We start from the raw sequence: 115,343 nt of genomic DNA, 5'->3' as shown, positions 1-115,343 counted from the left end.
TCATTATGCTTTCCAGCTCTTTCGAACATCCATACTAACCACTCCTTTCGACTTTCTATCGTTGATGCATTTTGCAATAGTTCTTTTATCTGCCTTGAAGTGAAACTTTTAAAATCTCTAATGACATCTGATAATTCTCCCTCTGATACACTAAGCATCAAATGTATGTGACTTGTCATGATGCAATAGGCATGTACTTGCAAATGCTTATTGGCTTGGCAATATTTCAAACTTGAAATAATTACCTCTTTATATATGTCTCTTATGAATATATCTTTCCAGTTAACAACAGTGAAGGTGACACTATGAATTGCTAGTTGATCTCTAATTGCATACTTTCTGGCCATGCATCAATTTACAATCTTTATTTCATATAGTTTAATCGGGCGGACGCCCTAGATGATGTAGGGTCTTAGCGGATGCTAAGACCAGTGGAGGTAATTGTAGGTGAGGTATTTATTGAGCTTTATATGTTTTAGTAGTATCTGGACCTAAAACCTCCCAATCGACATTCAGGTCTTTTTCTATGATAAAGCTATAATGATGACCATGCCAGTCGTTGGTCTTGAATTGGTGGAATGTAGTCAGGAGTGAGTCTAGATAAAAAACCTCAAATCGGTTTTTGCCATAGGTTTTGAAGTACACTTTCAGATCACGGCCTTTAGCGTAGACAGGGATTTGCTGATTTTCATAACCAGAGGACCAGAGAATCTTAAAATCATCTTTGGGATAAGTGCTATGATTGATTAGCTCGATGCTATTGGGGTTGGCTAGTTCCCTTTGATAGTGCCTGTAGCTGTAGTAACTAATCAAAGAAGCGATACCAGTTGCAATAATGACAAGCGAAATGATGATGAGTTTTTTCATGGCTAAACTTCAAGGAAATTTTATCCATCAATTTAATCTTAACGGATACTAGCACTAGTTAGTCTTTTTTACAACAAACCTAAATTGCGTGCTATGTTTTCGGTTAAGGGACGAATATCTTCAACAGCCAAGTCACATAGGTGAATCAGATCTCTCAGTTCCCAAACTTTTATTTCTTTGCGATTGCTATGATGGTTGAATGCAGTTAGAGGTTCGATGACCCAATAATTCTGACCGTTCTTTCTCAAGATCCATTCCAAATTTCCTTTAAATTTTCTCACTGCTGCCTGAAGCAAGTCATAGTCTTCATCATTTCCATCGACAAAATAAAACTTAAGCCGGGGAGGTCGAGTGTAAATATTAATGCTTTGAAACAAACATAACTCTGGGCAATGCATTTCTTTATACTTACTTAAGGTCCCACCAAGTAAAGAATTAAGATTGTGGGTTATGGTTTTGAGGTGAGGAGTGTTTTCCATCTATCTTCGGCTTACTTTATTTCAATCTGGTCTTAGCATCCGCTAAGACCAGTGGAGGAATCCCTTTTAGAATTCGATGAGGAATGGGACATCATTTTTATCACTTCCTAATAACCTTCCTTTGATAATTGGGATGTCTGCTTGAGTTTTTTGTCCAGTTGATTCATTGATGAATTCTACATGAATTGTAAGGTCATTGATCTCAGAAATAGACTGGGCAAAGTTGTTGCCCCATAGGTCAATTTTGTTGTTTGATGGGTTGATTTTATTTTGAGGATTAGAACTGCTAATGGTAATTTGAGGTGTAAAATACCAAATGATACCTTCCTTATCTTTTTCATTATTAACTCGAAAACTGACGGAATTAACATTACCATCTAATGTAGCTAGATGCAACTTTCCAATATCCTGTCCTTCAGCTTCGGTATCTGCATAACTATAGCCTATGAATAATTTAATTTTGCTATTGGGAATTTCTACATGAAAGCACTTTTCGTTGTAGGTCAAAAAGGGTGTTTTTGAATCATAGCTGTATAGCTGATTGAAGTTTTCAGCACCGCAGCAGCCAAAAGTGGTGGCCTGGTAGTAGTTGCATTGAAACTGCAGGTTGTTGACGTAGTTAGTAGTTTCCCAATATGGCTTGTTAAGTTCTGAAGTTTCAGCATAGACCACAGTAGGGACCTTTTCTCCACCAACAATAGTTCTTTCTACAGTTTTCTTAATTGTACCCAGCTTGCAATGAGAATGAAAGGTCACCTCTTTGATTTTTTCTAAACGATCTCCTGTTTCGGGATCACTAGTAATTCTATGATAAACCGTTGATTTATTCTCATAAAGTGCAGGTTGGGATTGTTGCTGGGCTAGCTTTTCGAACTTCAGTATACGTTGAATATTAATTTTATCTACTTCAGTGAGTTTACTTTCAACATTTGAATTTTTAGGAGAATACCAGGGTTTAGTACTGAAATATTCTGTTAGTTTCTCTGATTTGAATATGTAACCATAACGCGCAAAAATTTCATTTCTCATTAATCTAAGTTCTTCCTCAGCTTTTCCCTTTAATACAAATTCTGGTATTAGTTGCTGGTCAGGTGTGGATTGAGCCCATAGAACAGCTGGGGCAAGTAGAACAAAAAGCAGGATATAATGTTTCATTGATTGGTAAGTTGAATTCTAAATTTATTTAGTCTTATCTGAAGACCAAAATTCTAAGTTGGTCTTAGCATACGCTATGCCCCATTAACTTGATCTATCTCTGATGCACTGACATTCGACTTGCCCCAAAGTATTTCTTTGCCATAGGGGAAATTGTCATATAGTTCAATTTTAAGAAATTTAGCAATCGCTACTCCAGCTTGGATCTGACTTTTCTTGGAGCCAGAATCAGAAATTCTGATTTTTCCATTTTTTGATGTTTTAAGTTCAAGAAATCCATCGTCCGAGTCTGTATTGATTTTATAATTGATTTCTACAGCTTCAATATCATCCAAGTGTGCCATGCGTGTTTCATTCAACCATAATTCGTTTAATGATCGGTCGAAATGAAAATATTCTCTCATAAGAAGGTTCTTCATTTCCTTTATTAATTTGGGAATCATGAGTAGAGGTAGAAGATAAATCAGTACCAGGTATTGATTGAATGCTATGACTTTTTCATAAGTGAAGTTGAAAATCACAAAAACGACAAAAAGAACCGAGAGTAGTAATAACAGTAGGTTCTTAGTTGCTCCAATATTTGAAATAGATACTGTTAATTTATTATCTCTTTGCTCGATTTTAAAGTGGTTAGTCATGGTGCTTTTTTGATGTCTCAAGATATAAAAGCAATATAACAAGGAAAATGAAGCAATCAGTTTCAACCTGGTCTTGGCGCCCGCTAAGACCTACATTGATGAGAGCTTCCGCTCGATGGTAAAAATATTAATTCTAAGTCACCTATTATCATTACTTACCCACCTCAGAAGTGAGCCTTCCGAGCAAATAGCTCGGAGTTTGCTCCTCTGAACAAGGAAGCCCGGCCTTTTTACTCGACGTTTGGTGACCTGATGTACCCACCCCCACTGCGAAGGTGCAATGCTCGAGTGTTTTGCTCGGGATTTGGAGATCAGAACTCCAAATTCCGAGTTCTGAAGTACCCCTCCCCACTTCAAAGGCTCAAGTTCCGATCTTTTTACTCCAAATTTGGACCTTTTTGCTCGGCATGCCGAGCATTTAGCTCGGAGTTTCGAGTTCGGAGGCCGGATTGATCGGGACTGAGGTGGGGAATCGAGATTTTGCGTAGAATTGATTTTTTCAGAATGTTGAATCGCTGTATTCCTGATTATTCATTGGCGACTTAACCCGACCTTGATTAACTTGAATCAAAATCAAGCACATGAAAGACGCTAAATATACTGCCACTCGATCCAGACGTCAGTTTCTGAAGAATGGGGCTACTCTGGCTGCCTCTAGTTTTTTGATCCCAGGTTTTACCTCAGCCTTAGCATTTGATACCACGGCTGCCATACCATCCGTCACGCTCAACAATGGCACGAAGATGCCCATCCTTGGTTTTGGGACGAACACTCTGAAAGGAGAAATCGGAATCAACTCGGTCGCTCATGCGATTCGATCTGGCTACCGACTGATCGATACGGCCACCATCTATGGCAATGAGCAGTTCGTAGGTGAGGGGATCAAACAGTCAGGAATAGACAGAAAGGAACTTTTCGTCACTACCAAAATGTGGGTGGACGACTACCCAGACCCCAAGGCGGCTTTCGAGACTTCCCTGAAAAAACTACAGACCGACTATGTCGACCTCTATCTGCTGCACAGACCCCGTGGTGCTGTGAAGAAGGCCTGGCTGGCCATGGAGAAACTCTACAAAGAAGGTAAGATCAAAGCCATCGGGATCAGCAACTTCGAACCGAAACAAATCGAAGAACTCCTGAGCTATGCTACAGTGAAGCCGGCAGTCAACCAGATCGAAACCCATGCTTTTTATCATCAGTATGAGGCGATACCAGCGCTCAAATCTCTAGGTATTCAGCATGAAGCCTGGTCGCCATTGGCCGAGGGTAGAAACCAGATTTTCAGCAACGAGGTACTAGCCAGGATCGGCAAGCAATACAACAAAAGCAATGCTCAGGTGAGCCTTCGCTGGCATTATCAGCGCGGCATAGTGGCCATCCCCCGGTCTTCTAATCAGGCACACATCAAGGAAAATCTGGAGATCTTTGATTTTGAATTGAGCGAAAAGGATTTGAAAATGATGGAAGGCCTGGATCTTAATAAGACGCAGTTCCCTGAGTGGGGGTGATTATGTGCTAAGGACTTAAAGCACATGTTAGGCTCTGTTAATTTTTATGTAGTTTCTCAATGATTTGGTCAATGTCATAGCCTTCATAAACCAAGTTATGCAGTTCTTCCAAATAGGCCAGAAGGTTCAGTTTTTGTTGGATTATTAGTCCCTTTGTTCTACTGAAAATGTGAAAAAATTCATCTGGTGTTATAGGCATTCCCTTGCTAACAATTATATCTAGAAAGTTAGTTACGTTAACCTCAAAGTTGCTTCTTTCTTTGATATAATATAGAGAACGAAAGAAATCCAGTGACATATTCAAATTAGTTTGATAGATAATTTTAATGTATTCGATATTCTTGATTGCTTCAGGCATTTTATCAATCGGGACTTTCATAAAAGCTAGAAATTTGACAGCCTCAGCTCTTCCGAGTCCGCCGAGCACATTGTGCTTAGTATTAATCTTTGTTACTTTTTGAAGAGCCTTGTAAATCGCATTATGATTTTTGAGATCAAAAAAATTTGCAGCCATTTTTAATTCAGATTCAACTTTAGCAGCTAACGAAATTGAAGAGATTATGAAAATAATTGCGTGAAACCCAAGATAAAAAGAAAAGAACAATATGGATTTGTAAGAATCCCATGTTGCTGAAAAAACGGTTAGTAAGCCGAGCATAAATGTTAATAATGTTTCTCCATATTTCTTTGTGTTAGCATATATGATAATCGAAACGAAGGTCACTAAAAATGACAATGCAAATGTCATTTTTGTTGGGGAAGAACTAAAGTAGTAGAATACTGTCCACAAAAGACCTATTACTATGAATACTAGCAAAGGAAATTGTCGCACCAGTCTGCCTAAAACATTGTTGAATGCAAGTATTACATGTTTAAGGTTGTTTCCTTTTTCTTCAGCCATATACAATTGAGTGTAATAAAATAATAAATTGAACTATGCACTTTATTCGTAAGATAATAAGTGAAAGGTGAATCTGCTTAGTTGACATCTTTCTCATAATGGACTTAGATCACTTTTGATTTCACTTTCTCCAATATATCGTCACACTTGCTTATGTATTTTTCTACTTGGTCATAAGCCATTTTATAGTATTCATTTGACTTGGTTGCCAACATCCTAAAACTTTTCATGGCCACTTGTTGCGTTGAAAACTGAATCAAATCTTCGAAGACAATGACCTCTCCTTTTAAAGCAGTGATTTCAGTGGATAAGTCTGAAATGATCTTTTGAAACCCTAAAGTTTCATTTTTGAACTCGTCGAGTTTTGATTTAGCGTCAGGATGGTTCACTAGCTTTTCCCAACTCAAAAACATCAAAGCATCTTTTATTCCTTGCTCGGCTTTAAGAACCAGGTTCTTATAAGATTTACTCTTGCGTTCCAGCTTCAACCAACGCTCTTTTTCTGTGAGGAGGGAATTTAAGTTGGGGTTAAGCGGAGATGCTACGCTTATTAATTCCTTCTCAACAGTCTTCTCCAACTTTTTCAGTTGAGGTTTAAGGTCTCTGGCTCTCTTTTCGAGGGCATCTAATTCATCGCACATCTTATTTACAGATATGACAAGAGCTCTATTACCTCCTAGATATCCGCTGAAAAAAGAGTCTTTCCAGCTGTACTTTGATTCCCCTTCGTCAATTGCCTCGTTTAATCTGGGGATTTGTGATTCAATTCTTTCTAACTCTTCCTTGAGTGCCCTCTCTTGAAGGATGGATTCTTTTAGTTTGGTTGATATGTTCATTTTGTTAGTCTGATTTTCTTCCCTTCCAGGTTTTAGGATCGCGCCGCGTATGTAGTACAGCATGTACGGTGACGATTTTGTTGGACTTATCAACGGTGAAGTGTATCATGTAGGGATATTTTTTGACTGGTAGGCAATGCACGTTATCATATCTGATTTGAAAGGATGGTTGGGTTTTTAATACGTTGAAGGAATTTTTTACTTGTGCATGAAACTTCCTCCCCAATCCAGATTTTTGCTCATTGTACCATTCGATACTTTCTTGAATGTCTTCATAAGCTTCCGGTTCAAGGCGAATTTTAAACGTCATCAGTCTAGTTTGAACTTGTCCTCAACCTCTTCCCAGTCTAATAGTCTGTCAGGGTTTGATTTTGATAATTCGATTCGCTCTCGGACGATGGCCTTGTGTTCTTCAGGTATGTCCATTTCAGCATCAGGCTCCAGATCGAACCCCAGATTATGGACAAGCTCCATGAAGAATTGGTATTTATTGTCTGGAATATTTAGAATGACCTTTTTCATAATACAATTTATCAAAATTGTCTCAAATGATAGTTTTCTATGTTCAGCGTCTTGAAACGATCAGCTGACAAAAATAGTCTTGGTGATTGAATAAGGTGGACAACTATCGAGAATTAAGGTGCCTGGTGTTGTATCTAAGCACAAAACCTCTCCAATCCATCCAGCGTCAGCGGTCCGGCATGGCGCTTTACTTCCTGGCCTTTTTCGATCAGGACAAATTGGGGGAGGCCTTTGATCTTGTATTCTTTCATTACTTTGGGGTGGAGATCTCCGTTGATCTTGATGACGGTGATATCCTCGCTGCTGGCGGCAAACTCTTCGATCATCGAGCCCATCATCACGCAGGGACCACACCAGCTGGCCCAGTAATCCAGCAGCACTTTGTCATGGCTCTGAAGCAGGGTGTCCAGAGATTCCTTTTTCAGTTCGATCAGTCCTCCCGTTTCTTTCTTAGATCGAAACAGGCTGGCTATGCCCCTTAGTGGCATAGTGAATGCAGCATACATCGTCGAACTCATGAATAGCACGAAGGCCAGAAAATAATGAATTCCATTGATCAGGCTTTTGTCTTGCTGAAAATTGGCTTCAGATTGATTTTGATAATCGATGAGACGAGTTCTGATCTTCATGCCCCGAAAATAAGGACTCCCGCAGAAAGTGCCAAGTGAGAGGTCTTTTACCCTGGCAGGTGTGGATTAACCTATACAACCTGTGGCATTACCACACGCTTTTGCCCCGGTCCAACCCGTCTGATTGCATAGAAAGGGGCTGGCACAGTCTTTTCTACTATATAAGTGAAATTAGATAATCACCTAAAACAACAAACAATATGGAATTACAATTAGAAGCAACTAAGAATATAATTAAAGGTAAGTTGAAAGAGAAGTTCGGAGAGTTGACAAACGACGATCTGAAAATGCTCGAAGGTACGAATGAGCAAATCATTGGTAAGCTAGAAAAGAAGTTGGGTAAAGAAGGGGATGATTTGCTGAACGAAATTAATGACTGGCTTCAAAGTAAAACCCTATAATAATTTGCCCAATAGTTAGCCTAAAGGACGGATCCCCTCCGTCCTTTTTTTATGTCTTATTTTTGGCGGTTTGAGGGATCAGGATTTCAAAAGCGGTTCCTGAACCTAATTTACTTTTAACAATGATGCGACCTCCGAGCTGTTCGGTTAGGCTCTTGATGATGGATAGCCCCAGACCATTGGAGTGTTCGCCGGCAGTAGGTCGGGCAGACAAACGGGTAAAGGGCTTGAACATCTTTTTCTGATCGGCCGAGCTGATCCCGGGCCCTTCGTCGCGCAGGGTGATTCTTACCTTTTCTTCTACGGGAGTGATGTCCAAATAGACATTCTTGCCTGCATCCGAAAACTTCATGGCATTGGACATCAGGTTGTCCATGATACGCGATAGCAGACCCTGATCGGTTTTCATATTTAGCTCCTTGTATTTGCCAGAGATTTTGAGGCTCTGATTTTTAGCCGCCAGTGGTTTGGTAAAGTTACTCTTCCAGTTGGTGATGAAATCCACCATCGTAAAGCTCTGAATTTTCAGCTGAGGATCCATCGATTTGGCCTTGTTGATGTCCAGAAGGTCACGGATCATTTCATTGCCTCGTCCTACTACAGTTCTGATTTTGGCGATGTATTCTTTCTGTTCCTCGTTCAGGTTGTCGTCCATAGAGACCAACTGTATCAGGCCTTCGATGTTGTTGAGTGGAGTGCGGAGGTCATGGGCTACCACACTCATCATACCGTCCTTTTCACGGTTGAGGTCGGCCATCTTTTCGTATGAGGTACTCAGGTGAGCAAAGGCTTCCTCGATGGCCATGTTCTTGATTTTGATCTCTTCGTAGGCCTTTTGTAGTTCTTCGGATTTGGTCTGCAGTTCTTCCTTTTGCCTGATGATTTCCTGGGTACGCTGATCCACCTTGCGTTGTAGGACCTTGCGCTGGATGTTGATCCGACGAAAAAACTGCTTGACAATTAGATACAGCCCTGCCAGACAAAAGATGGCCAGGAGGGTAAACAGTAAATCAAAATTTTCGTCCGTGGTACGCGCATATTCATCCAGACTCGGAGGCTCGGGTCTCTGTGCGAGATCATCCAGGTCAGAACATAGCGCGACATACCCTCTGGTGATCCAGAGCAGTAGGGTGTCTAATGCTATATGCCAAAGAGTATAAATGGTGCTAACGAACATAACTTTCTGCGAATACTAAGGTACGGGGTAATACAGATGTTATGTGAATTCAAGCTTCCAAATTAATAGAAAAAACTGGCAAGCAAAGATTTTGCAGGTTAAGAATTAGAAAAATTTGGGACTAGTAAACGACCGCCGAGTGACACACATAATCTGGCAATATCCCCATGGCCTTGATACGGTCCATGTATTGTTCTTTTAGGGTATTACCTGTCAGTACCAGCGCCGTATCGATTCCAAACTTGTTGCCCCCAATGATGTCCGTGTAGAGCGTGTCGCCTACCATTAGAATTTTTTCTTTTCCTACCTCAGCACCCCCTCTGGTATGCTCATAGGCGAAAATGAACATACTGGAATCTGGCTTTCCGAACTTGATAAATTTTCTGCCGGTGATTTTTTGAACCATATCAGCGATACTACCCACAGCTATAGCTACCATGCGTTCGGACACTGGATAGGATTTGTCTGTATTGGCAACCATCACAGGGATGTTTCGGATGCGTAGCAGGTTGATCACCTTATTTAGATCCTCTCTCCAGTCGAAACCTTCGTCATCCAGAAACACTAGCGCGTTCACATCATCGATATGATTGAGGTCCAGGTCTGCGATGGATAGTGCTTTGAGTCCGGTTTCTTCCAGGTAGTGGGCAGATTGTTTGGTGCCCAGATAGGCGACCTTCCCGTCCTTTACTTTGGTGCGGAGATACTCTCTGGCGAGCATGCCAGAGGAGATGATTTTTTCTTCGTTGATCATCGAGAATCCCGCGTCCTGATAGCTCTTGGCCAGCAACTTAGGGCCTCTTGAGGCATCATTGGTCAGGATATAAAAGTCAATATCATGTTTGATGAGATACTCAAATGTTTTTTCGATATGTGGGATCATCCCACTGCTGTTTTTCAACACTCCGAAAGCATCAAAAAACACGATATCGTAGTTCTTTACTACATTTTTAAATTCCTGAATCTCCATGTTTTTATAAGTCTAGCGCATTTAAAAGTTTGTCCGCATCAAAGTTGTCGATCTGCGGAAGATAGATTTCGTAAGCTTCCCGCTGAAGCTTGGTGGCGTAGACTTCATGGAAGAAGTAGCGCCCGTCTTTGATGACATAATTGAGTATAAAGAAACGGTATGCTTCTTTGATAAACAAAATTTCGTTTCGGGTAAGTGGATAAATCTTGTGGTATTCTTTGAGGAAAAGTACAAAGCGGTCTTCATTGACCGGATCGATCAGGTAGCTAAACTCCTCCCTGTCACCGATGGTGGAGCATACCCGGCTAAAGAAGTAGAAGTCCATGATTCGGGAACTCATCCGGAACCAGTCATAGTCCCATCGAGAAAAGAATTTTCCATTTCGATCCAGAGAAAAATTGCCAATGTTCCAATCGACAAAAACCGGAATGGCTGGCCAGCTATCGGCATCCAGTTCGTCCATGTTTTTGTGAAACAAGTCAATTTGGTATTGGATGGTCTCGATGTTGCCACGGTGTTCGTACTGACCGTCCTCCGTTTCCAAAATCTGTAGCAGGTGATCCAGGTCGCTCCTCAGGGTTTTGGACCAGGAAGGCAGGATATTGCGAATCGAAAAGCAGGCCTTGTGGAATTTGGCCAATTGTTTACCCAGATTCTTGATTTGATCTTCTTCTAGAATCTTAGGAAGCAATTTTTTGATTTTGATCGGGTTGTAAAAAACCACCCAGGCGTCTATTATAGGATCTTTGTGCCTATGGGTGAACAAGGTGTTGCCCTTGGTCAGGGACCGAGAGATGAACTTGTCGTAGGGATCAGGCAGGTTGATCGACATGGAGTTGACCAGCGAGTGATCTTCCAAAAAATTGTCGAATGTGCCAAAGTAGGAAAGTTTGGCAATGATGATCGCACCGGTTTCCAGCTTCAGTTTGAAGACATGGTTGGTGGATACGCGTGCACTGATATCGTTGATAGATACAACTTCTCGTGAGTTGTCGTATTTCGCCCAGGCTTCCAGGACGATTTCGTTAAAATTGAGCTGTCGGTTCATTTATATGATTTCGAAATATCTTTTGAGTTCCCAGTCCGAAACAGAGGAAACATATTCATTCCATTCGTGATCTCTCGTTACAGCAAAGTGGGAGATGAAATCTTCTCCTAATATCTCCTTGGCCAGTTTCGATCTTTTCATGGCGATGTTGGCGTCATGGAGATTGTCAGGTAGGCTTTTCAAGCGCCCATTGCTATAGGCATCCCCTTCGAATGCAGGGGTGTCTAGTCGTAGGTTGTTTTCTATTCCGTAAAGTCCAGAAGCCAATCCTGCAGCCATAGCCAGATAAGGATTGACATCTGCTCCTGCTACCCGATGCTCGATGCGAGTCGTTTCTGGTCGGTCGTTGAGGATACGAAGGGCCGTCGTACGGTTGTCAAATCCCCAGGTCAGGGTAGTGGGAGCCCAGGCACCTTCAACCAATCGCTTGTAGCTGTTGACCGTAGGAGCAAAGAACGGCATCAGGTATGGAAGCGCCTCCATTTGTCCAGCCAGAAAACTTTCCATAAGCGGACTCATATGGGGTTTGGCTTTCTGATCGTAAAAAACATTTTTGCCATTCTCATCTAGCAAGCTCTGGTGCATGTGACCTGAGCAGCCTGGTAGGTTTTGATTCCATTTAGCCATGAAACTTGGCGTGATGTCATATGGGTGGGCGATTTCCTTGATGGCCGTTTTGAATAGAGCTGCCTTGTCGGCGGCTTTCAGTATCGCGTCTTTTTGAATGGCCGCTTCGAATACTCCAGGACCTGTCTCGGTATGCAGTCCCTCCAGTTTGATATCAAAGGCCTCACAGAGATCGAAAATATCATTGAAATAGTTGCTGCCCTGTGCAATCCGAACCAGAGAGTAGCCAAACATCCCATCAAAAATAGGTTGAGGTTGTGGCTTCAGGGCACTTTGGTTATTGGCCTCTGACTTGTGAAAGTTGAACCACTCGAACTCCAGAGCATATTGTGGGAAGTAACCCATTCCTTCTGCTTTGGTTACTATTTTTTTAAGGAGAGAGCGAGGACAAACGGCTTCCATTTTGTCGCCGGCAGAATAATCTGCCAAAAAGAAAGGTACATCATTGTCCCATGGGATAGGACGAAAACTCTCCAGGTCAATTTTTGCTATGCCATCCGGAAAACCTCTTTCCCAGCCTGTGATGCTGGATTTGTTGTAGAGTTTGTCGGCACTGTCCCAGCCATAAACCACGTCGCAAAAGCCGTATCCGTGATCTAGATTATCAAAAAACTTGTCTTTATGTATGTACTTGCCTCGCAAAACACCGTCTATATCTATGATGGCAAATTTTACCTTGTTGCCCGGGTGTTCTTTGACTGCTTCTATGATTTCCTTATTTGTCATGGGTATTGGATTTGACTTATGGTCGAAGTTAGGCAAAATTGAGACGTCTGACCTAGCGTAGAAATGGAAATTGATAAGCAGAAAAATGTTTAAAATATCAAACCAAAAGATAAACAAATAACGTATACCATAACTAAAAGCCTAGAAATATGACAACTGCCACAAAATCAAAGAAGAAAAAAGCAGGAAGATCAGAGATGATTTCGCACTATATGAACAGTGTCCTGGAGCACGAAAGAGCCCCGGTTTCTGTCTTCAAATTTTGCAAGGAGCTTAAAATTTCAGAACAAGATTTTTATCAGGAATTCGGAAGCTTGGAGTCTTTGAAGAAAAGTATCTGGACGGCCTTTTTTGAGCAGACCCTGGAGGTCATGCAAAAGTCTGAGGAATATGCCGGCTATGGCAGCAAAGAGAAGTTGCTAGCGCTCTATTTCACGCTATTCGAAATTTTAACGCTGAACAGAAGTTATATTCTGCAGACCACCGAGCAGCCCAATATGATTGGAAATAACCTGCCTGATCTGCAAGATTTTAGAGTTCATTTCAAGAAGTACCTGTCCTCACTAGAAATTCCTAAACAAGTAGAGCAGGAAAAAATCAACAAAGTATCTGGTAAAGCAATCGAAGAATTGGGCTGGGGACAGTTTCTGCTCGTGCTGAAATTTTGGATGACGGATGATTCTCCGGGATTCGAAAAGACAGATATATTGATAGAGAAGACCATTAATTCTGCTTTTGAATTGGTGGATATTCGACCTGTCAAAGGCGTGATTGATCTGGCCAAGTTTCTGATCAAAGAACGTTGGAAAAACTAGTATACCGTAAATATTTTTTTCAATCAAATTAGGCGCAAAGTCTACACATCTAAAAAGGATATATGAAATCAATTGATAAGATCCCAGTGGGGAAAGTGAGTCGTGCGAGCAAACTTATCTCCACGGGTTTGAAGGTAGGAACCAACCAGCTGAAGTATTATGGAGATCGATTGATCAATCCTGAGGATGCCAGAGAGCGATTGAATGAAAAAAATGCGGAGGACATTTACAATAGCCTGTCCCAGCTGAAAGGTAGTTCACTTAAGGTGGCTCAGATGCTCAGTATGGACAAGAATGTCTTGCCAGAAGCCTATGTGGAGAAATTTAGTCTGGCTCAATTTTCTGTACCCGCGCTTTCTGCGCCTTTGGTCAATAAGACTTTTCTAAAGTACTTCGGTCAGCGGCCTCAGGAGCTTTTCGATGAGTTTGTGTCGGAGGCATCTCATGCAGCGAGTATTGGTCAGGTGCACAAGGCTGTGAAGGACGGCAAGGAGCTAGCGGTGAAAATTCAATATCCCGGTGTGGCGGAGAGCATCTCTTCGGATTTGGCTATCGTAAAGCCCATCGCCAAACAAATGTTTAATCTGAAGGGTGGGGATACGGAGCGATATTTTCGTGAGGTAGAGTCCAAGTTGCTAGAAGAAACTGATTATGTGTTGGAGCTCAATCGGAGTTTGGAAATCACCCAGGCTTGTTCGGTGATCCCTCATTTGCGCTTTCCTAATTACTACAAGGATTGGTCTAATGAGCGAATCATTACTATGGACTGGATGCATGGTACGCATCTTTCGGCATTCGAAAAGTCCAATCAGGCCCAAGCTCTGGCAGATCAATTGGGGCAGACGCTTTGGGATTTTTATATGTACCAGATCCATGTACTGAGAAAAGTGCATGCAGATCCGCATCCGGGTAATTTTCTCGTAAATGATCAAGGGGAATTGGTTGCCATTGATTTTGGTTGCATTAAGGAGATTCCGGAGAGTTTTTATACGCCTTATTTCGAACTCGCTGATTATGAAAACATTCACAACGATGAATTGTTTGAAGCGAAATTGTTCGAACTAGAAATATTGAAAAAGGAGGACAGTGCCGAGGAGCATGCTTTCTTTAAATCTTTCTTTCAGGAGTTGTTGGCCTTGTTTACTACACCACTTCAGTCAGACTCGTTTGATTTCAATAATGCGGATTTCTTTAACAAAATAGCTGAAAAGGGTCAACAAATCTCGAAAGACAAGGCTTTCAGAAAATTCAATCAAAACAGAGGGTCTGAGCATTTCATTTATATGAACAGAACCTTCTTTGGGCTTTACAATTTGCTCTTTGCATTGAAGTCTAATGTGAGAGTGAAGGACTTTGTGAAATACAGTCCAGATCCCAATCTGCCCATCATTAAAAAAGCATCGTAATCATGGTAAGTATCAAAAGGCATTCTGGAATCTACACGCTTGAGGTCAAGCAGTTGGTAAACACAAGCATGCAAGAGGCTTGGGAGTTTTTTTCTACTCCTCGGAATCTGGCCAAAATAACCCCGGCACATATGGGTTTTCAGATAACGTCGGATAATGTAGACGAAATGCATGTAGGGCAAATTATTACTTATCAGGTTGGGATTTTGCCAGGAATCAAAAGCTCATGGGTTACGGAAATCACTCATGTAGCGCCCGGAAAATTCTTTGTAGACGAGCAGCGATTTGGGCCCTATGCGATGTGGCACCACGAACATATTTTTGAAGAGAAGGAGGGACAGGTTTGGATGACAGATAGGGTTTCGTACAAGCTACCCTTTGGGTTTTTGGGTCATTTGATGCACGGTTTATTCATCAAAAAACAGCTTTTAGGTATCTTCAATCATCGGTTTCAGACTTTGGAATCTTATTTTGGAGAGAACGCAAAGGACTCACTTTCTCAGAGCGCCTAGAGCAAAACCTATATTCTATAGCAAAGCAAGGATTGTATTCGCGTTTTTTTGATTAATTTGTGTTACTAATAATTATTCAATCAACAGGAAATGACGCAGAAATACATCAAGGAGCTAATAGACAGCATAGCAACAGCCAAGAAGAAAAGAAAGGCGGATGCATTGTCTGCTTATGAGACAGGAATGGAATTGATCTTTCAATCCAAACCAAAGTATGATGCGCTCAAAGAAACTTTTGGTGAAACTGAGCCTGAATTTCGCGTATTGGCCAACGAATTGGCTACTGAGGTGCTTCAGTGTGGTATTGATTATTTCAAGGCCGTTCAGAATAACAGCAATTTCAGTGGGGAAAATGCGCTTGAGATATTGCGCAGCGCCAATGAGTTTGCGCTAGAGATGCAGATCAAGTCCCGAATAGAAGATAATATTCAGGGAGTGAAAGACTGGGTTTCTAATCAGGCGATGCAGGAGAGCCAAAGCAGGATTTACAATTTCCCTTCCATTGCATTCAAGACGGCATTTTCCTTCATGACTTGTGATGGTCATATCGATAAAAATGAAATAGCCCTGATCCGAAAGCTAGCTGCAGAAAGTGAGCTTTTCGGTAACATCAATGTTGATGAAGAATTAGAATTTTTAATTGAAGTGATCAACCGATTAGGGATGGGCTTCCTTAAGGATTATTTCAAAGTTTTGAAGAATGCTCATTTGACTCAGGATCAGGAATTGACATTGGTGCAGGTTGCTATGGATACTCTGAATGCTGATGCGAGAGTAGACTACAACGAAATCAAATTTTTCAGAATCTTCAGGACTCTGCTTACCATCAGCGACGATCAAATCAGAGAAAGAATCCCTTCTATCAGTGAGGATTTTCTCGAAACAGATATTTTCTCAAAAGCTTATTTGGATCAATTGTTTGACGACTATTTCGAGCATGCCAGTATTCCAGTCTTTTCTAAAATTTTGCTGGAGTCTAAGGCCAAATACGTCGAACCGGACCTGTAGTATACGATTTCCTTTCGCTTTACTTATCTGATTGGTATTAGATAATTTTCCTTCGTTATATATTTGCGTTTTTAATCAAAAGACTAAAAATGGGAAGAGCATTTGAATTTAGAAAAGCCAGAAAGCTCAAGAGATGGGGCCAGATGGCAAAGACCTTTACTCGCATAGGCAAGGACATCGTAATCGCGGTAAAAGAAGGTGGACCTGATCCCGATACGAATGCTCGTTTGAGAGCGGTCATGCAAAATGCCAAGGCCGCCAATATGCCCAAGGAGAATGTGGAGCGTGCCATCAAGCGTGCCACAGACAAAGAGCAGGGTGACTATAAAGAGACTTTATTCGAGGGCTATGCTCCTCATGGTATAGCAGTGCTGGTAGAAACCGCCACCGACAACAACAATCGTACTGTAGCCAATATCCGCAGCTATTTCAATAAATGTAATGGCAACCTGGGTACCTCAGGTTCAGTAGAGTTTATGTTTGATCATACTTGCAACTTTAGACTAAAGAGCGAGGGTCTGGATGCTGAAGAGCTGGAGCTAGAGTTGATCGACTATGGTGCAGAAGAGGTGTTCGAAGATGAAGACGGAATGATGGTCTATGGTGGTTTTGCTGACTTTGGTTCGTTGCAGAAGTACTTCGAAGAAAACAACATTGAGATTCTTTCTTCAGGTTTCGATCGTATCCCACAGACGACAAAAGAATTGACCGAAGAGCAGCAGGAAGATGTGAATAAGCTGCTTGAAAAAATCGAAGAAGATGATGACGTGCAAAACGTCTATCATACTATGGCTTAAATAGTAAGTCTCTTAGAAAAGAGAAAAGGGAGGGCTCATTTGAACCCTCCCTTTTTTTGTTATTTGGCATTGGTAGGAACCAGAAATAGTCCGGCTACCTTGTCCGCATCATCAAATACGACCTTGAGTTTGAAGGGTGATTGTTCGAATTTCAAAATGGTATAAACTACTCGGTAGCCTTGTATGGTATCGGTAGTCACATCGCCCTTGGACTGATAGCTCCCTAGTTGGGTGCTAAGGCCATTCCAGACTTCCTTAAGTTGCTGGGCTTGAAGTGCGGCTGTCATTTGATCATTGAAATCTGATCTGGCCGCTTCGAAATCGTTTTTGATCAAATTGTCCAGAATCTTATCTGAAACTTCAATTAATTCATCTTCTCCCTCAATAGTGGCATTGGCACATTGGAAGAACAAAAGTGAGGCAAATAAAAATAGGCTTGTGGTTTTCATAACAGTTGAATTAAAGAATGATTAAATAAATTTTCTTCATGAATAGGAGCATCAGTAGCTCCGTACTGATTGTAGTGACAGCAAAAGTGATCCATAGATGCTTTCCCTTCAAATTGGCACTGATCCGTATCGCATGATACAGCAGTATCATCGACCAGGCAAGGCAAATAATAATAAGCGGAAGCACGATGGCTTGCCATAATTCGTATGGCATGCCGGTTGCACCCAGATATCCACCTAATGCCAGCAGAACATATGGAGCCCTTGATAAACTAACAGTGCCTAGTAGATCTATGATTCTAAAGTTGGCTTTGAAAATGAATGCCATTACACTGCTCAGTAAAAACAGGGCTATGGCAGCTGCTCCTATTTCCGCCACTGGAACAAATGGCCCATTCGATACGGTGTACAGCGTCTTGATCAGATCAGGAAAGTGCGCGCCATTGTGACCTGCGAGGGTTCCTGCCAATCCTATGGAAACAAATCCAATAACAAGCGCCTGAACGCCCGCTATTCGTTCGAAAGGATTGATTAAAAGTTTAGGATTCATCATCGGAATTCATGGCTTTTTCTAAGGCTTTCACCTTGTTGATTAGATCATCCAATTTGTTTCTCAGTGTCGGATAACTCACCTTGTGCTGTTTGGCCATTGTATTGAGTTTTCCGCTTTCTTTAAAGAAGTCCAAAATGAAAGCTTGCTCATCAGGCAGTAGATAATTAAACAATGGCATACTGTACTTTCCATTGACTCTGGTGTCGCATGCTGAACACTCCAACTCAGTAACAAGTAGGGTGTTTTCACAGCTCGGACATTTACCTGGTATTTTGGCTTTCATTGAATAAATATCTCATTTGTTTTAATAAAGTTAAAGTAAAGTTTAATAAAATTAAAATATAAGAGTGGATTATTAATAAATGAGGGGTAGGAATTGAGATGGCCCAGCAGAGCCATCTCAGTTGATATCAAGCATATTGTCCTACTTCGTATTTACCCGCTGGTATACCAAAGGTTTTCATCAGACGATTCCAGCTATTGATTTGCACAACAGCCAATGTCAATATTGATATCTCTTCTTTATCAAAATGATGTTCGAGTTGGGAATAGATGTCCTCCCTCAATGCTCCTTGGTGTGTGAGAGTGAGATTTTCTGCAAATCGAAGTACAGCCATCTCTTCAGCGTTAAAAGCAGCTGATTCCTCCCATGCGGCCAGCATACTCAATCGGGTAGCTGATTCGCCTGCCGCTATGGCCTCCTTGTAATGCATATCCAAACAATAAGCACATTGGTTGATCTGTGAGACTCTAAGGTTGATGAGCTTGAATAGTCCATGATCGAGTTTTGATTCATGTAGCAAGTTTTGATTGGTAAACATGCCTTTGAACAAATCCTGGTGTGCTTCTTGAAAACTAATTCTTTGCATAATTGTAATGGTTTTGAATGAAAAATATGTTTTGATTCAAAACTGCATCACATGAGTCAGGCATTTCTTAATCTAAATTAAGAACCTTCTTCCATCAATTTTTTTCTGATTTTGCTCAGAGACTCTGGAGTCATCCCCAGATAGGAGGCCAGCATGTACTGAGGGACCCGTTGTAGAAAGGGCGTGTTTTTAGTAGCAAAGTGCTTGTAGATTTCTTCAGCCGTCAGCGTAAACATATACTGCATGCGCCGCTGGTCTGCGGTGTGCCGCTTTTCTAGTATGACTCGAAAATAGTGGTTGATTTCTGGATGTTGTTCTATTAGCTGATCGAAATTCGATCTGCTGAGGCAAAGCAGCTCAGAGTCTTCCAGAGCTTGAATATTGAGTTGGCTTATCTGCTGATTGCTGAAGTTATCGTAATCTGTCATCCACCAGTTCTCTATCCCAAAATTGAGGATTTGCTCCGTACCCTTGGGGTTGATGAAATAGGATCGCATGCATCCTTTGGAGATGAAATAGAGATAATGACACGGATGTCCTGCAGTCAGTAGATGTTGTTTTCTTGTTAGCTTCTTTGAGCTAAAGAATTTTTCAAGTTGATGGGTAGAGAGTTTGAATCCCTTGGGAGAGAATTGAGCGATGTGATCTGACAGTTGCTCAAGGGCGTTCATACAAACAGTACCTGATTGATGACTTTTCTGCCAAAGTCCTCGTTGATTCTGTCTACAATTTTTTGCTTGGCACTGTTAAGTTCGTGCTTCAAGGGGGCAGAGGAAAGTGTTACGATCAACACATCTTTTCTCATTTCTATATTAGAGGTACGATTGGCGATTGGGGCACCCATGATCCTTTCCCATCGGGTGATGAGACTGGCCTGGTCAAACTTGTCTTCAATGTTGTATGATTTCAGCATGGCCTCCATCAAGTCCTTCATGGTGACTGTCTTTCTTTTGCGTTCTGCTGCTGGATGGACTCTTTTTTTCATGGACGTAATGGATCTTGGTGCAAAAGTAACGCTAACAAGGTGTACAGTTGTGGTAATTCTTGCTGAAAGGCTTCGGGACGTTCAAAAAAGTTTTCCACAGCCACAGCAAAGAACTCCTCAAAGTCTGTAGCAGCATAGGCACGAAAAAAAGTACTCACTCCACTTTTAATCTTTTCTATTTCTTCACCGGCATGGATTCGCCATTGCTGCTGGATATTGTCATCCAAAAAACCGAACTCATTGTTTCTGATCAGATTTTCAATTCGCAATGCGTGGGCCATTTCATGTAGTCCGAGATTTCTTCCATCTTTTTCATCCAGGTATCCATCTACAAAATGCCGCCATGATAGCACGATGGCCTTTAGACGAGGGTTGACTTCACCTCTGTGGTATTTTTTGCTGATGGTAGAGTAGTAGTCGTTTGGGTAAACCAGGATTCTGGTAAAGTAGGAGAGAGCGACATTGGGAAAACCAAAAGTTAACTGAACTGCGCATGCAGCAATCAGTACTTTCATGTCTTCTCTTACTTCTTTCATTTGTCTGGGGATGAATTCTTTTTGATGAAGGAAGCGTTGCACTCTGTATTCAAATATTTTCTGCTTTTCGGGAGGCAGCTTTACATAATAAGAAAAGTATTTTTTCAGGATCGCTTTTCTCTCTCGACGTAGTGGGACGGGTACGCCGGGTAAGTAGATGCCTAAATTGAATTTTCTTGTAAGAACCAATGACAATAGAAAAACCATTGTAACGGCGAACATTAAAAGAGCGCCCATTCCACTGCCTTCCTGGCTGGCTTGAAGTAAAATCATAGTTTTAAATATAAGTCAAGAGACATTGATTCAAGAAATCGAAAGTGTTAAAAGGTTTGATGCCTATCAATTAAGCTGTCAGGATCTTGGCGTGTATCAAAAAAATCAGTTATGATAATTCTGGATTCCTCAATTAGATATATTATTTTAAAATGTTTGATCAATATAATATACCTATGGCCTTGATTTAGGGAGGAAAGCAAATTTTCGACCTGTCCTCTTTGATAATTTTTACTTAAGCTGTGAGCTTTTTGGATGAATTCTGTTCTTAAATTTTCTACATAGGAGTGGGCACCTACAGAACTATAATATTCACAAATGTTTTTTAATGCTTTTTTAGCCGGGTCGGTTATAAATACTTTCACAGAAGCCAGTCTTTTGTTTCCTTTTCCAGGTCATCTATGCTAGTGATTTTGCCTGCTTCTATGGCCTTATTAGATGCTTTGGCTCTTTGTATAAGGTCTGATTGATTGATTGATTTTCCTTCAGAGGTAGTGCCCACGATGTTTTTAGTCTCATTCAATAGAACCTTAATTTGTTTAATCAAGTTTTCGTCTTGCAATTGGGTCAATTGCTCTATTAAGCGAAGTTTTTCTGATTGTATGTCCATCTGTAATAATTAACGTTAGTTAAAGTTAACGATTTCTGATATCATAATAGGGAGCCTTGCTTTAGTTACCATATATAAAAAAAGCGCCTGCTTTATTCAAACAGACGCTTTGATGTTTTTTTGTTAGCCTCTCTTAGAGAGATTTCAAAAGTGGTTTCAAGTCCACTGCATTTTCGATTTCAGAAACTACCTCCTGGATAGAAACTCGTTTTTGTTCCATCGAATCACGCTCTCTGATGGTTACTGTTCCATCTTCCAGTGTCTGGTGATCGACAGTGATACAGTATGGGGTGCCGATAGCATCCTGTCTTCTGTATCTACGTCCAATGGCGTCTTTGCCGTCGTACTGCACATTGACAGAGAACTTAAGCTCATTCAAAATCTCACGGGCTTTTTCTGGCAATCCGTCTTTGTTTAGCAATGGCAAAACAGCAGCTTTTACTGGAGCTAATACTTTTGGTATTTTCAAAACAGTACGCGTGCTGCCATCTTCTAGTGTTTCCTCTTCGTACGAATTGGAAAGAATAGCAAGGAACATCCTGTCTAATCCGATGGAAGTTTCTACCACGTAAGGAACGTATGATTTTTCTTCTTCAGAATCAAAGAACTGTAGTTTTTTGCCACTGTACTCTTCATGTGCTTTCAGATCAAAATCTGTACGAGAGTGAATACCCTCAAGCTCTTTGAATCCCATTGGGAAATTGAATTCAATATCACATGCTGCATTGGCATAGTGAGCCAAATTCAAGTGGTCATGGAACCTGTAGTTCTCTTCTCCCAGTCCCAATGACCTGTGCCAGTTCATTCGTTTTTCTTTCCAGTTTTCATACCATTCCATTTCGGTACCTGGCTTTACGAAAAATTGCATTTCCATCTGCTCGAATTCACGCATTCTGAAGATGAACTGTCTGGCAATGATTTCATTTCTGAAGGCCTTTCCAGTCTGAGCGATACCGAATGGCAGCTTCATACGTCCTGTTTTTTGGACGTTTAGGTAGTTGACAAAGATCCCTTGAGCGGTTTCTGGTCTCAAGTAAATTTTGCTGGCACCATCGGCTACAGACCCTAGTTCTGTAGAGAACATCAGGTTGAACTGACGAACCTCTGTCCAGTTTTTAGAACCGCTTACAGGGTCAGCTATGCCTAATTCTTCGATCAGAAGCTTTAGATCCTCAAAGTTTTCTTCTTCAATATCTTTTTTGAATCGCTCATTGATGGCATCTATCTTTTCCTGGTTCTGCAGAACTCTGGGATTGGTTTCTTTGAATTGAGCTTCATCAAAATCATCACCGAAGCGTTTGGCCGCTTTGGCAACTTCTTTATCGATTTTAGCTTCGATTTTAGCCACATGCTCCTCGATCAAAACATCGGCACGGTAGCGTTTCTTAGAATCCTTGTTGTCGATCATAGGATCGTTAAAGGCATCTACGTGACCAGAAGCTTTCCAGGTAGTAGGGTGCATGAAGATAGATGCATCGATACCTACGATGTTTTCATGCATCTGCACCATGGCTTTCCACCAGTATTCTCTGATATTTTTCTTCAGCTCGGCACCATACTGTCCATAGTCGTAGGTAGCACTTAGGCCATCATATATTTCACTCGATGGGAATACATATCCATACTCTTTGGCATGGGATATTATTTTCTTTAGCTCGTTTTGATCTTCATTCTTTGCCATAGCCGCAAAGATATATGAATCGACAAATGCGTGCTGTTTTTTGTCTGTTTTTTGGGAGGGAGAAAATGCCCCTGCCGGTCCTAAAAGACCGACAAGGCTAATAATGAAAAGAGTCTGTGGCTTTCGCCGTTATCATTTTGGGTCAGAGTGTTGCTTATTATCCCCTGGGCATTTATCTCGAATGAGTACTTTCAAATATTTTGTCGGCCGATTTGGCTATGAATCCAGTAAATAGTTCACCATCCTTAGAAGGATACCTTCTGGCAAATTCATAGTAACAAGACGGGATTTCATATGTCCCTTCCTGGAAACGAACCGCCTGTTTGTCCGCTAATATGCTGGATTGTTCTAATAACTGATCTGGGCTTCCTTTGATCATACCGCCAGATACATTCATAGGAAATCCTTCTTTGATCAACAGTTCATTCATTTCTTCCAGTGAATGAATGTTTTTTAGATGATTGATAAAAATCGTGAAGTGATTGGCACAAAAACCGAATACATAGGTCCATGCGGCGTACTCAGATTCTTCCAATAGCTTTTGATAAGTTTTATAGGAAGGAAATCCCCATGGTCTGGATGGAAAGTTGATTTTTCCTTTCTCTACGCTCATACACAGCCCATCTATTGTCTTTTGAAGACCCTCCGAAAACTCTTCCAAAATCAATTCACTGATAAAGATTCTAGGTGCATCGGTATCTGGGTGCTCGTAGTGCTTGGCTCTTAGTTTCTTGGCCTCAAAGTAGTATTCTCCTGACTCCTTGTATCCTAAATCTACAAAAACAGCAGCTAGCTTGTCTGTGTTGACTTTTGGGTGACCAAATGTTCGAAACGCGATGTGATCATTGACTATGTGCTCTCCACGGCCTTCTAAGATTTCGTGAATCTTTGCAGCAGACGGCGTTTTATCCACATAGTCCGACCAGCATTTTGCTATAACTTCTTTGTAACTCATATCGATAACAAAAAGAATCAAAGTCACTCATTATTTATAATATTAAGAAGTTAATGGTTTGAAATGTTGATATATGAAGTCATATTTGACATTGATATATATGATTTAAGTTAAAAGTAAAATTATTTAAATGCATGGCTGTAGATAAGAGTCAAATTAACGAAGTGGATTGGGCGATCATGAGGCGTTTGGGTGAAAATGCCCGAGTACCCTTCTCGACAGTAGCCAAGGAGCTGGGTATATCCAATACGATGGTCCATCAGCGCGTGAATAAGTTGAGGCAGTTAGGCATATTAGAGAATGCCACCTATAGGTTTAATGCTTCGGTGCTTGGTTATTCTACAGAGGCTTTTACTCGGATCGATATCGCAAATGCTAAGTATATACCTAAAATCGTGAAGGAATTGGAGAGGATACCTGAGATCATCGAATGCTGTAATATCTCGGGTAAGTATGCCTTGTTGATCAAAGTGATGGCCAGGGATAACAACCATCTGAGGGATGTGCTATATGGTAAAATCCACGATTTGGAGGGGGTAGTGGGTACTGATACCAACATTTCCTTTGAGACGGTATTTCAAAAGAACGTCCCTTTGAAATAAAAAAGGCCCTGCATATCTGCAGCGCCTCATACCACCTTAATTAAATTACTTTTGCTCTTTGCTTTCAATATCTCTTTCTCATAGCGCCTCTGCCGACGGTGATTGTATCACCTCCCACAATCTCTCTCACTACAAAGAAGCAAAGTAATCGCTATATCATTACGCTCAACATGGCGCAGGCAAATACGAATCCGTAGGTTACCAATGTGCCAATACATACTTGAGCTATTGTTCTTACTGCTGATTTGAATTTAGGCTTCATAACTTTTCTTTTTTAATGCTGAATGAATGCTTAAGCTGCTTTTCCGTCTTTACCGCCATCTTTGTCGGTAATTCCGCCAAGCGTATTGATCACCGGTACTTCTTTGAAATTGAATTCGTACTCGAAGAAAGAGCTGAAATCCTCTCCTGCTTCTTTCATGTCTTCGTCTTCACTTTCGTAGTACCAATTCACGACTACTTTTTTGCCAAGTTGCTCAATGCTTTCTAATTTTCTTAATATCATAAATAGGCATTTGCTTGAACTTGTATTGAAGTATTCAAATGCCATGTTCACCGTAAGCTTGCTTACGTCCAGTTGCACATAGCTATCTATGTTTTGTAAGAGCACATTGTAGAATGCCAACGCATTTTCTGGGCTGGATTTACCCCTTACATCCAACAACTGATTCTTTGGATTGAAGTATACTGATGGAGTAATTCTAGACGGTCTTATAAAATATCCTTTCATAGCTTAGTGGTTATTAATGTTATGCTATAGTTTATCAAAAATGGTTCTTCAAAATTGCCGCAATTGGCTGGCTAATAAAATACAGGATTTTCGTAATTAATTTATTAGGGGTTTTGTTGACACCTGTTCGTAATTAACTAATAAAAATTCGCTAACTGCCTTTTTTATCCAAAAAAGAGCCTTTCGGTCATAGGAAAATCAAGGTGCGAGTAGGGGATTTTCTTATTTTTACTTTTAGGGAGTGAAAAAAAGCAATTCTTTTATACTCAACTGAGTTCTGCTATTTTGCAGTTTTTGAGCTCAAGATGTACTTTGTTAGGGTTTGGTAGAGTTCTTGAAGCTCAGGACTTTGCTCTAATAAATGCTTCTGTTTTTCTATCGTAACCTGATCTTCTCGCTGTGCCGGACCGGTCAGTGATTCATTGGCTCCTTTTCGAAATACATTTTGAATTGACTGTAGGACCAGTGGTTCGATTAGATTTAGCTCTTGCCCCATTTCACTGAGTATTTGTTCAGCAGCATATAGCATCCGATTACTAAAGTTGCTGGCGAAGACTGCCGCCAAATGAATTTGTGCCCTGAAGGCTGAATCTGCAGCTATTACATTATTACTCAATCTTCTGGCCAGTGCTTCTGTTGCCTTAAAAGTATCCGGGTCAGTTGCTTCTATTAGGAGAGGCACATTTTGGAGCTGGGTGAGCTGTCCCTCGGCAAAGGTTTGGAGGGGATAGAATACTGCAGATCTCTTTTTATTTAATGAATCCAATGGAATGGTGCCTGAAGTGTGAGCCAGAATTGCATCGATTGGTAGATCAATCTGCTCAGCTATTTCTTCTATTGCTGAGTCGCTTACTGCCAGAATGAAAAAGTTGGATTCGCTATCTGTAAAGTCTAGTTGATGTGGGAACCGGACATGAGGGTGATTAAGAGCAAGCAACTTTCTATCCTTTTCGTTTCTAACATATACTTCATGCAATACTTCAATAGCGAGCATTTCTGCCATTAAGCTTTTCGCTACTTTGCCACCACCGATGAGCGTTACTTTCATGTGATAAAAGTAAAAAGCCCCGACCAATGGACGGGGCTCTTGTTTCAAATTATTTCAATTTTCGAATTAGCTCTTTTTCTCTTTATTGAAATCGATTACTACTGGAGTAGCAATGAAGATAGAAGAATAAGTACCAATCAAAATACCAATGATCAGTGCAAATGAGAACCCTTTCAGTACAGCTCCACCGAACAAGAACAAGATCACTACTACAATCAAAGTAGTAAGAGAGGTGATCATCGTACGGCTAATCGTGCTGTTGAGTGCTTCATTGAAAACTGGTTTCATTTCAGAACCTTGTCTTAGCCCAAGGTTTTCTCTCACACGGTCAAATACTACCACCGTATCGTTGATAGAGTAACCAATGATCGTCAACATCGCCGCGATGAATACCTGATCCACTTCGAAAGAGATTCCTGCTAAGTTGGCGATTGCAAATGCAGACAATACAAATAATGTATCGTGGAACAATGCAATGATCGCACCCAGACCGAATTGCCATTTTCTAAATCTGATCAAGATGTATAAGAAGATCATGATCAAGGCGAAGGCTACAGATTCGAAAGAAGCATTTTTGATGTCATCCGCAATTGTCGCACCTACTTTAGATGAACTAGCGATGGTGAAGTCTCCTTCTCCTGCCTTAGTGTCGTCTACTACATAGCTCAATCCAGTAAAGTCTGAAATTCCAGCTACCAATGCTGATTTTACAGTTGCATCAGCTTCATCAGACTCATCGTTGATCATGTAACTGGTCGTTACTTTCAAGATGTTGTTGGCGCCATAAGTTTTTACCTCTACACCAGACTTTTCAAAATCATCTGCCAAAGCAGTTTTCAATTCTGAAGGAACTACCGGGTTTTCGAATGAAACCACATAAGATCTACCACCAGTGAAATCCACACCATAAGTCAATCCTTTGGCTAACATCGCAACGATACCAATGGTGATGAAAATCCCTGAAAAGATGTAAGCTATTTTTCTCTTAGAGATGAAATCAGCATTGATATTCGTAAGGAAGTTCTTAGCGAATGGAGTAGAGAAAGAAATTTTGCTCTGGTCTCCCTTTTTAGTCATCCACTCGACAATCACTCTAGTAATGAATACAGCAGAGAAGAATGAACAGATAATACCAATGATCAATGTGATCGCGAAACCTTTAACTGGTCCTTGTCCCAGGAAGTAAAGGATAAATCCTACTAATAAGGTAGTAACGTTCGCATCTACAATAGAAGAGTAAGCCTTGCTATAACCAGCAGAAATCGCCTGCTTAACTCCTGATCCGTTGCGTAGCTCTTCTTTGATTCTCTCAAAGATCAGTACGTTCGCATCGATAGACATACCGATGGTCAATACGATACCCGCGATACCTGGCAATGTCAAAGCAGCACTTAGCTGAGCCAAAATTCCGAGGATGAAGAATACGTTGAAGAAAAGTGCCAGGTTAGCTACCAATCCACCTTTAGAGTAGTAGGCGATCATGAAAATAATCACGATACCCAGACCGGCCAGGATAGAGATGATTCCTTGCTCTTGAGCAACTTTACCCAGTGTAGGTCCGATCACTACGTCTTCTACGATAGTTGTAGGTGCTGGAAGGCTACCTGCTTTCAAGATGTTTGCTAAATCTTTTGCCTCTTCCAGAGTGAAGTTACCAGTGATCTGTGAACTACCACCTGGGATTTCACCTTGTACGTTAGGGGCAGAATAGACATAGTTGTCTAGCACGATGGCGATTCTTCTGTTGATGTTTTCACCAGTCAATTTTTTCCACTTCTTCGCACCTTCTGCATTCATGTTCATGCCGATAGATGGAGCAGAACGCTGATCCAATTCCTGTCTTGCATCTACAATTACTTCACCTGTCAATGGCGCTTTGCCACCTCTTGCAGTTTTGATTGCATATAGCTCGATGAATTCGTTTTGATCTACAGTTACCTCCTGTGGTCTGATAGGCTTCACTGCCCACAAGAACTTCATGTTAGAAGGAATCGTCTTCTTAACATCTGGGTTGTCCAATACACGATTGATTCTAGCGGTATCTTTTAGATTGTAGATCAAGCCGTATTGTGCTTGCAATAAGCTGAACAATGGAGACACATTAGCTGCCATAGCTGCAGAATCCAATGCAGTACTGTCGCTTTCTAGCTGAGCCGCTAGATCTTCTGCAGAATCCAATTCTGCCTCTGCGGTATCATCGCTTAATAAATCATCGATGTTTTCTGTTTGTGCTGGTGCAGCTTCTTCGCTATCATCGGACAACAAGTTAGAAAGCTCCTCTTTCTTCTGATCCTTAACAGCAGCGTCATTCATGGCTTGTAGGGTAGGGAAGATCTCATTGATCTCATATACTTCCCAGAACTCTAGCTTTGCCACGCCTTGCAATAGTTTTCTTACCCTGTTTGGGTTGTCCACACCAGGTAGCTCGATTTGGATACGGCCAGTTCCCTGTAGTCTCTGGATGTTTGGCTGTGATGTACCGAATCTGTCAATTCTAGTTCTAAGGATGTTGAAAGAACGATCGATTGCTCCATCTACCTCTTCGTTGATCAATGCCAATACTTCCTCGTCAGAAGTGCTTAGGCTGATACGACCTCTGTTGGCAGCAGTAGCGAATACGCTTGCCAAAGATTTGCTTGGAGCAATTTCTTTGAAAGAGCTCGCAAACTCAGTAACGAAATCCAGCTGCGTTCCTTTGATTCTAGTTTTGGCCATATCCAGAGCCTTGAGGAAGTCAGGGTCTTTACTATCACCGCTGATACCTTTTACGATTTCAACAGGTGAAACTTCCAAAGTCACGTGCATACCCCCTCTAAGGTCAAGACCTAAGTTGAGTTCAGTTTCTTTGATTTCCTGATAGGTAAATTCAACTCCGAAAAGGTTGTAAACGGGCTCCTTCCAAATAGAATCCAGATACTGTTGCTTTTTAGCATAGTCTGTTGTGTTGTCAACAGTAGCTGCTGCTGTAGCCTCTTCGTTGATTCGCTGTGCTACGAATGTAAACGAGAGATAATAGATACAAAGTAGCGAAACCACTATCGTGAGCAGTACTACTCCTCCTTTATTTTTCATCGGTATATAATGTTAAATATGTAATTATTGTTTGATTAAAAATCTTCAATGAGTGTGAGTGCCTTTTGAGAGAAAGGCGATCGATAAGTAAGGGCGAACTTAGGGCGCGTTCGGACTAATAATGAAATTGAAAAGCACTCTCAGTAGTTTCTGAGGCAACTTCTCAACAAAGTCGTGATTAAAGTTCGAGACGAAATCTCTGAATATGATTTCGGTATCCAGCAAATCATAATCGATGCTGGTCACCTGAATCTGAGCGGCGGGAGCCACTGCCTCCAGTGCAGAAATTTCTTCCTGCTCGTTTGATCTGTCCTCTTGCTTTTCGTCGCTGCTCTCCTTTTTCAGTTCGCAGCATTGGTGATGCTTGATATATTCCTTGGCGATCGGTTGCCCGATCACAGCAATACCCACTAGCATCCCTAGTATCAGGATCAGTGCATTGCGTTTCGATATATCATGCAGTATTTTCATATTGGGACACGAAAGTAGATAAATCTATAAAAGATTGAAAGGAATGTAGGATAAAAACAAGGCTAAGAGTGGATTAACTTTATTTTTGAGTCATGGATCAACCCCTGGTATCGGTCATCTGTCTTTGTTATAATCATGTGCGATTTGTTCTCGAATCGTTAGAGTCTGTGCTTAACCAAAGCTATCGTCATATTGAGATGATCATAGTGGATGATGCCAGTTCGGATGGAAGCAAAGAGATAATCCAGAACTTTTTAGAAGAATATCCTGATGTGCCTTTTATCAATCTGCCGAACAATGTGGGTAACACCACTGCATTCAATCAGGGATTGAAAATGGCAAAAGGCAAATATGTCATTGATTTGGCATGTGATGATGTGATGCTGCCAGATCGAATCGAAAAGCAGGTAGCTTTTTTCGAAACTCAGCACGAAAGGGTAGGAGTGATATACTCTGATGCGGAATATATAGATGAAGAAGGGAAGCACATCAAATTTCATTTTAAGAAAAAAAGGTATGAAGCTAAAGAAGGGGATATATATAAGGACTTGATCGGTGATTATTTTATTCCTCCTCCCACGATGATGATGAGAAAGAAGGTTCTGGATGAATTAGATGGCTATGACGAGGACTTGGCTTATGAAGATTTCGACTTTTGGATTCGTTCTTCTAAGATGTGGCATTATGCTTTTCAGCCCGAATTACTTACTAAAATCAGAAAGGTGACGAATTCTTTATCCACTCAGTTGTACACTAAAACCGATTTGCAATTGAATTCAACGATTATGGTTTGTGAAAAAATCATGGAGCTGAATCAAGAGCCAGAGGAGGACCGTGCACTTGTCAAACGATTGAAGTATGAAGTGAGACATGCCTTCCTGACTGGGCATCGAGATCAAGTTATGAGAATGATGGAGATGCTAAGAGAGCTGAAGGGGATGACCTTTCTGTATTATGTGCTAAGCGCTGTAAATCTGGGATGGAATTTGACCTGGTTAAGAAGGTTGATACACCTAATAAAATACGGCTGATTATCTTCGGTTGTCATCACCGATGAGCATGCTGAGGTAGCTGTCATACCTGCTCTGTGATATTTTTCCTTCCTGATAGGCTTCTTCAATGGCACAGCCAGGTTCATGGGTGTGGGTGCAGTTACTAAACTTGCACTGACCTAGCAATTCTCTCAACTCAGGGAAATAGTGACTGAGCTCGTCTTTTTCTATCTCTGCCAATCCCAGCTCCTTGATGCCCGGAGTATCTATTATATAGGAGTCGGTATTTAACTTGAATCTTTCTGCAAAAGTAGTGGTGTGGACCCCTTTGTTGGCAAAGTCAGAAATCTCAGAGGTCTTCTGTTCTGCATCAGGAATCAACTGGTTGATGATTGTGGATTTACCTACACCCGAATGCCCAGTGAGAAGAGAAGTTTTATTGGCTAATTCTGATTTTAAACTGAGCACATCTTTTTCTTCCAATGCTGATATATAAAGCACACGGTAACCGAGTGCTTCGTATTCTGTCATTTTGGCTTTCAAGCTCTCTAATTCGTCTGCAGAGAGTAAATCAATCTTGTTGCAAAGAATGACTGCAGGAATACGGAAAGCCTCTGCTGTGACTAAAAACCTGTCGATGAATCCAAGCGAGGTTCGAGGTGTGCCTACCGTGGCAACTACGATCGCTTGATCGAGATTGGAGGCGATGATGTGACTATGACCTTTTTTCTTGGGAGAGACTCGAATGATGTAATTGTCACGTGGGAGGATGTCAGCAATGATCATGGCGCTACTGTCACCTTTGTCTTCGATGAGTTCGACTCGATCACCTACCGCTACTGGATTCGATATTTTTTTATCCTGTAGTTTGAATTTGCCTTTGAGTCGGCAGTTATGCATTTGGCCATCTGCGGTTTCCACCTGATACCAAAGCCCCATCGATTTACTTACTATTCCTTGCACGGCCCAAAAATAAAGAAACCGCCCCAATGCTGAAGCGGTTTCATTGCTTATCTCTTGAGAGAATCTTAGTGCTTAGATAGGTAATCAGCTACACCATCTTTAGTGGCTTGCATAGCATCTTTACCTTCTTCCCAGTTTGCTGGACATACTTCACCGTGCTTTTCTACGTGGTGTAGCGCGTCAACCAAACGGATCATTTCATCGATGTTTCTTCCTAATGGAAGGTCATTGATCGTTTCGTGTCTTACAGTTCCTTCTTTGTCGATCAAGAAAGTACCTCTGTAAGCGATTGGTAGACCGTTGAAAGAAAGGTTTCCTTCTTCATCGTAATCCCAATCTCCAGCCAATACACCAAAGTTGCTAGCGATAGTTTTAGCTGTGTCAGCTACCAATGGGTAAGTTACACCTTCGATTCCACCTTTGTCTTTGGCAGTCATCAACCATGCAAGGTGAGTTTCTTCTGTATCAGTAGAAGCTCCCACTACAGCGACTCCTCTTTTTTCGAATTCCGCCAATTTCTCTTGGAAAGCCAAGATTTCAGTTGGGCATACGAAAGTAAAATCCTTTGGGTAAAAGAAGAAAATCACTTCCTTTTTACCAATGTATTGATTCAATGAAAATGACTCAACTATTTCTTCTCCATCAATTACCGCTGGGGCATTAAACAGAGGTGCTTTTTTTCCTACTAATGACATAATTTTTTCCTGTTTATTATTATGAATAATTACTTGGCTGCAAATTTATGATTTGACCATTCTATAAGACAGGTCAGCGAATAAATTTTCTTTATGACCCTATAGATTTTTTATTAGACTAAAATATATGTCTTGCTTTAGAGTTAATTCATAGAGAATATGGAGATTTATACAATTACCTCTATTTTTAGGTCGCAAAACCAAATACGGATACTATGAAATTGAATTTAATTAAGCGCGGAAGTCTATTAATGGTAGGCTGTATGCTTGGAACTACATTATCAAATGCACAGGACTTGGGAGATATGACTGCTTTCTTGCAGGCTGGATCCGAAGACGCAAGTACTTATATGGGGAACTATCTAAGTCCAGTATTCAAAGGCTTTGGATATGGAACTGCCAATGGTTGGTATAACACAGCTAAAGCTCACAAACCACTGGGTTTTGATTTAACATTTACACTTAACACATCATTTGTTCCAGATAAGGATCTCTTTTTTGATATTGTTGAAACTGACTATAATAACGTAACATTAGTTGATCCAAATAACCCAACTACATCCACTTTATTCGGAGATGAGACTACAACTACTATTTCTTCATCCTATGATCACCCTGATGGGACTGTTTCTGCAGAGTTCCAAACTGCAGCAGGTTTAGGCTTGAATGATTCTTATAACGGAATGGTTCCTGCGCCAATGATTCAATTAGGGATTGGACTCATCAAAAACACAGATCTCAAGGTTAGATGGATGCCTACTCTGAAGGGACAGGATGACTATGGTAATGAGTCTAGAGTAAGCATGTTTGGATTTGGTTTGATGCATGATTTTAAGCAGTGGATACCAGCTATCAAGCATATACCTGTTGATATGGCTGTTATGGTTGGGTATAACCGTATCAATTCTAGTGCAGGACTTTGGACGAATGGAGATGTGATGACTGTAAGTGAAGATGCGGAAGGCTCATTTGCAATTAATTCTTGGACTTATCAATTGTTAGTTTCTAAAAAACTTTCTGTATTGACAGTTTATGGCGGTTTAGGATATAATGATGTGCGTACCAACTTGAACCTAACAGGTGATTATACAATTGACGAAGGACAGGGGATCGTATTGACTGACCCAATAGATGAAAAATTTGATAGTAAAGGAATGAGAGGGACTTTAGGTCTTCGCCTTAAGTTGGCAGTAATAACCATTCATACTGATTATACTTTCCAAGAGTATAATACCCTTACTGCAGGGATTGGTGTTTCAATTAGATAAAATATTAAGGTTACACGTACACATACTTAAAAGCATCTCCGATCGGGGATGCTTTTTTTTGTGCTTAATTTTCTGATAGGTACAAAAACAAAAAGCTCCGAAGTGACTCGGAGCTTTTTCATTTTTGATAAAAATGTTAAACAGGTGTATGAATAAAATTTGTGTTATGTACTGTTATATACGCCGAGCAAAAAGAAAGTAACCCCTAAGAGTAAAAAAAGATGAAAAAAAAGAAAGGTTTTTTTAAAATGATCGATTGGAGCCTTTGAGGCTATTTTTTGTAGTGGGAATTAATGACAAAAACAGAATCTTTTGTTTGGGACTTTAATACTTTTTCGGCCAATACCCGATCTGATTTGCTGATTTTACTAGCAAATAGAATAATGAATAACAGGAAGATTTTGAGAATGAACGATAGTTCAGATTTCGCTTTCCTAGACATGGGTTGTGCATTAACTTTCCAAATATAAATGTAGAAATTAATAATGCTCTATCTTTTTTGAATTCGATGAATGCCATGAATAACTGGATCAATGAATTTGAAAACGGGCATATGTTAGACCAAAGAACAAAGAATGGATGAAAAAGGTATTGTTTGTATGCTTAGGGAATATATGTAGGTCTCCATTGGCAGAGGCGGTGTTTAATCAAAGTGCTAAAAAACATGGGTATGAAGCAGATTCTGCTGGTACAGCAGCCTATCATATTGGCGAAAGTCCAGATCATCGATCTATTCAAGTGGCCAAAGATCATAACGTACCGATCGCTCATAAAGCCCGCCAGTTTGTAGCAGAGGATTTTGAACGTTTCGATTATGTGATCGCCATGGATAAGAATAATTACCGAAACATGAAGTCGCTGGCGAAAAACGATCCTGCGAACCTTTACATGCTTAGGGACTTTGATCCAGAGGCTGATGGAGATTTGGATGTGCCAGATCCATATTACGGAGGATATGATGGGTTTGAGCATATTTATCAAATTATTTCCAGGTCCGTGGATCGACTCATAGCGCATATAGAAAAGGAAAGCTAGAAGTGCAATCATTTTTTCAGTCTGTAATTGGGGAAGTTTTTGGTGTTGAGCCAAATGAATCAATACCTGTACACCATGTCGGTGGAGGCTGTATCAATCAAACAGGTTATTTCGAATTTGAATCTCAACGCTACTTTCTAAAATGGAATGAGGGAGTAGGTGACTTGTTCGAAAAGGAGTCCAGAGGCTTACAGTTATTGGGCGATGCAGGTGTCATCAAAGTCCCAAGGGTAATTGGATTAGGTGAGGTTGAGGGAATAAATTATCTCTGTCTGGAGTATTTAGAACCCGGCAGATCGAGCCTTCGGTTTTGGGAGCGGTTTGGTGAGCAGCTCGCTGGCTTGCATAGAAACTCCTCAGATCAGTTCGGTCTAGATCATGATAATCACATCGGACGTTTGCCTCAGTCGAATCAATGGCATTCAAGCTGGGTGGATTTCTTTATCAAAGAAAGACTGGAACCACAGTTGGATATGGCTTCTGGTAGTGGGCTGGTAAGCGCCAGAATTAGGAGTCAGTTTGATAAATTGTATAATATACTCCCAGATTTGGTGCCCGAAGAAGCACCCGCTTTACTACATGGAGATTTGTGGTCAGGCAATATGATGGCTGCTAAGGGGGAAGTGCCAGCCATCTTTGACCCGGCAGTATACTATGGTCATAGAGAAGCAGAAATGGCGTTTACCAAAATGTTTGGAGGATTTGATCAACAGTTTTATCAATCCTACCATTCCAGTTTTCCTCTGCAGCCTGGATATGAAAAAAGGGTACAGATTTTTAATCTATACCCTTTGTTAGTTCATGTCAATTTGTTTGGGTCTTCCTACCTTTCAGGTATCCAACAAACCTTGAATTACTTTACTTCTGATTAGCCTTTTGAGCCGTCAGCTCTATATGCTTCTTCTCTGGAACATAAAGTAAATGGAATACTTTTTTCGTTTTCTGCTTCAAGATCACCTCGTTTCTGTGGTAGATAGATCCAAGCGCAGCATCATCATATCCTATGATGGTAAGTAGTTCCAATCCTTCTCTTACTTCGATATCAAATTCATCTTTCAAGCTTTCTGTTAATCTTTCTACTTTGTCGAATTTCTTATCGATACAGATAGCAAAACTAACCGCAGAGTTCTGCATCAAATTGACTTTGATGTTGTGCTGATCCAAAGCATTAAAAATGATGCTCAATTTCTTTTCGTTGATGAACGTAAAGTCAGTCACGCCAAATTCTATAAATACCTGCTTGGTTTTTACAATAAATGAGGCAGGGTGCTTCGCAGCGTGACCTTTTCCGATTACTGTTCCTATATTTTCTGGTTCAGTAAATGGTCTTACATATAGCTTAATCTTAGCTTGTGCCAATGGTTTAATTGTACGTGGGTGGATGATGGATGCACCGTAGTAGGTCATTTCAGCCGCATCATTGTACCTCAATTCAGGAATTACAATCGCCTCTGGCATTTTTCTAGGATCGGCAGTCATTACCCCAGGTACGTCTTTCCAAACGGTCACTGATTCCGCATCTAGACAAGTGGCGAAGATGGCCGCACTAAAGTCAGAACCTTCTCTTCCTAAAGTGGTGGTTTTACCAACACTATTGGAACCTATGAATCCTTGTGAAATCACCATTCCGTCTTTGGTATAGCTAGGGATCTTTTTAGAGAGGTTCTTTTTGGTCATATCCCAATCGACACGTGAGTCTGTGAAGTTCAGGTCTGTTTTGATGTACTTTCTAGCATCGATCCAGGTGGTCTTTCTTACATTTTCGTTTAGGTACTCTCTGATGATTCTGGTTGAGAGTAACTCTCCCTGGCTTACGATCTCACTATACACTTCTGCATAGCGCTTTCCTTCAGCTTTTTGTAGGTAGTTTTCTATACTATCGAATATTGATTCGATTCGATCGTATAGCTCGTGCTCATCCTCTTCCATCAGATCTTTAGAAATTTCCAGATGGAAATTTTTGATCCACTCTAGTTTGGCTTTCCAATCTCCTTTATCAAAAAACAGTTGCAACAATTCTTCGAGGTGATTGGTTGTCTTGCCCATGGCCGAAACCACGATAACTAGCTCTTCCTCGCAAAATCGCTTGATTACATCTGCTACATTTCTTACTGCTTGTGCATCTTTTACCGATGCGCCTCCAAATTTGAATACTTTCATCTGTATTTGATTTTAAAGTATCACTGCTTTTCTTTTTGACTATCAATCAAAATTACTTGTAGTGATCATATAGTTAAATCCTTGATCTATCGATCTGGGAATATTGTGTTTAATGGTTCGGGAGACTTTAGCACAAATGTTATTTCGTGTAGGTGTCGGAAACCCGAACTGGGGCGCAAAGTTAGAGGGCAGCAGTGAATATAGAAAGTTTTTGCGCTTTATTTGGTGGATAATGCACGGTCCTTGACCGATAATAAAGACTTGAAACCCATATATTTGCTTAACCCAAAACTAATTTCAAATGAATAATAAAACCCTCGTCGGATCTACCATAGGTACCACTCTGGATAGATTCATTAACAAAAAACAGTCAGAGTTTCCTTTTGCAACAGGAGAGCTCAGCCAATTGCTGCGTGATATAGCATTGGCAGGAAAAATCATCAATGTCGAAATCAATAAATCAGGCCTTTTAGATATTGCGGGTGCATATGGTACCACCAATGTGCAAGGAGAGGAGCAGCAAAAACTTGACGTAATTGCCAATATCCGTTTCATCCGTGCCCTTAAGAATGGTGGGCAAGTTTGTGCCATCGTTTCGGAGGAGGATGATGAAATCGTGGAGATCAACCAAGATAGCAATTATGTAGTGGCAATGGATCCCCTCGACGGTTCGTCCAATATTGATGTGAATGTGTCTATAGGAACGATTTTTTCCATTTATAGGAGAGTTTCTCCTAATGGAAGCCCCGTGTCAAGGGAAGATGTGCTTCAGAAAGGCCAAAAGCAGGTGGCGGCTGGATATATTTTATATGGTTCTTCGACCATGATGGTATACACTACCGGTCACGGAGTGAATGGATTTACTTATGAGCAATCTCTGGGTGAATTTGTACTTTCTCATCCAGATATAACATGCCCTAATGATGGTAGCATCTACTCGGTCAACGAAGGCTCCTATTTTAGTTTTGAAAAAGGTGTGCAGCAATACATCGAGTACTGTAAAGAACAGCGCTATTCGGCCCGATACATTGGGTCACTGGTTTCGGATTTTCATCGCAATATGTTCAAAGGAGGAATTTACATTTATCCTAGAACTGACAAAGCACTGAATGGAAAGCTAAGACTGGTGTATGAATGCAATGCTCTGGCATTTATCGCAGAGCAAGCAGGCGGTGTGGCTACAGATGGTGAGCAGCGTATTATGGATTTGGACCCATTGGAACTGCACCAGCGTACGCAGCTTTTTATTGGTTCAAAAAAAATGGTGGAGAAGGCAGAAAGCTTTTTGTAATCCTTCCCTATAACCTTAACAAAAAAGAGACCAGTTACATCTGGTCTCTTTTTTGTTAAAAGTCTTTGTACTTTTCTCTTGTTTCTACCTTGAGAAGCTCTCTCTTGATGACCTCTTTGGCCAGGAGAATACTAATATCTGCTGGAGGAGCAGTAGAGATGATCTGTTTGAATTTTCCTTCATCCAAATCGATTTTGTAAAAGGCAGCCATCAGACGATCCATGTCACTATTGAGTAAGCGGCCAATAATGATGGCTAATTTGTGCTCCAGCTCGGAAAAGTCGGAGGTTTCAAGTGCAAGCTCGTTTTCTGGCAGCTGAAAATGCTGACAAATAAGAGGGACACACTTTCCGACTTCCTGATTCAATTAATTTTCTTTAGATTTTTCTTCCTCCTTTTTTTCTTCAAAAAGTTCAGGATGCGAGGCACTCAAGAGGTTGTACCAGGTGACTAGTTTTTTGATGTCAGAAACGTAAACGCGCTCTTCATCATATTCTGGAAGAATATGGCGTAAAAATGATTTCAATTCTTCTGGGTCAGAGTTGCTAGTCAACCCTGTATCTCCATCGAATTCTGAATGAATTTTCTTCATTACATCTTCTAATGGGCTTGAGCCTTCTGCATCAGTGGTGTAAATAGAAATTTCTCCAAGGATGGATACTTTTGAATTCATATTTACTACCAATTTTTTCTTTTGGTCGTCCATTGTTTCTAGGATCACTCCACCTCTCGTAGGTGCAACCACTGTGAATAACCCTCCCTTGCCTGATACTGTCGCTATTTCGTTGAAATCCATTTGCTAATCGTTTATTGGCCGCAAATCTAATACATAGTTTAGAGACTCTGATTGATTTGATCGATGTAATCAAGTATTTCCTTTTGCCCCACTTTTTGAGCCGAAGAACTCACAAAGTTGGGAGGAAGTTCGTCCCAGTTTTTCTTTAGTTCGTTTTTGAATGTAGAGATATTCGATAATATTTTCTTGCTTCCAGGCTTGTCAGCTTTTGTGAAAATAATACTGAATGGAATGCCATTTTCTCCCATCCAATGGATGAATTCCAGATCGATGGCTTGTGGTGGAATACGTGAATCAATGAGAACAAAAACATTGACCAGATTCTCCCTTTTTGTCAGGTATTGCTGTGTCATTTTTTGCCAGTCCTCCTTTAGTTTTTTACTGACCTGAGCCCAGCCATATCCAGGTAGATCCACCAAATACCAATGGTCATTGATGAGAAAATGGTTGATCAACTGTGTTTTACCTGGCTTACCAGAAGTTTTGGCCAAACTGGTTTTATTGGTAAGCATGTTGATCAAAGAGGACTTACCTACATTTGATCTGCCTATAAAGGCATATTCAGGACTGTCGGTTTTTGGGCACTTGAGATAGTCTGTGTTACTAATAACAAAAGTTGCTGACTTAATTTTCATAAGTGCAAAGCTAGAGTAAAGCAATGAATATTTCCGGGGTTCTATTTTTTAGCCTTCTGATCAGATTTGGATGGGAAGATTAAAACTAAAAAAACACTGTAGAATGGCATAACTGGTATTTTGTATCTCATCAGAGTGCCAAAGTTATAAGTGCTGACACCTACCGCAAATGCAAACATTAAGGCAAAGCTTAGGCAAAATAGGATAACGGGGGAATTGAGTTTTTTGATTAGGGTTTTGAGAGGAGTTTTGTATAATACCCAAATGGTCAAAAGAAGAAATGCTAAGCTCTCCATGGCGGCAAGTAGCATTAAAGGATTTTTTACCTCCCAAACCCAGGGCCGAAATAAGGTGACAATTATACCTGAGGGAGCCAATCGTATCAAGCTGCCTAAACTACCATCTAACTCTCCTAGTGTGTATCCTGAGTTGTCTCCGTGCCTGGCACCCCAACCATAGCGTATGTCGTATGCTGTGATCATAGCAGTCTCTCCAATTTTGTCTAGCGCATACCTGGAGTCATCTTCAGCCACCTCCTCTAATGCCAAATATCCTCCTCCTAAAAAGAGGCTAATGAGAATTGGGGCTATCATTAATTTGACCAAAGTGTTTTTAACAGTGGAGATATATCTGATGTATAGATAAAAACAAGCTGCCACTATGAAGCACAACAAGATGTAAATCTTAATGGCATAGATAACCCAGGCCATAAATACTAGAATGAGGATGTTTGCTAAGGAATAATTGTTGGTCTGGAATATTCTGAAAAGTGCAAATGTCATCCAGCACAAGGCAGCCAGCGTGATACTGTCTTTGAGTATCCCAGATCCCCAAAAAACGACTGAAGGAACAAATAATATTGAAAAAGCCAACCAGCGAGTCTTGTCGGGGTATATTTTTTGGAATATGCTGAAAACTGCCCATTGCCCGCTGAAAGCAAAGGCTGCAAAAAATAAGGCAGTAGAGGAATATGTGCCAAAGGTCAGTAAATCAAAAGCAGCAGCAAGTTTGATAATAGCCATGGATGCCCTATCCTTAAACATCCAAATTTTCGATGTGTAGGCATAAGTTTCTCCATTGTAGTTGCCGGGTTCTTGTGTGAATAGTTTGAACCCCACGATGGGATCATCCATAAAAGCCTCCCAAATCCAATGGCTCCCATGGGTGTGAAAAGTAAAAGTGTCTCCACCCCCATAATAAAACTGATAAATCAATCCGAGAGCAATGGCGCCAATGAATTTGAATAATAATGCCGGGATAAAGTAATTGCTGGTCTGACTGTTGCTAAAGTTGGATCTTAGGAGATACGCCGCAATAAGGAAGAGTAATAAATAAATGGGCGTTATGATTAAGTCCTGTTGAGTCACTTAGATTATTTGATCAATTAATCATCAAATCTAAGCATTTAATCCTCTAGTTAGTAGTTGAGATTTCACCTGTAGAGCCAATTTTTTGATTCAAAATTTAAGTGAATGAGTAAATTGCATCTCTAATGGAGGTTCCCTTTTTTGATCTAACTAGGCAGCATGCTGCAATTGAGAATGAATTGTTTTCCGTGATGGAGGCAGTGATGAATTCTGGTCAATTTTTGAATGGGACATACTTGTCTCAATTTGAAGATAGTTGGTCTCAGTACCTAGGAGTGGAACATACAGTAGGAGTGGCGAATGGCACGGATGCAATTTATTTGACACTAAAGGCACTTGGTATTGGTTCTGGAGATGAAGTGATTACTACGGCCGTGTCCTGGGTTTCTACAGCATCAGCCATTGTAAATGCTGGAGCCAAACCAGTATTTGTTGATGTGGACGAATCAGGATTGATGAATCTTGACTTGATAGAACACATGGTTAGTTCGAAAACCAAAGCGCTATTGGTAGTTCATTTGTATGGTCAGATGGTGAATGTTGTCAAGGCAAAGGCCATTTGCGACCGACTGGGCATCATGTTGATCGAAGATGCGGCACAGGCTCATGGGGCGAGTTTTGATGGGGTCAGTCCTGGTCAATTATCGTCAGCTGCTACATATAGCTTTTATCCAACCAAGAATCTTGGGGCCATAGGTGATGCTGGAGCAGTAGTTAGTCGAGATAGAGAACTTGCTACAGAGATTCGGAAATTGGCCAATCAGGGTGGCGTTTCAAAAAAAAATATCGAGAGGATAGGTATTACGAGTCGATTGGATGAATTACAGGCGGCAATTCTCTGTGCGAAACTTAAATACTTGTTTAGATGGAATGAAAGAAGAGTTGAAATAGCAAGAAGTTATAATGACATACTGAAACAGTGTGCGGGAATCAGTTTTCTCAAAAATTATTCAGCGTCTCATCATGTCTATCATCAGTATGTGATTCTCAGTTCTAATCGAGATGAATTTATCTCCTATTTATCTGAAAATGGAGTGGGGGTTGATGTTCACTATTCGCAACCACTGCCAGAGTTGCCTATGTTTCATGTTGAAGGCAACTCCTTCCCGGTTGCGAAAAAAATAACACAAGAGGTCGTTTCTTTGCCCATTTTTCCTGAATTAAGGAAAGTTGAAATAGAACACATCTGTAGAGTCATTGGCCATTTTCTCGACAAAACGCGGTCCCCGACAGTTGATTGAAAAGGTTGTAGGTTGAAACATAGTCAAACGAATCAATATATAAATTGATGAATCATATATCTTTGCGGAATGTTTAATTTCTCCTGTACCTGCAATAACTTCTAGAATGCTTACGATCAAGAAAGTTTCCAATAAGAGTGATTTAAAGCGATTTATTGATTTTCCTCATGATTTGTATGCAAATGATGACAATTATGTGCCAGAGTTGTTTTTAGCTCAAAAGGACATGATGGACAAAAAGAAATACCCTTTCTTTAATCATTCTGAAGCAGATTTTTTTATAGCACTAAAAGGAGAAGAAGTAGTAGGACGAATTGCTGCAATCAAAAACAACAATTACATCGAGTACACAGGAGAAAACTCTGGGAGTTTTGGTTTTTTTGATGTTATTGAGGATTATGAGGTTGCCAAAGCTTTGCTGGACAAAGCAGCTGAATGGGTGGCTTCCAAAGGAGTTGAACAATTTACTGGTCCATACAATTATTCCACTAATGAGACTTGTGGTGTTTTGGTAGATGGATATGATCATCCACCAACAGTTATGATGACGTATAACAAGCCTTATTATTCTGAATTTCTAGAGAAATATGGTTTTGAAAAAGACATGGATATATTATCCTACAAAATCATGACTGCCGATCTACCTGATAAATTGGTTCGTATGTCTGACTTGCTTAAAAGTAGGCTAGAAACTAAGGGGGTTACGATTCGAAAAGCTCGTATGAATGATTTCAATGGCGAGATTGATCGGGTTTTTAAGATTTATAACAAGGCTTGGGAAAAGAATTGGGGATTTGTACCGATGCTTGAGGAAGAGTTTAAGCATACAGCAAAGGATTTGAAAATGATCCTAGATCCTGATTTTTTATTAATCGCTGAGGCAAATGGAGAACCCATTGGTTTTTCCTTGAGTTTACCCGATTTTAATATGGTCTTAAAAAGGCTAAAAAGAGGTCGTTTGCTGCCTTTTGGGATTTTTAAACTACTTTATTACAAAAGAAAGATAAATCGAGTGAGGGTTATTACCCTTGGGATTGTCGAAGAATATAGGAAGCTAGGAATAGACGCCTACTTCTATTATAAGTCTTTCGAAGAAAGTCAGAGGAAAAACCATGAGTATGGTGAGGCCTCTTGGGTTTTGGAGAGCAACGAAATGATGAATAACGCGTTGAAGAAGATCAACGGAAAAGTATATAAGAGGCACAGATTGTTTAAAAAGGCGATCTAACTCACTTTAAAGAAATTATTGATAAAAATTAAGAGTGCCATTCCGGGTGGTGCTTTTAGCAAGTAAACTGACTTATTGAATGAGTATTTTAAAAGAACGTCTTGCAAAATTTACCTATGCTGATGAGGTTAAAAATGCAGGACTGTATCCTTACTTTCGAGAAATCAGCTCTGATCAGGATACAGAGGTGATGATCAATGGTAAGAAAGTTCTAATGTTTGGCTCTAATAGTTATTTAGGACTTACGAATCATCCGAAGGTAAAAGAGGCAGCGAAGGAGGCAGTAGATAAGTATGGTACTGGTTGTGCGGGTTCTCGATTTTTGAATGGGACGTTGGACTTGCACATTGAACTTGAAAATAAACTTGCAGAGTTTTTTGAGAAAGAAGCTGCCTTGATTTTTAGTACAGGTTTTCAGACTAATTTGGGCGTAATTTCCTGTTTGACTGGTCGTAATGATTACATAATCATCGATGAATTTGATCATGCCTCTATTATAGACGGAACTCGATTGTCATTTTCAAAAGTGGTGAAATATCGTCATAATGACATGACCTCTCTTGAGGCACAGTTGGCCAAATTGCCATCTGATGCGGTTAAAATGATTGTAGTAGACGGAATCTTTAGTATGGAAGGTGATATTGCTAAACTTCCTGCAATTGTTGATTTAGCCAAAAGATATAAAGCCGAAATTATAGTTGATGATGCTCATGCCGTTGGAGTAATTGGAAAAAATGGTTCTGGAACAGCCTCTCATTTTGGTTTGGTTGATGATGTGGATTTCATCGTAGGAACGTTCAGCAAGTCATTGGCATCATTGGGTGGATTTGTTGCAGCTGATAAGGTTGCGATTGACTTTATGAAACATCATGCCAGGTCTTTGATTTTTTCTGCTAGTATTCCTCCATCATCAGCTGCAAGTGCACTGGCAGCTTTGGATCTCATGAAGAATGAGCCGCAATTGATGGAAAAACTCTGGGACAATACCAATTACGCCATTAAGAGTTTAAGGGAATTGGATTTTGAGATTGGACCTACTGAGTCTCCTATTATACCAATTTATGTAAGGGATAATGAGAAAACCTTTCAGGTAACTCAGTTCCTCGTTGAAAATGGGGTTTTTGTCAATCCAGTTATATCTCCTGCCGTACAAAGCGGAGATTCTTTGATTAGATTTTCTTTGATGGCTTCCCATACCCATGAGCAGATTGATTTTGCCTTAGAGAAATTAATTGAAGCAAGAAAAGTGATTCAATTTGGTATAGAAGCTGAGCAGGAGATTTTGATGCCTAAGACAGCAGTAGCCAAATAAGGAGATAGAAAATATTGAAAGTAGTAATAAAGCCCGGTTCATCGGGCTTTATTTATGCAAGAAAATGGCCTTTGAAGGATTTTATTTCTTCGAGTTGTCCAATGATAATGATCACTGTTTCTGTCAAAAGCTTTTCATGTGAATTAGGATTGAAAAGAAATTTTTCCTCTCCTTTTCTAAGTCCTAAAATGGATACACCGCTAACCTTTCTAATATCTAATTCACCGATGCTCTTGTTTACAAATTCACTTTTGAGATCTTTTATGTGAATTTCCTCCAGTTGAAGCCCATTCTCATCGGATCCAGATAGACTTTCTAGATAATCTATGACTACTGGTTTGGTGATGTGCTGGGCCATGTGCAAACCTCCAACCGCATCGGGCATGATCACCTTATCTGCGCCAGCTCTAAGCAATTTTTTCTCGGAGCTTTCTTCTGAAGCTCGTACTATTATTTTGATGTCTTTGTTGAAATCTCTGGAAGTCAAAGTGAGGAAAACGTTTTCCGCATCATTAGGAAGTGAAATGATGATGGATTTTGCAAGAGCAATTCCAGCGGTCTCAAGTACTTCGTCCGAGGTAGCATCTCCTTGCACCACTTTGAAACTGGTGTTTTGAACAATTGAATTGGCCAGTTCTTCGTCCCTTTCAATGATTACAAATGAGACATTGCTATTTGCGAGTTCTTCACAGGCTTTGGCACCATTTCTACCATATCCACATACTATTACATGGTCTTTCATTTTTTTGACTTCTTTATGGTACAAGTACTTCTTATAAATTTGATTTAATTCTCCTTCGAAAATATAAGTGGAGATAACAGACACAACATAGGCAAAAATCCCCAAGTTGAGAATGATATAAAAACTAGCGAACATTCTGCCATCAGCCGAAAGCGGGTGGATTTCATTGTAGCCAACAGTCGAAATCGTGATGATAGACATGTAAAAGGCCTCTGCTAGATTGTAGTTTTCGATCCAAATGAATCCTCCTACCCCTATTGAAAGGGATGCAAATGATAGAATAATTGCGAAAATGAATCGATTGATTCTTCGTTTTTCGAAAAGGTTCAATTGCTTCATTTGGATTGGAGCTTAGTTCGAATCGTTTTCGTCCTTTACTTTGATTTTCCTTGGTTTGGCAGGAATTGGTTTGTCCCTGAATCCTAATCGGTAAATGATATAATAGTTGAACCCGAAAGTCGCGGAGCTAGAGGCTCTTCCAAAACCTGGAATCTCATACGCTTCTAATACGCCTTCTCCTGAAAGTTTTTTGGCCATCTTAAAACGAATGGTGTAGCCTAAATAGATCGGTCCAAATATCCGTGCCTGTATGCCTAGATTGGCTTCAAACCATCTGGCAGTTAGATTGTCGTTTTTAAAGCTTAAGTCCTGTTCACCCCAAGCTGACTGTATTACTCGGTAATCTATTTGATCTGAAAAGAGAGACTGAGCATAATTGACACCAAAAAAAATGCTACTTCTGTTTTTATTGTATGGTATAAGATTCGCTTGAGGCCCAACTCTAAAAAAATATCCTGAACTGCTATAGTTGAAGCCGTTTCCTGATGAAGATAGGTCACTTCTACCACCATCTAATGCAAGGTAGAATTGGTCGAAATCAATCTTCGTTTGAAACTCAGATTGAATATCTCCTGAAATCAAGCGTCCAAGCCCAACAACATCGGCAGAAAAAAACACCTCTGACGGTTTCCAATCTCGCTCGCGTTTTTCATATATATATTCCTGAGCAGATAGGGTTTTAGTTATAAACAGAAGACTGAAACTAAAAAATATATATTTTGATATTTTCATTAACTTCTTTGTCAATTATTGGGTCAGTCACACTAATCGAATCGAAGGTGTGAGTGACGATTTTCAGTTCGCTAAATTTGAAATAGGGCCCGCACTCTTCCGATAGCCAGTCCAGTTTTCTTTGATAAGTGACGGTCACAGAATCAATACTCACACCGGTCACAAAGTAATAGGACAGTGTGTCAACGGATGGGTTGACTGGCATGTTGAATAAGGCTAACGTGTCCGCTCGGTTGTATAAAATAGAGTCACTCCCGCTTGCCTCAATCAAATCATACTTAACCTCAGTTTTTTCTTCCGTTTCATTATCATAAAACACAATCTTAACAATGCTTTCTGGTTGCTCAAGTGCACAATCCGGATCGTTGGCACAAGCGAAAAGCCACATCGAAGCGACCAGACTCAATCCAATATGTCTTAGTTTAATTTTCATTCAATTCATTGAAGTCAATTGGGCGCTAAGTTAGTCATATATACTTAATCCTGTGGGATGCAAAAGTATCAGCTGAGACCCTGTATAACGAATTTTTTGTGCTTTTTGATTTGGGATCTGAAAGCGTCGTTTTTCATGATTGTATAGGTTGATCAGTACGAGCTCTTCTTTGTTCTTAAAATAGAGTTCATCTTTCCAAAAGGAGGGCTCATTTGGTGAGTCTATATCAAATGAATAAGTGTAATTCCCGAGATTATCGAAAACATATATTTTCTGATAGTTCTGAATAAGGTACGTTCTATTGTTATGACTTTTGAGTTGTAATTGATCCGTTTTTGATTGATTCAGGATTTTTGCGAGGCTTTTGGTTTCAAGAATTCTTTTTTGAATTGGATCGACTAGTTTCATTGAGAGGTCGCCAAGATTGATTGTCCATAGGTTTTGATTGAGGTCTGGAGCTAGATCCGAAACAAAGTTCACGTCATAATTTGAAAAATTGATAGTAACCGGGTCTGATAAATAGCGATTGAGAAGGACTGCCTCCTGAAAGTCCCGATAGAACAGAAATACCTTGAATTGACTATTGATGTCTATTTGATCTACTGGTTGATTAAAGCTAGGAGAATACTCTACCAATAGTGCTCCCTCTTTATTGTATTTAGAAACTGTCCCATTCGATTGAATGGTATAAATGTCTCCTTTGTGATCAACTTCTATTTGTTGGAAATCACCTGCTATTTCTTTGACCAATTTCCATTGAGCTTTGGCCTGAACTGTTGACGACAGAGACAATAAAAACAGAAGCCAAAACCTCATTCTTGAAAACGTTTTAGGTGTAAATCTTTCCCGTCAAATTCGGCATAAGAGTAATGGTGGATCCAATCGCCGAGGTTGCAATACAGGCCTTCTTCGATGGTCTCTGTTCTGGCAACATGACAATCGCCATATATGTAAAAATCATGAGGAGAGTTTTGGTGTAGCTTGTGGCTATGGTCTACCAAATGTTGATCTTCATGTTGTCCAAGTTTACTGTCTTTACTCTTGCTGGACCACCAGTCTGCAAGTGCGATTCCTATATCTGGATGTAGCCAACGAAAAAGGTATTGACATATGGGGTTGGTGAATACCGCCTTAATTGCTCGAAATTTTTTATCCTTTGGATCTAAACCATCACCATGAGCGATGTAAAATTTTTTGTCATTTAAGCTAAATGACTTGGGGTGATGTATGATGTTAGCCCCTAGCTGTTCTTTTAAATAATCTTTTAGCCACAGGTCATGATTACCCACAAAGACAATGATGGGGATTCCTAGATCAGCCATGGTTGCTAGTTGTCCGAGAAAACGTATATGTCCTTTAGGAATTGATTTTTTGTATTCGAACCAAAAATCAAATAAGTCTCCAACCAATACTAGTGCTTGCGCATCGTTAGTAATTGATTTTAGCCAATTGACAATCTTTTTTTCCCGGGCAATTGAAGAGACGAGATCAGGTGAGCCAAGATGAAAATCACTGGCGAAATATATCTTTTTTCCGGGTTGTAGTTCTGGGATATGAAGATCCATCAAAAAAAATTGGGGCTTGATAAAAGCCCCAATTTAATTTTTTTACTTTGGATTTTCAGCAGAGGATTGTTCTAAATCCCTGTCGAGTTCTGAGTCTTTCGAATCCTCTTGTTCTACTTCTGATTTAACTGTAGATTTTAATTCTTCGAGCGCCTCTTCATTTTTTTGTTCTTCTACTCCTTTGCCATTGGTAAAGGCCTGGTAGTTTGTTTCTTTTTCGAATGGACGTTTACCAATCAAGTCTTCCAGATCTTGCTGGAAAATGATTTCCTTCTCAAGAAGTGCCTGAGCGATTTTTTCCAATTCTTCTTTCTTATCTGTCAACAGATCTTTGGTTCGGGCATAGGCCTGGTCGATAATAGTCTTGACCTCTTTATCTATTTTTTCCGCAGTAGCATCCGAATATGGTTTGTTGAAATTGTATTCAGATTGCTTAGAATCGTAGAAAGAAAGATTTCCTATCGCCTCGTTCATACCATATACAGTCACTATGCTGTATGCCATTTTTGTGATTCTTTCCAGATCACTAAGTGCCCCTGTAGATATCTTACCAAAGACGATGTCCTCTGCAGCTCTACCACCCAAGGCCATACACATTTCGTCTAGCAGTTGTTCGGTTTGGTAGAGGTACTGCTCCTTTGGTAAGTATTGCGCATACCCCAAAGCAGCCATACCTCTTGGGACGATACTTACCTTTACCAATGGATCTGCATGTTCGAGGAACCAGCCTGCAACTGCATGTCCAGCTTCGTGATAAGCCACAATTTTCTTTTCTTCAGGAGAGATGATCTTGCTTTTCTTCTCCAAACCACCAATCACTCTGTCAATGGCATCCTGGAAGTCTTTGAGATCTACTGCCTTCTTGTCTTTTCTTGCAGCTATCAACGCTGCTTCGTTACAAACGTTGGCGATTTCAGCACCTGCAAACCCAGGAGTTTGTGCTGCTAATTTTTTGGAATCTACCTTCTTGTCGATTTTCAAAGGTCCTAGATGTACTTTGAAAATAGCATCTCTTCCAATAATATCTGGTTTGTCAATACCGATTTGTCTATCAAATCTTCCAGGTCTTAGCAAAGCAGAATCTAGCACGTCTGGTCTGTTAGTAGCAGCCAGAATAATTACCCCAGAATCGGTAGAGAAACCGTCCATTTCTACAAGTAGAGAGTTGAGTGTGTTTTCTCTTTCATCATTAGATCCTGGCATTTGGCCTTTCCCTCTTGATCTACCGATTGCATCGATCTCATCAATAAATACAATACAAGGCGCTTTTTCTTTTGCTTGTTTGAATAAGTCTCTAACTCTGGCAGCACCCACTCCTACAAACATCTCAACAAAGTCAGAGCCTGACAATGTGAAGAAAGGGACACCTGCTTCACCAGCTACTGCTTTCGCTAGCAAAGTTTTACCTGTACCTGGAGGGCCTACCAATAGCGCTCCCTTAGGGATTTTACCACCTAACTTGGTGAACTTGGTTGGGTTTTTCAGGAACTCTACAATTTCTTTCACCTCTTCTTTTGCTTCGTCTAAACCAGCTACATTGTCGAAGGTGATTTTCACTTTGTTTTCAGCATCAAATAGAGCAGCTCTTGATTTTCCTATGTTGAAAATTTGACCACCTGGACCGCCACCGCCAGTCATTCTTCTCATCAAAAACCAGAATCCTAAGATGATAATAATGAAGAATCCGGAGTTAAGAAATATGTTAGTGTAGTCTGATCTTTCGTCAACTAGATACTCATAGTCAGCACCACCATTCAGTCTGGCATTCAGTTCGTCTTTCTTTTTGACGAAAATGTCTTTGCTTTCAATTTTGAAGAAGTAATGAGGGTTTGAACCAGACATGCCGAGGCTGTTTTGGTTCTCCAACTCTAGTTTGTACTTGCTGTTTTCTAATGCTTCTTCCTTGAGGGTAACTTCAACTATGTTTTGATTGCCGATCAAAACGACACGCTTCACGTCATGGCTCATTACCATGTCTTCAAATCGCTTGAAGGAAATCTCTTTTGCGGAATTGTTATTCGAAAAATACGATATGCCGAAAATGAAGGTCATCAAGCCAATGATTACCCATATTTGGTAATTCGGCTTATTTCCATTGGGCTGGCCGGCCGTATTTTTTGTTCTTGGTTTTTCTGCCATTATGTTTTATTCTTAAAAATCTTTGTAACGCGATATCGCTTGCCAGGTTTATAAATCTTCTATCTGAGTCACCTTGGCGTCTCCCCAGAGCTTTTCGAGTGAGTAAAATTCTCTACGATCCTTTCTAAAGATGTGAACCACTACGTCGGCATAGTCTAGCAAAATCCACTCTTTGTTTTCTTTGCCTTCCTTTTGCCAGGGGTTGATGCCCAGTGCTTTATAGACTTCTTCTTCTACTGAGTCGGCTATTGCATCGAGCTGAGTGTCAGAATTTCCTGAGCAAATTACGAAATAATTGGCAACTGCATTTCCGATCTCTTTCAAATCAATGACAACTATATCAGAAGCCTTTTTTTCTTGCATTCCTTTGACCACTATCTCCTCTAATTGCTCAGATTCTTTAACTCCCTTTACTTCTGTCATATATTGTCTCTAATTTTGCACAAAATTAATCAATTAATCTTGCATAAATTCTTTGCCAAAACTCAATTTCTAGGTAAAAAGGTCATCTTTCTGCCACAATGTCATTCTACTAACGAAGTAGCCATGTCATTAGTGAACCATGGCCATGCCAGGGAAGGTATGGTGGTGATCACTGAAGATCAAACTGCAGGCAAAGGACAGCGAGGAAATAGCTGGCATTCAGAGCCGGGTAAGAACCTGACTTTTTCATTCATTATCAAGCCACATTTTGTCTCTCTCGATAGGCAATTCCAACTCCATACCATTGTTTCTCTTGGTATCTTAGACGCGATTAGGAAGTTTACCAATGAGCAACTAAAAGTGAAGTGGCCGAATGATATCTATCTAGGAGAGAAAAAGCTTGGTGGTATTTTGATAGAAAATACCATTAGAGGAAGTCAGATTGATTATTCAGTAGTAGGGATTGGCCTCAATGCGAATCAGGTGTCATTTGAATTACCCAATGCCACCAGTTTGATTATCCATAATAAGGTAGAGGTGAACCTTGACGAGTTGGCGGAAGAAGTTTTGATTCAAATAGAAAAGAGATATTCTCAAGTACAAGAGGGGATTAACTTGATGAGTGAGTATGAGGCAAGCTTATTTGGTAAGGAGAGGGAAAGAAACTTTCAGGACGGAAAAGGAAAATTTAGAGGGATCATAAAAGGGGTGAATGAGAACGGTCAACTGATGGTCTGGGATCAACAATGTCTCAGAACTTACAATTTCAAGGAAGTCAGCTTTTTAGATTGACAATTCGTTGATAGTAGCCCTTAAAAACCGTAATTGGTTTGTCTCATTTGCATTACCTTTGCTTACCGAATTTTGAAATTCATAGAAGATAATGATAGATACACAATTAAAACACAAAGTAAAAGATATCAGTTTGGCCGCTTGGGGTCGCAAAGAAATTGAATTGGCCGAGGCAGAAATGCCAGGTTTGATGTCTTTGAGAGAAGAGTATGGTGCTTCTAAAATTCTAAAAGGAGCTAGAATCGCAGGATGTTTACACATGACCATCCAAACCGCTGTATTAATTGAGACATTGGTTGAGCTTGGTGCAGAAGTAACTTGGTCTTCTTGTAACATATTCTCTACTCAGGATCATGCTGCAGCTGCTATAGCAGAAGCAGGGATTCCAGTGTTTGCCTGGAAAGGCATGAATGAAGAAGAATTCGATTGGTGTATCGAGCAGACTTTGTTTGCATTCGAAGGTGGTAAGCCTTTGAATATGATTTTGGATGATGGTGGAGATTTAACCAACATGGTGTTGGATAGATATCCAGAGTTGGTGAAAGACATCAAAGGTCTATCTGAAGAAACGACTACTGGTGTTCATAGACTTCAGGAGAGAGAAGCTAAAGGCACCTTGCCTATGCCAGCTATCAATGTAAATGACTCTGTGACTAAGTCTAAATTTGATAACAAATATGGATGTAAGGAGTCTTTGGTAGATGCGATCAGAAGAGCTACTGATGTAATGATGGCGGGAAAAGTAGCTGTCGTTGCAGGGTACGGTGATGTTGGGAAAGGTTCTGCAGCTTCCTTGAGAGGGGCTGGTGCGAGAGTGATCGTGACAGAAATCGACCCAATATGTGCGCTGCAGGCTGCAATGGATGGTTTTGAAGTGAAGAAAATGGATAATGCCGTATCTGAGGCAGATATCGTAGTTACTACTACGGGTAACAAGGACATCGTAGTAGGACGTCATTTCAAAGCGATGAAGGACAAAACGATCGTTTGTAACATTGGACACTTTGATAATGAAATCGATGTGGCATGGTTGAACCAAAATGCATCGAAGGATGAGATCAAACCACAAGTGGATCTTTATGACTTAGATGGGAAACATATCATCTTGTTGGCAGAAGGTCGTTTGGTGAATTTGGGATGTGCAACTGGTCACCCATCATTTGTAATGTCTAATTCATTCACAAACCAAACTTTGGCTCAGATCGAACTGTGGACTAACACGGATCAATACGAAAACAAAGTATACATGCTACCAAAGCATCTTGATGAGAAAGTAGCTATGCTGCATTTGAAGAAGATCGGAGTGGAGCTTGACGTACTGAGTGTAGAACAAGCAGAATACATAGGTGTAACGGTAGAAGGACCATACAAGCCAGAGTATTACAGATACTAATTATTGAGCTCTTAGGAGTTTAGTTTTATAGATATTGAAGCCTAAGACTATGTCTTGGGCTTTTTTGTTTCTTAGCAATTCTTGGTAATTTGTCGGATAGGAAACTTCATGAAAAATATGCCGTTAACAGATGCTTTAGTAATAGGTTAGCAGCTTGCCAAGAATGGAAGAGGATCACACGGGAAAACAAGAGTACTCAGAGAAAGAAAGTAAACAACTCTTTGAGGCAGAGTTTATGCCTCATCTGGGTGCACTTTATAATTTTGCTTTCAAATTGACCTATGATGAGGACGACTCCAAAGATTTGGTTCAGGACACCTTTATGAAAGCTTATAGGTTTATTAATTCTTTTCAGCGTGGAACTAATGCCAAGGCATGGTTGTTTCGAATATTGAAAAACAGCTTCATCAATGATTATCGCAAGAAAAGTAAGCAGCCAGCGAAGGTAGATTATCAGGAGGTTGAAGGTTTTTATAATTCTAAGGATACGGATAAACCAGCAACAACTACCGATCTCAGAGTGGATATGGTTAAGAATATGATTGGTGATGAAATCACAAATGCACTAAATAGCTTAGATGTGGATTTCAGAACAGTGATTATATTGTGTGATTTAGAAGGGTTTACCTACGAGGAGATGTCCAAAATCTTGGATGTACCTATAGGTACGGTTCGGTCCCGAATACATCGGGCAAGAAATTTGTTGAAGGAAAGGCTGTCGACATATGCGGCAAAAATGGGTTATTAGATAGAAGAGGAAGTGGGAGTAAAGAAATTAATCAACAACGTAAGATTCAAAACAGGAATGGCAAATTGTGCAGAATATATGGATCTCATTCATGATGTGATTGATGACCAAGCCACGCCTGATCAGGAAGTATATTTGAGAAGGCATCTCAAAATGTGTTTAAAATGTGTAGATCACCTAAATTTGGAGCAAGAATTGAAAATGGCCATCAAACAAAAAATCGTCGATCGAGCGGTTCCGTCTGATCTGGCTGAATCTATCAGAACTAAAATAGAGAATACAACGCTCTAAAATCATCTATGCATCAAGGCAAAGCCATTATTTTTTCCGCTCCATCTGGATCTGGAAAAACCACTATCGTAAAATATCTATTGAGCCAATTTCCGGAATTGTCATTTAGTATTTCAGCCTCTACCCGTGACAAAAGAGGGCGTACCGAAACAGACGGTAAAGACTATTATTTCTTATCTCCAGAACAATTCAAAGATAAAATTGACAAGGATGAATTTATAGAGTGGGAAGAAGTGTACGAAGGGAATTTTTATGGTACGCTCAAGTCAGAGATTGAAAGAATTTGGTCAAATGGCCAGCATGTGATATTTGATGTTGATGTGAAGGGAGGTCTCAATCTGAAGCAATACTTTGGTGATAAGGCTTTGGCGATTTTCGTGAAGGTGCCTGATATGTCGGTATTGGCAGAACGTCTCAAGGACCGTGGTACAGAAGATGAAAAAAGTTTAAGTCGTAGACTTTTCAAGGCGAACTTTGAAATGTCTTTTGAAAATAAGTTTGACATGACGATTGTCAACGAAGACCTGGACGAGTCTTTCGAAAAAAGTGAAAAAGTAGTCAAAGAGTTTCTGACTTCATGAGCGTAAAAAAGAAGGTAGGTCTTTTTTTTGGATCCTTTAATCCCATACATATTGGGCATATGATAATAGCTCAAGCTGTGGTGGATTCTGGTCGGGTGGATGAATTGTGGTTTGTAGTCAGCCCTCAGAATCCATTCAAGAAAAATAACAGCCTTTTACATGAATTTGACCGACTGGATTTGGTGAATGCAGCGATTCAGGATCAACCACAGATGAAGGCTTCAGATATTGAGTTCAACCTTCCTAAACCAAGTTACACGGCAACTACTCTAGCTGTATTAGCTGAAAAACACCCTCAGAATGAGTTTAAGTTGATTATTGGAGAAGATAATCTGACTCATTTTCATAAGTGGAAAAATTACGAGGAGATACTGGAGCATCATCGATTAATAGTCTACCCAAGACCTAATGTGCAAAAGCCTAAAATCAATTTTGAGGATCATGCTGAAATGATAGAAGCGCCTATGCTGCATATATCAGCGACTTTTATCCGAGATTCTATCAAAAATGATAATTCGATCAAATATTTGGTGCCAACAGAAGTTGAATTTCTGATCAAAAGCAGGAAGTTTTATCAATAAAAAAAACACCGAGAACTTCCCGGTGTTTGTAATTTTTTTAGGATCATGTCATCCCTTAGATGGTCATGATGTCTTCTTCCTTGTCCGAGATCAATTGATCGATTTTTACCACGTGGCTATCAGTCAATTTTTGTACTTCTGCTTCGGCGTCTTTTACAGCATCTTCAGAAACCCCATCTTTTAAGAGTTTTTTCAGAGAGTCATTGGTGTCTTTACGGACATTGCGAATACTCACTTTTCCGTTTTCGCCTTCAGCTTTTACCTGTTTCACCAAATCTTTTCTTCTCTCTTCTGTCAATGGAGGAATGTTAATTCTTACTTGTTCTCCATCATTTTGAGGGTTTAGACCTAGATCACTGTTGATAATGGCTCTTTCAATTTCACCAATCATATTTTTCTCCCATGGCTTGACAGATAAAGTTCTCGCATCAGGAGTAGTGATAGATGCCACCTGATTGATCGGTGTAGGACTGCCGTAATAGTCCACCATCAAACCGTCCAGCATATTTGGCATAGCCTTACCTGCTCGGATTTTAGTCAATTCTTGATGGCAATGGGTTACGGATTTATCCATTAGTTCTTTGGCTTCTTCCAAAAACATTTCGATCTCTTCCATGTCTAATAAGATTATATAATTGTGTTATTGAATTTAATTTTAAGCAATTAGAGTACCAACATCCTCGCCTTGTACGATGTTCTTCAAGTTGCCTTTTTTGTTCATATCAAAGACGATGATTGGCAGTTTGTTTTCCTGACAAAGAGTGAAGGCAGTCATGTCCATTACATTAAGGCCTTTCTCATACACCTCCTGAAAACTAATATTGGTATAACGGGTAGCACTTGGATCTTTTTCTGGATCAGCTGTATAGACGCCATCTACTCTCGTTCCTTTTAGTACCACATCGGCTTCTACTTCGATCGCTCTCAAGCTGGCAGTAGAGTCTGTGGTGAAGTAAGGGTTACCAATACCCGCCCCAAAAATCACTATTCTGCCTTTTTCTAAGTGACGTACCGCACGTCTTTTGATGAATGGCTCACACACTTCTTCAATCTTGATTCCGGACATGAGCCTGGTGTATAGTCCTGCTTTTTCCAAAGCTGACTGAAGTGCCATGGCGTTGATCACTGTGGCGAGCATACCCATGTAGTCACCTTGTACTCGGTCGATACCTGAGCTTTCGGCCTGAACACCACGGAAGATATTTCCTCCACCTATCACGATGGCAATTTCTACATTTTGTTCGTGAACTTGTTTGATGTCCTCGACATACTGTTCTAGCCTAGAAGCATCAATTCCGTATTGATTGTTACCCATCAATGCCTCGCCGCTTAGCTTCAATAAAATTCTTTTGTACTTCATCTGTCAGGTATTATTCCTCTTGTGATTTTGAAATTTCACAAATATAGAATGGATTTCCTCACCTTTTAAAAGATCAATAAAATTTTGCCTTTTTCTACTGCATCTCCTTTCTGAACCAATAGGCTTTGGACTGTCCCGTCAGTTGGGCTTTTGATTACATTTTCCATTTTCATGGCTTCCAATATCAATAGTGTGTCTCCCTCCTTTACTTCATCTCCTTCTTTTACCATTAAACCCAGGATGGTACCTGGCATTGGTGCCTTGATTTCATTTTCTTTATTGAGATGACTAGCGTCAAAACCAATTTTTTCAAGAGCTAAATCCAGTTCGTCCTTCATATTGACTTCCAGGGGACGCCCATCAATCAGGAGGCTAACCTGTTTGGTTTTAGGATCAGAGCTGACAATATCAATTGTAAAGGAGTGTTGGCCTAGTAACATATGGAGGCTTCCATCTGGGTTTTTCACCAGATTGGGCTCATGCCTTTGGCCATTAATGACAAAAGCACCATCGACTGACTCCAGTTCTATGGTGCTTTTATGGATAGTAATTTTCTTCATTTTCGGGTGTTTGTCTTAAAAGTAAACTGCTTTACTCTCAACACCCAATGAAGAGAGGATTTATTAAGAAAGTTGAATCGGGCGACTCATACTTTCGTCCAAAGAGATAAAAGTCTCTGTTCTTTCGATTCCTTCTACCTTTTGGATTTTGTCGTGCAGGACTTCTCTTAGGTGATTGGTATCTCTACAATGTATCTTGATGAAAATATTATAATTACCTGTGGTATAATGGATCCTTACTATTTCAGGAATTTGTTTGAGCTCAGTTACTACCTGATCATATAAGGAGCTTCTTTGTAGATATACACCTAGAAAACAAGTGACATCAAAGCCCAGTTTGGCATAATCAAGTTGTAGGGTTGTCCCTTTGACCACCCCCATTTCCTCGAGCTTCTTCATACGGACATGTACGGTTCCGCCTGATACATAGACCTTTTTGGCTATCTCAGTGTAGGGAGTTTTTGCGTCCTGCATCAAGTGAGAGAGGATTTTCAAATCCACTTCATCAATTTCATAATTTTTCGGCATGATTCACAAGTCATTTTGTTAAATACTCAACAATTATAATAATTTATTGAATCACGTCTAAATATTTCAGTTATTTTATGGAATATTTTTAATATTCCGGTGAGTTGTTGTAAATTTGTAATCACAAAGGCAAAAGAAATAGAAATAGTTCTTTTACATACTGTAGGATGATGAAATCGGCAGCCATGCCCCCCTGTCTCGGGGGTGAGGATAAGGGATAAATCGCAACTCGCGACTAACTGCCTCGTGAAGGTTCGAATCCTTCTCCTACAGCTATCATTTTTGGGTTAATGTTGTTTAATGAAAGAGTCTGGTTTATACCAGACTTTTTTCATTTAAACGCAAATGTAATTTCTTTTCGCCCTTTTTTCACGATCCTTTCTTTGCTATTCCATTTTCTATCGGCATATTTATTGGCTCGATTCCAACCTGATTGCACTCAAATAGATTAAACAGCATAATATGAAAGACTATCCTTGGTATAAACAATATCCAAAAGGGATTCCTCACGAAATAGATCCGGATCACTACTCTTCATTGGTTGATTTGATGGATTCAGTGTTTACAGAGTTTGCAGATCTGCCTGCCATGGAAAATATGGGTAAGGTTTTGAGCTATTCTGAACTAGAAGAAAAGGTAGATCAAATGGCCAGTTTTTTTCAGAATGAAACCAAACTGGAGAAAGGAGACAGGGTTGCCATTCAAATGCCCAACTTGCTACAATATCCTGTGGCCATGTTTGCGGCACTCAAATGTGGATTAGTTGTGGTAAATATAAATCCACTGTACACAGCTTCGGAGATGAAACATCAGATCAATGATGCAGGAGCTCGGGCTATTGTAATTGTAGAAAATTTTGCTTTCAACCTAGAGAAGATTCTAAGTGATACGCCATTAGAGTACATCATCACAACTGAGATTGGTGATTTGTTCGTTGGACTGAAAAAGTGGATTACCAACTTTGTCGTAAAGAGAGTGAAGAAAATGGTGCCCAGCTTTTCATTGCCCACAGCGATCAAATTCAATGATGCGATGAAGTTGGGCCAAAAGAAGCATTTTAGACAAATAGAATTAATGGGAGACGATTTGGCTTTCTTGCAGTATACCGGTGGAACGACTGGTGTAGCCAAGGGTGCTATGTTGACACACCGAAACCTGGTGGCTAATCTCGAACAGGTCAGCGGTTGGCTCGATGTGAAACTGATAAAGGGGAAAGATATTGTGATTACGGCTCTGCCACTTTATCACATTTTTGCTCTGACTAGTAATTGTTTCACCATGTTCAAGTATGGGGCTCACAATGTATTGATTACCAATCCGCGCGATATGCCGGCCTTTATCAAGGAGATGGGAAAGCATCAGTTTACAGTGATCACTGGAGTCAATACACTATTCAATGGGCTTTTAAATCAAGAGGCTTTTGCTAAACTGGATTTTAGTAAACTCAAAGCGGCAATAGGTGGAGGCATGGCAGTTCAGAAGGCTGTGGCCGAAAAATGGCAGCAAGTGACAGGATGTGTCTTAGTGGAAGGATATGGTCTGACAGAGACTTCTCCTGTGCTATGCGTCAACCCCATGGATGGAAATCATAGAATCGGCTCAATAGGCGTGCCCATGCCAAGTACGGATGTGAAATTGATGGACGATGATGGTAATGAGGTAGGTTTGAATGAGCCTGGTGAACTATGGACCAAAGGTCCACAAGTAATGAAAGGCTACTGGGAGAAGCCTGAAGAAACCAAAGAGGTAATGGAAGGCGACTGGTTCAAAACAGGCGATATCGCCACATTGGACGAAGAAGGGTTCTTGAGAATTGTAGATCGAAAGAAGGAAATGATCCTCGTGTCGGGGTTCAATGTTTATCCTAACGAAATTGAGGATGCATTGGCAGGCCATCCGAAAATTTTGGAGGTGGGGGCTATAGGTGTCCCGAGTAAGAGATCGACGGAGGCTGTGAAGGTTTTTATAGTTAAGAAAGATGATTCTTTGACAGAAGAAGAAGTATTGGCCTATTCGAAAGAAAATTTGACCGCATATAAATGCCCCAAGCATGTGGAGTTCTGTGATGAGCTACCCAAGTCTAATGTTGGGAAAATTCTGAGAAGGATATTGAAGGAAAATGACGCCAAGGTGAACAGCTATGAATAATTAACAAAGAGATAAATAGACATTTTCGTATTTTGGGCTAATTTCGTCGCGTATTTGTTAATCAATTAATCTAAATCATGAAACGGTATCTTCTCGCCCTATTAATAGCTTGCCCATTTATTGGCTTTTCACAGACAGAATCAGAAGCAAAGAAAGACACTACCTATTGGAAGAAAGGAGGAGCAGTAAGCTTGACTGCTAATGCAACTACTCTAGCAAACTGGTCAGCCGGTGGGGTTGATAGCTGGTCTGGGGGTAGTTTTTTTAACTATTTTTTCGACTTTAAAAAGGGAAGTACCGTCTGGAAAAATACCATTGACATGGGGTTCGGCTTTATTCAGGAGAGTGGCTCTGATCTTAAAAAAGCGGATGATAGGATTATCCTAACCTCACAATACGGAAGTAAGATCGGTGAGAGTAAATGGTATTACAATGCCATGTTGGATTTTCGGACGCAATTTGCTGAAGGGTACAACGTGGATGATCCTGATAACTATATTTCTAAATTTATGGCTCCAGGCTATTTGTTAGCGACTATTGGTTTTGACTATAAGCCCACAGATTATTTTGACGTTTCTATTGGACCACTTTCGGGTAAAACTACTTTCGTAATGGATCAGAGGTTGGCTGATTTAGGTTCTTTTGGTGTCGAAGGGGCCGATAGAGACAATAATGGCGTGATCATAGCTGGTACAGGTCAGCAGGTTCGTTATGAATTTGGTGCAACAGTCAAAGCATCATTCAATAAAGAGATTATGAAGAATACCACTTTGGTATCTAACCTCTTACTCTTCTCAAACTACATGAAAAACCCTGAGAAAATCGATGTGAACTGGGAAAATGCATTGACATTGAAGGTGAATGATTTCTTTTCTGCCTCTGTCTTTTTACAGACTATATACGATTACGATATTAAGTTTTATGAAAATGACATCAATGGAGATCCTGACCTGAGTACCGAAGAAGACCGATGGCAATTTAAATCCGTTGTGGGCCTAGGCCTTTCCTATAAGTTCGGAGCGAAAAGAAGTTAATATCAATTGACAAAGAAATTAAAGACCGGTTTTTGCTGGTCTTTTTTGTTTTTAATCAAAAACCAATAGTGAGAAAAAAGATACTTTTCATCGCGAACCCTATCTCTGGGAACGCTGCTCAGTTGGATTTAGAGGGTCTGATTCAGGAAGTGTTGGATCAGGATAAGTTTGAATGGCAGCTGTACTATACCACCGAAAGGGGAGATGCAACGGTGCGTGCTCACAAGGCTACAGAAGAAAACCTAGACTGGGTGATAGCTGTAGGTGGCGATGGCACTATCAATGAGGTAGCTCAAGGCTTGATTCATTCGGAAGTCCCTATGGGAATACTCCCCAGGGGCTCTGGCAATGGGTTGGCCTATCACATAGGTTGGGCATCTGATATTAGGAAGTCACTGGATATGCTGAATCATGCCACTATAGAAAGTATGGATACGGCACTATTCAATGGTAACTTGTTCTTGAATGTGGCAGGTGTGGGGTTTGATGCACATATTGCCCATGTGTTTGATACGCATGGCAAGAGAGGCTTTTTCTCCTACTTGTTTTTAACTGTCAGAGAATTTTTGGGTTTTGATTCACAAAGAGTTGAATTGGTATTGGATGGAAAGGTACTCAATCGATCAGCATTCCTATTGAGCATCGCTAATGGCAGTCAGTATGGCAACAATGCTTACATTGCTCCAGATGCGGATAGCAGTGATGGTTTTTTAGAAGTAGTCATTGTTAAATCCATGAAAGGATGGAATGCTTTGACTTTTGCATTCAAGCTTTTTACCAAAAGATTAAAGAATGGACATGGGGTCGAGATCAAACGCGCCAATAAGATTGAAATCAACACGACCTTTACTTGTGGGCATTTGGATGGAGAGCCGATTGGTTTGTTGGAGGAAAATCGCGTAGAAATTTTACCTCGATCATTGAAGATCCTCGTACCAAAAAAATGAATGCCTTGGATTGGATATATTTGTTCGGAATCACTAGCAAAATATGAGGGTAGACCTGAATGAAATTTGGGAGTTTATGGAAATGGCACCAGAGCCCAAAGGCGCTGAGCAGGGAAATGTATGGGTCTATGAATTGGTGGCAGGCGGCATTGTGATCGATCGTTTAGGGTCTGAAGATATTCAGAATCTGAAAAAGGAAGAGAACTATGATACGGAGCTTTTGCCTTCCATTTTTACATTTCGGGAGATTCTCTGGCAACCTAATGTCTATACGCAACCTACGCTATGTGTACCACAGCTCAGTATTTTGCGAGTTTTTTGTGAAGAATATATAGCTGAGCTAAAGAATAGTAAGAATGGTCAGGTGTGGCCTTACTTTGATTTGCTTTCAGGAATGGCCTTGTATTGTCAGGAAGCCATTGATCGGATCAGTAATGCAGAAAACAGTGACGACATTAGGATCCCGTCTATTTTAGGTGAATTGAGAAAGAAAGCTTTTCCGATCATTAAATTTTTCATCTTTCATCCCATGAACCGAAAGGACTATCAAACAGATGCCCTGAATCGGTTGAATTATGCAGTGAAAATCATGCTGACGCAATACAACAACAACTACTATGATTTAGAGGACCCTTATTGGAATGTGTCAATTGGTACCGAGGAGGATCTCAAAGCAAAGGAATCAGATGCTTTAGAATCTGAAAGTGATGATACTCCATCCACTCCTGCGCCATCTCTGGCGGATACAGATGAAAAATTCGAAGAATTTTAATCCATTATCTTATTGGACAAGTGAAGATTAGAAATAGCAAATATCGCTATCTGGTATCCAATCTGATCAAAGGGCTGGTTTGGCTCCTATTGATTGTAGTGGTATTTTGGATAGCCAAGTCGTATTTCGAGGATTGGTACAACCAGTTCATGGAAGAGATTGCGGATAAGCCTATTTTGGTTTTTAGCACTTTCACTTTGTCCGAAGTACTGTTTGGAATTATTCCTCCGGAGTTATTCATGATATGGTCATTGCATCAGGGAGGAGCTGCTCATTATGTGTTATATACTTTGATATTGTCTTTGATATCCTACGCAGCAGGCGTGATTGGTTTTTACTTTGGTCGCAGCTTCAGCAATTTTAAGGTCTATCGAAAAATTAAAGAGCGTATGAGTGTGCAGCTTGAACGCAATGTTCGGCGTTTTGGAGGATTTATGATTTTCATAGCTGCAGTGACTCCCATTCCCTTTTCTGCCATATGTATGATTACCGGAGCGGTAGGCTACAAAACTTCAAATTTTCTACTAATCGGATTGAGTCGCCTGGCACGTTTTGCTATCTATGCTTATGTGATCTGGCAAGTCGACAAGATCTAAGAACCGTCCGGCAAAGTCAGAAGTAGGATTAATTCTTCAAAAGCCTGAACATTAAGTCGGTGATATATCAATATTTAGGCGTAGCTTTGCGCCAAATTTGCAATACTAGAAAGAATGACAGAAATCAGAAACGTAGCAATTATTGCTCACGTTGACCATGGCAAAACTACATTGGTTGACAAAATCATTTATGCGGCTCAGGCCAATGACGCTAAAAGGTCACAAGACAACAATGAGTTGATCTTGGACTCAAATGATCTTGAAAGAGAAAGAGGGATTACCATTCTTTCGAAAAACGTATCCGTTAACTACAAAGGAGTAAAAATCAACATCATTGATACTCCTGGTCACGCCGACTTTGGGGGTGAAGTAGAGCGTGTATTGAGTATGGCTGATGGGGTGATCCTTTTGGTAGATGCATTCGAAGGTGCCATGCCACAGACTCGATTTGTATTGAGCAAGGCGCTTGGATTGGGATTGACGCCAGTAGTGGTGGTCAACAAAGTAGATAAAGAAAACTGTAGACCTGACGAGGTACATGAGGAAGTATTTGACCTTATGTTCAACCTGGAAGCTACTGAAGAGCAATTAGATTTTACTACGCTATATGGTTCGTCTAAAAATGGATGGATGAGTACCGACTGGAAAGTTGAGACGGACAGCGTAAATCCATTGTTGGATACTATCATCGACGTAATCCCTGCTCCTGAGCAGAATGAAGGAGTACTAAGAATGAAAATTACTTCTTTGGACTTCTCTTCATTTACAGGTCGTATCGCGATTGGCAGAATTCACCAGGGATCAATTTCTGTTGGGCAAAGCTTGGGCTTAACCAAAGCAGATGGTTCTGTAAAGAGAGTAAGAGTTAAAGAACTGCATATATTCGAAGGTCTGGGCAAGAGAAGTGTAGAGACTGTCGGATGCGGTGACATCTGTGCTGTGACTGGTATAGAAGATTTCGAAATCGGCGATACCATCACTGATTTTGATAATCCAGAACCACTAGAGAGAGTGGGAGTGGATGAGCCTACCATGAACATGCTTTTCACGATCAACAACTCTCCTTTCTTCGGTAAGGAAGGGAAATTCGTGACCTCAAGACACTTGAGAGATCGTTTGATGAAAGAGACTGAAAAGAACCTTGCCCTACGTGTACAGGAAACCGATACGGAGGATAAATTCCTGGTTTATGGTCGTGGTGTACTTCACTTGTCTGTATTGATCGAGACGATGAGAAGAGAGGGGTATGAATTGCAAGTAGGTCAGCCTCAGGTAATCTTCAAGGAGATTGATGGAGTGAAATGCGAGCCAATCGAGCACCTGGTGATCGATGTGCCAGAAGAAACTTCAGGTAAAGCCATCGAGTTGGTGACTAAGAGAAAAGGCGAGTTGACTGTAATGGAGCCAAAAGGCGATGTTCAGCACCTGGAATTCAATATTCCTGCGAGAGGATTGATCGGATTGAGAAATCAGGTTTTGACGGCAACAGCTGGAGAGGCAGTAATGACTCACCGTTTCGAATCTTACGAGCCATACAAAGGTGATATTGCTGGTAGACAAAATGGATCTTTGGTATCTATGGAGACTGGACCGGGTACTGCTTATTCGATTGATAAACTTCAGGACAGAGGGATTTTCTTCGTGGATCCGGGAGAGGATCTTTATATAGGTCAGGTGATCGGAGAGCACTCTAGAGCCAATGACCTGGCCATCAATATTCAGAAAGGTAAGAAGTTGACCAACATGAGAACCTCTGGATCAGATAACAATGCCAAGATTATTCCAGCTAAAAAATTCTCTTTAGAGGAAGCATTGGAATACATCAATGAGGATGAATATGTAGAGGTAACTCCGGTTTCTCTTCGTATGAGAAAGATAGATTTCAAGCCTTAAGCGCTAATATTTATATGAAATTCGAAAGGCAACTCAGCTAATGAGTTGCCTTTTGTTTTATATATATCCCTCAAAAGTTCAACGTTCCGATCACTTTTGTTATTTTCACTACTCATAATCGAACCAAACCCGTAAAAAGTAGCACATGCTATTCTACAAGCCGTCTGCCTTTCGATATTTGGGCATATCACTCATATTATTAATACTAGTGGCTACTTCTGGATGTAGCCCTTCATTGGTGTCCTGGACAAGTCCTGCCTATGAACCTCATCAATTCAAAAAAGTAGTGGTTTTTGGAATGTTTCAGCGCCTGGATGTCCGATTAGCTTTTGAGGAATCTCTCGTGGACGCTTTGATGGAAATAGGCTACCCGGCGGGGCATGGAATGACATTGATCCCGCCCAGCTATGAAATTAGTTCCAACGAGGACATGCAACGTATCATCAAGAAGGAAAATTTTGACTTGGTGATTATGGCCAGCACAGTCGACGAAAAGAAAGAGACGCAATACCACCCTGGTAATACGGGCTATGCTTATGGTCCATATGGTTACGACATGTACAATTACTATAACTATCGCTATGGTTATAATGTATACTATGGTGGCTATGGTTATGGATGGCAGGACGCCGGTTACTATACAGAAGAAACACGCTATATCATAGAGTGTCAATTGTATGATTTGAGTCCAGATGCCAAAACAGAGACTGGTATCATCTACACTGGGCAATCGCAGGTATTAGAATCATCTAATATACGTACGTTGGCGGCCAGATATGCCAAAATATTATTGAAAGACCTAAAGGAAAATAAAATCTTAAATTAATATCTATACCGATGAAAACCCTAAAAATATATCTGCTAATTGCTGTTCTGCTGGGTGTTTCGAGCAGTCTGGTAGCCCAGGAAAAACTGAGCAAAATCGTAAAAAGTGGAGAGTTGAAAATAGGAATAACAGGAACTCAACCACCATTTTCGATGAAAGATAAAAATGATCAGTTGATTGGATTCGATGTAGATCTGGCTAACCTATTGGCTACTTCTATGGATTTGAAACTGACCTTAGTAGAGATGCCATTTGGTGAGCTGCTACCAAGTTTGTCTAAAGGAAAGGTAGACTTGGTGATTTCAGGAATGACCATCACGCCAAGTAGAAATGTAAAAACGGCTTTTGTTGGGCCCTATTTGATCTCGGGTAAGTCGATCTTGACGAAATCTCAGGTCTTGTCCAACGCGACCAATCCACAGGATATCAATTCAGACATCAAAGTGGTGACCCTGAAAGGTTCAACAAGCCAAAAATTTGCAGAAAAGTATCTGACGCAGGTGCAATTAGAGTTGGTGGAGAATTTTGATATCGCCATCGAGAAGATAAGAAATAATGAAGCAGATGTGATGATCGCAGATTACCCTACATGTGCCTATGCCATGCTCAAATTTCCCAATGAAGACATGGTGATTTTGGATCGCCCCATGACAATAGAGCCAATAGGCATTGCTTTACCTAATGATGATGCCCTTTTTGTGAATCTTGTAGATAACTACATCGAATCCCTGGAGCGCTCGGGTATTTTGGAAATCATGGAAGAAAAATGGTTTGAAAACCCCTATTGGTTGATGCAATTGAAATAACTACAAATCCAACAACGACATGAGCAGCCTGGTAACGGGCTGCTTTTTTTGTACCCTATAATTTTTACCTTTGGTATTTTCCTCATCAACTTTGCCAGCCATGACAACAGCTATTGCCGATAAAGCCCAACAGATTCTCAAAGATGTTTTTGGTTTCAATAAATTTCGCCCACTTCAAGAGGAGGTGGTGCATCATTGTATGATGGGTAATGATTCGCTGGTGATCATGCCTACCGGAGGGGGGAAATCGATCTGCTACCAACTGCCGGCTCTGACGATGGATGGTGCAGCAGTTGTGATTTCTCCTTTGATCTCATTGATGAAAGACCAGGTGGAGGCTTTAAAGCAAAATGGGGTTTCTGCTGCTTTTTTGAATAGTTCGTTGAGTGCTCAGGATCAGCAAAAAATTGAAGAGGAGTTCATGCAAGGGGAGGTGAAGATAGTCTATGTCTCTCCTGAGAAACTTCTTACCCGTAATTTCTTCAATGTTCTACAATCTGTTCATCTGAATCTGATAGCCGTAGATGAAGCTCACTGTATCTCGCAGTGGGGGCATGACTTTCGTCCCGAATATACCAAGCTCGATTTTCTGAAAAAGCAGTTTCCACAGACCCCAATCATGGCGCTGACTGCTACTGCGGATAAAGCGACTCGAAATGATATTGCCAGTCAGTTGGGGATTCCAGAGGCTAAAACCTTCTTGGCTTCATTTGATCGCCCCAATTTAGATCTGACTGTAAGGCCAGCGCAGGGGAGGCTGGAAACGATCATAGGATTAATCAATCAGGCGCCAGATCAGTCCGGGATCATATACTGTCTGAGTAGAAAGAGCTGTGAGCAAGTAGCTGAAAAGCTTCAGGCGAAGGGGATAGATGCGGATTTTTATCATGCGGGTCTACCTTCGGACGTCCGGGACAAAACCCAAGAAAGGTTCATACGAGATGATTTGAAGATCGTCTGCGCGACAATTGCTTTTGGGATGGGGATTGACAAGTCGAATGTGAGATGGGTGATTCACTACAACCTACCGAAAAATCTGGAGAGTTATTATCAAGAGATTGGCCGGGCAGGCAGGGATGGATTGGACTCCAGAACATTATTGTTTTTCAGTTATGGAGATGTGGTTCAGCTGAAACAATTCATAGAAGAAAGTCCGCAGAAGCCTTTGTTGGAGGCTAAGTTGCAGCGCATGCAGCAGTATGCAGAGGCTACTACCTGTCGTAGAAAAGTGCTGCTTAGCTATTTCGGTGAGCAGCTGGAAAAGGACTGTGGCAATTGTGATGTTTGTCGTAATCCGCCGCAGTTTATGGACGGAACTGTGCTAGCACAAAAGGCGATTTCTGCTCTAGTGAGGGCTCGGCAGAAAGTAGGGATGCGACTGCTCATCGATATTCTGAGAGGCTCGAAACAACAGGAAGTTTTTCGGTTGGGGCTACATGAGATCAAGACCTACGGAGCAGGAAAGGAGCACAGCTATTTCGAATGGCAGCATTTCATTGGACAGTTTTTGAATCTAGGGTTGTTGGAGATTGCCTTTGATCAGCACAATGCACTACGGATCACTGAGCTAGGTAAGCGAGCGCTAAAGGCAGAGGTTCCTGTTCAGATCACTAAGCCAGAAAGCTTGGATGAAAGAAAGCAGCGACTGGCTCAAGCCAAGCCGAAAAAATCAGAGCAGCAAGCCAATGAGTTGTTTGCACGTCTTAAGGCCCTGAGGAAGAAAATTGCCGAGGAGCAGGCTGTTCCGGCCTATGTGGTTTTCAATGATGCCACTCTTGAGGATATGGCCTCACAGCGACCGACGGATGAGGATAAATTGCTGGAGGTCTCAGGAGTGGGTCAGCGCAAGGTAGATCAGTACGGAGATCGTTTCATTCGTGAGGTCATTGCCTACATCAAAGAAAAAACTGAGCAAGGGGAGAAAGTAAAAGGAGCCACTCATATCGTGACATTCGAGTTGCTCAAAGAGGGGCTGAGTCCTGATGAGATTGCTGGAAAACGGCAGCTCAATATCGTGACGATTTACTCTCACATAGCCACGCTGTATGAGCAGGGCAAGGATGTAGAAATGCGAAAATTCCTGACTGAGGCAGAAGAGAATAGAATCATACCCGCCATCAAGGAACTGGGAGAACCCGATAAGCTTAAGCCTCTATTTGATCATTTTAAGGAGGAAATACCCTATTACAAATTGAGGCTGGCGATGGCGGTTTATAAGAAGACGAAAGGTTAACAATGGTTAGTTCCTGAACAAACTGCCCCCAATTCCCAAGCTAAACCTCAATCCAGTCCAATTAGGATATATGGGATCTCCTTCAGTATTAGTAAGGTAAATGTCCCCCTCTCCAGTTACGTACATATTGCTTTCTAAAGCGTCAATTTCGTATCCAATTTTACCAAAAGTGTAAATGTTCTTATAAACGTACACCTTAGATTTTACTCCTAGGTGTATGTTTAGACCTATACTTTGAGCCTCAAGGCTGTGGTGCTCATATAGTTCTTTATAGATATTTAAATGGTAAATTAAGTCCATTGTACTAACAGTAAGTGTAGGTGTACAATCAAAGGAAAGAGTAAATCTATCGGAATTCAAATATTCTAAAGTCAGAAACACACCACTACCTGTTCTTGTTAGTCGCTGATCATCGTAAAATGTTCCAGAATAATCGCTATAGCTAATTCTACCTCCGGTTGAGGTGTAATTAAATAGAAGTCCTATACCGAATTGTAATTTAGAGACAGAGTTAAAAGAGTAATACCCGAGGAAGTCATAGCCGAAGTACGATGGAAAATCATCGGTTATTTGAGCGTTAAAAGGAATGGTGCTGAGACCTTCATTTTGGGCTTCCTTTAGCATGGACATATCGTATGTGTGGTACCCTAGTGATGCTTCAATATTCAATTGGCCAAAGCTGTTGAAGCTTGATGCTACAATGAGAATTAAAGTAACGAAACATATTTTATTCTTCAATGTTCCAATAATAGTTGGTGTTTTCATAAGCAATCAGCAACGTGTTTGAACAAAATTTCATGTGCGCTTCTAACAAAGAAGGGTTGAGACTTCTCCGCTGTATTACAGAAAAGTCAACAGTACTTAGGACAACCAAGTCGTATGTGTTGATACCGGTTTCAAGTATGACGGCACATTTATCCATACCATTGGAGAATAGGTTAAGTAATTGAGAACTGAAAGTATCTGAAAGAACGATTTCATTTGTTTTATACCGCACTTTACTAATGCTTTTATCGTCAATGGATATATAAGCGTCTTCTGAGAGTAGAAGAGATGTTTTTGTTCCTAGAAAGTCATTTTTATTTGGTTGATCAAAGAATACTAATTTAGAGCTTTCAGAATTTCCATTGATTCCATGAGCAAAGAAGGAGCCCTTAGAGGACAAATGACCTGAGTTATAAAGTAAGGTGCCTGTGTGTGAGATAATATTGTAGCCTACATCTGTAGAGTATACTAGCTCCCTATCTTCAATATTCAATAGGTGAACTTGATTCCACCAAGTAGTGGAAGGAGAACTAGATGGTGGATAGCTATTATATATAAGCAGATATCCGTCAGTGCTGGCATAAATATGTCTTGGAGAAGCTGCTAATGTTACAAGATTATTATATTCAATGGCGCCCATAGTGTTGCCATTTAGTGGGTTATATTGTATCAATAAGTTGTCTGTAATTTGATATAATAATTTTCCGTCTTGGGAAAGAGCAACCTTTCCTTCTATTCTTTTGAGTAACTCATTACTGTTTTTGTCTCGGATTTCGACATATCTATCAGGATCATCAAAGCCATACTCTATAACTGTGTTATCATTGATAAAGTACATGGTATTGTTAAAGAAAGAATTTTGAACTTCTCTAGTAAAATGTGAGGTACTGATATGGGAAGATGAAAAAATGTAGCTGTTTTTTGTGGAAATTTTCGCTTTCATATCTACCGGGAAGTAATTGGAAACAGGAATGATATAATCTTCAAAACTTATTTCATCTAGCTCAATATAGGAAATGCTATCATTAAACTCGTTGGAGAGTTCAAGAATTAGACCGTCATAGTTTTCATAAACAACTGGCGGCATATTTAATTTTAAATATTCATCTTCGTATTCAATCGAAAGTTGAAGTGAATCGAAAAACGACACTCTTTCAGTTAAAGTTTCGTTCTTCGCCTTAAGTGTGAATTTAAGAGTTGTCCGCCCCCCATAATACTCAGGTATTGCTATTTTGTCGATCTGAGGGTTGTCAATTAAAGTGTGAGTTACGTGATTACCAGAGATTTCAATCTCTTCAAAACTGTAGTCAGTATATGGTTGCCATGTTAGATGAAGTATCCCGTCAATAACCTCAAAGCCTTTTACCAAATTGACTATTGGGTTATTGTCAATAATTATGTGTTTTTGATATGTAGTTCGAATTTTTTCTAAATTTAAGATATCACCTAGACTACCTGTACGAGAGTGAGTTTCGACGATGAGCGTAAGCGTATGAATGCCAGTCTCAAAATCCTTGGGATCGATATTTATGTATGCCGTATTTGAGTTCTCATATGAATTTAGAGATTCATTACCAACACTTACTTCTAAGTTGGCTAACTCCTCTGGGTGGTTAATGGGTATGCTTAACCGCAGGGAGTTTCTAATATACAGTGTATCCTCAGATGCGAAAAAATCAACTGATGGGATTGAGACATTGGAGTTGTCTATCTCTTCGAAGTATATTTCATCCAGTTGATATGTGCAACTAAAAACACAGCAAGCTACCCAGAAGAGGAAAATTATATGTTTCACAATGTATTTCAATTCGTAAAAATTCAATGAAGTCCTATTTTATTAATCCATATTCTATCTTCTGATACTATTTTTATTAGTACCATTTTTTCATTCAGGATGCTTGAATCAATGAATTCTCCATTAATAAAATTGGCTTGCTTATTGATTAAAATTTGTCCTCTAGTATTTGACACTATTAGTTGACCGTTTTTGTATTGAGGGGTTTCTGTTTTTATAATTAGTCCTGATGAGACAGTCTTCACTATGTATGTTGGGTTTGTTTTTTCCTTAACTGAAAGAACTTCAATAGATGTATCCTGATTTTTCAAAGAGTGTAGTTGGTTACCCGCTAAGTCGAAAATAGACTCCTTTCTTAGGTTGAAGCCTCGAAACTCTTCCGTTGAGAGTGGAGCGACAATTACATAGGTGTTATTGCCCAAAGAAGAAATGCTGATATTTGAGCTTCCAAAGACATGAATGTGATTTTCATTGAGAGGTGTTACCTCTTCAGAGAACGTTAAAAATAAGGAGGTCTGTTGATCTTGGTAGGGCACTTTAAAAAACGTAGCATTAGGAGCTACCATATCAATAAGGAAATGCAAGGTGTTACTAGGATTGTTAGAATTACCGAAGTTATCATAAATCGTGTTTCCCTTTAAATGAACTGTAGCAGGGCCGGTTGTGTTGGTGGGTGTAACAAGTGCTTTGGTATTCGTAATGTTAGATATATCGCAATTTGCACATTCGAAATTTTCAGCTGTCATCTGAGAAACTGGTTCACTTGAAAGGATATCGATCTCAATCGGCCCGTTGATCAGTGTTGAGTTTGAACTTAATGTGACTGTCGGCTCTATAGTGTCAATAACCAAAGTCGTTGGTTGTGCATTGTTTCCCGCTAAGTCTTTGATTTCCCCAAGTGTCACTTTACTAATTAAACTTTGATCAATCTTTATGGCGTTAACCGTTTTGATAGAGTCATTTGAAAAGGATGTTAGGCTTAAATTTTCAAGAATTAGGGCGTTTTTAGAAATCTCATCAAGCGTTTCGTTTCCTGCGATTGCAATTTCGAACCAATAGTTACCTTCTAGGATTGAATATGAAAGATTTACTATTGGAGGAGTAATATCGTATTCTATTGAGTCAACAAGTCGTTCATTGACTAAGCCATATTTATCAGTGGCTGAGTTTTCGACTAATTCAAAGCTGACAATGCCCTCTACAATTGGAGATATCTGCAACTCGTATGTTTTATCAGTAATCCTATTTAGACTTTGTAGCTCTCCATTTTCAATATTGAAATTTGACATGCTGAGTTCAGAGACAGGTTTGTCAAATGATAGAGCAATGGAAAAAGGAGCATTCACGAAACGGCTACTAGTTGTAAAAGTGGCCATTGGTGGTCTGGCAGCTATTTCAATTTCGGCACTTCCGCATAATGAATTTGTAGTTCCTTTTGGTGGAAGAGTGTTGGATACACCAAGATTTCCGTCAGTGTTTTTAACTTCTCCGTAGAGCGCATGAATGTTGTTTACTGCAAGATCATCAGTATAATCCCCAACTTGTGGCATATAAGAGAATTTGATAATTTTCGAGTTCGATCCAGAACGATAATAGGCTTTTGATGTTCCATTTTTTAATTGAAGTAGAACATATGAGTCTTCAGCGATATCAACGGGCTCTGCGTATTCAATGCAGATAGAAACGCTCTCTCCTGGCCCATATTGGCCGTTGGGAGACTCAGTATATACTCTTTTTATATAGTTGTTATTTTTTTTGTAAAAATAGATAGCTCCTGCACTTTCTCCATGGCTGTTGTTTTCTTGATGAGCCGCTACCAACAGGTGATTACTGTATGATGATATTGAGTTTCCAAACATTGCACTGGATGAACCTTCATAGTTGATTTTAATTGTTTCATCAAGTGATAGTTCATCATCTAGCGCAAGTACAGTTATATACTCGGAGTTTTGCACATCTTGGTATGAGGAAATTAAATGCCCTGATAAGTAGGTCAATTCCATTCCGAAATGTGTACTATCTGTATCTGAAATTTGATGAATGGGGTCATTGAGGTCATTTAAATTATACAGATAAATACTGTTTTGATTTCTAACATTCGAATAACGGGAGACAAAAAGAATAGTGTCGAATACTGTCATGCTTTTTCCAAATGACAAGTTTATATACTTTGTTTCATTATCTGGGTCAATAATGGTTGACTGGTATGACCAATATCCATTTTTATTTTTGTTATAAACAAGCACCCCACCTCGCTGGCCTGAGGTGTCAAGATGTTCTGGTGCTTGAATGAATAGATTAGTTTCTGAAATTTGTAATGCGTATCCAAATCGATAGCTGTCCTCCTCGCTAATGGTGATTTTGGAAGTTTGTTGCCAATTGGCTTTTGTTTTCTCAAAAGTAAAAACCTCACCTGAGAGGTTGCTGGTCGCAAAGGCTTCAAATGTTAAAGAAAGACTTAAACAGCTAGATGAGCTAGAGTTTTCGGTTTGGATGATTTCAAAATTTTCAGCATTTTCAATTAATTCAGGAATACTAAAGGTGAAAAAACTTAATTCATCCGAGCTAGAACTAATGTTTACTATTACATCCTGCCCGTATATATCTACATGGTTTCTAAAATAGTAATTTTCTGGTGCAGTGATGGACATTATTTGATCCCAAGACTGGCCATTAAATGAGTAGAGGTATAATCTTCTATTTGAGCTTAAAGCTGCTGCATAATTCCCTGAAACTCTGATTTGATTGCCAAGTTTATGAAATATTGCAGAACTGTCAGACTCTGCAAGAGTCTCAATTTTTGAAAGGTCAGATGTTCTGAACATACTTACACTACCAGCATGATCACCTTCTCTGTCTCGTGGAGCTCCTACAATGAGTGTGTCGTTTATTATTTCGAGGCTTGCACCGAAGTAGTTTTTTTCTAAATTTGTTTCGCTAAATAATATTTGCCTATCTTCGGTCTTAGATGCCCATTGTCCATCTTCTTGTGTATAGACCATTACCCTGCCAAGTTGATCTTCTCCAATATTGGAAAGTCCCCAAAATATTGTGTCCTGATAAAATTTTAAGTCTTGCAAGGAAGGAGAAGCATGTTTAGATTCCTTTGGTTCATCGCTTAAAGACAGATCAGCCAATAAACCACAATAATTTGAAGGACTTAAGTCGTATACATATAAGTGAGGAGTTTGCGCTCGTCGATTGACAAACCGATAATCTGATGAGGTAAAAAGTGTGTTTCCTTCTAATTGAATCTTATGACCAAATCTAATATCGTCAACATTACTTGAATACAAACAGGTGTCTTCTGTAGTTGAAACCCAATTTTCTCCTTTTTTGTTAAAAACATAGACTGCACCAGGGTTGCCTAGTTCAGTATTGGTAGAATATCCTGCACCTGCAACTATGGTGTTTCCTTGTAAGTCTAAGGAAATTCCAAAACTTCCATGGGAATTAGGGTTTGAAGGTTCCATAATGGCAGTTTCGGTCATGTCATTCCAACCCGTTACTGGCCTTTCAAATACAAAAACTTGACCCTGCCCTACATTTCCTAGGTGCTGACGAGCAGCGGAAGCTACAATTACATCATTTTCTATTTTTACTTGAATGCCAAGTTCACAATAACTAATAGTTTCAGATGCTCTTAAGACACCTATTTGCTGGATGGTGGTTCCTTCGATTTGAAAAATAAAGACCCTACCTAAAGAATTGGGGTACTCGGTGGTCCAGTATCCCGGAGCCCCAACAACAAGTATGTTATCTTCAATATCGATAGAGTATCCAAAACTTGCAGCTCTTTGAATACTGTCTGGTTCGATTGGAATTGCATCACCCCATCCTGTCTCACTGCGGACATACAAGTATGCTATGCCTGATTTGTATCCATATTGATTATTTGATGGGGCACCGATAATGAGAAAATCTTTGTTCCCTGCAACTGTGGCTCCAAAATCTGATCCTCTGTCGATTTGCTTCTCCGGTAAATGTATGGTGTTTAAATCAAAACCCTGACAGAATGATAAGGACGGAAGTACCGATAGGAAATGAAAAAGAAGGAAGACTAGATTAAGATTCTTCAATAGGTTGATTTACTTGACACTAAATGTTCAAATAAACTATATTGTGGCATCAAAAGCAAATTCTAATCTCTCAAGATATGCATGCTCAAATCAAAAGGTTTGAGAGTGGCTAACAGTTCTTTCACGAAATCAGGGTTGTTGATATAGAAATTGAGGAAGTTGTCGTGACGCTCCTGCAATCCGCCTCCGGGAAACAGCTTTTCTTTGATGCCGGCTATTTGATTGAGCTCCACTTCGTGCTTGCGTTCTTCGGATTTTTTCAATCGCTTTCCGATGTTGTCGATACTTTTGGCCGCTTTGGCATGCTCCGCAGAGATGAAACCCTTGAGTGAGCCATCGATGGTTTCGGCTTTTTCTATGAGTTGGTTAAAAACCGCTTCTAGCTCCTGGTATTCTCCATTCAGACTTACCTCTTCATTGCCATGTTCGTTTACATAGGCCGATTGAAGATCATCTGTAGATTGGAAAAGTACGGTATCGTCCCAATCAAATTTGTCCAGCTTTTTCTGAGAAGCTTTGTTAATTACTAAGGCGAAATTTCTTGGTAGTAGGATTGGGAAAGCTGTCTTATAGTGTTCGAATACTTTACCCAGTTGCAGCCAGTAGATAACCTCTGCAGGACCACCTACATAAGCGAGGTTTGGCAGAATTACTTCTTGATAGAGTGGACGCATCACTACGTTTGGACTGAACTTTTCCGGGTTAGAATCTAACAGGGCAAGGATTTCTTCTTCGCTGAACGATAACTCAGTGTTGTTGACTTTGTAGGTGTTGTCTTCCTTGATGATTCGCTCTCTGATGCCATCATCGAGGTAGAAAAAGTTGATTTCTCTTGGGAAAATCTGCGTTTTATACCCCAGAGCATCCAGTTCCGAATTGGTATTTTCTACGAGTTGATTTGCTGTGTGGTTGAGTAGGTCATCTTTGATTTGTGGAGCGAAAAGTGACTTAAGCCTATCGTCATCAGCATCGATTACTACCAGTCCTTCTTCACCAAAAAGATCATTGACGTAACATCGGGCCGCGTCAGCCAAATTACTGTGGTTTTTATAGGCCTTTTCAAAGAGCTCTACTTTTTCTGGTAGTTCTTCGAGCACTTTGTCAAGGCTACTGGTGGCAATATGACCTACTGCTCCTTTTTCATCACATTCCCATTGATACTTTTTTCCAAAGAGATGGAAGTAAGAAATTTCCTCAAAGTCATGATCTTCAGATGCCATCCAGTAGACAGGAACAAAATTGTAGTCTGGATATTTTGCTTTCAGCTCCTTACAGGCATTGACTACTGTGGCAATTTTGTAGATGAAGTAAAGTGGTCCTGTGAAGATATTGAGTTGGTGACCGGTGGTCACTGTGTAGGTGTTGCTCTGAGAGAGGTCAGAAAGATTAGCGGCCAGAGCGGGTGCTACTTCATAACCCTCGTATTGTTCTTCTAACACCTGACAAAGCGTCAAGCGATTTTTTTCGGAGTAGCTTTTCTTCCCAATTTGTGCCTCAAATGATTCGATAGTAGGAGAAAGGCCATAGAAAGGCTTGAGTGCTTCATGGCCTTCGATGTAGTCGATAAATGATGATGAAAATGCCTTTGTGTCTTTGAGTGCTACTTGGGTGCTTTGCATGCTGCGATTCAATTCTTTTTGATAGATGTGCTTACGGAGTAAATAAGATTTGGATACTCAAAAGCCTATCAATTTCACTTCTTCCCGAACAAAGGCCTACCGTATAAGTCGAATGGTTCTGCATCTGTGATCTCCACGTTAACAAAATCACCGATGCGTAGGTAATGGTCATCCGCTTGAATAAGCACCTCATTGTCCACTTCTGGAGAGTCGTATTCAGTTCTTCCTACGAAAAACTCACCATCTTTTCGGTCTATCAAGGTCTTAAAAGTCTTCCCAATTTTCTTTTGGTTTTTCTCGGCTGAGATTCCTTCCTGTAGCTCCATCAACGCATCTACCCTAGCATCTTTTACCTCTTCCGGGACATCATCATCCATGGTGCCAGAGTGTGTGTCTTCTTCATGCGAATAAGCAAAAACACCCAATCGATCAAATTGACTTCTTTCGACGAATTTCATCATCTCGTCAAAGTCTTCTTCTGTTTCTCCCGGATGCCCCGCTATCAATGTTGTTCTGATCGCGACATCTGGAATTTTGTTTCTAACCTCGTCCAGTAGTCTTTGTGTTTTTTCACGATCTGTTCCTCGACGCATTAGTTTCAGGATACGCGATGAGCCATGCTGCAATGGGATGTCGAGGTAGTTGCAGATGTTGGGTTTGGCTTTCATTACATCCAAAACATCCATTGGGAAGCCAGTAGGGAAGGCATAGTGCAGACGAATCCAATCCAGTCCTTCTACATCAGATAGTCGATCCAACAGTTCGGCCAGGTTTCTTTTTTTGTATAGATCCAAACCGTAGTAAGTAGAGTCCTGAGCGATCAAAAGGAGTTCTTTTACTCCTTTGCTTACTAGATTTTGTGCTTCAGATACGAGTTCATCCATCGGACGAGAGATGTGTTTGCCACGCATCAGAGGTATCGCACAAAAGGAGCAGGGTCTATCGCATCCTTCGGAAATCTTCAAATGTGCATAGTGTGCATCTGAGGTTGTGATTCTTTCGCCAAGCAGTTCGTGTTTGTAATCTGCTTTGAATTTGGCGAGGAGACTTTTTAGGTCAGTAGTACCAAAGTATTCGTCTACGTTTGGAATTTCTTTTCTGAGGTCATCTTTGTAGCGATGCGAAAGGCAACCCGTCACAAAGACTTTTTCTATATGTCCCTGCTCTTTAGCTTCTACAAAATTCAGTATCGTATCGATGGATTCCTGCTTGGCATTTTCGATGAAACCGCAGGTATTGATAATGACAGTATTGGCATCATTCTTTTTTGATTCGTGTACCGCATCAATATCATTTCCTTTCAGTTGTGTCAGGATTACCTCAGAGTCAACCAGGTTTTTAGCACAACCCAATGTTACGATATTTACTTTTTCTTTTCTTCTGCCTTTTGTCTTCACTACTTACCTCAATTAATGGAATCGGCAAAGGTAGCGTATCGGCTGTTCATAGCATTGTCGTAAACTTTAAAGTTTGAGTGGTTTCCCTAAGAGAATATTTGGTCTTTCGAATCCCTAATCAAAAAAACGGTACTATTTTTGGAATGGACGCTATATGCATATGAATAAAATAGCCATTGTTTTCAGCCTACTTTTTTTGACCCAGTTGGCAAAGGCACAGCCGACTGATAGTATTCCTGTTTTGCTCACAGATATGAATGTGCAGATTGAAACCACAGAAGGGATCAACAGCATGTACAATTTTGAATTCAGGAGAGCGGATAGTCAATTCCGATGGATCAAAAGCAAATACCCATGGCATCCTTTGCCATATTTTTTACTGGGATTGAGCCAGTGGTGGCGCATCATGCCCAACATCAATGACGAACAATACGACGAGCAATTCGAAATATACATGGACAGCGCCATTGTGATGGCGGAAAATATCTACGACCGTGGGAGCAAGATAGAAGGAGCTTTTGTCCTAGCTGCGGCTTATGCTTTCAAAGGCCGTTTGTATTCTGAAAGAAGAGATTGGGGCAAAGCAGCGGCTGTGGCCAGTGATGCTATGAAATATCTGGAGGAGGTTCGGGGCAAGGCTGAATTTAGCCCGGAGATTCTTTTCGGGGATGGCCTGTACAACTACTATATAGAGTGGATTCCTGAGAACTACCCGATGCTGAAACCGCTGATCATGTTTTTCGAAGACGGGGACAAGGAGCTAGGAGTTCAGCAATTGAAAGATGCGGCGAATAATGCTTTCTATACCCGGACAGAAGCACAATATTTCTTGATGCGTATTCAGGCCAATGAGCTGAAAGATAGACGTGCTGCTTTATTTACGTCTGATTATCTGCACACGACATTTCCTAACAATCCTTATTTCGAACGGTACTATGCACGGATCTTGTACTCCAATGGCCAATACCGAAACTGTGAACGTATTTGTAAGGATATCTTGATGAAAATTGACAGTGCCTATACGGGTTATGAAGCCAATAGTGGTCGTTATGCTTCTTTTTTTCTGGGAGAGGTTTATTCAGCCAGAGGAGACTATGACGCTGCGGAGGAGTACTACAACAAGAGTATTGTTTTTGGTAATACCATAGGAGCGCAGGAGATGGGGTATTATATCTATTCTCTGCTGAATCTGGGTGAAATAGCCATGAAGAGGGGAGATATTGATCAGGCCAAAGGTTATTTCAAACAAGTGAAACATTTGGCTGACAGAGGAGACCGGTCCTATAAACTGGCAAAGAATTATCTCAAGGAACTTTAGTCCTAAACAATGACATGCTTAGCCTTCGAATAGGCTCAAGAAGTTGTCTTGATTGGAGTCTACTGAGAATTCGGCTATGACTTTATTTCTTCCTTTTGCTCCCATTTTTTCTCGGAGGGATTGGTCTTGAATCAGTTGAATGATTGCCTCTTTCCATTCAGTATCAGTGCTACAGTGGAATCCAGTGACTCCATTTTCTACGATTTCTGCATTGACACCTACTGGAGTCACAACTACAGGCTTTTCTAGTGCCATGAATTGAAGTGCTTTGAAACCGCATTTTCCTTTGGCCCACTCATCAACTTCTAGTGGCATGACACCAATATCGATCAGATTGAGGTCATCTATTTCTGTTTCCTTGTTCCAGGGAATGAATCTCCAATTAGGTACATTCAGCTCAGGTTTTTGATCTGCAATCACCAAAAATTGAAAGGCATAAGTTCGTTGCAGTTCGGCAATGATTGGCTCTAGGATCTTGAGATATTTGAGCGTAGAATGAGTCCCCGTCCAGCCGATCACTAAAACGCCTGAGTCCGATGGAGCTGGGATATGTCGCCGATTGGTGTCGAGTGTGGTTGGATTGATCGTAACCTTGGGATTGAATGTCCGGGCAAATTGGGCAAGGAAAGCGTTACCTGCACTTATTCGGTGACTCCATCGGCATATGTTGGCAACTTTTTGTGGCCATTTGAGCTTTGATGCCAGAGAATTGTTTCCTGTAGTGTTCTCTTTCCAGATCGCATCGTCAAAATCATAGATCAGCTTTTTCTTCAGGACTTTGGCCAAAATCCATTCAAAAACAGGAGGGCCCATTGGTGCTGCTTCACGATGTATGAAGATGAATTCGTAGCGATTGGCTCTGAGTAGCATCCAAATCCTTCTACTAAATCCTTTGACAGTTCCCCATAGTTTAGACCAATGATGTCCCGGGAGGTAGAGAATTTTCCATGTACTGTCATCAATAAAACTCTGTCTGTCAACTTGCCAACCCTCAGCCTCTAGTAAAGGAATGTACTGCTCGAATCGAAAACGCTGTGACGCTGCTGTGTCTTTTGGATAAGGGGTTAGGAAAAGAAGCTTTTTTGGCATTTTTAAATTATTTCCAGCTAGAAGGCAAATTCTTGTAAATTTCTATCTCATCAAACTTTTTACCTGCTTTTAAGCCTTGCTTCTTTGCCCAATGAGCCATTTTCTTGATGCCTTCTTCAAGCTTGCACTCCTTTGGAATCTTGAAAAAACGCTTGAGTTTATCATGTGAAGCATGGGCATGTTTGACTTCCATTCGTTCAGGGAGAAATTCGATCGCGAGAGTAGAATCAAAGGCTTCTAGAATCATTTGGGCCAGTTCATGCACTGAACTAGTTTGGTCAGAGCCGATATTGAATGTCTCACCAAAAGCAGCTGGATGGTTGACTGACTCGGCGATGACTGGAGCTACCTCACTGATATGACTGAAAGCCCTCGTCTGTGAACCGTCTCCAAAAATGGTAAGAGGTTTCTCTTCCAGAATTTGTTTCATGAATATCCCCAATACATTGCGATAGGGATCGCTGATATTCTGTCCTTCTCCATAGACATTGTGGGGTCGGAAGATAATGTAGTCCTGTCCAAACATTTTTTTTGAGACAGCCAATTCCTGTTCGAAGGCCCATTTGGCTATTCCATAGGGATCTTCTGGTTGAGGGGTCATCTCTTCTGTCATCGGAGTAGGTAGATCGCCATAAATTGCAATGGAAGAGGTGAAAACAAAACACTTGACCTGATTCTTGATCGATTCGTTCAGCAGATTGACGCTGCCCGTGAGATTGTTTTGGTAGTTGAAGCGCTTGATGAAATGACTCAGGCCTTCGGCAGCATAGGCCGCCAAATGATAGACATAATCGAATTTTTGTTCTGCAAATAGTTTTTCAAGTAGCTGGTGATCCAGAATGGAGCCTTCCATGAAATGGGCCTGATCTGGAATATTAGATTTGAAACCGCCACTCAAATCATCTAGCACGTAGACTTCATGTCCAGCGTCAATCAGATGTTTGGCCACATGACTCCCAATAAATCCCGCACCACCTGTGACTAAGCTTTTGATCATAAACGCTACTTTTTTGGCAGCAAAGATGTGCAATGTTCGAATAACAAGTAAACCCGTAAAAAATCAGGGCATAAAAAAAGAGTGGAATTGCTCCCACCCTTTTCGAGTCGTTAAACTACTTATTCAGTTTTTTAGGCCAGCGCCTCTTGTTCTTTTCCAATGCAGACGTTCAGTGATTGCTCATCTGAGTAATAGGCCACTGCACTATCGCGCAAGTTATAGTTAGAGCTCAATACCTGACCATAAGCACCCGCCGATTTGATTTTGATGATGTCGTTTCTTTTGGTAATTGGCATTTCCAATTCTCCAAAGACATCAGAACTTTCGCAGATTGGACCTACTACAGAGTAATTGTCATTACCCAAAAGTGGATCCGCAGTGATGTTTTCCATCTCGTGATAAGAATCGTAAAGCGCAGGTCTGATCAATTCGGTCATTCCGGCATCTACAATCGCAAAGTTTTTAGTAGCTCCTTTTTTGACATAAAGGACTTTGGTGATCAAAGAACCACACTGAGCTACTACTGACCTGCCTAGTTCGAAATGAACCGTCTGACCTTCTCTTAGGTTCAAATGCTCTTTGAATACCGCAAAATATTTTTCGAAATCAGGAATCGGGTTCTGATCTGGATTCAAATAATCGATACCTAATCCACCACCAACATTGATGTGCTCTAAAGTAATTCCTTCTTCTTCGATCTCATCCAAAAGCGTATTGACCTGCTGGCAAAGCTTGACGAATGGATCCATAGATAGAATCTGTGACCCAATGTGAAAATGTATGCCAGAAAGAGACAAGAAAGGCATTTTTCTGATTTCTGCAATCGCACGGCTCACCTCACTGATCGGAATACCGAATTTGTTTTCGCTTAGTCCAGTGGTGATTTTGTGGTGAGTTTTGGCATCCACGTTCGGGTTGATGCGAAACGAAATGCTCGCTACCTGATTGTTTTGCTCAGCGATCTCGTTGATTACTTCCAGCTCCTCTATGGATTCGCAATTGATGCTATGGATTTGGTTAGAAATCGCTGTATTCAGCTCTGCATCACTTTTACCTACACCTGCCAATACGATCTCAGAAGCATCAAAACCGCATTCCAATGCTTTGGTGATCTCATTGCCACTGACACAGTCGGCTCCCAGGCCATATTTCCGGATAGTTTCCAAAATACGCGTTTCAGCATTGGCTTTAATTGCATAGTGAACTTTGAAATTGTCACTTGGTACTGCATCAGTCAAGGCCTGTAGGGTGTTTTCCAACAGCTCTAGATCGTAGAAGTAAAAGGGTGTCTGTACTGCCATTTTTATAGTCTTTTACATTTTTGGTTCTTCAAAAGTATTTTTTACTTGAGGGGCTGTGAAATAAATGTGAAATATTTTCATATACTTTGCATCGTGTTAATTTCTTAACAGAATGAAGAAAATATCTGACATTGTAGAAGAAGGTATCCGTAAGATGCCGTTTGTGGAAGAAGCCATGAATGCTGGGCTGATCAATTATTCGTCTTTGGCGCGAATGTTACAGCCTTTTGTATCCAAAGAGCTAATGAAAGATGCCACTGAGGCGTCTATTCTGATGGCGCTCAAACGGCGGTCTACCATGGGAATGAACTCCCTCAATTTGAATCCAAAGAACTTCCGTGCGCACATAGGGGATATTTTTGTTCGGTCGGGTCTATCGACCTTTACCTATGTCAACTCTACTACATTAACAGAGAATCAGACTCGATTGTTGCACGAGGTGCAATCTATCCCTGATACTTATTGCTCATTTACGCAGGGGATGTACGAGCGAACCCTGATCGTGAGTGAGAATATCACTGATAGAGTGCAGCATATATTCAAGAACGAACAATACCTGACTGGTAATAAGGAACTGAGCTCTGCGACGGTCATGCTCAAAGCTTCCAATATTCGGGCTTATGGGCTTTACTATTATATATTTAAGATGATTGCCTGGTATGGCATCAATATCATAGAGGTGATCTCCACCAGCAATGAGTTCTCAATTGTGGTGGAGTCGAAAAATATCAATGAGGCGTTTTCTGTCCTGATGAAGATCAAGACAGATGATAGCCATATTTAATTTATTCCGTAATAAAAGAGGCAGGGTCAACAGGTTTTCCGTTTTTTAGTACCTCATAATGAAGGTGGGGGCCTGTAGATGCTCCAGTCATTCCTACTGTGCCAATAATGTCACCCTTTTTAATGAGGTCGCCAGCTGATACTTTTATTTCATCCAGATGAGAATAAGTGCTTTGGTATTCTTCATCATGCTTAATGATGATTTTGTTTCCATAACGACCGTCAGACTCTGCAAAGATGATCTCTCCATCACCTGATGCTTTAATAGGAGTGCCTAATTCACTTCTGAAATCAATCCCTTGATGATGCTTTTTCTTTTTCGAGATTGGGTCAAAACGCATCCCAAAAGAGGAGGTTACTACCGCCTCATTGTTGATTGGATGCATACTAGGTTTGTCAGCCACTGAGGTGTTAAAAATAAAAATGAAAATCGAAGCGGCGATTGTGGATGTCAGCAGTTGTTGCATAATGGTCTTTTCTTTTTTCTTGGTTATTGGACTTTTTAATTTGAGTTCTTCGAATCCTTGTTCGCCAAAGGCTGCCAGACATTCTTGATACGCTTCAGAAAAGCTCAGTCCTGATTCTAGTTTTTCCTCCATCATGCAGCAGAGGTGATCCAGCACTTCACTTCTAAAACCCACAGATAGGCCTTTGGACTTTAGGTCATTGGATATATAAAGAATTTGATTGTTGTTCAGTGTTTTCATTTTCCGGCTATTTGAGGATTTAATATGCCCAACATGGTTTTAACAAAATCTGCAAACTCATTGGATCGTGATGTGGCACTGTCCAATCCGTTTGGTGTGACTGAATAGTATTTGCGCTTGCGACCATTGATTACCTCAGTCTCAGCGATTATGAGGTCCTCTGCCTGCAGTTTGTGTAAGGCGGGGTAGAGTGCGCCCTCAGTCAGATTGATTTTTTCGTCAGATAGGAGTTTTACCTTTTGAGTAATCTCATATCCATACATGCGACCATTATCTGCCAGAAGTTTTAGGATAATGGTTTTAAGTGTTCCCTTGATTAATTCGTTCGAATACATAAGGCAATTATACATAAGAAAATTATGTATCAAAATATTTCAGTGAATTTACCTATTGTTTCGCTGTGATTTTAACTTTATATGACAGGTCAGGTGTTTTATTTGTAAACGTTCTAAATAAAGCTCATTTACTACTTAGATATTGGGGTTAACAGCTTGTTTATCAGTGTGTAAACTGGGTTTTAGCCCCTTTTTTTTGTAGGTTGGGGTTTTTAGCGAGAAATCCGCCTTTGAAATTGAAAAACCCGTGGCTACATTTGCAACCACTTTTTTGTATAAAAGGAAAGCAAAAACTGATGTTCAAAAAATATAGTTACTATTCTAATAAGAATGGCATGCTTAAAGGCATGTTGTTTCTTTCACTAATTTTTTCAGTTTTATTGACTCAAAATGTAGCCGTAGCGCAGGATGCTGGGGATGAAATCCCTACGGATGAGGCAGTAATATCGAGCGGGGAAAAATTATTCAAGGCCAATTGTACAGTCTGTCATGCGGTTCATGAAAAGGTAGTGGGACCTGCACTGAAAGACGTGCACAAAAGAAGAGATGTTGCGTGGATCACCGCATTTGTTCAAAATTCACAAAAAGTAATACAAGGAGGAGACGAGTATGCTGTCAAGTTGTATGAAGAGTACAACAAGACGCAAATGACGTCTTTTGATTTTTCTGAAGAAGAGATTCTTTCGATTGTAGCTTACCTAAAAGCTGAGTCAGCTAAGGAGCCAGTTGCTGCGGCAGCTGCTACTGATACTGCAGCAGCAGGAGGGGCAGCTACAGCGCAAGAGCCATCTGGTGTGGTTAACATCCTGATGGTTGTTATCCTTATTGTTCTGGTGTTGATCCTGGTTGTATTGGCCATGATTATCTCGGTATTGAAAAAATATCTGGCGCAGAAAGAAGGTTTAGCAGAGGAAGATCAGGATATCGTTAATCAATCATTTGATTTGGTTGCTTTGGTTAAAAGCAATGCTTTCCTTGGGTTGGTTGCATTTATCTTCACAGCTATCGTTTTGAAGTCGGTCATCGACGGTTTGTTCACTATTGGTGTTCAGCAGGGATATGAGCCAACTCAGCCGATCGCCTTCTCTCACAAAATTCACGCAGGTGACAACCAGATCGACTGTAACTACTGTCACACAGGGGTGAGAAAGAGTAAGAATGCCAACATTCCTTCTCCTAACATCTGTATGAACTGTCACTCAGCGATCAAAACAGAATCGCCTGAGATTCAAAAAATATATGCAGCAGTTGAGAATGATCAACCTATCGAGTGGGTTAGAATTCACAACTTGCCTGATTTGGCTTACTTCAATCACTCTCAGCACGTGGCTGTAGGAGAGATCGAGTGCCAGACCTGTCACGGTCCTGTAGAGGAAATGGATGTAGTATACCAATACGCGCCATTGACCATGGGATGGTGTATCAACTGTCATAGAGAAACGGATGTCAATACCAAAGGCAATGAGTACTATGACAACTTGGTGGAAATGCATGCTGAGCATAGCAAGGAGCCAATGAAGGTCGAAGACATTGGAGGTTTGGAATGCTCTAAGTGTCACTATTAATTATTAGAAACGAATATTTGGGATAGATATCATACAATGAAAGAAACCAAAAAGCAATACTGGAAAGGATTAGAGGAATTAGCCAAAAATCCAGAATTCGAGAAAAATGCTGAAAAAGAATTTCCTGAGTATTTGCCAATTAATGGTGAATCCGAAGGGACTGGAGCGAGTAGAAGGGACTTTTTGAAGTTGATGGGCTTTGGTGTTGCTGCGGCTTCACTGGCGGCTTGTGAAACTCCTGTAAGAAAAGCCATTCCTTATTTGAACAAACCAGTGGATGTAGATCCAGGTGTTCCAAATTATTACGCTTCTACCTATATCAATGGTAGCGACTACTGCAGTGTGGTAGTGAAAACCAGAGAAGGTAGACCAATCAAATTGTCAGGCAACAAGCTCTCTACTGTAAGTGGAGGAGGTACTTCTGCTCAAGCAGAGGCGTCAGTGTTGTCCCTATATGACAAAGAGAGATTGAAAGGGCCTGAGTTGAACGGTAAATCTGTTTCTTGGGCTGATTTAGATAAAGAAGTAATCGCTAAACTTTCTGCTGCTGGAAAGATTGCATTGGTGAGTAACTCAGTTTTCTCTCCATCTACTTTGGCAGCTATCGAGGAGTTAAAAGCTAAATATGCAGGAATCGAGCACGTACAGTACGACCAGGTTTCTTTCAGCGGTATTTTAGCGGCTAACGAAGCTTCATTCGGAAAGAGAGTAGTTCCTTCATATGATTTCAGTAAAGCCGATACTATCGTGTCATTCGATGCAGATTTCTTAGGCAACTGGATCAACAATACGCTTTTTAGCAAGCAATTTGCTCAGACCAGAAGGTTGAGCGACAAAAAGAAGACCATGTCAAGGTTGTATTCTTTTGAATCTAACTTGTCTTTGACTGGTTCTAACTCAGACTACAGAGTAGCAATTAAGCCTTCTCAACAAGCGGGCTACATTGCGAATCTTTATAACCTATTGGCTTCAAAGGCAGGAGCTACTCCTGTGACTGCTCCTAAATTGGCTGACACTGCAGTATTGACTAAGGCAGCTAATGATCTTTGGAAGAGCAAGTCAAAGTCTTTGGTAGTATCTGGATCTAATGATGAGAATGTACAAGTGATCATCAATGCGATCAACAACTTATTAGGTTGTTATGGTTCTACAATTGATTTGTCTGCTGCAGTCAACACTAGAAAAGGTGACGACAAGAAAATGGTAAACTTCATCAAAGGCCTAAATGCTGGCAATTACGATGGAGTTTTGTTTTTTAACTGTAATCCAGTTTATGATCACGCTTTAGGGTCACAGATCGAAAGCGGGTTGAAGAAAGCTAAATTCTCACTTTCTACTTCGGATAGAAAAGATGAGACAGCTTCTTTGGTAACTGCGATTGCTCCAGATAGCCACTTCCTAGAGTCTTGGAACGATTTTGAGCCAGTAACTGGAAAATTCAGTTTCTCTCAGCCTACGATCTCTCCATTGTTTGATAGCAGACAAGCTCCTGAGTCATTTTTGACCTGGGCTGGCAATACCACTTCTTACTTTGATTATGTAAAAGGAAGATGGACGGCTGATCAGACGGGTGATGTTCAAGGATTCTGGGACAAGACCTTGCAAGATGGTATCATCGAAAAAGAAGTAAGTGCTGAGGCAGTTGAATTTGCAGGAGATGTAAGTGCAGCAGCGGCAGCTATCAAATCTACAGGTTCGGATATCGAACTGGTAGTATATGAAAACTATGCAGTAGGTAACGGTACTCAGGCCAACAATCCTTGGTTGCAAGAAATGCCTGATCCAATCACTAAGGCAGTTTGGGATAACTATTTGACTATCTCTCCAGCTATGGCTGAGGAGCTTGGATTGAAATTGGGAGATATGACTACTCAGTTGGTTACTCTTTCAGTTGGCAATCAAACAGTTAAGCTTCCAGCATTGGTTCAGCCTGGTCAGGCAAAAGGAACAGTGGGTGTAGCCATTGGTTTCGGTAGAACTAAGGCAGGTAAAGTAGCAGATGGTGTAGGTGTGAATGCTTATCCATTAATCGACTACAAGTCAGGTGCTCAAAGCATGAACATCACATCTGGTGTGAAGGTAGAATTGAGTGGTGAAGAGTACAGAATTGCTCAGACACAAACTCACCAGACTTACATGGGTAGAGAGAATGTGATTCAGGAATCAATTCTTTCTAAATACCAAAAAGACCCAAGTGCAGGTAGAAGTCAGCCAATGATCTCAACCTACAGCGGTAAGGAAAAGCCAGGGGCTATTTCTCTATGGTCTGGACATGAGTATCCAAACCACCACTGGGGTATGACTATCGACCTGAACTCATGTACGGGTTGCGGGGCATGTACCGTGTCTTGTCAGGCAGAAAACAACGTGCCTGTAGTAGGTAAAGAAGAAGTACTCAACCGTCGTGAAATGACCTGGTTGAGAATTGATAGATATTACAGCTTCGATCAGGAGTTGGTAGATGCACAAGGTGGTGCATTGAGCAAAAATGCTCAAATGGAAGTGGCTGCAGAGAATCCTGAGGTTACTTTCCAGCCTATGATGTGTCAGCAGTGTAACAACGCTCCTTGTGAGACTGTTTGTCCAGTAGCTGCCACCAACCACTCAACTGAAGGGTTGAACCAAATGGCTTACAACAGATGTATCGGTACGAGATATTGTGCGAACAACTGTCCTTATAAAGTAAGAAGATTCAACTGGTTCAAATACCACGATAACGATCAATTTACTGAAAACACTTCTATGAACAACGATTTGGGTAAAATGGTATTGAACCCAGACGTAACTGTTCGTGCTAGAGGTGTGATGGAAAAATGTTCATTCTGTGTTCAAAGAATCCAGGCTGGTAAGTTGAGCGCGAAAATGGAAGGAAGAAGACCTCAAGATGGTGAAATCACTACGGCTTGTGCTTCAGCTTGTCCATCAGAAGCGATCGTATTTGGTGATATGAAAGATCCTAACTCTCGCATCTCTAAGATGTTGAAATTAGAGGAAGGTGAAAACGGACCAGAAGTGAAAGAAGAAAGAGCTTACCACGTATTGGAAGAGCTTTCTGTGAAGCCTAATGTGTGGTATTTCACTAAGATTAGAAATAAAGAAAACGAAAAGCAAGGTTAATAAATTAGATTAATATGCACGCAGAAGCAGTAGTTCGTAAGCCCCTCGTAACGGGTGGCAAAACAGTTCATGACGTAACTGACGACATTTGCAAAAGAGTAGAGGAGAAGCCGGCGAAATCCTGGTTGCTGGCTATGGCTGTATCGCTGGGTTTGTTAACCTTCGGCGCATATGCTGTTTTCAGATTAGTATGGGACGGTATAGGTAGCTGGGGTCTTAACAAGACCGTAGGTTGGGCCTGGGATATCACCAACTTCGTATGGTGGGTAGGTATCGGTCACGCTGGTACTTTGATCTCCGCGATTCTCTTGCTTTTCAGACAGAGATGGAGAATGTCTATCAACAGAGCAGCAGAGGCAATGACGATTTTCGCCGTTATCTGTGCGCTTCAGTTCCCGCTTCTTCACATGGGACGACCATGGATTGGGGCGCTTTGGGCACTTCCTCTTCCAAACACGTACGGTTCGCTTTGGGTGAACTTTAACTCTCCACTACTATGGGACGTGTTTGCGATCTCTACCTATTTCTCTGTATCACTCGTTTTCTGGTACATCGGATTGGTGCCTGACTTTGCTACCATCCGAGACAGAGCTAAAGGAATATCAAAAGTAGTTTACGGTGCACTGTCTATGGGATGGACAGGTGGAGCCAAAGATTGGTCTAGATACGAAACAGTAGCATTGGTTTTAGCTGGTTTGGCTACTCCTCTGGTACTTTCAGTACACACCATTGTATCTTTTGACTTTGCTACGTCTGTGATACCAGGATGGCATACCACGATCTTCCCTCCTTACTTTGTGGCGGGTGCGATCTTCTCAGGTTTTGCTATGGTATTGACTTTGCTTTTGGTAACCAGACGTGTATATAAATTAGAAGACTATATCACGATGCAGCACATGGAGCTGATGAACATCATTATCATGGTGACAGGTTCTATCGTGGGTGTCGCATATATCACTGAGCTTTTCATCGCATGGTACTCTGGCGTAGAGGGCGAGCAGTATGCTTTCCTCAACAGAGTAAGTGGTCCATATGCATGGGCTTACTGGTCGATGATGACTTGTAACGTAATCTCTCCACAGCTTTTCTGGTTCAAAAAGATCAGAACCAACATTGCTGCTACTTTCATTATCTCGATCATTGTAAACATCGGGATGTGGTTTGAGAGATTTGTAATTATCGTGACTTCACTTCACAGAGACTTCTTGCCTTCTTCTTGGGCTATGTTCTACCCGACTTGGGTGGATATGGGAGTTTATATCTTCACATTCGGATTGTTCTTTACCGCATTCTTCTTGTTTGCGAAGTTCTTCCCTGTGATCAACATGGCTGAAGTGAAAAGTATTGTAAAAGCTACCGGAGAAAAAACTGATAAATAAGATGAGCGGAAATAAGAATTTTGTACTTGGTGTATACGATGACGAAGACTTATTGCTAAAAGCAATCAAGGACGTTCGTGAAAGCGGAGTAAAGATTTATGAAGTGTTTTCTCCATTTCCAGTTCACGGGATAGACGATGTTTTGGGATACAAAAGATCTAGACTTTCTATTGCTGCATTCTTGTTTGGTTTGTTGGGAACTACACTTGCATTGACCATGCAAATCGGAATGATGACTTTCGATTGGCCCATGATCATCGGGGGTAAGGATTTCTTCCCATTCCCAACTTTTATTCCTGTAACATTCGAGTTGACAGTTCTCCTGGGAGCTTTCGGAATGTGCGGAACCTTCTTTGTAGTAAGTAACCTTAAGCCCTGGGCTAAGCCAAGAATATTTGACGAGAGAATCACTGATGATAAGCATATCATCGCAGTGGATATCGACAAAAATTCGATGAGCGAAGAGGAAATTAAAAAGTCTCTTTCTGCAGCAGGTGCACAAGAGGTGAATAACAAGAGTTTTGAATAATTCAACTGGAGTCGAAATTACGAAATGATGAAATTGAATACATACATAAAAGGAATTGCAGTAGTAGCTGGAGCCTATATCTTGACTTCATGTGCTGCTGGTGTGGATAAAACAGGGGTAGAGTATGCTCCTCAGATGTACCACTCGATTCCTTACGAAGGATTGGTTCAGATTACAGATAAGGAAGCCGGTAGATGGTTGACTTCTCAAGAAGGTGGTGATGCGGAGTTTTATACTTCCAACCCTAATAACCCTTATGAAATGAACATGAGGACTACTGTTGCCAATACAGTAAGAAGAGGAGAGTCACTTCCTTATAGAATCCCAAAAGACTCTATTGATTTAGCGGGTCGTGTGATGAAGAACCCATTGCCAGAAACTGATGAGGTTTTGGCTGAAGGTAAAGTTCTATTTACAAGATTTTGCTGGCACTGTCATGGTGATCAGGGATTGGGTGATGGCCCAGTTGGTCAGATATTCAAAGGGGTAACTCCATACAACTCTAGAGCTGTAAAGGACAAACCTGAAGGACATATATTTCACGTGATTACTCACGGAAAAGGTAGAATGGGATCTCATGCTTCTCAGTTGAGTATTGAAGAGCGATGGAAGATCGTACGTTACGTTCAAACGCTACAAAATCAATAATTCTTAAAATAGTATAAAGTAAGATGAGCGACGAAAAATATATATTTTCAGCAGGAGCTAAGAAGAACATTTTTATTGTCCTGGCAGTGGGTATTGTCTTGGCTGTTTTAGGAGTTATTATGATCAACTCAGGTGGTCACCATGATGCACATGGAGCAGAGCATGCAGTAGAAGCTGCAGCTGCCCATGGAGAACATGCGGCACACGGAGCTGAACATACTGCAGAAGCTGCGGGTGAGCATCATGCAGCCTATCACTGGACACATAGATTGAAAGCTAACCTTTGGATCAACAACCTTTTCTTTACTGGTTTGGCGATTATCGGGGTTTTCTTCATTTGTATTCAATATGTAGCACAAGCAGGTTGGTCTGTAGGTGTAAAAAGAATTCCAATGGCGATGGCGAGCTTCTTGCCTATCGCTGCAGTGTTGATGATTGTAGTATGGTTGTTTTCTAACCACGAGATCTTCCACTGGACACATGCTGGCTTGATGGATCCAGATAGTCCTGAATTTGATCCTATCATCAAAGGGAAAGAAGGCTATTTGAACTTTGGATTCTACATGGGTAGAATGGTTGCGTTCTTCGCGATTTGGTACTTGCTATTCATTCAGATTAGAAAGAACATGTTGGCTGAGGATCTAGAAGGTGGAACTAATAGATGGAAGAAATTGGTAGGACTTTCTGCTGCTTTCATCGTGTTCTTTGGATACTCTTCCTCTATCGCAGCTTGGGACTGGGTGATGTCAATTGACCCTCACTGGTTTTCAACTATGTTTGGATGGTATGTGTTTGCTAGCTGGTGGGTAACTGGTTTGGCCTTCATTACCTTCGTAGCAATTCAGTTGAAAGACAAGGGCTACTTGTCAGTGGTTAACTCTAACCACCTACATGATTTAGGAAAATTCGTTTGGGGATTTAGCATTTTCTGGACATATATCTGGTTTTCTCAGTTCTTATTGATCTACTATGCTAACATTCCAGAGGAGACTATTTATTTTGTAGAAAGATTGAAAAGTGATTACTATTCTAAGATCTTCTTTATCAATCTAATCATCAACTTCGTTCTACCATTCTTGTTGTTAATGACTAGAGATTCGAAGCGTCACGCGAGAATCTTGAAAGTGGTAACTCCAATCGTGATTTTCGGTCACTGGTTAGATTTCTACTTGATGGTAACACCTGGTGTTTTGAAAGAAAATGGAGGTTTTGGTTTCTTGGAAATCGGATTGATGCTGGTATACGGAGCAACCTTTGTTTATGTCATGTTGCATTCATTGGCTAAGCACCCATTGGTGGCCAAAAACCACCCGATGTATAACGAAGCTTTACATCACCATATATAATAAGGAATTAAGCGTTTAAAATATTTAATATAAAAGCATGCTGAATTTTGTAATCTTAGTATCGGTTATTCTAATTGGAGCCATTTTGGTGACCATATTTAGAGCCCATACACTGGTACAAGTAGTAAGAGGGAATAAAGACGGAGAGTCTTTAGGAAAGAGTAATAAGATCAATGCTGCATTGTTTCTTGTATTCTTGGTTTTAGGGATTGTGCTGTTTTTCGGTTATTCCTATACTCAATTTGATAGATACACAGTTCCTGTAGCTTCTGAGCACGGAGAAGTAACATTTCAGATATTTTGGTGGACAACTGGTGTGACAGTTGCTGCTTTCATTCTGACGCACATATTGCTTTTCTGGTTTGCTTATAGATATCAGTACAAATCTGACAGCACAGCTAATTTCTATCCACACAACGACAAATTGGAGTTGATCTGGACAGTGATTCCAGCATTCGTATTGGCTTTGTTGATTTTCTCAGGTTTCAGAGCTTGGGACAAAATCACGGATCAGGCACCAGACAATGCTGAGGTGGTAGAGATCATGGGATATCAGTATGCATGGGCGTCAAGATACCCAGGGCCTGATGGCAAATTGGGACCTTACGATTATAAACTGATCGATTTCGAAAATCAAATGGGAGTTGATTTTACTAATCAATTCGCGAAGGACGATTTCATTCCAAGAGAAATTCACATTCCTAAAGGAAAGCCTGTTTTGTTCAAGATCAGAGCAAGAGATGTAATTCACTCTGTATATGTACCTCATTTCAGGTTGCAGATGAATGCTGTACCAGGTCTTCCAACTCAATTCTGGTTTGTACCTACTAAAACTACTGCTGAAATGGCAGAAGAAACTGGTAACCCAGACTTTACTTACGAGTTGGTGTGTAACAAGATTTGTGGTAAAGGTCACTTTGCAATGAGATCTACCATCGTAGTAGATGAGCCTGCAGATTATGAGGTTTGGAAAGCCTCTCAAAAATCATGGTTGTCTAAAAACCCTGAGTATTTATCTAAAATTGAAGCTAAGTCTCCTGTAGAGACAGTAGCGGTTAAAGAAGAGATTGAGGAAGCAGAAGCTTCACTATAATAGAAGAGATATGGCAGTTACTGAAGTACAATTAGATGAGCATGTAGATTCACATGCATCGCATGATGATCATGAGCATCATGGCAATTTTGTGACGAATTACATTTTCTCACAAGATCACAAAGTCATTGGTAAGCAGTTTTTGATAACTGGTATATTATGGGCAATCATTGGTGGTGGTTTATCTATCATTTTCAGATTGCAGCTTGGTTTTCCAGACATGAACCTAGAGTGGTTGAGACCAATCATGGGAGGCTGGATCACCGATGCAGGAAAGATTGATACAGAGTTCTACCTGGCTCTTGTTACTATGCACGGTACCATCATGGTATTCTTCGTATTAACTGCAGGGTTGAGTGGTACCTTTAGTAATTTCTTGATTCCACTTCAGATTGGTGCAAGGGATATGGCATCAGGTTTCATGAATATGTTGTCCTACTGGTTTTTCTTCTTGTCAAGTGTGATCATGTTTATCTCTTTGTTTATTTCTACTGGACCTGCAGCAGGTGGATGGACTATCTATCCTCCGTTGAGTGCATTGCCACAGGCAATTTCTGGTTCTGGATTAGGAATGACACTTTGGTTGGTAGCTATGGTATTCTTCATTGCTTCTACTCTATTGGGTGGTATCAACTATATCAGTACGGTGATTAACCTGAGAACCAAGGGAATGTCTTTCACTAAAATGCCTTTGACTATTTGGGCGTTTTTCTTGACTGCTATCTTGGGTCTTCTTTCTTTCCCAGTATTATTTGCAGCAGCCTTGTTGCTTGTATTTGATAGATCTTTCGGTACTAGTTTCTACCTATCTGATATTTATATCGGTGGTGAAGCATTGCCAAACTCTGGCGGTAGCCCAATTTTGTTCCAGCACTTGTTCTGGTTCTTAGGACACCCTGAGGTATACATTATTATTCTACCTGCACTGGGTATTACTTCTGAGATTATCTCAACGAACTCTAGAAAACCAATCTTTGGTTATAGAGCGATGATTGGGTCTATGATTGGAATTGGTATCTTGTCTTTCATCGTGTGGGCACACCACATGTTCGTGACAGGTATGAGCCCATTCTTAGGGTCTATCTTTATGATCTTGACATTGGTGATTGCAGTACCATCTGCGATCAAAGCCTTCAACTATATCACCACTTTGTGGCAAGGTAACATCCGGTTTACGACAGCTATGATGTTCTCTATCGGTCTAGTATCATTGTTTATCTCTGGTGGTGTAACAGGTATCTTCCTTGGTAACTCAGCGCTCGATATTTTCTTGCACGACACCTACTTTGTAGTGGCTCACTTCCACCTTGTTATGGGTAGTTCAGCCTTCTTTGGAATGGTAGCAGGTATCTATCACTGGTTCCCTAAGATGTTTGGTAGAATGATGGATGAGAAACTAGGGTATATTCACTTCTGGTTGACATTCGTAGGAGTTTATATGGTATTCTTCCCACTACACTATATCGGAATTGCCGGTTTCCCAAGACGTTATTATTCATTTACAAACTTTGATGCATTCTCTGATTTTGCAGATTTGAACATGTTTGTAAGTGTGGCAGCTATATTGACATTTGGTGCACAGTTTATCTTCCTTTTCAACTTCTTCTATAGCATTTTTAGAGGTAGAAAGGCACCTGCTAATCCATGGAACTCTAATACACTAGAGTGGACGACTCCAAGATTGCCAGGTCATGGCAACTGGCCAGGAGAGATCCCAACTGTATACAGATGGCCTTATGACTATAGCAAGCCAGGATCTGAATCTGATTTTATTCCTCAGACAGTTCCATATTCAAATACACCAGAATCTAACCTGCCTCATGAAGCTGAAGAAGCTAAGAATGAAAAGGTTTAATGGATGAAAAAAGAACCTAAAAAGGGTTTATTTAGGACACTAAATTTTATTACGATCATTGCCGTTTACCTTTTGATATTGGTAGGCGGCATTGTTCGTAGTACAGGGTCTGGGATGGGATGTCCCGATTGGCCAAAGTGCTTCGGTTCTTATGTACCTCCGACAGAGGTATCCGAATTACCAGAGGACTATAAAGAAATATATCTCCAGAAACGGATTGAAAAGAATCAACGTCTGGCCAAAGTGCTCCAAGCAGTCGGTTTGAGTGAATTGGCTAGGGAAGTTGTAGAGGGGGAGAATGTTCAGCGTGAACAGGAATTTAATTTTCAAAAGACCTGGATTGAATATATCAATCGTTTAGTAGGCGTCTTGATAGGGTTTTTAATTCTGTCTTGTTTTGTTGTCTCGTTCAGCTATTATCAAGCTGATAAGCGAGTTCTTTTTCTTTCTCTTTTCGCATTGATTCTTGTGATTTTTCAAGGCTGGACTGGCTCATTGGTTGTGTCGACCAACTTGTTGCCAGGACTGATCACCTTTCATATGGTATTAGCCATAGCTCTGATCGCTTTGTTAATCTATTTGCGTTTCTATACAGGAAAAAAGGAGTTAATCGGTTTAGTGAGTTATAAACCTTACAAGGTTAGAAGACTCATTTTGTTTTGCATGATTCTGTTTTTTGCTCAAGTGCTTTTGGGTACACAGGTGAGAGAGGCAGTAGATGTGATAGCCGATAAGTTGGGAGAGGAAAATAGATGGAGTTGGATAGATAACCTTGGCGTTGTGTTTTATATCCACCGATCTTATTCCATTCTTCTGTTTTTTGTTCATGCTTTTTTGATCTATAGATTGTCAAAAAGCATTAAGAATTTTTCGACATCAAAGTACTTAGTTTGGAGTTTGTTGTTGTTAGTAATTTTGGAAATCGTAACTGGGGCAGTCTTGTCCTATTTTGCACTTCCTTACTTCTTGCAACCGGTCCATTTGCTTTTGGCACTTATCATCTTTGGCGTCCAGTATTATTTGTATTTAATCATAAGTGAGAAATCTTCGGATTTAAATAGCGCAAATGCCTAATTCAAGTACGATAGCAGTAAAAGAAAAGTCAATAGTAGGCTCATATTTTGAGTTGCTGAAACCGCGATTGTCTTTCCTTGTGGCCTTTTCTTCTGGATTTGGATACATTCTAGCGGCTCAAGGTGACCTGAACTGGTCGGTTTTGATGTTGCTTTCTTTGGGTGGTTTTTTGGTGTCGGGTGCCTCTGTTACTATCAATCAAGTAATAGAGATTGAGTATGACGCGATGATGGAAAGAACCAAAAATAGACCCTTACCCACAGGTCGGATATCTAAAAATGAAGCCATTCTATTTTCATTTTTGGTAGCGGTACTTGGTTTGGGACTCCTCTATTTGGTAACTAATCCTTTGACCGCACTTTTGTCTTTGGTTTCATTGATTCTTTATAGCTTCTTGTACACTCCCCTCAAAAGAGTAGGGCCAATTGCGGTATTTGTGGGGGCGATTCCTGGAGCACTTCCTCCATTATTGGGTTGGGTGGCAGCTACCGGATACATCGGCTATGAGGCTTTGATTATTTTTGGAATCCAATTCATTTGGCAGTTTCCCCATTTCTGGGCCATAGCATGGGTAGCAGATCAAGATTACAAGAAGGCAGGATTTAAGCTTTTACCTAACAAGGGGCAGAAAGATTTGAACACTGCGATTAATATCATGGTCTATACCTTGTTCTTGCTTCCATTGGGTCTATTGCCAGCTTATTTCGGTATTACAGGAATCAATTCTGGGATCATAGCTACTATATGTGGAGTAGGATTTTTGGCTCAGACCTTTAGTCTGATGAGAAACAATACCGACAAAGCAGCCCTGAAAATCATGTTTGGTTCGTTTTTATACCTCCCAATCGTGCAAATTGCCTTTTTATTAGATAAGATATAGTTATGGAGATGGCATTGAAAAAAACAGAAGGAACTCAATTTAAAATGCACCCACAGAAATTTGCCATGTGGTTGTTTATGGTTTCTGTGGTAATGCTTTTTGCAGCATTTACTTCTGCCTATGTAGTAAAGCAGTCAAGTGGTGTTTGGTTGGATTTTGATCTGCCTTTCATGTTTGATATCACTACAGGAATAGTAGTGCTGAGTAGTGTATTCATGCATTTGGCTTATCACTATGCGAAAACGAATGAAATTAAAAAGCTGAAGACCTTTTTGGTTTTAACCGCCATTACAGGTTTTGCCTTTTTAGCGGGACAGTTGATTGCCTGGCAGGAGTTGATCAATGATGGGGTGTTTTTTGTAGGAAACCCAGCGGGATCATTTGTTTATGTGCTTTCAGGCTTGCATGGCTTTCACCTGGTGAGTGCGGTGATCTTTTTGTTCATAGTAGTAATCTCAGCATTTAAATATAAGGTTCACTCGAAGAGCCTTTTGCGAATAGAAATGTGTACAACTTATTGGCATTTTTTAGGTGGTATTTGGTTGTATTTATACTTATTTTTGACTCTTAATCATTAATTAAACTAGATAATATCATGGCTGGAACGGCAGTAGTAGTAGATAGCAATGAGAACCTGTGGAGCGGGGGTACCGAGCCATTAAAGGCGAGTTATGGAAAACTCATGATGTGGTTTTTCTTGTTGTCTGATGCATTTACTTTTTCATCTTTATTGGTGGCCTATGGATTGATTCGATATGCACACCCAGCTTACGCAGGTGAATTAGAAAATTTTGTTTTTTCACAAGAATATTGGCCAGTTCCGGAAATGGTGTTCAACGCCGTTCCTTTCTTGCACGGCATTCACCTACCTTTGGTTTTCGTAGGTATCATGACTTTTATACTTATCATGAGTAGTGTGACTATGGTATTGGCTGTAGATGCAGGTCATAGAAATGACAAGAAGGCAGTAGAAAAATGGATGCTTTGGACCATCGTAGGTGGTTTGACTTTCTTGGGCTGTCAGGCCTGGGAGTGGGGGCACTTCATTGTAGGTACTGAAGAAGGTGGAAAATTGTTGGATGGATCATTTTTCAATGGTGCAAATCTTTCTTTGAATCAATATGGACCTCCGAACTTTGCGGCATTGTTCTTCTTCATTACTGGTTTCCACGGTTTCCACGTATTCAGTGGAGTGGTATTGAACTTTATCATCTTTTATCAGGCGACAGTAGGAGTTTTGGAAAAAAGAGGAACATACGAAATGGTAGAGAAGGTAGGCTTGTACTGGCACTTTGTGGATCTAGTATGGGTATTTGTATTTACATTCTTCTATTTGGTCTAACTATAAAACAGGAACATAGACATGGAACAAGAAACTAAAGGACTGGAAGTAATTCCAGCAGATAAAGCGAAAATCAAGAAGATTTGGACAGTGACAGGAATTCTGTTTTTGGCAACAGTAGTGGAGTTTATCATTGCTTTTACCATGGGACCTGGGATGTTGAAAACTTCTATTTTTATCGTCTTGACGATTTTTAAAGCATTTTATATCATAGGCGAGTTCATGCACTTGTCTCATGAGCAAAAAGGTCTCATATGGTCGATCATAGCGCCACTTATCTTTGTGGCATGGTTGATTTTGGCATTGTTGATTCAGGGAGAGGCCATCTTCCAGGCATTGTCAGGACAATAAGTCGAATAAAATTATAAAATATAATGCCGTCCAATCAGACGGCATTTTTTTTGGTCTATGAAGTGGATTAAGTCTATCATACTGGCATTTGTACTCTTTAGTCCTGCAGCTGTTTACTTGTTTTTGCAGGGGTTCGGAGAGAACAAATTCGAAATTCCGGTCTTTTATAAAGACGGTCTAGATACCTTGACCAGCTGTGGTCAGGTGATGTATCCTTCTGCTTATAAGGTTGAATACCCTTCTGAATTGGGTATGCTCACTAAAGGTAAGGTTACACTATTTGATTATGGTGTGTTGACCCATCCAGACAGAAGATCAGGTCAAAATAACATTCTAAGTTTCTTGAGCAAATACAAGCAGGAAGAACGTATTCAAACGCTGGCTTTATATGCTCAGGATTCATTGTCGCGAAGTTTTCAGGGTTACCCTAATTTGAGATATGTTCAGGTAGAAGAGGCACTCTTAACTACTTTTGCCGAGTGTCAATTGTTCGCGAACCCTGATGCTGAATCTAATGTATATCCGCTGGTACTGGTCGATGAACTATCAAGAATCAGAGGGTACTTTGATCCGATGGATTTGGAAGAGATTGACCGATTGAATACCGAGGTTTATATTTTGCTCAACGAATAAATGAATAGTAAAAAAACTGCAATGATCACAGTGGCCACTTTGTCGGTGGTCGTACCGGCTTTAGTAGCTGTCTTGATCTATTCTCCTTACAAAATTCCAGCCGATATGCTCTGGCTGAAGGACATTCCAGCTTTTAACGCCATTATCAATTCGATCACTGCGGTGCTGTTGATTGTCGGTGGCATATTTGCCAAGCGTGGTGTGATCAAATGGCACAAAGTATCTATGTTTTCTGCATTGGTGTTGGGTGTTTGTTTTTTGGTAGCTTATGTGCTCTATCATTCTACCATGGAGTCAGTGATTTTTGGGGATATAGATGGAAACGGAGTGCTGGATGAAGCTGAAGCAGCTGCTGTAGGCAGTATGCGGAGTGTTTACCTTACTGTATTGTTGTCTCACATTTTGATGTCAGCTGCGGTGGTTCCCTTTGTGCTACTAGCTTTCTACTTTGCCCTAGCCAAGGAGTTTGATCGTCATGTGAAGATTGTGAAATTTACCTGGCCAGTATGGCTATATGTTTCTGTAACAGGCGTATTGGTCTATATATTGGCCAGTCCCTATTATCTGGGTTAAATGAATCTATTATGAAACAGCTATTTCTATTTCTAGTTGCCCTCTTAGGCTCAACTGCCAGTATGGCCCAATGTGCCATGTGCAAGACGACCATTGTCAACAATGTAAGTAATGGCGAATTGGCTCTGGCTGATGGCTTGAATTTTGGGATCATGTACCTTTTTGTGACCCCTTATTTATCAATTGCAGTGATCGCTGCGATTTGGTTTTATAGATACAAACAACATGGCAAGAAAAAACGCAGGCCAAGCTTTGCTTGAGTGCAAATGCCCAAGATGCAGAGAGGGAGATATGTTCAAGACTCCCTTATTAAAAAAGTACTACGATAGAGACATGCTCAAAGAATGCTCGGTATGCCACCAGTCCTTTGAGCCGGAACCTGGCTACTACTTTGGTGCCATGTATGTGAGTTATGGGTTTTCCGTTGCCCTGACTGTGGGAGTTATAGTATTCTTATACAAGTTGATGGGGGACCCTAGCATGTGGGTTTATGTGACGGTTTTGTTGGGGCTGAATGTCCTTTTACTCCCAGTTATGTACAGATACTCACGAGCCATTTTTCTGCATGTATTTGGTGGCATAGGCTTTGATACGAAATATGCAAAAGAGTAATTCTTTGTGTATTTTGTGATCAAAATCAAGAGCATCCATTTTTAGTCCCAAAACGATAAAAGCGATTGCCGCTGTGGCAGCCTTATCTGGCCTTATTTTGGCCGGATTGTTTAGCTATTCTCAAAAAAATGAACTGCAGATCGCAGAGGAGATAGCTACTGCAGTAGCACAGCATTTTGAGGAGCTCAATACCTATGCCGATCAGATTGAGGAAAAAGGTAGCCTCAAGGACAAACCTTCCGATGTAGAATTTGTCATATACAATGTCCGGGGAGACGTGCTTCTCTGGTCAGACTATTCTTACATTCCCCCATTCGAATATTTTCCCTTCCGAACAAGTGATTTGGTTCTTGCCAATGAACAGGGAGAGTTTTTATACAACAAGAGGAGAATTTCGTGGCAAGAGAAGGATGCCTATCTGGTCACGATGGTTTGGGTCAGGAGAAAATTCAATCAATCGAGTACTTATCTAGATGATTTGTATAATCCATCTATTGTCTCTCACAACGTCAAGATCACAGAAGACCCCAATTCTATTCCAATCAAGTATCAGGGTGAAGAGCTATTCAATATAGAATGCAACGGGCAGACCTACTACAACGAGCAAATCAATGACTTCATCACAGGAGTCATGGTGGTTTTGCTTCTGACCATATTTCTGTTGGTATTTCATTTTGCGCAGTGGTTGAACCTCAGGCGTGGATTTATTTTTGGGTTGCTGTCACTGACGATCCTCTTGTTAGCAATGCGTTTGTCTATGCTGATGATCGAATTGCCTGATTCATTCGTTAGGCTAAGTATTTTTGAGCAGAGCACTTTCACCTACAACTGGCTTTACTTTACACTCGGAGATGCGATTATCAATTTTGGGATCATACTTACTATCCTGATTTTCTCCATTCTCTATGGCAAGGGTTTCGTATCTCAGCTGAGCGGAAGGAAAAAGGCTCTGATTGGCAGTGTAGTGCTTTTTCTCAGCTACTTGAGCATATTCACGCTTCTGAACACGATCAGTTTGATACTTTCCAATTCGCAGATATCCCTGGATATTGCGGATAGTATGGATTTTGACTTTGAGCGTCTGACTTCCTACTTTTTGATAGGTGTTCTTTCCATCATTTATTTCGGGACACACTATCTGGCCTACATGATTTTGACCCAATTGGAGGGTGAAAGAAAGGACTTGAATGTACTGCATATAGCCATCGGTCTTTTGTCTTGCGTTTTCTTCTTTTGGAAGCCCAATTTCTTATTGGCATTTGGCCTCAATGTGATCTACATATTGGGACTTTATGGCTTCAATATGCCGCATAGTTTGCGTTCTCTTAAGTTTGAGAGTATTAACTATTTGATGTTTACGGTAGTACTATTATCTATTGGTGGCTCCTTTGAGATTTACAAGTCCCACGAAAGGAATGAGCTGTTTAAGATGCAAAAGTTTGCTACTTACCTACAGGTGGATCGAGATGTAGAGGGGGAATATCTCTTGTCAAACATCCTGGGGCAAATCAAGCAGGACATAGTCGTCAATAGCAAAATGCTGAATCCCCAAAGTCAGCTCCGAAGCATCGAAAGAAAAATCCAAAGAACTTATCTCAATACTTATTTCAGTGATTATGAAATAGACATCCATTTGTTCGACAAGAATGGAGTAGGGTTATCAAAAAAATATCGTGGGATGTCTTACTCCCGAGTCAAGAAGCGATTTGAATCCCCGGAATTTCAAACCTCCTATGAAAACGTATACTACGATAGACGAATGGATATCAATAAGCGGAAAAGATACATCTGTTTCACGGAGGTCGAGCGCTATGGTGATATCAATGGCTATGTCGAGATCGAGTTGAGGTTGAAACGCTTTTCTTCTAAACGCGTGTTGCCACAGTTGCTGCAGGATCGAAGCGTCAAGTCAAATACCAGCTACAGTCATGCGATAATTGCAGATAGTGCTTTGCTTTATGTTTCTGGTGATTTCCCATATGAGGCCAGTTTTGAGATGAATTGGTTGGAAAGGGAAAGCATATATGAAGAAGGACTGGAACGAGAAGGTGCCAGACATCTGGCTGCAGTAGTCGGGGACAGAATCACCATAGTCTCCACACCGATATATGCCAACCGAGATATAGTGTCTAATTTCTCCTTCTTGTTTGTCTTCTTGCTGATGATGACAAGCTGCATAGGAGTGGTTCGCTACCTGACTACCAGTGAAGCTACCAGCCTTAATTTTTCCACTAAGATTCTCATTTTTACAGCGGGTTCATTTGTGATTCCATTGCTATTGGTGGCAGTGGCAATTTTGACCTCAACCGACAGTTCTTATCGCAAGGAAATTGATAAGACCAACCTGAAGAGCTCACTGCTATTGGCAGAAAATGTAAATGACATTTTTGTAGAATATGAAGTGCAAAGGTCAAGTCGAGAGCAGTTAGAAAATAGTGTGGCGGAGCTAGCTACCAATGCTTCGATGGATATCAATGTGTACGACAGGCAGGGAAAATTGCTAGCGTCCAGTACACCTGAAATTTATGAATCAGGGATTATTTCGGAATACATGAACCCAGCGGCCTACAAATCACTTTCAGAACTCAGGAATGAACATGTGGCAAAAGAAGAACAAATAGGTTCCTTTCTCTACAAGACAATATATGTAAGCATCAATTCACCAGAGGATGGCAGTGTTCTGGGCTATTTGGCAGTTCCCTATTTTGGATCTAAAAATCACCTGGAGCGTCAGCAGTTGATCGTATTTAGTAATATTATCATCATTTTTTCTTTCGTTTTTATCCTGTCAATCGGGATTGCCTACTATGTGATTTCGCGCTTGACGAAACCTATCATGATCATAGCAGACCGATTGCATGACACGGGGTTCGTGCAGACGAACCAGCCCATAGATTGGCAGTCTGATGACGAGATAGGAGAGCTGGTAAATGAGTACAACAATATGCTCGGTAAACTGGAGGCAACCAAAGAAGAGCTGGCTCGAAATGAGAAAGAAGCCGCATGGCGTGAGATGGCTAAACAGGTGGCTCATGAAATCAAGAATCCTCTGACACCAATGAAGCTGACGATCCAGCATCTTCATAGGATTTTGGGCTCCAATGAAAAGGATAAAAAATCGCTAGAGATACTTCTTAGTCAAATTGATACGCTGGATGAGATTGTTACTTCATTTAGTCACTTTGCGAAGATGCCTACTCCGATGCGCGAGCCTTTTGATCTGGGGCAGACTTTAGAAAAGTCTGTTGATCTGCACGTCGACAAGAATATTCTTTTTGAAAAAGAAGAGGGAGACTATTGGGTAGAAGGAGACGTGAAACTCTTCGGGCGAATATTCAATAACCTGATTCTAAATGCCTTTCAAGCCATGAAAGATGTCGCCGATCCTTTGCTGAAAGTGAAGTTGACGGGTGATGAGCATCAGCTGCTGATCAGTTTTGAAGACAATGGAAACGGAATTCCAGAGGATATCAAAGAGAAAGTATTTGTGCCTAACTTTAGTACCAAGGAGACAGGTTCAGGGATCGGACTGGCAGTGGCTAAGCGCGGCATTGAGCAGGTCGGTGGGAGTATTTGGTTCGAGTCTGTAGAGGGCAAGGGCACGACTTTCTTTATTCAGATGGATAGGATTGAGCCTGTGCCTGTCTCATAATCCTTGTTTTATCAAATATTATCGTTCTTTTTGCTGTTAATCAGGCAAAAGCGCAGGTATTGAAATTTTCCAGGTCTTTATATCATATAACAAAACTCTTCCTTTTTTGGGTGTTAGGAATGGGACTGGGATTTCTATTCTGTTCGGATGTTAATGCCCAATCCAGCAATCAAGTTTGTCAATCCGTTGAGGGGAGCTCATTCACCTGGCCTGATTCGCTGATTGTAGATCCCTCTAGTATTCGACTGCAACCTGACAGTCCTTTTAGTCTGAATGGAGATGAAGGGGTTGATTTTAAGGAGAATTATAAAGGAGAAATTTGTTATCGATATTTCCCTTTGAAGAAAAATCAGCCGATTCAGAATAGGTCAGCAGCAGCCTATGATTCTACTGTCAGTTTTCCTCGATTGGTCTATCAGGAGGTCAATGCATATGAAAAGGATGAGCTTTTTCAGACACCAAACATTTATAAAGCAGGAAGCCTGACACGAGGAGTTTCTTTTGGGAATTCCCAGAGCATGAATGTGCTTTCAGGTTTCAATTTTCAGATGGATGGTCAACTGACTGATGACCTGAATATACGTGCGGATATCACAGATCAGAATGTTCCTTTCCAGCCAGAAGGAAACACCCAGCAGATTCGGGAGTTCGACAATGTGACCTTCGAAATCTATAACGACTCTCTTTCTTTGATGGCAGGTGATGTGGTAATACAGAATGACCCCAACTCCTATTTTATGCGCCATTACAAAAATGCATTGGGGGGACAAGGGAAGGTTTCTTACTCGATAGGTGAAAATGGTAAAGGGCAGAGTAGTCTTGCGATCGCAGCGGCTAAAGGTCAGTTTGCCGATGTGACGCTACAGGCCGAAGAGGGACTACAAGGGCCTTATCAACTTAACGGCCCAACCGGACAAAACTATGTGGTGGTCATTGCCAACTCTGAGAAGGTCTATCTGGATGGCCAACTGCTCAAGAGAGGCTTTAATCATGACTATATCATTGACTATAATCTTGGGGAGATTACTTTCAATCCCAGTGTGCTGATTACACAGTTCTCGAGAATCCGTGTCACATTCGAGTATTCTGATCGCAACTATAGCCGTTCGATCATTGCTGCGCAGCAGTCTCTCGATCTGGGGAAGGTGAAATTTCATGCGGGTTACTATAGAGAGAAGGACAATCGAAACAAGCCTCTGGCCTTCAGCCTGAGCAATGAGGACAAAGAGCAAATCAGTTTGGCAGGAGACGATTTGCCTGTTGCCATCGACGGTGCACGAGGCAGTGAATACAATTCTGATTTGGTGCTGTATGAGCAAAGAGATACGGTGGACAATGACGGCAATCCAAAACAGGTATATGTATATTCTCGGGATTCAACTGCTGAACTGTACCGTGTGACCTTTAGCGAAGTGGGGGCTGGGAATGGTAGTTACAATTTGGTAGACAATGACGTGAATGGTCGGGTATACGAATGGGTTTCTCCCACATCAGGTCAGCCTCAGGGTAAATATGAGGCTGTCCGCTTTGTGCCTGCTCCCAACATGAGGCAGTTGATCTCTCTTGGTTCTGAATTGCAATTGACCCAGCATTTGTCTGTGTTCAGTGAAGCTGCTTTTTCTGATCAGGATCAAAATTTGTTTTCACCGGAAGGGTCAGAAGATGACAAGGATTGGGCGATCAAATCTGGAGTGGCACTGAAGGGCAAGCCTGTAGGTAGTTACAAGCTGGACGCGCAGGTAGATTATGAATATGACGGGGCGAATTTCAAGCCAATCGACCGATATCGCAGCATTGAATATGATCGTAACTGGAGCTACCAACCTGGTCAGGACAGCAGTGGAAGTGCTGATAATATCTTCAATGCAGGGTTTTCACTGAAAAAGGATAAGAACAATCTGGTACAGACAAAGTATTCCTTACGAGACAAAGAAGGGGCTGTGGAAGGAAGACAGTGGGAGGCAGCCATTGCCCAGAGTTTGGGTGGAATGAAAGTCAAGGCTGGGATATTTGATCTGCAAAGTGAGAATGCCAGAGAGCGTTCCCAATGGAGAAGGATGTATGCAGAAAGCTTCTTTGATGCGTTCTTGCTCGTGCCAGGCTATCGATATGAATGGGATAGAAATGAGGTGTCTTTGAATGCCAATGATTCACTGCTTCGGACTGCGATGAATTATGCATCGCATCAATTTTACATCCGAAACCATGATACCCTTCGCACACAGTTTAGGCTTGACTACACCTTGCGCGAAGATCAATCCATACGAGAAGGCGCCTTGTTACCATATAGTCAATCGAGAACTACCAGAGCTCAGGTCAATAGCCGAATCGCTAAAGGGCACGACCTTGGCTTAAACTTTAGCTATCGCGAGATGGATTACCAACAGGCTTTTGAGGATCAGCTGGAAGACGAACGCCTGATTCTGGGAAATCTTCACTATCGCGGTTCCTTCTTCAAGGGACATGTAAGATCAGATATGAATTACACAACCTCTAGTAGTCGCGAAATATTGCGAGAGTTTATCTTCGTAGAGGTCGCAACAGGAGATGGGACTCATGCCTGGCGCGATTTGAATGGGGATGGGGTGCAAGATCTTACAGAGTTCTTTGAGGCGATCAATTTTGACGAGAGACGCTATATCAAAATCTTTGTTCCTACCTCTGAGTTTGTGGAAGCGTTTCAGACCCAATTCAGCTTCAGTGCCAATCTGAGTATGCCCAGAGGCTGGGCAAGTGAAGGAGGATTCAGAGCTTTCCTATCCCAATTCTCCAACACCTCCAGCATCAATATCAACAAGAAAACTACGGGTGAAAGTCTCGACCTCCGATTCAATCCCTTTACCCTGGATATCAAGGATGATGACCTGGTGTATGCAAGAGATGGGATTCGCAGTACTGTCTTTTTCAATCGGAGTGGTCGCGGACTGGGGTGGGAGCTCAGCTATCAGACACAGGCTTCCAAGCAATTGATCTCAAGAGGAATAGAATCGCGTAGTAGCAGGGAGTGGTTAGCCAGCGCACGCTATCATTTCGGAAGTGAATGGATCGTGAATGTGCAATGGAGTGACCAACTGAAAGAAAATGCTTCTCAATACACAGAGGACCGAAACTACATTATACAGGCAGTTGAAGTGGGACCGGGACTGATTTGGCAGCCTAAGAACAATTTTCGAGTATCGGTCGACTATAGCTACGAGGACAAAGTGAATATAGCTGAAGGATCTGATGTGGACGAAAAGGCTCGATTGAATGTAATGGAAACCGAAACTCGCTGGTCCAATGGCAGTAAAAATGTCCTGACCGCATTCGTGAGCTATGCGCATATCGACTATCAGGGAGAGGTCAATACAGCAGCAGCCTATGAGCTACTAAATGCCCAACAGCCAGGAGATAATTATAACTGGAGGATTAATTTTAGTCAGAAGCTGATGTCGGGACTGCAAATGACACTGGGCTATGAAGGACGAAAGTCCGCAGATCTCTCGACCGTTCATACAGGACGACTCCAAATCACTGCTCTTTTCTAAAACCTCAAAAAGCATTCATTGTAAAATTGAATATGTCCATCGAAAAAAGTCGGTCGTTCACATAATAAATTATGATCTAAGATCATTAATAGTGTACTTCGAATATCACTAATTGAAAATTAATATGATGGTTTTAAGTTTACTTAAGAATGGTTACAGCTTCCCATGGAAGTTGTTCAAATTAGTGGCAATGATAATTTCGTATTGCTCAATGATGTTCGTCCTATGGCTGAACACCTAGAGAAGAGTGAAACCGAGATTATAGGTTATTATGTTCAGGAATAGAGGTTATCGCTTGGTTAACCTCTATTCTTTTTTACAGCCCTCATCAGTTTGTTGGCGAAGATGAAATCCTCCAATTCTTTGCAATCACAATCAAAAATGTTTTCATTGTTGCCCTCCCAGAGTTTCTTTCCTTTGTAGAGGAAAACGATATTCTCGCCAATCTCCATTACAGAGTTCATATCATGGGTCACGACTATGGTGGTGATGTCTAGCTCTTCGGTGATGTCGTAGATCAGATTGTCGATCACGATTGAAGTTTGAGGATCCAAACCAGAGTTAGGTTCGTCACAAAAAAGGTATTTGCTGTTGTTGACGATGGCTCTGGCGATTCCAACTCGCTTTTTCATTCCACCACTTATTTCCGATGGCATTTTCTTATTGGAGTCCACTAGGCCCACTCTTTCCAGACAGTAATTGACGCGGTCCTGCTTTTCGTCCAAAGGCATGTCTGTCAACACATCCAGTGGGAACATGATGTTTTGCTCCACATTTTTAGAATCAAAAAGTGCCCCACCTTGAAAGAGCATACCTATCTCGCGACGAATGTCTGCCTTGGTAGTTTTGTCCGAATGGGTAAAGTTACGACCATCATAGAGCACCTCTCCTTCATCAGGCTGAACGAGGCCCACTAGATTCTTTAGAAAGACACTTTTACCCGTACCACTGGATCCAATGATTAGATTGGTCTTTCCTTTATGAAACTTGGCGCTAATATCGTCAAGTATGAGTTTGCCTTCAAATGATTTGCTGATTCTATTCGCTTCTATCATGTCAGAGCATCAATTTAGTCAGTAAGAAATCGGCACAAAGGATCGCAATACAACTGTTGGTTACTGCTGCGGTACTTGCTACCCCTACCTCCAAAGCACCTCCTTTGGTATAGAAACCTTTGTAAGCAGAAATGGCTGCTACCAGAAAAGCAAATACATAGGCCTTCGTCAAAGCAAAGGTGATGTTGAACTCTATGAACTCGTAGCGTATACCGTATACAAATTCTGTCGGGGTGATCACTCCAGCCAGAGAGCCCGCTATGTAGCCACCTACCAAAGAAAGAAATGCTGATATTACGACCAACATAGGGTAGGCGATGATCGATGCGATGATTTTGGGCAGTACGAGATAGGAAGTGGCGTTGATTCCCATCACCTCTAGTGCATCTACTTGCTCTGTAATTCGCATCGTCCCGAGCTCACCCGCGATATTGGATCCTACCTTACCGGCATAAACAATCGCCATCACAGTTGGGGCCAGCTCCAGTACAGTCATGTCTCGCACCACCATCGATATGACATAGGAGGGTATGAAAGGACTGACCAGGTTGTAAGCCGTCTGTAGGGTGGTCACTGCACCAATGAAGGTCGAAACAATCGCCACTAAAAACACGGTGTTTACGCCGATTTTGATGGTTTCTTCGATGATGAGTTTGACGTAAGTCGAAAAAGACTCGCGCCTGACCAGCATGGTTTGAATGAAAATAATAAAGCGTCCGAAACTGCGCATGTGCTGATTTATGTTCTAAGCTCCAAATTAATAATTTTAATAGAACTAAAAGTCAATTGACGGTCAACTCTGGCCATTTTTTACTTCAATGCTAAAATATTTTTCTACGGTCTTCTGCGAGGCTGGGTTGTTTGATTAATTTTCAGTTTTATGAATAGAGATATGAAGAACGTCATAGTAACAGGAGGAACCAAAGGAATCGGCAGAGCGGTAATCGAGCGTTTTGCTCAAGAAGGATATGAAATACTGGCTTGCGCCCGCAATCAAAAGGATTTGTTGGCTATGGAGGATGATGTGCAGTCTCGCTTTCCCAATGCGAAAATACACACCTTTTCTGCAGATCTGTCTCAGAAGGGCCAGGTATTGGCCTTTGCTGATTGGGTTTTGGGTACCGTTTCTACCGTGGATGTATTGATCAACAATGCTGGCGTGTTTTTGCCGGGATCTTTGCTGGAAGAAGCAGAAGGCAATTTGGAGCTGATGATCGATACCAACCTCTACAGCGTCTATCATCTGACCCGAAAGCTGCTGCCAAGAATGCTGGAAGCAAAAACAGGGGATATTTTTAATATCTGCTCGGTAGCCAGTCTCAAGGCCTATACTAATGGAGGATCTTATAGTATATCTAAATTTGCTTTATACGGTTTTTCTCAAAATCTGAGATTCGAGCTTCAGGACAAAGGTCTTCGGGTGATCTCTGTGATGCCGGGTGCTACACTTACAGCCAGCTGGGAAGGAGTGGAATTGCCTGAGAGTCGATTCATCAAGGCATCAGATGTAGCTGAGTCCATTTGGTCCACCCATCAGTTGTCTAAAAATACCGTGATAGAAGACATCGTCATCCGCCCACAGCTGGGGGATATTTAATAAAACTTAGTTAATAGTTATTTGGTTTTGAGTTAATAGGGGCGAAGTTTAACGGCAATGTGAATATTTAGGAATGTTCTTTTTCGTGAAGGGTGGTTGATTGAAAAACTGAATTGTTCCCTTGCAGCAATGAACTCGGCTGATCGATGAATCTAACTTAAATACTTCTTAGAATCATCCTATCTCACACTCCTCCCTGTCCACTTTTTTTTAGAGTGGATAATCTGTAACGTTCAGATAATCAATGTGTAGTGTCTTTTTTTGCTCTCTTTCAATCCACCAATTTGCTACTTACAATAGGTAAGCCATATTCTTCTCCTGACATTTGGAATATGCCTGAGGTTTGACCGATTGGCGAAAGGATTATGAAAGACAAACTTTAAGTGAATCAACAAACCGACAGGCTTCACTTAAAACTAAATTACTAATGAAAGACAAAATTGACTTGAATCGCAGGGCGATGAGAGTGCTGGCTATATTATGCCTGGTGACTCTCGGACTGCACCAACCTCTACATGCACAGTATGTGCATACCAACGGAACACAGATCGTAGATGAAAATGGAAACGATCTTTATTTTACAGGAATGAACCTGGGTAACTGGTTGCTTTGGGAAGGCTACCTGATGATGGGAGATTTCAATTATCGCACCCACACTCAGTTTTTCAACTCCGTTAAGGATGCCTTCGGAGGTGACCTGGGACAGGCCATCGAGTTTGAACACCAATGGCGGATGAACTATGTCACGGCGCAGGGCATCGCCGACCTGAAAGGCTTGGGCTTTAATTCAGTAAGGGTCCCTTTTCATTTCAACCTTTTTTGGGACTATAATAGCAACGCTCCATCTGATCGAGGATTTCAGTACATCGATCGTGTGGTCAACTTTTGTCGTGCTCAGGGGATGTATGTCTTACTGGATATGCACGCCGCGCCCGGCTACCAAAATCCTGGCGATCACTCAGACAATGTCAATTCCAATGCCAGTCAACCGAGAGAGTCGGTTACTTTTTGGGATGGGAATAATGTCAACATCGCAGCTGAGGTGTGGAAGCATATAGCCAGCTACTATGCCAATGAGCCCGTGATCTGGGGCTATGATTTGATCAACGAGCCTGTGCCTCAGCCTGGTCGTGAGTTTGAGTTATTGGGGTCCATGATTACCATGCGAAATGCCATTCGTGAGGTGGACAACAATCACATCATCGTGGCAGAAGGCAGCTGGTGGGGATCGGATATGCAGAAGCTCGACTGGATGGATCCAGAAACCCAAAATCAAAGTGGCATCAACTATCGCTGGGACAATAATCTGGTGTATCAGACGCATCACTATTCTAATGATGTGTCTGCTCTGGATGGTCGATTGGATCTATGCAACAAACTGAATGTGCCGCTGATCCTAGGCGAATATGGCGAAAGCGATAATAGTAATCTCCGAAACATGACCGATTGGTGTCTGAATAACAACGTGGATTATTTCCCCTGGTCTTTTAAAAAGATGTCGCATGACCGTACGCTATGGACGATTCACCCCAATGCACCCTATGAAAACCTCAAGAACTTCATCAACAATGGAGGAACGCCTCCAGCGAATATCTATAACGACATGATTGCTTTCTGTCAAAACAATATTGCTAATGGATCTCCCGGATTGACCTGGCATCAGGGTTTTTATGATGCGGTGAAAAACACTGGGCTAACTCAGCCACAGGGATGTGACAATGCCAGTGCCGTTGGGATTAATGGCGCGATAGAAGCAGAAAGCTATTGTGACATGAATGGCTTACAAACTGAAACCAGCTCCGAGGGAGGTGAAAATCTGGGCTATGCTGATCCGGGAGACTGGGCTGATTATAGAGTGGATGTTCCGAGTAGTGGCACCTATACCGTCAACTTTAGAGTAGCCTCTGGGGATACGGGTAGTAAGAGTATCGAACTGCAAGGCAGTGGGAATGTAGCCAGCGCCAGTTTTGATGCGACGGGTGGATGGCAGACTTGGACGACTGCCTCTGCGAGTTTGTATCTGAATGCCGGGATACAAACCCTGCGTTTGTACTTTCCGAATTCCGGAATCAATGTCAATTGGTTTGAGCTTTCGACCTCTCCAGTCCTGTCAAGTATACAAATCAGTCCGGCCAGTGTGACCCTGAATGTCGGACAATCTCAAAGCTTCAGTGCCACAGGCTATGACCAAAATGGCAATGTGATGAATATCTCTCCTAGTTGGTCGGGGGCAGATGGCAATGGACTATTTACGGCCACCGCTGCGGGTACATTTACGGTCACTGCCAGTCAGAATGGTGTCTCTGCATCCGCAACGGTGACAGTCAATCCCAACAACAATGCGATCAATTTGCCAGGAGTCATCGAAGCGGAAAATTACAGTGCTATGAGTGGCATCCAGACAGAGGCCTGTTCCGAAGGGGGAGAAAATATTGGCTATGTAGATGCTGGTGATTGGGCGGACTATAGCGTAAATGTGAACAGTTCTGGCAGCTATCAGGTATCGTTCAGAGTGGCAGCAGATGGAAACGCCAATAAGAGTATCCAACTACAGGCGAGCAGCGGTACGGCTTCTGCCAGTTTCAATGCGACAGGTGGATGGCAAAATTGGAGCACTGTGACTGCCACTATTTCGCTCAATGCAGGAACTCAGACCCTTAGACTTTATTTCCCCAGTTCAGGTCTTAATGTCAACTATGTGAGTTTGGCTGCTGCCAACAATCCTACTCCAAGTACACAAAGGATCGAGGCAGAAAACTATTTTGAAATGAGCGGGTTGGATACAGAAAACGCTCAAGATGCCGGAGGAGGCCAAAATGTAGGTTGGATCGATGCAGGAGACTGGGCAGGCTACTCTGTCAACATTCCATCTACAGGGAGCTATACGGTAAGCTATCGCGTGGCGAGCCCCAGTGGTGGTGGCCAGATTGTATTGGAGCCTTTCGGAGGCGGTAGTGCTTACGGTACTATCAACGTAGATGCAACAGGTGGCTGGCAGAGTTGGACTACTATCTCTCAAAACGTACAGT

General features: G+C 41.0%; 113 protein-coding genes (2 of these 113 running past the window's edge). 54 read left to right on the top strand and 59 right to left on the bottom strand.

Annotated features, from left to right (window positions below):
• From N7U62_RS13850 to N7U62_RS13830, 5 genes are all read right to left on the bottom strand, one after another.
• Nucleotides 1–347, bottom strand: the 5' portion of a protein-coding gene (locus N7U62_RS13850; RefSeq protein WP_264138580.1) for an REP-associated tyrosine transposase. It extends 202 nt beyond the left edge of the window; only the first 347 of its 549 coding nucleotides appear in the window; the start codon lies at nt 345–347; its stop codon lies beyond the left edge, outside the window.
• Nucleotides 348–456: 109 nt separating this feature from the next.
• Nucleotides 457–867 (bottom strand): hypothetical protein, encoded by a 411-nt coding sequence (locus N7U62_RS13845; RefSeq protein WP_264138579.1) that lies wholly within the window; start codon nt 865–867, stop codon nt 457–459.
• Nucleotides 868–935: 68 nt separating this feature from the next.
• Nucleotides 936–1,346 carry a hypothetical protein gene (locus N7U62_RS13840; protein WP_264138578.1) on the bottom strand — a complete coding sequence of 137 codons (411 nt, stop codon included), beginning with the start codon at nt 1,344–1,346 and terminating at the stop codon, nt 936–938.
• A gap of 66 nt (nt 1,347–1,412) precedes the next feature.
• Nucleotides 1,413–2,501: a YARHG domain-containing protein gene (locus N7U62_RS13835; protein ID WP_264138577.1), complete on the bottom strand. Its 1,089-nt coding sequence runs from the start codon at nt 2,499–2,501 to the stop codon at nt 1,413–1,415.
• A 74-nt stretch (nt 2,502–2,575) separates the two neighbouring features.
• A complete protein-coding gene (locus tag N7U62_RS13830) occupies nt 2,576–3,139 on the bottom strand; it encodes a hypothetical protein (RefSeq protein WP_264138576.1) in 564 nt (187 codons plus the stop codon).
• A gap of 581 nt (nt 3,140–3,720) precedes the next feature.
• On the opposite strand from N7U62_RS13830, the gene N7U62_RS13825 reads away from it, so the two are divergent.
• The gene (locus tag N7U62_RS13825; RefSeq protein ID WP_318840685.1) at nt 3,721–4,647 is read left to right on the top strand and encodes an aldo/keto reductase; all 927 of its coding nucleotides are present in this window, start codon (nt 3,721–3,723) and stop codon (nt 4,645–4,647) included.
• 37 nt (nt 4,648–4,684) lie between these two features.
• Here N7U62_RS13825 and N7U62_RS13820 read toward each other — a convergent pair whose 3' ends face one another.
• From N7U62_RS13820 to N7U62_RS13800, 5 genes are all read right to left on the bottom strand, one after another.
• A complete protein-coding gene (locus N7U62_RS13820) occupies nt 4,685–5,548 on the bottom strand; it encodes a hypothetical protein (RefSeq protein ID WP_264138575.1) in 864 nt (287 codons plus the stop codon).
• 104 nt (nt 5,549–5,652) lie between these two features.
• Nucleotides 5,653–6,384 (bottom strand): hypothetical protein, encoded by a 732-nt coding sequence (locus N7U62_RS13815; protein ID WP_264138574.1) that lies wholly within the window; start codon nt 6,382–6,384, stop codon nt 5,653–5,655.
• 4 nt (nt 6,385–6,388) lie between these two features.
• Nucleotides 6,389–6,694, bottom strand: a complete 306-nt coding sequence (locus N7U62_RS13810) for a type II toxin-antitoxin system RelE/ParE family toxin (protein WP_264138573.1) — start codon at nt 6,692–6,694, stop codon at nt 6,389–6,391.
• Nucleotides 6,694–6,906: an addiction module protein gene (locus N7U62_RS13805; protein WP_264138572.1), complete on the bottom strand. Its 213-nt coding sequence runs from the start codon at nt 6,904–6,906 to the stop codon at nt 6,694–6,696. The genes N7U62_RS13810 and N7U62_RS13805 overlap by 1 nt, the downstream gene beginning before the upstream one ends.
• Before the next feature lie 134 nt (nt 6,907–7,040).
• Nucleotides 7,041–7,535, bottom strand: coding sequence for a thioredoxin family protein (locus N7U62_RS13800; protein WP_264138571.1), 495 nt, complete (start codon nt 7,533–7,535; stop codon nt 7,041–7,043).
• A gap of 200 nt (nt 7,536–7,735) precedes the next feature.
• Here N7U62_RS13800 and N7U62_RS13795 point away from each other — a divergent pair, with 200 nt between their 5' ends.
• On the top strand, nt 7,736–7,936 hold the full coding sequence (locus N7U62_RS13795; protein ID WP_264138570.1) for a CsbD family protein: 201 nt from the start codon (nt 7,736–7,738) through the stop codon (nt 7,934–7,936).
• 49 nt (nt 7,937–7,985) lie between these two features.
• On the opposite strand, the gene N7U62_RS13790 is transcribed toward N7U62_RS13795, so the two are convergent.
• The 4 genes from N7U62_RS13790 to N7U62_RS13775 form a co-directional block, all read right to left on the bottom strand.
• Nucleotides 7,986–9,113, bottom strand: coding sequence for a sensor histidine kinase (locus N7U62_RS13790; protein WP_264138569.1), 1,128 nt, complete (start codon nt 9,111–9,113; stop codon nt 7,986–7,988).
• A gap of 121 nt (nt 9,114–9,234) precedes the next feature.
• Complete coding sequence (locus tag N7U62_RS13785; protein ID WP_264138568.1) at nt 9,235–10,083, bottom strand: HAD-IIA family hydrolase; 849 nt, start codon at nt 10,081–10,083, stop codon at nt 9,235–9,237.
• A gap of 4 nt (nt 10,084–10,087) precedes the next feature.
• Nucleotides 10,088–11,131 (bottom strand): aminoglycoside phosphotransferase/kinase family protein, encoded by a 1,044-nt coding sequence (locus tag N7U62_RS13780; RefSeq protein ID WP_264138567.1) that lies wholly within the window; start codon nt 11,129–11,131, stop codon nt 10,088–10,090.
• A complete protein-coding gene (locus N7U62_RS13775; RefSeq protein WP_264138566.1) occupies nt 11,132–12,484 on the bottom strand; it encodes a glutamine synthetase family protein in 1,353 nt (450 codons plus the stop codon).
• Nucleotides 12,485–12,633: 149 nt separating this feature from the next.
• Here N7U62_RS13775 and N7U62_RS13770 point away from each other — a divergent pair, with 149 nt between their 5' ends.
• From N7U62_RS13770 to N7U62_RS13750, 5 genes are all read left to right on the top strand, one after another.
• Nucleotides 12,634–13,299 (top strand): TetR family transcriptional regulator C-terminal domain-containing protein, encoded by a 666-nt coding sequence (locus N7U62_RS13770; RefSeq protein ID WP_264138565.1) that lies wholly within the window; start codon nt 12,634–12,636, stop codon nt 13,297–13,299.
• Between the two features lie 62 nt (nt 13,300–13,361).
• Nucleotides 13,362–14,705 (top strand): ABC1 kinase family protein, encoded by a 1,344-nt coding sequence (locus N7U62_RS13765; protein WP_264138564.1) that lies wholly within the window; start codon nt 13,362–13,364, stop codon nt 14,703–14,705.
• Nucleotides 14,706–14,707: 2 nt separating this feature from the next.
• Nucleotides 14,708–15,217 (top strand): SRPBCC family protein, encoded by a 510-nt coding sequence (locus N7U62_RS13760; RefSeq protein ID WP_264138563.1) that lies wholly within the window; start codon nt 14,708–14,710, stop codon nt 15,215–15,217.
• 90 nt (nt 15,218–15,307) lie between these two features.
• The gene (locus N7U62_RS13755; RefSeq protein ID WP_264138562.1) at nt 15,308–16,225 is read left to right on the top strand and encodes a tellurite resistance TerB family protein; all 918 of its coding nucleotides are present in this window, start codon (nt 15,308–15,310) and stop codon (nt 16,223–16,225) included.
• A gap of 89 nt (nt 16,226–16,314) precedes the next feature.
• Complete coding sequence (locus N7U62_RS13750) at nt 16,315–17,022, top strand: YebC/PmpR family DNA-binding transcriptional regulator (RefSeq protein ID WP_264138561.1); 708 nt, start codon at nt 16,315–16,317, stop codon at nt 17,020–17,022.
• Between the two features lie 59 nt (nt 17,023–17,081).
• On the opposite strand, the gene N7U62_RS13745 is transcribed toward N7U62_RS13750, so the two are convergent.
• The 11 genes from N7U62_RS13745 to N7U62_RS13695 form a co-directional block, all read right to left on the bottom strand.
• On the bottom strand, nt 17,082–17,471 hold the full coding sequence (locus N7U62_RS13745) for a DUF3887 domain-containing protein (protein ID WP_264138560.1): 390 nt from the start codon (nt 17,469–17,471) through the stop codon (nt 17,082–17,084).
• A gap of 10 nt (nt 17,472–17,481) precedes the next feature.
• Nucleotides 17,482–18,024: a hypothetical protein gene (locus tag N7U62_RS13740; protein WP_264138559.1), complete on the bottom strand. Its 543-nt coding sequence runs from the start codon at nt 18,022–18,024 to the stop codon at nt 17,482–17,484.
• On the bottom strand, nt 18,011–18,307 hold the full coding sequence (locus N7U62_RS13735; RefSeq protein ID WP_264138558.1) for a DUF2089 family protein: 297 nt from the start codon (nt 18,305–18,307) through the stop codon (nt 18,011–18,013). Before N7U62_RS13735 ends, N7U62_RS13740 begins: the two co-directional genes overlap by 14 nt.
• Before the next feature lie 127 nt (nt 18,308–18,434).
• Nucleotides 18,435–18,893, bottom strand: coding sequence for a carboxymuconolactone decarboxylase family protein (locus N7U62_RS13730; protein WP_264138557.1), 459 nt, complete (start codon nt 18,891–18,893; stop codon nt 18,435–18,437).
• Between the two features lie 77 nt (nt 18,894–18,970).
• Nucleotides 18,971–19,564 carry a Crp/Fnr family transcriptional regulator gene (locus N7U62_RS13725; protein WP_264138556.1) on the bottom strand — a complete coding sequence of 198 codons (594 nt, stop codon included), beginning with the start codon at nt 19,562–19,564 and terminating at the stop codon, nt 18,971–18,973.
• Nucleotides 19,561–19,878 (bottom strand): DciA family protein, encoded by a 318-nt coding sequence (locus N7U62_RS13720; protein WP_264138555.1) that lies wholly within the window; start codon nt 19,876–19,878, stop codon nt 19,561–19,563. The genes N7U62_RS13725 and N7U62_RS13720 overlap by 4 nt, the downstream gene beginning before the upstream one ends.
• A complete protein-coding gene (locus N7U62_RS13715) occupies nt 19,875–20,687 on the bottom strand; it encodes a zinc-dependent peptidase (RefSeq protein ID WP_264138554.1) in 813 nt (270 codons plus the stop codon). The genes N7U62_RS13720 and N7U62_RS13715 overlap by 4 nt, the downstream gene beginning before the upstream one ends.
• Nucleotides 20,688–20,734: 47 nt before the next feature.
• Entirely contained in the window at nt 20,735–21,052 is a 318-nt protein-coding gene (locus N7U62_RS13710; RefSeq protein WP_264138553.1) for a type II toxin-antitoxin system RelE/ParE family toxin, read from the bottom strand.
• Entirely contained in the window at nt 21,049–21,297 is a 249-nt protein-coding gene (locus tag N7U62_RS13705; protein ID WP_264138552.1) for a hypothetical protein, read from the bottom strand. The genes N7U62_RS13710 and N7U62_RS13705 overlap by 4 nt, the downstream gene beginning before the upstream one ends.
• Nucleotides 21,298–21,430: 133 nt before the next feature.
• Nucleotides 21,431–22,978 carry a glycine--tRNA ligase gene (locus N7U62_RS13700; RefSeq protein ID WP_264138551.1) on the bottom strand — a complete coding sequence of 516 codons (1,548 nt, stop codon included), beginning with the start codon at nt 22,976–22,978 and terminating at the stop codon, nt 21,431–21,433.
• A gap of 172 nt (nt 22,979–23,150) precedes the next feature.
• Nucleotides 23,151–23,933: a DUF1338 domain-containing protein gene (locus tag N7U62_RS13695; RefSeq protein ID WP_264138550.1), complete on the bottom strand. Its 783-nt coding sequence runs from the start codon at nt 23,931–23,933 to the stop codon at nt 23,151–23,153.
• A 134-nt stretch (nt 23,934–24,067) separates the two neighbouring features.
• On the opposite strand from N7U62_RS13695, the gene N7U62_RS13690 reads away from it, so the two are divergent.
• The gene (locus N7U62_RS13690) at nt 24,068–24,535 is read left to right on the top strand and encodes an Lrp/AsnC family transcriptional regulator (RefSeq protein WP_264138549.1); all 468 of its coding nucleotides are present in this window, start codon (nt 24,068–24,070) and stop codon (nt 24,533–24,535) included.
• A 292-nt stretch (nt 24,536–24,827) separates the two neighbouring features.
• On the opposite strand, the gene N7U62_RS13685 is transcribed toward N7U62_RS13690, so the two are convergent.
• The 4 genes from N7U62_RS13685 to N7U62_RS13670 form a co-directional block, all read right to left on the bottom strand.
• Entirely contained in the window at nt 24,828–25,265 is a 438-nt protein-coding gene (locus tag N7U62_RS13685; RefSeq protein ID WP_264138548.1) for a DUF1987 domain-containing protein, read from the bottom strand.
• A gap of 280 nt (nt 25,266–25,545) precedes the next feature.
• Nucleotides 25,546–26,313, bottom strand: coding sequence for a Rossmann-like and DUF2520 domain-containing protein (locus tag N7U62_RS13680; RefSeq protein WP_264138547.1), 768 nt, complete (start codon nt 26,311–26,313; stop codon nt 25,546–25,548).
• A 66-nt stretch (nt 26,314–26,379) separates the two neighbouring features.
• Complete coding sequence (gene secDF / locus N7U62_RS13675; RefSeq protein WP_264138546.1) at nt 26,380–29,385, bottom strand: protein translocase subunit SecDF; 3,006 nt, start codon at nt 29,383–29,385, stop codon at nt 26,380–26,382.
• A 99-nt stretch (nt 29,386–29,484) separates the two neighbouring features.
• Nucleotides 29,485–29,856 carry a hypothetical protein gene (locus tag N7U62_RS13670; RefSeq protein ID WP_264138545.1) on the bottom strand — a complete coding sequence of 124 codons (372 nt, stop codon included), beginning with the start codon at nt 29,854–29,856 and terminating at the stop codon, nt 29,485–29,487.
• Between the two features lie 92 nt (nt 29,857–29,948).
• On the opposite strand from N7U62_RS13670, the gene N7U62_RS13665 reads away from it, so the two are divergent.
• Nucleotides 29,949–30,887: a glycosyltransferase family 2 protein gene (locus N7U62_RS13665; RefSeq protein WP_264138544.1), complete on the top strand. Its 939-nt coding sequence runs from the start codon at nt 29,949–29,951 to the stop codon at nt 30,885–30,887.
• Here N7U62_RS13665 and rsgA read toward each other — a convergent pair whose 3' ends face one another.
• Nucleotides 30,888–31,811 (bottom strand): ribosome small subunit-dependent GTPase A, encoded by a 924-nt coding sequence (rsgA, locus tag N7U62_RS13660; protein WP_264138543.1) that lies wholly within the window; start codon nt 31,809–31,811, stop codon nt 30,888–30,890.
• A gap of 65 nt (nt 31,812–31,876) precedes the next feature.
• Nucleotides 31,877–32,506: a peroxiredoxin gene (locus N7U62_RS13655; RefSeq protein ID WP_264138542.1), complete on the bottom strand. Its 630-nt coding sequence runs from the start codon at nt 32,504–32,506 to the stop codon at nt 31,877–31,879.
• Nucleotides 32,507–32,721: 215 nt separating this feature from the next.
• On the opposite strand from N7U62_RS13655, the gene N7U62_RS13650 reads away from it, so the two are divergent.
• From N7U62_RS13650 to N7U62_RS13640, 3 genes are all read left to right on the top strand, one after another.
• Nucleotides 32,722–33,774 (top strand): DUF6588 family protein, encoded by a 1,053-nt coding sequence (locus N7U62_RS13650; protein WP_264138541.1) that lies wholly within the window; start codon nt 32,722–32,724, stop codon nt 33,772–33,774.
• A 579-nt stretch (nt 33,775–34,353) separates the two neighbouring features.
• Entirely contained in the window at nt 34,354–34,809 is a 456-nt protein-coding gene (locus N7U62_RS13645) for a low molecular weight protein-tyrosine-phosphatase (RefSeq protein ID WP_264138540.1), read from the top strand.
• A gap of 2 nt (nt 34,810–34,811) precedes the next feature.
• Complete coding sequence (locus N7U62_RS13640) at nt 34,812–35,681, top strand: fructosamine kinase family protein (RefSeq protein ID WP_264138539.1); 870 nt, start codon at nt 34,812–34,814, stop codon at nt 35,679–35,681.
• On the opposite strand, the gene N7U62_RS13635 is transcribed toward N7U62_RS13640, so the two are convergent.
• On the bottom strand, nt 35,668–36,969 hold the full coding sequence (locus N7U62_RS13635) for an aspartate kinase (RefSeq protein WP_264138538.1): 1,302 nt from the start codon (nt 36,967–36,969) through the stop codon (nt 35,668–35,670). The two genes, N7U62_RS13640 and N7U62_RS13635, sit on opposite strands and share 14 nt — an antisense overlap.
• 301 nt (nt 36,970–37,270) lie before the next feature.
• On the opposite strand from N7U62_RS13635, the gene fbp reads away from it, so the two are divergent.
• On the top strand, nt 37,271–38,260 hold the full coding sequence (fbp, locus tag N7U62_RS13630) for a class 1 fructose-bisphosphatase (protein WP_264138537.1): 990 nt from the start codon (nt 37,271–37,273) through the stop codon (nt 38,258–38,260).
• A 55-nt stretch (nt 38,261–38,315) separates the two neighbouring features.
• Here the strand turns inward: fbp and N7U62_RS13625 are convergent, their stop codons facing one another.
• Genes N7U62_RS13625 through N7U62_RS13610 form a run of 4 tightly spaced genes read right to left on the bottom strand, consistent with a single transcriptional unit; the run spans nt 38,316 to nt 41,058 of the window.
• The gene (locus N7U62_RS13625) at nt 38,316–38,627 is read right to left on the bottom strand and encodes a hypothetical protein (protein WP_264138536.1); all 312 of its coding nucleotides are present in this window, start codon (nt 38,625–38,627) and stop codon (nt 38,316–38,318) included.
• Nucleotides 38,628–39,056, bottom strand: a complete 429-nt coding sequence (locus N7U62_RS13620) for a DUF5606 family protein (protein ID WP_264138535.1) — start codon at nt 39,054–39,056, stop codon at nt 38,628–38,630. It abuts the gene before it with no gap.
• Nucleotides 39,057–39,094: 38 nt separating this feature from the next.
• Nucleotides 39,095–39,691, bottom strand: a complete 597-nt coding sequence (yihA, locus tag N7U62_RS13615) for a ribosome biogenesis GTP-binding protein YihA/YsxC (protein ID WP_264138534.1) — start codon at nt 39,689–39,691, stop codon at nt 39,095–39,097.
• Between the two features lie 41 nt (nt 39,692–39,732).
• Nucleotides 39,733–41,058, bottom strand: coding sequence for a hypothetical protein (locus N7U62_RS13610; protein WP_264138533.1), 1,326 nt, complete (start codon nt 41,056–41,058; stop codon nt 39,733–39,735).
• A 125-nt stretch (nt 41,059–41,183) separates the two neighbouring features.
• Here N7U62_RS13610 and N7U62_RS13605 point away from each other — a divergent pair, with 125 nt between their 5' ends.
• From N7U62_RS13605 to spt, 3 genes are all read left to right on the top strand, one after another.
• A complete protein-coding gene (locus N7U62_RS13605) occupies nt 41,184–42,299 on the top strand; it encodes a DegT/DnrJ/EryC1/StrS family aminotransferase (protein WP_264138532.1) in 1,116 nt (371 codons plus the stop codon).
• Between the two features lie 106 nt (nt 42,300–42,405).
• Nucleotides 42,406–43,527, top strand: coding sequence for a GNAT family N-acetyltransferase (locus N7U62_RS13600; RefSeq protein ID WP_264138531.1), 1,122 nt, complete (start codon nt 42,406–42,408; stop codon nt 43,525–43,527).
• Nucleotides 43,528–43,606: 79 nt separating this feature from the next.
• Entirely contained in the window at nt 43,607–44,839 is a 1,233-nt protein-coding gene (gene spt / locus N7U62_RS13595) for a serine palmitoyltransferase (protein ID WP_264138530.1), read from the top strand.
• A 52-nt stretch (nt 44,840–44,891) separates the two neighbouring features.
• Here the strand turns inward: spt and N7U62_RS13590 are convergent, their stop codons facing one another.
• The 7 genes from N7U62_RS13590 to rsfS are packed head-to-tail and all read right to left on the bottom strand — an operon-like array spanning nt 44,892 to nt 51,212.
• Nucleotides 44,892–45,920, bottom strand: coding sequence for a potassium channel family protein (locus N7U62_RS13590; RefSeq protein WP_264138529.1), 1,029 nt, complete (start codon nt 45,918–45,920; stop codon nt 44,892–44,894).
• Nucleotides 45,921–45,932: 12 nt separating this feature from the next.
• The gene (locus N7U62_RS13585) at nt 45,933–46,652 is read right to left on the bottom strand and encodes a DUF6048 family protein (RefSeq protein WP_264138528.1); all 720 of its coding nucleotides are present in this window, start codon (nt 46,650–46,652) and stop codon (nt 45,933–45,935) included.
• Nucleotides 46,624–47,085 (bottom strand): DUF6452 family protein, encoded by a 462-nt coding sequence (locus tag N7U62_RS13580; protein WP_264138527.1) that lies wholly within the window; start codon nt 47,083–47,085, stop codon nt 46,624–46,626. The genes N7U62_RS13585 and N7U62_RS13580 overlap by 29 nt, the downstream gene beginning before the upstream one ends.
• 30 nt (nt 47,086–47,115) lie before the next feature.
• Nucleotides 47,116–47,901 carry a hypothetical protein gene (locus N7U62_RS13575; protein WP_264138526.1) on the bottom strand — a complete coding sequence of 262 codons (786 nt, stop codon included), beginning with the start codon at nt 47,899–47,901 and terminating at the stop codon, nt 47,116–47,118.
• Complete coding sequence (locus N7U62_RS13570; RefSeq protein ID WP_264138525.1) at nt 47,898–48,650, bottom strand: UDP-2,3-diacylglucosamine diphosphatase; 753 nt, start codon at nt 48,648–48,650, stop codon at nt 47,898–47,900. The genes N7U62_RS13575 and N7U62_RS13570 overlap by 4 nt, the downstream gene beginning before the upstream one ends.
• Before the next feature lie 42 nt (nt 48,651–48,692).
• Nucleotides 48,693–50,789, bottom strand: a complete 2,097-nt coding sequence (ftsH, locus tag N7U62_RS13565; RefSeq protein WP_264138524.1) for an ATP-dependent zinc metalloprotease FtsH — start codon at nt 50,787–50,789, stop codon at nt 48,693–48,695.
• A 48-nt stretch (nt 50,790–50,837) separates the two neighbouring features.
• Nucleotides 50,838–51,212 (bottom strand): ribosome silencing factor, encoded by a 375-nt coding sequence (gene rsfS, locus N7U62_RS13560; RefSeq protein ID WP_264138523.1) that lies wholly within the window; start codon nt 51,210–51,212, stop codon nt 50,838–50,840.
• On the opposite strand from rsfS, the gene N7U62_RS13555 reads away from it, so the two are divergent.
• The 6 genes from N7U62_RS13555 (at nt 51,177) to nadD (ending at nt 55,598) form a co-directional block, all read left to right on the top strand.
• Nucleotides 51,177–52,004, top strand: a complete 828-nt coding sequence (locus tag N7U62_RS13555) for a biotin--[acetyl-CoA-carboxylase] ligase (protein ID WP_318840684.1) — start codon at nt 51,177–51,179, stop codon at nt 52,002–52,004. The two genes, rsfS and N7U62_RS13555, sit on opposite strands and share 36 nt — an antisense overlap.
• A 91-nt stretch (nt 52,005–52,095) precedes the next feature.
• On the top strand, nt 52,096–53,397 hold the full coding sequence (gene ahcY, locus N7U62_RS13550) for an adenosylhomocysteinase (protein WP_264138521.1): 1,302 nt from the start codon (nt 52,096–52,098) through the stop codon (nt 53,395–53,397).
• Nucleotides 53,398–53,560: 163 nt separating this feature from the next.
• Nucleotides 53,561–54,145 (top strand): sigma-70 family RNA polymerase sigma factor, encoded by a 585-nt coding sequence (locus N7U62_RS13545; protein ID WP_264138520.1) that lies wholly within the window; start codon nt 53,561–53,563, stop codon nt 54,143–54,145.
• A gap of 12 nt (nt 54,146–54,157) precedes the next feature.
• Nucleotides 54,158–54,436: a zf-HC2 domain-containing protein gene (locus tag N7U62_RS13540; RefSeq protein WP_264138519.1), complete on the top strand. Its 279-nt coding sequence runs from the start codon at nt 54,158–54,160 to the stop codon at nt 54,434–54,436.
• 8 nt (nt 54,437–54,444) lie between these two features.
• Entirely contained in the window at nt 54,445–55,017 is a 573-nt protein-coding gene (gene gmk / locus N7U62_RS13535) for a guanylate kinase (protein WP_264138518.1), read from the top strand.
• Nucleotides 55,014–55,598, top strand: a complete 585-nt coding sequence (nadD, locus tag N7U62_RS13530; protein WP_264138517.1) for a nicotinate (nicotinamide) nucleotide adenylyltransferase — start codon at nt 55,014–55,016, stop codon at nt 55,596–55,598. The genes gmk and nadD overlap by 4 nt, the downstream gene beginning before the upstream one ends.
• Nucleotides 55,599–55,653: 55 nt before the next feature.
• On the opposite strand, the gene frr is transcribed toward nadD, so the two are convergent.
• The 4 genes from frr to N7U62_RS13510 all read right to left on the bottom strand — a co-directional run bounded on the left by frr (nt 55,654) and on the right by N7U62_RS13510 (nt 58,046).
• Complete coding sequence (gene frr / locus N7U62_RS13525) at nt 55,654–56,214, bottom strand: ribosome recycling factor (RefSeq protein ID WP_264138516.1); 561 nt, start codon at nt 56,212–56,214, stop codon at nt 55,654–55,656.
• A gap of 39 nt (nt 56,215–56,253) precedes the next feature.
• Complete coding sequence (gene pyrH, locus N7U62_RS13520) at nt 56,254–56,958, bottom strand: UMP kinase (protein WP_264138515.1); 705 nt, start codon at nt 56,956–56,958, stop codon at nt 56,254–56,256.
• 65 nt (nt 56,959–57,023) lie between these two features.
• The gene (locus N7U62_RS13515; RefSeq protein ID WP_264138514.1) at nt 57,024–57,518 is read right to left on the bottom strand and encodes an acyl-CoA carboxylase biotin carboxyl carrier protein subunit; all 495 of its coding nucleotides are present in this window, start codon (nt 57,516–57,518) and stop codon (nt 57,024–57,026) included.
• Nucleotides 57,519–57,581: 63 nt separating this feature from the next.
• Nucleotides 57,582–58,046: an Lrp/AsnC ligand binding domain-containing protein gene (locus tag N7U62_RS13510; protein WP_264138513.1), complete on the bottom strand. Its 465-nt coding sequence runs from the start codon at nt 58,044–58,046 to the stop codon at nt 57,582–57,584.
• 462 nt (nt 58,047–58,508) lie between these two features.
• On the opposite strand from N7U62_RS13510, the gene N7U62_RS13505 reads away from it, so the two are divergent.
• The 9 genes from N7U62_RS13505 (at nt 58,509) to recQ (ending at nt 69,301) form a co-directional block, all read left to right on the top strand.
• Complete coding sequence (locus tag N7U62_RS13505) at nt 58,509–60,194, top strand: AMP-binding protein (RefSeq protein WP_264138512.1); 1,686 nt, start codon at nt 58,509–58,511, stop codon at nt 60,192–60,194.
• Between the two features lie 77 nt (nt 60,195–60,271).
• Nucleotides 60,272–61,228: a DUF3078 domain-containing protein gene (locus tag N7U62_RS13500; protein ID WP_264138511.1), complete on the top strand. Its 957-nt coding sequence runs from the start codon at nt 60,272–60,274 to the stop codon at nt 61,226–61,228.
• 68 nt (nt 61,229–61,296) lie between these two features.
• Nucleotides 61,297–62,175 carry a diacylglycerol/lipid kinase family protein gene (locus N7U62_RS13495; protein ID WP_264138510.1) on the top strand — a complete coding sequence of 293 codons (879 nt, stop codon included), beginning with the start codon at nt 61,297–61,299 and terminating at the stop codon, nt 62,173–62,175.
• A 43-nt stretch (nt 62,176–62,218) separates the two neighbouring features.
• Nucleotides 62,219–62,947: a hypothetical protein gene (locus N7U62_RS13490; protein ID WP_264138509.1), complete on the top strand. Its 729-nt coding sequence runs from the start codon at nt 62,219–62,221 to the stop codon at nt 62,945–62,947.
• Nucleotides 62,948–62,967: 20 nt separating this feature from the next.
• Nucleotides 62,968–63,543 (top strand): YqaA family protein, encoded by a 576-nt coding sequence (locus N7U62_RS13485; RefSeq protein ID WP_264138508.1) that lies wholly within the window; start codon nt 62,968–62,970, stop codon nt 63,541–63,543.
• Between the two features lie 114 nt (nt 63,544–63,657).
• Nucleotides 63,658–65,436 (top strand): translational GTPase TypA, encoded by a 1,779-nt coding sequence (gene typA / locus N7U62_RS13480; protein WP_264138507.1) that lies wholly within the window; start codon nt 63,658–63,660, stop codon nt 65,434–65,436.
• Nucleotides 65,437–65,581: 145 nt separating this feature from the next.
• On the top strand, nt 65,582–66,262 hold the full coding sequence (locus N7U62_RS13475) for a hypothetical protein (RefSeq protein WP_264138506.1): 681 nt from the start codon (nt 65,582–65,584) through the stop codon (nt 66,260–66,262).
• A gap of 11 nt (nt 66,263–66,273) precedes the next feature.
• Nucleotides 66,274–67,068 carry a transporter substrate-binding domain-containing protein gene (locus tag N7U62_RS13470; RefSeq protein WP_264138505.1) on the top strand — a complete coding sequence of 265 codons (795 nt, stop codon included), beginning with the start codon at nt 66,274–66,276 and terminating at the stop codon, nt 67,066–67,068.
• 100 nt (nt 67,069–67,168) lie between these two features.
• A complete protein-coding gene (gene recQ, locus N7U62_RS13465; protein WP_264138504.1) occupies nt 67,169–69,301 on the top strand; it encodes a DNA helicase RecQ in 2,133 nt (710 codons plus the stop codon).
• A 6-nt stretch (nt 69,302–69,307) separates the two neighbouring features.
• Here the strand turns inward: recQ and N7U62_RS13460 are convergent, their stop codons facing one another.
• The 5 genes from N7U62_RS13460 to rimO form a co-directional block, all read right to left on the bottom strand.
• Nucleotides 69,308–70,066, bottom strand: coding sequence for a hypothetical protein (locus N7U62_RS13460; protein WP_264138503.1), 759 nt, complete (start codon nt 70,064–70,066; stop codon nt 69,308–69,310).
• Entirely contained in the window at nt 70,029–71,888 is a 1,860-nt protein-coding gene (locus N7U62_RS13455; RefSeq protein ID WP_264138502.1) for a hypothetical protein, read from the bottom strand. Before N7U62_RS13455 ends, N7U62_RS13460 begins: the two co-directional genes overlap by 38 nt.
• A complete protein-coding gene (locus N7U62_RS13450) occupies nt 71,885–75,940 on the bottom strand; it encodes a hypothetical protein (RefSeq protein WP_264138501.1) in 4,056 nt (1,351 codons plus the stop codon). Before N7U62_RS13450 ends, N7U62_RS13455 begins: the two co-directional genes overlap by 4 nt.
• A gap of 62 nt (nt 75,941–76,002) precedes the next feature.
• On the bottom strand, nt 76,003–77,559 hold the full coding sequence (bshC, locus tag N7U62_RS13445) for a bacillithiol biosynthesis cysteine-adding enzyme BshC (protein ID WP_264138500.1): 1,557 nt from the start codon (nt 77,557–77,559) through the stop codon (nt 76,003–76,005).
• Between the two features lie 74 nt (nt 77,560–77,633).
• Nucleotides 77,634–78,956: a 30S ribosomal protein S12 methylthiotransferase RimO gene (rimO, locus tag N7U62_RS13440; RefSeq protein ID WP_264138499.1), complete on the bottom strand. Its 1,323-nt coding sequence runs from the start codon at nt 78,954–78,956 to the stop codon at nt 77,634–77,636.
• A 160-nt stretch (nt 78,957–79,116) separates the two neighbouring features.
• Here rimO and N7U62_RS13435 point away from each other — a divergent pair, with 160 nt between their 5' ends.
• Nucleotides 79,117–80,274 carry a tetratricopeptide repeat protein gene (locus N7U62_RS13435; RefSeq protein WP_264138498.1) on the top strand — a complete coding sequence of 386 codons (1,158 nt, stop codon included), beginning with the start codon at nt 79,117–79,119 and terminating at the stop codon, nt 80,272–80,274.
• 18 nt (nt 80,275–80,292) lie between these two features.
• On the opposite strand, the gene N7U62_RS13430 is transcribed toward N7U62_RS13435, so the two are convergent.
• From N7U62_RS13430 to lysA, 3 genes are all read right to left on the bottom strand, one after another.
• Nucleotides 80,293–81,363, bottom strand: a complete 1,071-nt coding sequence (locus tag N7U62_RS13430; protein WP_264138497.1) for a glycosyltransferase family 4 protein — start codon at nt 81,361–81,363, stop codon at nt 80,293–80,295.
• A gap of 7 nt (nt 81,364–81,370) precedes the next feature.
• Entirely contained in the window at nt 81,371–82,360 is a 990-nt protein-coding gene (locus tag N7U62_RS13425) for an NAD-dependent epimerase/dehydratase family protein (protein WP_264138496.1), read from the bottom strand.
• A 131-nt stretch (nt 82,361–82,491) separates the two neighbouring features.
• Nucleotides 82,492–83,661: a diaminopimelate decarboxylase gene (gene lysA / locus N7U62_RS13420; protein WP_264138495.1), complete on the bottom strand. Its 1,170-nt coding sequence runs from the start codon at nt 83,659–83,661 to the stop codon at nt 82,492–82,494.
• A 112-nt stretch (nt 83,662–83,773) separates the two neighbouring features.
• Here lysA and N7U62_RS13415 point away from each other — a divergent pair, with 112 nt between their 5' ends.
• The gene (locus N7U62_RS13415; RefSeq protein ID WP_264138494.1) at nt 83,774–84,445 is read left to right on the top strand and encodes a hypothetical protein; all 672 of its coding nucleotides are present in this window, start codon (nt 83,774–83,776) and stop codon (nt 84,443–84,445) included.
• A gap of 1 nt (nt 84,446) precedes the next feature.
• Here N7U62_RS13415 and N7U62_RS13410 read toward each other — a convergent pair whose 3' ends face one another.
• A complete protein-coding gene (locus N7U62_RS13410; protein ID WP_264138493.1) occupies nt 84,447–85,151 on the bottom strand; it encodes a M23 family metallopeptidase in 705 nt (234 codons plus the stop codon).
• On the bottom strand, nt 85,148–85,486 hold the full coding sequence (locus tag N7U62_RS13405) for a PadR family transcriptional regulator (RefSeq protein WP_264138492.1): 339 nt from the start codon (nt 85,484–85,486) through the stop codon (nt 85,148–85,150). Before N7U62_RS13405 ends, N7U62_RS13410 begins: the two co-directional genes overlap by 4 nt.
• A gap of 296 nt (nt 85,487–85,782) precedes the next feature.
• Between N7U62_RS13405 and N7U62_RS13400 the strand changes: the two genes are divergently transcribed.
• The 19 genes from N7U62_RS13400 to N7U62_RS13310 all read left to right on the top strand — a co-directional run bounded on the left by N7U62_RS13400 (nt 85,783) and on the right by N7U62_RS13310 (nt 109,662).
• Nucleotides 85,783–87,051: a c-type cytochrome gene (locus tag N7U62_RS13400; RefSeq protein ID WP_264138491.1), complete on the top strand. Its 1,269-nt coding sequence runs from the start codon at nt 85,783–85,785 to the stop codon at nt 87,049–87,051.
• 36 nt (nt 87,052–87,087) lie between these two features.
• Nucleotides 87,088–90,168 carry a TAT-variant-translocated molybdopterin oxidoreductase gene (locus tag N7U62_RS13395; RefSeq protein ID WP_264138490.1) on the top strand — a complete coding sequence of 1,027 codons (3,081 nt, stop codon included), beginning with the start codon at nt 87,088–87,090 and terminating at the stop codon, nt 90,166–90,168.
• 14 nt (nt 90,169–90,182) lie between these two features.
• A complete protein-coding gene (gene nrfD / locus N7U62_RS13390) occupies nt 90,183–91,547 on the top strand; it encodes an NrfD/PsrC family molybdoenzyme membrane anchor subunit (RefSeq protein ID WP_264138489.1) in 1,365 nt (454 codons plus the stop codon).
• 1 nt (nt 91,548) lies between these two features.
• Nucleotides 91,549–92,076, top strand: a complete 528-nt coding sequence (locus N7U62_RS13385) for a DUF3341 domain-containing protein (RefSeq protein ID WP_264138488.1) — start codon at nt 91,549–91,551, stop codon at nt 92,074–92,076.
• 27 nt (nt 92,077–92,103) lie between these two features.
• Complete coding sequence (locus N7U62_RS13380; RefSeq protein ID WP_264138487.1) at nt 92,104–92,724, top strand: c-type cytochrome; 621 nt, start codon at nt 92,104–92,106, stop codon at nt 92,722–92,724.
• Between the two features lie 23 nt (nt 92,725–92,747).
• Nucleotides 92,748–94,070, top strand: coding sequence for a quinol:cytochrome C oxidoreductase (locus N7U62_RS13375; protein WP_264138486.1), 1,323 nt, complete (start codon nt 92,748–92,750; stop codon nt 94,068–94,070).
• Between the two features lie 37 nt (nt 94,071–94,107).
• Nucleotides 94,108–95,163, top strand: a complete 1,056-nt coding sequence (locus N7U62_RS13370) for a cytochrome c oxidase subunit II (protein ID WP_264138485.1) — start codon at nt 94,108–94,110, stop codon at nt 95,161–95,163.
• Nucleotides 95,164–95,173: 10 nt separating this feature from the next.
• A complete protein-coding gene (locus N7U62_RS13365; RefSeq protein WP_264138484.1) occupies nt 95,174–97,018 on the top strand; it encodes a cytochrome c oxidase subunit I in 1,845 nt (614 codons plus the stop codon).
• A gap of 3 nt (nt 97,019–97,021) precedes the next feature.
• Entirely contained in the window at nt 97,022–98,092 is a 1,071-nt protein-coding gene (locus N7U62_RS13360) for a COX15/CtaA family protein (protein WP_264138483.1), read from the top strand.
• Nucleotides 98,085–98,972, top strand: coding sequence for a heme o synthase (gene cyoE, locus N7U62_RS13355; RefSeq protein WP_264138482.1), 888 nt, complete (start codon nt 98,085–98,087; stop codon nt 98,970–98,972). Before N7U62_RS13360 ends, cyoE begins: the two co-directional genes overlap by 8 nt.
• Nucleotides 98,973–98,974: 2 nt before the next feature.
• Nucleotides 98,975–99,550, top strand: a complete 576-nt coding sequence (locus tag N7U62_RS13350) for a cytochrome c oxidase subunit 3 (RefSeq protein WP_404818023.1) — start codon at nt 98,975–98,977, stop codon at nt 99,548–99,550.
• A gap of 17 nt (nt 99,551–99,567) precedes the next feature.
• Entirely contained in the window at nt 99,568–100,314 is a 747-nt protein-coding gene (locus N7U62_RS13345; protein ID WP_264138480.1) for a cytochrome c oxidase subunit 3, read from the top strand.
• Nucleotides 100,315–100,335: 21 nt separating this feature from the next.
• Nucleotides 100,336–100,665 carry a cytochrome C oxidase subunit IV family protein gene (locus N7U62_RS13340; protein ID WP_264138479.1) on the top strand — a complete coding sequence of 110 codons (330 nt, stop codon included), beginning with the start codon at nt 100,336–100,338 and terminating at the stop codon, nt 100,663–100,665.
• A gap of 57 nt (nt 100,666–100,722) precedes the next feature.
• Complete coding sequence (locus N7U62_RS13335; protein ID WP_264138478.1) at nt 100,723–101,298, top strand: hypothetical protein; 576 nt, start codon at nt 100,723–100,725, stop codon at nt 101,296–101,298.
• On the top strand, nt 101,299–101,871 hold the full coding sequence (locus tag N7U62_RS13330) for a DUF420 domain-containing protein (protein WP_264138477.1): 573 nt from the start codon (nt 101,299–101,301) through the stop codon (nt 101,869–101,871).
• Between the two features lie 11 nt (nt 101,872–101,882).
• The gene (locus tag N7U62_RS13325; protein WP_264138476.1) at nt 101,883–102,131 is read left to right on the top strand and encodes a CAMCR motif-containing small membrane protein; all 249 of its coding nucleotides are present in this window, start codon (nt 101,883–101,885) and stop codon (nt 102,129–102,131) included.
• Between the two features lie 31 nt (nt 102,132–102,162).
• Nucleotides 102,163–102,483: a DUF983 domain-containing protein gene (locus tag N7U62_RS13320; RefSeq protein WP_264138475.1), complete on the top strand. Its 321-nt coding sequence runs from the start codon at nt 102,163–102,165 to the stop codon at nt 102,481–102,483.
• Between the two features lie 73 nt (nt 102,484–102,556).
• The gene (locus tag N7U62_RS13315; RefSeq protein ID WP_264138474.1) at nt 102,557–106,135 is read left to right on the top strand and encodes a sensor histidine kinase; all 3,579 of its coding nucleotides are present in this window, start codon (nt 102,557–102,559) and stop codon (nt 106,133–106,135) included.
• Nucleotides 106,136–106,254: 119 nt separating this feature from the next.
• Complete coding sequence (locus N7U62_RS13310) at nt 106,255–109,662, top strand: DUF8818 domain-containing protein (protein ID WP_264138473.1); 3,408 nt, start codon at nt 106,255–106,257, stop codon at nt 109,660–109,662.
• A 299-nt stretch (nt 109,663–109,961) separates the two neighbouring features.
• Here the strand turns inward: N7U62_RS13310 and N7U62_RS13305 are convergent, their stop codons facing one another.
• Together N7U62_RS13305 and N7U62_RS13300 are read right to left on the bottom strand one after the other, a co-directional pair.
• Nucleotides 109,962–110,717: an ABC transporter ATP-binding protein gene (locus N7U62_RS13305; RefSeq protein WP_264138472.1), complete on the bottom strand. Its 756-nt coding sequence runs from the start codon at nt 110,715–110,717 to the stop codon at nt 109,962–109,964.
• 1 nt (nt 110,718) lies between these two features.
• On the bottom strand, nt 110,719–111,447 hold the full coding sequence (locus N7U62_RS13300; protein ID WP_264138471.1) for an MlaE family ABC transporter permease: 729 nt from the start codon (nt 111,445–111,447) through the stop codon (nt 110,719–110,721).
• A gap of 150 nt (nt 111,448–111,597) precedes the next feature.
• Here N7U62_RS13300 and N7U62_RS13295 point away from each other — a divergent pair, with 150 nt between their 5' ends.
• A complete protein-coding gene (locus tag N7U62_RS13295) occupies nt 111,598–112,314 on the top strand; it encodes an SDR family oxidoreductase (RefSeq protein WP_264138470.1) in 717 nt (238 codons plus the stop codon).
• Nucleotides 112,315–112,741: 427 nt separating this feature from the next.
• Nucleotides 112,742–115,343, top strand: partial view of a carbohydrate-binding protein gene (locus N7U62_RS13290; protein ID WP_264138469.1) — the 5' portion only. 347 nt of this gene lie beyond the right edge of the window; only the first 2,602 of its 2,949 coding nucleotides appear in the window; the start codon lies at nt 112,742–112,744; its stop codon lies off the right edge, out of view.

Source organism: Reichenbachiella ulvae, from assembly GCF_025833875.1.
Lineage (GTDB): Bacteria > Bacteroidota > Bacteroidia > Cytophagales > Cyclobacteriaceae > Reichenbachiella > Reichenbachiella ulvae.
The sequence above is the reverse complement of the archived record's forward strand: the minus strand, read 5'-3'. Positions and strand labels throughout refer to the sequence as shown.

What these genes read in the sequence shown, in the direction of transcription:
- N7U62_RS13335 (WP_264138478.1), top strand. Translation starts at nt 100,723, where the DNA reads ATGAAGTGGATTAAGTCTATCATACTGGCATTTGTACTCTTTAGTCCT.
- N7U62_RS13670 (WP_264138545.1), bottom strand. Translation starts at nt 29,856, where the DNA reads ATGAAAATACTGCATGATATATCGAAACGCAATGCACTGATCCTGATA.
- N7U62_RS13310 (WP_264138473.1), top strand. Translation starts at nt 106,255, where the DNA reads ATGGGACTGGGATTTCTATTCTGTTCGGATGTTAATGCCCAATCCAGC.
- N7U62_RS13695 (WP_264138550.1), bottom strand. Translation starts at nt 23,933, where the DNA reads ATGAGTTACAAAGAAGTTATAGCAAAATGCTGGTCGGACTATGTGGAT.
- nadD (WP_264138517.1), top strand. Translation starts at nt 55,014, where the DNA reads ATGAGCGTAAAAAAGAAGGTAGGTCTTTTTTTTGGATCCTTTAATCCC.
- N7U62_RS13330 (WP_264138477.1), top strand. Translation starts at nt 101,299, where the DNA reads ATGAATAGTAAAAAAACTGCAATGATCACAGTGGCCACTTTGTCGGTG.
- N7U62_RS13795 (WP_264138570.1), top strand. Translation starts at nt 7,736, where the DNA reads ATGGAATTACAATTAGAAGCAACTAAGAATATAATTAAAGGTAAGTTG.
- rsfS (WP_264138523.1), bottom strand. Translation starts at nt 51,212, where the DNA reads ATGACAGAAGTAAAGGGAGTTAAAGAATCTGAGCAATTAGAGGAGATA.
- N7U62_RS13650 (WP_264138541.1), top strand. Translation starts at nt 32,722, where the DNA reads ATGAAATTGAATTTAATTAAGCGCGGAAGTCTATTAATGGTAGGCTGT.
- N7U62_RS13430 (WP_264138497.1), bottom strand. Translation starts at nt 81,363, where the DNA reads ATGCCAAAAAAGCTTCTTTTCCTAACCCCTTATCCAAAAGACACAGCA.
- N7U62_RS13635 (WP_264138538.1), bottom strand. Translation starts at nt 36,969, where the DNA reads ATGAAAGTATTCAAATTTGGAGGCGCATCGGTAAAAGATGCACAAGCA.
- N7U62_RS13775 (WP_264138566.1), bottom strand. Translation starts at nt 12,484, where the DNA reads ATGACAAATAAGGAAATCATAGAAGCAGTCAAAGAACACCCGGGCAAC.
- N7U62_RS13655 (WP_264138542.1), bottom strand. Translation starts at nt 32,506, where the DNA reads ATGTCATTAGTAGGAAAAAAAGCACCTCTGTTTAATGCCCCAGCGGTA.
- N7U62_RS13750 (WP_264138561.1), top strand. Translation starts at nt 16,315, where the DNA reads ATGGGAAGAGCATTTGAATTTAGAAAAGCCAGAAAGCTCAAGAGATGG.
- N7U62_RS13680 (WP_264138547.1), bottom strand. Translation starts at nt 26,313, where the DNA reads ATGAAAGTAACGCTCATCGGTGGTGGCAAAGTAGCGAAAAGCTTAATG.
- N7U62_RS13340 (WP_264138479.1), top strand. Translation starts at nt 100,336, where the DNA reads ATGGAACAAGAAACTAAAGGACTGGAAGTAATTCCAGCAGATAAAGCG.
- N7U62_RS13350 (WP_404818023.1), top strand. Translation starts at nt 98,975, where the DNA reads ATGGAGATGGCATTGAAAAAAACAGAAGGAACTCAATTTAAAATGCAC.
- N7U62_RS13845 (WP_264138579.1), bottom strand. Translation starts at nt 867, where the DNA reads ATGAAAAAACTCATCATCATTTCGCTTGTCATTATTGCAACTGGTATC.
- N7U62_RS13685 (WP_264138548.1), bottom strand. Translation starts at nt 25,265, where the DNA reads ATGAAAGGATATTTTATAAGACCGTCTAGAATTACTCCATCAGTATAC.
- N7U62_RS13720 (WP_264138555.1), bottom strand. Translation starts at nt 19,878, where the DNA reads ATGAAAAAAAGAGTCCATCCAGCAGCAGAACGCAAAAGAAAGACAGTC.
- N7U62_RS13805 (WP_264138572.1), bottom strand. Translation starts at nt 6,906, where the DNA reads ATGAAAAAGGTCATTCTAAATATTCCAGACAATAAATACCAATTCTTC.
- N7U62_RS13380 (WP_264138487.1), top strand. Translation starts at nt 92,104, where the DNA reads ATGAAATTGAATACATACATAAAAGGAATTGCAGTAGTAGCTGGAGCC.
- N7U62_RS13730 (WP_264138557.1), bottom strand. Translation starts at nt 18,893, where the DNA reads ATGCAAAGAATTAGTTTTCAAGAAGCACACCAGGATTTGTTCAAAGGC.
- fbp (WP_264138537.1), top strand. Translation starts at nt 37,271, where the DNA reads ATGAATAATAAAACCCTCGTCGGATCTACCATAGGTACCACTCTGGAT.
- N7U62_RS13345 (WP_264138480.1), top strand. Translation starts at nt 99,568, where the DNA reads ATGGCTGGAACGGCAGTAGTAGTAGATAGCAATGAGAACCTGTGGAGC.
- N7U62_RS13760 (WP_264138563.1), top strand. Translation starts at nt 14,708, where the DNA reads ATGGTAAGTATCAAAAGGCATTCTGGAATCTACACGCTTGAGGTCAAG.
- ftsH (WP_264138524.1), bottom strand. Translation starts at nt 50,789, where the DNA reads ATGGCAGAAAAACCAAGAACAAAAAATACGGCCGGCCAGCCCAATGGA.
- N7U62_RS13570 (WP_264138525.1), bottom strand. Translation starts at nt 48,650, where the DNA reads ATGGATCTTCATATCCCAGAACTACAACCCGGAAAAAAGATATATTTC.
- N7U62_RS13765 (WP_264138564.1), top strand. Translation starts at nt 13,362, where the DNA reads ATGAAATCAATTGATAAGATCCCAGTGGGGAAAGTGAGTCGTGCGAGC.
- N7U62_RS13400 (WP_264138491.1), top strand. Translation starts at nt 85,783, where the DNA reads ATGTTCAAAAAATATAGTTACTATTCTAATAAGAATGGCATGCTTAAA.
- N7U62_RS13490 (WP_264138509.1), top strand. Translation starts at nt 62,219, where the DNA reads ATGAGGGTAGACCTGAATGAAATTTGGGAGTTTATGGAAATGGCACCA.
- N7U62_RS13360 (WP_264138483.1), top strand. Translation starts at nt 97,022, where the DNA reads ATGAAAAAAGAACCTAAAAAGGGTTTATTTAGGACACTAAATTTTATT.
- recQ (WP_264138504.1), top strand. Translation starts at nt 67,169, where the DNA reads ATGACAACAGCTATTGCCGATAAAGCCCAACAGATTCTCAAAGATGTT.
- nrfD (WP_264138489.1), top strand. Translation starts at nt 90,183, where the DNA reads ATGCACGCAGAAGCAGTAGTTCGTAAGCCCCTCGTAACGGGTGGCAAA.
- N7U62_RS13300 (WP_264138471.1), bottom strand. Translation starts at nt 111,447, where the DNA reads ATGCGCAGTTTCGGACGCTTTATTATTTTCATTCAAACCATGCTGGTC.
- N7U62_RS13500 (WP_264138511.1), top strand. Translation starts at nt 60,272, where the DNA reads ATGAAACGGTATCTTCTCGCCCTATTAATAGCTTGCCCATTTATTGGC.
- N7U62_RS13435 (WP_264138498.1), top strand. Translation starts at nt 79,117, where the DNA reads ATGAATAAAATAGCCATTGTTTTCAGCCTACTTTTTTTGACCCAGTTG.
- N7U62_RS13740 (WP_264138559.1), bottom strand. Translation starts at nt 18,024, where the DNA reads ATGATGAATCCTAAACTTTTAATCAATCCTTTCGAACGAATAGCGGGC.
- N7U62_RS13575 (WP_264138526.1), bottom strand. Translation starts at nt 47,901, where the DNA reads ATGAGGTTTTGGCTTCTGTTTTTATTGTCTCTGTCGTCAACAGTTCAG.
- N7U62_RS13810 (WP_264138573.1), bottom strand. Translation starts at nt 6,694, where the DNA reads ATGACGTTTAAAATTCGCCTTGAACCGGAAGCTTATGAAGACATTCAA.
- N7U62_RS13645 (WP_264138540.1), top strand. Translation starts at nt 34,354, where the DNA reads ATGAAAAAGGTATTGTTTGTATGCTTAGGGAATATATGTAGGTCTCCA.
- N7U62_RS13470 (WP_264138505.1), top strand. Translation starts at nt 66,274, where the DNA reads ATGAAAACCCTAAAAATATATCTGCTAATTGCTGTTCTGCTGGGTGTT.
- N7U62_RS13725 (WP_264138556.1), bottom strand. Translation starts at nt 19,564, where the DNA reads ATGAACGCCCTTGAGCAACTGTCAGATCACATCGCTCAATTCTCTCCC.
- N7U62_RS13755 (WP_264138562.1), top strand. Translation starts at nt 15,308, where the DNA reads ATGACGCAGAAATACATCAAGGAGCTAATAGACAGCATAGCAACAGCC.
- frr (WP_264138516.1), bottom strand. Translation starts at nt 56,214, where the DNA reads ATGGAAGAGATCGAAATGTTTTTGGAAGAAGCCAAAGAACTAATGGAT.
- N7U62_RS13460 (WP_264138503.1), bottom strand. Translation starts at nt 70,066, where the DNA reads ATGAAAACACCAACTATTATTGGAACATTGAAGAATAAAATATGTTTC.
- typA (WP_264138507.1), top strand. Translation starts at nt 63,658, where the DNA reads ATGACAGAAATCAGAAACGTAGCAATTATTGCTCACGTTGACCATGGC.
- N7U62_RS13425 (WP_264138496.1), bottom strand. Translation starts at nt 82,360, where the DNA reads ATGATCAAAAGCTTAGTCACAGGTGGTGCGGGATTTATTGGGAGTCAT.
- N7U62_RS13365 (WP_264138484.1), top strand. Translation starts at nt 95,174, where the DNA reads ATGGCAGTTACTGAAGTACAATTAGATGAGCATGTAGATTCACATGCA.
- N7U62_RS13585 (WP_264138528.1), bottom strand. Translation starts at nt 46,652, where the DNA reads ATGAAAATATCAAAATATATATTTTTTAGTTTCAGTCTTCTGTTTATA.
- N7U62_RS13835 (WP_264138577.1), bottom strand. Translation starts at nt 2,501, where the DNA reads ATGAAACATTATATCCTGCTTTTTGTTCTACTTGCCCCAGCTGTTCTA.
- yihA (WP_264138534.1), bottom strand. Translation starts at nt 39,691, where the DNA reads ATGAAAATTAAGTCAGCAACTTTTGTTATTAGTAACACAGACTATCTC.
- pyrH (WP_264138515.1), bottom strand. Translation starts at nt 56,958, where the DNA reads ATGAAGTACAAAAGAATTTTATTGAAGCTAAGCGGCGAGGCATTGATG.
- N7U62_RS13825 (WP_318840685.1), top strand. Translation starts at nt 3,721, where the DNA reads ATGAAAGACGCTAAATATACTGCCACTCGATCCAGACGTCAGTTTCTG.
- bshC (WP_264138500.1), bottom strand. Translation starts at nt 77,559, where the DNA reads ATGCAAAGCACCCAAGTAGCACTCAAAGACACAAAGGCATTTTCATCA.
- N7U62_RS13815 (WP_264138574.1), bottom strand. Translation starts at nt 6,384, where the DNA reads ATGAACATATCAACCAAACTAAAAGAATCCATCCTTCAAGAGAGGGCA.
- N7U62_RS13475 (WP_264138506.1), top strand. Translation starts at nt 65,582, where the DNA reads ATGCTATTCTACAAGCCGTCTGCCTTTCGATATTTGGGCATATCACTC.
- N7U62_RS13515 (WP_264138514.1), bottom strand. Translation starts at nt 57,518, where the DNA reads ATGAAGAAAATTACTATCCATAAAAGCACCATAGAACTGGAGTCAGTC.
- N7U62_RS13820 (WP_264138575.1), bottom strand. Translation starts at nt 5,548, where the DNA reads ATGGCTGAAGAAAAAGGAAACAACCTTAAACATGTAATACTTGCATTC.
- N7U62_RS13735 (WP_264138558.1), bottom strand. Translation starts at nt 18,307, where the DNA reads ATGAAAGCCAAAATACCAGGTAAATGTCCGAGCTGTGAAAACACCCTA.
- N7U62_RS13505 (WP_264138512.1), top strand. Translation starts at nt 58,509, where the DNA reads ATGAAAGACTATCCTTGGTATAAACAATATCCAAAAGGGATTCCTCAC.
- N7U62_RS13840 (WP_264138578.1), bottom strand. Translation starts at nt 1,346, where the DNA reads ATGGAAAACACTCCTCACCTCAAAACCATAACCCACAATCTTAATTCT.
- N7U62_RS13415 (WP_264138494.1), top strand. Translation starts at nt 83,774, where the DNA reads ATGAAGAAAATATCTGACATTGTAGAAGAAGGTATCCGTAAGATGCCG.
- N7U62_RS13395 (WP_264138490.1), top strand. Translation starts at nt 87,088, where the DNA reads ATGAAAGAAACCAAAAAGCAATACTGGAAAGGATTAGAGGAATTAGCC.
- N7U62_RS13405 (WP_264138492.1), bottom strand. Translation starts at nt 85,486, where the DNA reads ATGTATTCGAACGAATTAATCAAGGGAACACTTAAAACCATTATCCTA.
- N7U62_RS13790 (WP_264138569.1), bottom strand. Translation starts at nt 9,113, where the DNA reads ATGTTCGTTAGCACCATTTATACTCTTTGGCATATAGCATTAGACACC.
- N7U62_RS13375 (WP_264138486.1), top strand. Translation starts at nt 92,748, where the DNA reads ATGAGCGACGAAAAATATATATTTTCAGCAGGAGCTAAGAAGAACATT.
- secDF (WP_264138546.1), bottom strand. Translation starts at nt 29,385, where the DNA reads ATGAAAAATAAAGGAGGAGTAGTACTGCTCACGATAGTGGTTTCGCTA.
- N7U62_RS13620 (WP_264138535.1), bottom strand. Translation starts at nt 39,056, where the DNA reads ATGGATTTCAACGAAATAGCGACAGTATCAGGCAAGGGAGGGTTATTC.
- N7U62_RS13705 (WP_264138552.1), bottom strand. Translation starts at nt 21,297, where the DNA reads ATGGACATACAATCAGAAAAACTTCGCTTAATAGAGCAATTGACCCAA.
- N7U62_RS13325 (WP_264138476.1), top strand. Translation starts at nt 101,883, where the DNA reads ATGAAACAGCTATTTCTATTTCTAGTTGCCCTCTTAGGCTCAACTGCC.
- N7U62_RS13370 (WP_264138485.1), top strand. Translation starts at nt 94,108, where the DNA reads ATGCTGAATTTTGTAATCTTAGTATCGGTTATTCTAATTGGAGCCATT.
- N7U62_RS13600 (WP_264138531.1), top strand. Translation starts at nt 42,406, where the DNA reads ATGCTTACGATCAAGAAAGTTTCCAATAAGAGTGATTTAAAGCGATTT.
- N7U62_RS13770 (WP_264138565.1), top strand. Translation starts at nt 12,634, where the DNA reads ATGACAACTGCCACAAAATCAAAGAAGAAAAAAGCAGGAAGATCAGAG.
- N7U62_RS13780 (WP_264138567.1), bottom strand. Translation starts at nt 11,131, where the DNA reads ATGAACCGACAGCTCAATTTTAACGAAATCGTCCTGGAAGCCTGGGCG.
- N7U62_RS13745 (WP_264138560.1), bottom strand. Translation starts at nt 17,471, where the DNA reads ATGAAAACCACAAGCCTATTTTTATTTGCCTCACTTTTGTTCTTCCAA.
- N7U62_RS13305 (WP_264138472.1), bottom strand. Translation starts at nt 110,717, where the DNA reads ATGATAGAAGCGAATAGAATCAGCAAATCATTTGAAGGCAAACTCATA.
- ahcY (WP_264138521.1), top strand. Translation starts at nt 52,096, where the DNA reads ATGATAGATACACAATTAAAACACAAAGTAAAAGATATCAGTTTGGCC.
- N7U62_RS13715 (WP_264138554.1), bottom strand. Translation starts at nt 20,687, where the DNA reads ATGATTTTACTTCAAGCCAGCCAGGAAGGCAGTGGAATGGGCGCTCTT.
- spt (WP_264138530.1), top strand. Translation starts at nt 43,607, where the DNA reads ATGAGTATTTTAAAAGAACGTCTTGCAAAATTTACCTATGCTGATGAG.
- N7U62_RS13510 (WP_264138513.1), bottom strand. Translation starts at nt 58,046, where the DNA reads ATGCCGAAAAATTATGAAATTGATGAAGTGGATTTGAAAATCCTCTCT.
- gmk (WP_264138518.1), top strand. Translation starts at nt 54,445, where the DNA reads ATGCATCAAGGCAAAGCCATTATTTTTTCCGCTCCATCTGGATCTGGA.
- N7U62_RS13830 (WP_264138576.1), bottom strand. Translation starts at nt 3,139, where the DNA reads ATGACTAACCACTTTAAAATCGAGCAAAGAGATAATAAATTAACAGTA.
- lysA (WP_264138495.1), bottom strand. Translation starts at nt 83,661, where the DNA reads ATGGCAGTACAGACACCCTTTTACTTCTACGATCTAGAGCTGTTGGAA.
- N7U62_RS13590 (WP_264138529.1), bottom strand. Translation starts at nt 45,920, where the DNA reads ATGAAGCAATTGAACCTTTTCGAAAAACGAAGAATCAATCGATTCATT.
- N7U62_RS13700 (WP_264138551.1), bottom strand. Translation starts at nt 22,978, where the DNA reads ATGGCAAAGAATGAAGATCAAAACGAGCTAAAGAAAATAATATCCCAT.
- N7U62_RS13690 (WP_264138549.1), top strand. Translation starts at nt 24,068, where the DNA reads ATGGCTGTAGATAAGAGTCAAATTAACGAAGTGGATTGGGCGATCATG.
- N7U62_RS13580 (WP_264138527.1), bottom strand. Translation starts at nt 47,085, where the DNA reads ATGAAAATTAAACTAAGACATATTGGATTGAGTCTGGTCGCTTCGATG.
- N7U62_RS13320 (WP_264138475.1), top strand. Translation starts at nt 102,163, where the DNA reads ATGTTCAAGACTCCCTTATTAAAAAAGTACTACGATAGAGACATGCTC.
- N7U62_RS13605 (WP_264138532.1), top strand. Translation starts at nt 41,184, where the DNA reads ATGGAGGTTCCCTTTTTTGATCTAACTAGGCAGCATGCTGCAATTGAG.
- N7U62_RS13295 (WP_264138470.1), top strand. Translation starts at nt 111,598, where the DNA reads ATGAATAGAGATATGAAGAACGTCATAGTAACAGGAGGAACCAAAGGA.
- N7U62_RS13785 (WP_264138568.1), bottom strand. Translation starts at nt 10,083, where the DNA reads ATGGAGATTCAGGAATTTAAAAATGTAGTAAAGAACTACGATATCGTG.
- N7U62_RS13545 (WP_264138520.1), top strand. Translation starts at nt 53,561, where the DNA reads ATGGAAGAGGATCACACGGGAAAACAAGAGTACTCAGAGAAAGAAAGT.
- N7U62_RS13385 (WP_264138488.1), top strand. Translation starts at nt 91,549, where the DNA reads ATGAGCGGAAATAAGAATTTTGTACTTGGTGTATACGATGACGAAGAC.
- N7U62_RS13665 (WP_264138544.1), top strand. Translation starts at nt 29,949, where the DNA reads ATGGATCAACCCCTGGTATCGGTCATCTGTCTTTGTTATAATCATGTG.
- N7U62_RS13410 (WP_264138493.1), bottom strand. Translation starts at nt 85,151, where the DNA reads ATGAAAACACTGAACAACAATCAAATTCTTTATATATCCAATGACCTA.
- cyoE (WP_264138482.1), top strand. Translation starts at nt 98,085, where the DNA reads ATGCCTAATTCAAGTACGATAGCAGTAAAAGAAAAGTCAATAGTAGGC.
- N7U62_RS13800 (WP_264138571.1), bottom strand. Translation starts at nt 7,535, where the DNA reads ATGAAGATCAGAACTCGTCTCATCGATTATCAAAATCAATCTGAAGCC.